This window comes from Prosthecobacter fusiformis, assembly GCF_004364345.1.
Taxonomy (GTDB): Bacteria; Verrucomicrobiota; Verrucomicrobiia; order Verrucomicrobiales; family Verrucomicrobiaceae; genus Prosthecobacter; species Prosthecobacter fusiformis.
The window spans coordinates 173014-288356 of record NZ_SOCA01000001.1; the positions used below are offsets into that span (position 1 = coordinate 173014).

Below are 115343 nucleotides of genomic sequence, written 5' to 3' on the forward strand. Positions count from 1 at the left end.
GTTTGCCCGTCTTTACATCCCACACAATCGCATGGCCGAGCTTGCCGCCTTTGCCGCCGCCCATGATGAGGAGGGAGCCGTTGCGGCTGAAGCTGAGGCTGCGTGCATACCCTTCCTCATAGGGGAAAATGCCAGCGAGCTGGCGGGTATCCGTATCATAGAGCAGGATCTGCTTGGTCCCGGCCACGGCCATGAGGGAAGTCCAGGGACTGGCGGCCATGGCGATGACGGCAGTGGTACGTGGAGTCACAATAACAGGCTCCAGCAGCACGTGCTCAGGCTTGGCAATGGGGCCTTCAGGCCTGCCGCTGGTGACGGTGACGGCCATTTCCACTTTTGGTTTGGCGGATTTTTTGGCGACGCTGGACTTCGTCTCCAGCAAACCGCCGCTGATCCATTTGGCGAGGATCTCGAGTTCTTTGGCATTCAGAGGAGCACCTTCAGGTGGCATGAATGGCTCTTCCTTTTTGGCACAGGTGGCCCAGAGGCGGCTGGCATCCGAGTTACCCGCATCCACGATGGCACCCCCGCCACCCCCGGTCATGAGAGCACCAAAGCTGGTTAGGTCGAGGTCGCCTTTCTTTTTGTCTGGGCTGTGGCAGGAAAAACATTTGTTCTCCAGCAAGGGACGAACGTGGTCCTCATAAGTGATCTTTTCGGCATCTTGGGCGACCGCAGCGGCGGCAGAGAAGAGGCTGAGTGAAAGGATCTTAGCGTGGGTCTTCATGGGGGAACAGAATGCAAGGGACGAGCGACCAAACCAGCGGACAGGAGTGTCCGCGCTCCCTTCAGGGATCTTGGCGTGGGTCTTCATGGGGAGGCGGAGACAATGAGGGATCAGAGGATGCGGACGAGGGCGTCCGCGCTCCGGGTGAGATGGTTGCGGACGAGGGCGTCTGCACTCCATGGGTTTAATGATTGAAGTAAAACTCTTTGGAGTTCATGAGGGCCCAGAAGACGTCTTCGAGGGCCTGCTGCCGCTGATCAGGAGCGGCGGCGAGGGTCTGACTGATGGACTCTTTTTCCTTGTCCTTGGGCATGCGGCCAAAGACGCGCAGGAACATGTTTTCGACGATTTGATCATCGGTCAGTTTTTCAGCGATGAGCTTGGAGACGACCTTGCCCTGCTTGATGCGATCATTGACGGCATCACCGTTCATGAGGTGAAGGGCCTGGGAGAGAGTCGGCTCCATTTTCACTTCGCAGGAGCACACGGACTCACGCTTGGCACGGCCGAAGGTGTTCAGGAAGTAATTGCTGACAGCACCATCGGCGATCTGCACGGCGCGGGCACCGAGAGGCAGGCCCTGGAATTTGTTAGGCGTCTCGGTGATCTGGGAAATGGCATCCAGCAGGATCTCAGCACGAACACGGCGGACCTGGGCATGGGAGAAGTTTTTCTTATCCCCGGCATTGGTCTCATTGACCTTGGTGCTGCGCTGATAGGTCATGGACATGCAGATGTCTTTCACGAGACGGCGCATGTCATACTTGTAGTTCGTCAGGTTCTCGGCCAGGGCGGTGAGAAGCTCGGGGTTGGAAGGCGGGTTGGAGACGCGGACGTCATCCACAGGATCGACGATGCCGAGACCGAAGAAGTGGGACCAGACGATGTTGGAGATGTTGCGGGCGAAGTAAGGGTTCTTCGGGGAGGCAATCCACTCGGCGAGGATCTTGCGGCGGTCATCGCCAGGCTTGATCTCGGGGGCTTCTCCGCCGAGGAACTTGGGCTTCATGACTGCCTGAGTGAGGAAGTGCTTGGACTCGCCGCTCTTGTTGTTGAAGATGACGACTTCCTGCGGGTCATCGGTGGCCTTGCGGCCGATCTGGGAGAAGAAGGCCTTGAAACCATAGTAGTCATCCATGGTCCAGCGATCAAACGGATGGTTATGGCACTGGGCGCACTGAATGCGCATGCCCATGAAGACCTGGGCGACGTTTTCCGTGAGCTTGAGCTGGTCGAGCTCCGTCTGGTAGAAGTTCACGGCGGGGGTGGAGACGGTGCCGCCGGTTGAGGAAAGAAGCTCAGTGACGATCTCGTCCAGAGGGACGTTTTTGCCGATGCGCTCGCCAAGCCAGTTGTAATAAAGGAGGGCGTTTTTGTAGAAGGGCGGGCGGTTGTTGTTGCCCTCGATATCGGAGCGGATCTGAAGGAGCTCGGCCCACTTCATGACCCAGACTTCTGTGAATTCCTTGCGCTGGGTGAGGGAGTCGATCAGGCTCTCGCGCTTCTTCGGATTGGCATCGGCGAGGAAGCCTTTGATCTCGTCCGGCTTTGGATAAATGCCGATGACGTCAATGTAGGCACGGCGGACGAATTCTTCATCGGTGCAGACGCCGCTGGGCAGGATGCGCAGCTTGTGGAGGTTCTCATTAACCAGGGTGTCGATGTAATTGTTTTCGACCAGCTTCGGACGCTCATACTCCAGCTTGGCAGGGATGACGAGCACCTGGGCGGTGACGCTATACACATCGAACCGGGCGAGGGTGAAGGCTGCACCACGGTCCCCGCTCGTCACCAGGCCATCTTTATTGATGGTGGCCGTCGGGTCATTATTGGACATGAAGAGGGCCAGCTTAGTGACATCGCGGTCGCTGCCATCCGAATAGGTGGCGCGGACGGTGATCTGCTGAGTGCTGCCAGCACCTTCCATGACGATCTGCTTCGGATAGACCTCAATGCCAGTGACTTTGGCGATGTCCTTGCCATCATAGGGTGCGCCGTTGCTGATCCATTCCAGGATGGCCTGGTTATACTGGGATTCTGGCTCATAGCACTGGTTGCCCGAGTGAGGGACTGCGCCCACGGCTTTTTCCACCAGGGTGCTTTCCTCCGGAATGGCGAGGTTCACACGGCGGCCTACGAGTTCCCGAGTCAGACGGTTGTAGTCACCCTCAGGGTCCATGCCGAAGAGGCTGAGACGGAATCCATCTTTGCCACGGGCAGCGCCATGGCAGCCACCGGCATTGCAACCACCACGCAGGAACACGGGCATGACATCGAGATTGAAGGAAATGGGGCGGTCCTTGTGGCCAGCGTTGAGTGCGATCGGGGCCTTAACGGTCGTTGTGCCGAGGGTGGCTATGAGCTCGGTAGAACCGGTATCGGCGACAGGCTTGAGCACGTCCCCTTTCAAAGAGGCGACATTGGCATCTGCGACGCGCAGATTGGAAAACAAGGTGACATCTCGCGTGGTGGCATCCGCGAAGGTGGCCATGACGACGACTTGATGAAAGTCGCGTTTCGTTTCCAAAGAGAACTTGTCTGGGAAGATTTCAAGCTTGGTCAAGGAGGGCAACTTGGCGTTGAGATCGGCCAGGGCCTTGAGCTCTTCCGGGGTTTTATGACGCAGGGTCAGACCTTGGGGCCACTGGGCACCTTCGGCGATCCAGCGCTTCAGCAATTCAGTCTCCGCAGCGGCTAGAGGGCCACCTTTGGGAGGCATGATGTCATCATGATCCGCAGGCAGAAGTACACGTTTGATCAGTTCACTTTCATCCGGTTTGCCAGGGACGAGGGATGGGCCGGAGGAGCCGCCTTTGATCATGGCCTCCGCCGTGTCCATGAGGAGCTTGCCCTTCACCTTGGAGGGGTTGTGGCACTCCAGGCATTTGCTTTCTAAGATGGACTGAACCTGAGTGAAATCCACCGGGGCCGGGGCTGCGGCGACGGGGGCAGCCACGACGGCAGGGGCAGCTTCAGGGCTTGCGAAACCCAAGGCGGGCAACGCAGCGAGGCTGAACAGGCTGAGGCGGAGGGCTAGGCGGGGGCGTGTCATGGAGACGAGTGGGGGCTTGAAGCATACCTACGCTTCATCTTTGTGGTTTTTTCGATAATGGACAAAAATCACACACAATCAGTAGGTTAAAGAGGATTGTCCATGCGGGCGGGAACACGCAGCGGGTGGGGTGCATGGGACACTTTTTATCCCTGCGGGAGGCGATGGGGAGAATTTCGAATTTTTCCCCATTGGGGGATTTTGCGAGATGATTCGTTGAGGATCAACGTTTTTGGATGGGGAGTGGATTCCCCATGTTGTCCCCATGCGGGGAGCGTTGGGGAAACGAGTGCCTCCTTTGGGGAACCGGGAAGCGAATCCGGCGAATAAAGGTTTGGCGGATGGCGCGGACACGGCCACAATTTTGGTTAGGGCATGAGCAGGCGCAAGCGAGTGGTACCCCGACTTGGGCGAAGTGGCGAAGAAACAGCGCGTGATAAGGGGGGCGAGAGAGTAAACGCCTACTACGGGAACACCACCCGCTGGTGCGGGCAGCTACGGGGAACCCACCCGCTGGTGCGGGCGGCTACGGAGATTTATTTACCGGCGGCTTCCTGGCGGAGTTGCTCGAGGCGGGAAAGCTGCTTGGGGGCGGCGGGCTTGGCCTCTTCTTTGGGCTTGGCTTCTGCAACGACGGCTGGTTGGGCAACGACTTTGCGAGGGGCATCAATACGGAGGGTGGAGCCGAGAGCGATGCGATGCGTGGTGGTGCCTCCGGCGACGGGGATTTCCACTCGGACAAAAAGGTTGGCCTGCTTGCCTACAGGTGATTTGTCGTGAGTGGTGACCTTGAAAGCGACTTCCTTGGTGTCTTTGGTGATTTTGGCGGATTCCACAGGAATGGTTTCCGGCACACCGACGATGGAGGCGACGGCTTCACCTTCAAAGGGAAGAAGCTGCTCAATCTTGGCAACCATGACGGTTTCCTGGCCCTGCTCGACGGCAGTCAGTGGGATAGCCGGGGCATTGACGTATGCGGGAGCTGTCGTGACCTCGCAGAAGGGTGAGGCATTGTAAATGCGGCCATTACCAGCATCGGCCTCGCCCATGACGACAAATTTCCAGACACCGGCGGGTGTATTGGCATTGGCATCCAGCACAAAAGTGCATTCATTCTGACCTTCAGCGATGGTCTGCTCCCCAAGGGTGCTGATGCCGTTAGGCTTCCAAAGCATGAGAACGCGGATCGGGGCTTTGAAGCCTTCCTTGCGAGTGGCGACGACTTTCAAATTCAGGATACCCTGGCTGACGAGGGCAACGGAAGGTTTGACGATTTCCAGAGAATATGGGGCTTCCTCCACCACGGCCACAGGCAGTTCATCGCGCACTTCGGTATAATAAATGACGTTTCCTTGGCGGACGACGTCAAACTCCTGGCGCATTTTACCGACGACTTTCACATTGGGGTCCACCGAGGTGAGCTGAAGAGGTACGGTCGTATGGCCGAGAGGAGCATCGGGTGCGGCTTCAAAAAGCAGCGGGATGCCGGGCTGGTCATTGGGGGCGATTTCGGTCAGCAACTTCACGCCAGCGGGCAAGTTGGGAGCCACAAACTTAAAATCACCGCTGACATTGTTGCGGGAAAAATTTTCCAACAAGGCCATGCGGCCACCGCGCGGAACGGCGATGAACTGGCGGGAATGGGAGTCGTTAACGTTGTAATTTGGCGAGGCAAAGGTGTATTCCGGCTGTGAAGATACGAGTTCGATGCGATACACGAAGTTAGGTCCGCCACGTTCCAGGTGATCAGTCACACTGATGAAATATTCGCCATCGGCAGGCACTTTGAGCGTCTGCTTGCTATCGAGACGACGACGGCCACCACCGTCATCATTGGAGGCGACACGCCCGCCTTTGACGTTATAAATCGCGACGACAGTATCGAGAGGCGAGCCGAGGCTCTGAGCGAAGGCCTGGAGGACGACCTGCTGATCCTTTTTCAGAGGGATCTTAAAGAAATCAACGTCACCAGGAGTTTCAATCACGCCATTGAGGGCGACAGGCTCAGCAATGGTCACTGGGGTGGCTGCAGCCTGTTCATTGTTAGGCTCGGCCTCCAGAGTGTTGTCAAAAGGGACAAGGCGGAAAGGGTTTCCTGAGGGGGCGGCTTCGGCACCTTTGGAGAAAAGATTGAAGTTTGGATCTTCCTGAGCGGGCAATTTCACCTCTTCCTCAAAAGAGCCGTCTTTGTCAATGAAGCGGACTTTCGTGGTGCTGCCCAGCATGCCACCGGCGGGATAAACGACATCCGGACGGCGGAAGCTGCCGACTTGGAGGCGGTAGTAGTTGTTATTGCCACCGCGATACGAAGAATCGCGAACCATGATGTAATATTCGCCGTCGTATTCGGCCACGAAGGAGCAGTAACCATCCTGGCGGTGGAGGATGGTATCATCCGAGAAGGCTTTTTCGAAACGGTCCTTATCCAGGATGGCGATGTAGGGATCAAAGACTGTATAGCCAAGACGCAGGCCATCCACTTCCAGGCTGATGCGCTGCCCCTTCTTTACGCTGAGTTTAAAATAGTCCACATCCTCGGTCTTGATCACCCCTTCAATAGTTTGATCCAACCCGATAGCCTGGGCGGACTCAAACTCAGAATTCGGCTCCACTTCGACGACATTGGGATAAGGGCCGACAAAAAACTGGCGAGCATGCGAGACGCCCGTGCGGGTGCGGACACGAAGCAGGTGATTGCCCGGCTCTACCTCGGGAGCGACAGCGATGGTGACTTCGACCTTTTTAGCCTCGACCTTATCCACGCTCTTTTGAGTGAACCCTGGGTTGAAAAAGATCAGGCTTTCGAAGTCTTCCAGACGGTCGCCCGTGATGGTCAGCTTCGTTTCAGTACCGCGCTGCACGCCATTGGGCTGGGTGGAATTGAACTCCGGGTAGGCAGCGTGCAGGGTGATCCCTGCGAGAAAGGCCACCGTGAGTTGGGCGAGGATGTGACGAACGTTCATTGGCGAAAGGGGGAGAAGCTGGAGATAACTACGTGAAACGTGGCCTGACTTATTGCAGCCATGAGAGCCTGGGGTCTGGAAAAGTGAAAGGCGGCGTGGATGACTCCACACCGCCTTTAAACTTCAGGCTTCGCAGAGGGGAGGCATCAGGCGATCCACTCATTCATGATGCGACCGCCGTTGACGATATCAACTGGGCGGCCACCGTCGGACATGATGCGTTTTTCACCGTTAATGCCGAGGAGGCGATACATGGTCTTGGCAAGGTCTTCCGGGCCGACAGCATCGCGGTCTGGCTCACCACCGAGGGAATCAGAGGCACCGTGGATGTAACCTTCTTTGACACCACCGCCAGCCATGGCCACCGAGAAGACGCGTGGCCAGTGGTCACGGCCATTGGTGGCATTGATCTTCGGCGTGCGGCCGAATTCGGAGCTGACCATGACGAGTGTCTTTTTCAGCATGCCACGGTCCGCAAGGTCCGTGATGAGACGGGCGAAGGCCTGGTCAAAGGCTGGAGCCTGGCCATCAAAGGCACCCTTGATGTTGCTGTGATGGTCCCAGCCACCGTAATTGACGGAAACCATGCGCACGCCTGCTTCCACCAGACGGCGGGCAAGGAGGAAACGCTGACCTGCGGTATTGCGACCGTATTCGTCACGGAGCTTATCGGTTTCCTTGTTGAGGTCGAAAGCCTCGCGAGCCTGACTGCTGCTGATGAGACCGTAAGCGGCCTGATAAAAGCTATCCATGGCATTGATGGAATCAGCCTTTTCCACGGTGCGGAAATGCTCGTCCACCGTGCCCAGAAGGGAGCGGCGACGGTCAAAGCGCTTGTCATCAATGTCCTTCGGCGTGAGGAGGTCACGGACGGTGAAGTTTTTATCCGCAGGATCGCTGCCCAGGGCGAAGGGACCGAAGGCGCTGCTCATGTACCCGGTGCCCTGGTCTGGAGCGACGACGTTTGGCACGGCCACATAGGGTGGCAGATTGTTACGGGAACCCATTTCATGAGAAATGATGGAACCGAAGCTGGGGAACTTGATGGCGGGGCTAGGGCGATAGCCGGTGAACATGTTGTGCGTGCCACGCTCATGAGCGGCCTCACCATGGGTCATGCTGCGGATGACCGTCAGCTTGTCCATGATCTTGGCGATGTTCTGGAATTTTTCACCCACGTATTCTCCAGGGATGGAGGTCTTAATGGGGGTGAAGGGGCCACGATAATCCGGGGAGGCGAAGGGCTTCGGATCCCAGGACTCATGCTGGGCCATGCCGCCGGGAAGGTAGATATGAATGATGGAATCCGCGATGGGAGAGAAGGACTCCACATCGGCGATTTTCTGCGCGGCCTGAAGGCGAAGCATCTCCGGCAGGGTGAGACCGAGCCCGCCGAGCATCCCGACATAGAGGAAGTCGCGACGGCTGACGCCATTGCGGAGATCAATGTGATTGCCTTGGCAATTGGGGTGCATTTTCATAGCGCGGGAGGAGGTATTTTGATCTGAATCAGTAGGAATTACGGCTGCCCGCAAACCTTCTTGCAAAATCGCACAAAGTTTTTTCCGATCAATTCAGAAGCTACTCTCCGCCAGCCTCTTGCATGCTCGCCGTCATCTCGGACTGGCGTTTTTTGACGATCTGCTCAAAATCCATGGGCCGGGAAAGGAGAGGCGGCAGGTGCTGGCCCTCAATGGCCGGGGGAGCAATGGAGACAGAAACAGGGACGGGTTCAACAGTCGTGGCGGAATCGGACCCCTCCACGGAACTTGAACTCCAGGCCTCGACCAAGCTCCAGATAGTGACAATCAAGATCAGGCCAGCGACGGCGGCGACACCGAAAAAAAGCTTGCGGCTGACGCGTGCCAGCTCTGGATCTGCCCGCATGCGGTCAAAGGGCTGGCCGATGAACTGGCGCTGGTCTGGAATGGTGTCCGGCTCTGGTGTTGGGGGCGGCGTAGCCACCAGGAGAGCCTTGCGCTTGACCCCTGAACTGCGCTCAGCCACCTGGAGCATCAATGCCACGCCACAGGAAGGGCATGCCCGTGAGCGGGCCACCTCAGTGACCTGAACCTGGACAGCGCTTTCGCAATGAGGGCAAACAATGGAAACCTGAGGCATTTGTAAAGGGGGGAGCGGCGATCATGACTTATTACGGCTGAAAGCTCAAGTCAGGGATTCCTTTATGTTCACCATTTACCTGTAATGCCCAGGGTATAGGTGGTGCCCACCTGAGTCACGGAAAATGGCAACCCCCCATCGAAATAACGCTCGCGAGGTTGGTTCAGGAGGTTGGAAACACGTAGGTTAAAGCTCCAGTTGTCCGTGATTTTTTTCGAAAAAGCAAGGTCCAAGGAGGTAAACGGCCGCTGGTAAATGTCCGGCGTGAGGTTGGATTCAAACCGGCCACCGACCGTGTAGAGAAGCGGGCCAGTCACATTGAGCAAGATGGAGCTGGTGAGGCCCCAGTCCTTGATCTCATGAGTCAGGTTGGCGTTGAAGGTATAATCTGGCTGCCCCTGGAGAGGCCTGTCCGTCGAGAGACCTGCCTGCCTACGGATTTCCTGACTGTTTTGGCTCAGCTCCACTTTGGATAAAACGAAGCCGTAATTGAAGCCCAGAGTGAAGCTTTCAAGGATGTCCATGATGCTGCCCAGGTTTTTATAGGCCTCGATCTCGAAACCATAGAGGATGGCGCTTTCCTCGTTTTCTGCGGTGTTAAAGACGCCCAGGTTCACAAACTCAATGGGATTGCGGATCTGTTTGGCAAAGAGGGAAACGGCGAACTGGTCCCCTGGAGCCGGATCCCACTCCCAGCGCAGGTCATAGTTCAAGATGGAGGACATCTCCAAATCTGGATTCCCGACGAAGAAGTTTCCTGTTTCCGGGTCTCGCGAGAAGACCAGGGCGATTTCCTTGAACGTGGGCCGGGCGACGGTGCGGGTGATGGAGGAGCGGATGGCCATCTGGTCGGCGATTTTCCAACGGGTGGAAAAGGCAGGCAGGAGGTCTGCACGGTTGATTTCGAAATCATCGGACCTGCCACTGGCGAAATTGCTGCCGCCATCGCCAAAGCGCTGCACGGCAATGTTCATCCGGGTGACCTCCAGCCGGGTGCCCAGGCTGGTGTCGAAAGTGTCATTCAGATTGAATGAAAAAGAGCCATACACCGCAGGGATGGTCTGGGAGGCTTCATAAACTTCCCGGGCCGGGATATCATAGGCACGTGAGAGAAAGAAATTATCCCGCACCAGGAATCCGCCCAGGCCGTTGGGGTCGCGGGTTTGGTCTACGAGGTCAATTCCGCCGAGGATATCCCCCAGCGTCAGCCCGTCGTTATCGTCGGGGCTGGGACCGTTCAGAAGGGGCTGCCCAGGGGCCAGATTGAGGTAAGTGCCGATCAACTGGGCATCAGGCAGACCGGTGTACTGGAAGTTATCCGTGCGGTAATCGCGGGTGCTGTGGTCAAAGCTGCCGCCGAATTTAAACTTGGTGCCGGTGCCGCCATTTTTGGCACCTTCATCCAGAGGGATCTCAAAATTGAGCGCCACGTTGTAATTGGTATCGTCCAGACGACGCCAGGTACGCTCAAAGTCCGGCGGGGCAGGATCTCCCGAGCCGACGTAAGCATTGACGGCGGGATCCAGGCTGAAAGCATAGTTGGATTTGCGCAAGTCCGGCTGATTCTGGGAGGACACGCTATAGGCGACCAACCAGTCCATTTTAATATTGTCCATGCCTGGCATCACATGCTCACCACTGAGCTGGAGGGTCTGGAGAGTACGCTCTGTATAGAACATGAACTCGCGGAAGATCAGCAAATCCGGCTGACTCAAGGACGGACCGTAAGAGAAGACGGCATCATCCTGGGCAGAGAAGTTGCCAAAATAAGTGAGGGTGACCTGGTTTTCAGGTGAGAATTCCAGAGAAGCGCTCAGGAGGGCTCCGGCCAGCAAGTTTTCCGAACCTTTTTCAAAGAAGAACTCCTGGGTCGGCACCGGTACACCTGCGCCGATGTTGGCGAAGCCGCGTATGCCCACCTCAGTGATGTATTTTTTACCATACGTCACCCCGCCGATGAGACCGAGGGTGCCGCCCATGAAGTCTTCCACGCGTGTACCACCGATGGCACTGAAGCTGAAATCCATGGGAGCATCCTTGTAGCTGGTGCCCATGGCACGACCGCTCAATGCACGAGCTGCGGCTAGAGCATTGGCGGATAGCTGGGCATTGCGCACGTCAGTGGCGTCCAAAGGAGGATCATTGTAAGTCAGGTTCCCTGCAGTGCCTGGCAGAGAATTGATGTTCTGCATGATGGAGGGCAGTTCACGTGACTCCCCGGAGCCAAGAAAGCCAGTTCCGCCACCACGATAGCTGAGAAACTGGCCGCTGCCCGTGGACAGGGTGTTATACCCGGTGGACATGGAGATGGTAAAAAACGGCTCCTTGGGAATACGCTTGGTGACGATGTTGAGGTAGCCGCCGGTGGCCTCACCAGGCATGGAAGAGACGGCTGTTTTTGAACTGACCACGGTCTCGATGAGGCCCGTGGGAAAGATGTCGATGTTCACCGCTCTTTTGTCAGGGTCCGAGCTGGGAAGACGGGCTCCATTGAGAACGACTACGTTGTAGCGGTCACTCAGACCACGGACGACGACGTAACGACTGTCCACCACGGCCGTGCTGGACAGCCTCTTCAGCGCACTGCCAATGTCACCCGAGGAACCGGCGCTCTTGAGCAGCTCTGGAGAGATAGCACTGGCGAAGGACTGGAGCGAGGCACCAATGCTCAAGGGCATGACGGAGCTTTCCTCCGCGATGGCCTCCTGCACACTGAACTCGTCCAGTTCCACCACCTCGGCGATCATATCCACCTCCACTTCGCGGACGGAACCGGCCGTGACAACGATGCCGCTCTGGCTGGTGCGGATGTAACCGTCATTGACGAGCGTCATCCGGTAAACGCCCGGAGGCAGGTCATTGGCAAAGAAGCGCCCCTCATTATCGGTGCGCACCGTCTGCCCTCCAGGCTCCAGGGTGATACTGACGCCAGAAACGCCGACATAAAAGTCGGCGTCCTTGACGGTCCCGCGCAGTCCCCCTCTTTGCCCGTCCTGGGCCAGGAGTGAACATGCCAATACAAGGCTGCAAGCGCAGAGCCAGAAGGTCTTTTGCCTGCTATCAATGAGAGTGAAATTCTTTCCGAACATGCACCGGTTTTTTGCTACTCTTCGTTACCCTGGGACGCTGACATGGAGATGATGATATCCAGCATGCTTTTTGTTAGGGGCATGCCTGTTTTCGCACAGCAGAGGCAGACCTCTGATGCACCCACATAACCCATGCGCGGGTTAGGATTTTTAGCCGCCTCCGTCACGGCCTCCGTCAATAGGGAGCTGGACTTTTCAGGCTCGCCCAGCATGTGCCATGAGGCTGCATACCAAGCTAGGCCAAAGGGTAAATACATGGGCTCCAACTTACGCATATTCGTTTCAGCTCCGGCCAATGCAGGCTGGACTGTTTCCGCCTTGCCGCGCAGAGTCCAAAGTTCCACCAGCTTATAGATCAGGCGCATTTCCTCTTCATGTGGAGCGCCGAAGTTCTTTTCCGCCAGTTCAAACAACTGCTTTGAAACATCTTCATGCCCGGCTTTGAAAAAGCGGATGGAAGTCTCCATCAGCAGTTCCGCATGCACCACATTGGAAATGGCCAGGACAGCACAGGCTGAATCCACCAGACCAGCCGCCAGTTTATGCTGCTGAGGATCCGTGGAGGTGAGGCGGTCCAGTGCCTGGTCAAAAAGACGGCGGGACGTGTCCAGCAGTTCTGGAATCGGCTTGGCCACTCCGTATTTAACGTACTCCGCCTTAAGTTTTGGAAAATCGAAAACGCCCGTCTGGGCGGATTCCAGTACCAGCAAGCCTGCAGAGGCGCTGAGTTTTGTTTCTTGGTCCTTGATGGACTGCCACCACCGGGTGGTGATTTGCATATCATGCTTTAACAGAGTGCCGACATAAACCAGGCGGGCCAGGACGATATCCGCCTGCCAGGTTTTCAGCATGCGGGTCATTCCAGCAGCCGTTTGCAGCCATTTCAGGGATTTGGCAGGCTGGGCTGTGTTCTCTTTCTCCGCGATATCCAGCAGGAGTAATGGAGCCCGGTAGTCGGTCAATTTAGCCGCCACCTGGCGTGCCGTTTCTAGCCTGCCTTGGAGCAGAGCTTGTTTACCGCATTGATACATCTGACGGTTCCAGACATCGGAATCGCCCGTGATACGGCTGGCGAGATGCAGCGCCGCAGACAAAGGATCCTCACCTGAAAGGGAGGATAAGGCTGGTGAATTTGGCACCAGCCGCACGCTTTTCCTCACATCGCCCGGAAGTCCTTCCAGGGCTTTTTCAATACCCGCATCCTCCATCCCGCCAGCAGCGGCGATGTGAGCAAAGGATAAAAAGACGGCCAAAAAAGCCGGAGTGATTTTCAGAGACAGAAAAAGGACAGCGTTCATCAAATGAAAAATGGTGGGGGGCGATGCAAGGCACCGTCCCCCACCAGGAGAGGTTATGACTGAGAAACAGGCAGATTACAGACCATAGACCCGGTAAAGCACGGACTCGTCTGCATCGGTGCTTTCGTCGGTGTAACTCACCGTCGTAGCATCGCTAACTGGGTTCGTTGTGACAACCGACCAGCTACGACCATCAACCGATTTTTCGATGACATACTTGATGTCAGCGCCAGCGGTTGGGAAGCTGATGCTCGGATGGTTATCGGACACGTCCAAGGTGATGACTGGGCGTGCCAGGTTGGTGGTCGGGAAGACATCCAGAGCAGCCAGGGAAGTCCAGCCAAACATCTGGTTATTATCCCGCATGGAACCGGCGAAGGCAGCGTTCACGAAACCTTCTGGCAAGACGACTCTTTCGTCATCCGCGTAAGGCACGTTGTAAGCAGCGCCGGCTGGGTTCAGGCGGGGATCCAGACCATTCTTGGTGTAGAGCGGGCATGGCACCACTGGAGTGGAGGTGGTGGAGAAGCGCCATGGGGTGCGAAGCTGGGAGGCCCCAGGAGTCTGCATTGTGTTGATCTGGGTCAAGAATGGAATGACCACGCCCCCGACTGTAGCAGTGGTGCTACCGACTGCCACGGTGCTGCTGTTGACCAGAGTGCCGTCGCCATTATTGCCATTGGCAATGAAGGCATACAGGTTGCTCCAGGTCAGCATCGTGGTGATGGAACCACCACCGGTTTCAGCAGATTTGTTCATGGTGCTGGTGTTTTCCACCACGCCATTGTGCATAGCCAAGTGAGCTTCAAGCTTCGGGTTCATACCTTCACGCTTGGTGCTACCTGCGAGCATGGTGAAGTTGAAGACGGAGAGGTCTGTCATAGGAAGGCGGTCACCGTTATCGGGCTCGCCACCGTCCCACTCCATCAGCTTGTCATACGAGTAGTCAGACCCGGTGATGACCTGGCCAATGGCGGTGTTGAGACCGTCGTGACCGCTGCGCAGCGAATTGCCAGAGCTATTGATCGTGCCCTGGATGACTGTCCAGAACTGGTGGTTGCCGCGGAAGCCTTCATCACCGTCGAAGGAGTCATCCTGGTTGGAGCTGGAAAACAGGAAGCGTGTGTCATGCTTGCCGCCGAACCATTCGAAACCGTCATCCTTGTTCTGGTAAACTTCCACGTGCTCAATCACCGTGCTGGAGCCGACACCGCAAAGAGTGATGCCGTTGATCTCATTGCCCACGGCAGCCGCGCCGATGACGAAACCGCCGTAACGGTTCACCACATAACGAAGCACACCGCTGTCATCTGTGTCATCCGTGCCACCATAGATGGCAAGGTCACCATTGAGGACGGTGCTGCCGGAACCGCTGGAGAGGCCTTCAGGGAAGTCTGTTCCCACACCGGCGTTCTGGATCTTGCGGAAGTTTTCCGTCAAGCTGTCTGCATGTGCATCCCAGATACCGTCTGCATCCAGGTCACGGTTGCCCGTGTTGGCGGCGACGTGACCACGGCCACTCATGATGATGCCACCCCAGAGACCGGCCTTGCTGAAGCCATTGTTTCCGGTCGGACCACCAGGTGCATAATTGTTCAGATCACTGGCTGGTGTGGCGGTCACATTAACGACCGTGCCCACCGCATTGGTGAAGGATGTCGGCACCGTTGCCGCACCCCCAGGGACATTGGTGTCCGTCAGGGAGGTGAAGATGATCGGAGCGTCCACCGTGCCGTTGGCGATGACCTTGCCACCGCGGGCGGTCACCAGGGTGCCTGGCTCTTCAGCGAAGCCTGAGAGCGCGGGGGGCAGGCCGCGGATGATGGTTCCTGGCTCGATGGTGAGCTTGGCACCATTGGCAACGAAAATCACCCGTCCGAGGATGTAAACGTTGTCACGTGTCCAACGTGTATCCGTCAGGATGCGGTTGTCGTTCTGGGAACCGACGACCACAAAGTCGGCCCGTGCCTCGGTGGCAGCCGCAGAGGCTAGCGCCACGGCGGCGAGAAGGGTTGTTTTGAGCGTGTGTTTCATGATAAGTTTGAAATGTGTTTTTGCGTAATTCGCTGCACTCCTGATGATTAATCCAGAGGGATAGCGAGAGTAACCTGGCCAGATTGAATTGGATCCGTGGTGGTGCCAGGAGCCTGGGTGAGGAGGAAGTAGCCAAAGCCCTCCCATTGCGTGCCGTTGCGGATGACGTGGCCGGAGAATTTGACGGAGCGATTTGCGACGCCGTCATGGATGAAGGTGCCCGAGAAGGTGCCCTTAGCAGCATTGACAACGAGCTTGGTCGTGCGGGGATTGGGCAACTGCACTTCCACCTTGTTGGAGGCCTTCAGCAGGACATCAATGTCTGGCGAACCGCCCACCTCGACACCCGCATCCTCACCCTCGAAATCAAGCTTAGCAACCCTTTCATCAGCAAGATCCAGGATGAAATTGGTGGCAAGAGTGCGAGCATAACGACTACCAGCGATGGTCAGAGCAGCGGAATTCAGGCTGAAGCCGGACTGGTAAGCACGGGACTTGGTGGTGGTGCCAGCCGGGCGCAGCCAGCTCAGGGTGCCGCCGATGGTGTCATTGTTGGCGATGTTCTCGCCAACACCTACGGTGCCATTGTTGAGCTGAAGATTGCCCAGGAGGGAACCTTTAAGCGGAGTGTAGATCAGATTGAAAACCACAACCTGGCCAGTCGGCCCGACAAAGGTGGAACCGGTGAGCTTTTCCCCATCGGCAGTCATGCCGGTCATGGAGATGGAACCGTCCGTTTTTGCGGTCATAGACAGGATGCTAGCTCCCTTAGGATTGCTGGCCGAGGTGCCTGAGGCAGTGACGGCAGCATTGTAAATCCCGACATAGTTCGTGGCTGGCGCAGCGCTGCTGAAGGTCCTTCTCCAGCCTGTGACAGTAGCGGAAGTAATTTTCGTCTGACCAGGAACCAGGTAAGAATCCTGAATCGTCGCGCTGGTAAGCAAATTAGTCGTGGTGTTCACGGTGAATTTGAAGTCAAGCGGCACGTAGCTGATGGCCGGACGACGGATGACAATGGTCGTCGTCGGGTTAGCGACGGTCAGGTCTGGGAATGAGCCGGTGAAAGAAATCACCTTATTGTTACCCAGGGTGATTTTGCCGGTGATGGCACCGAGCTTGGACACGGTCATGTCGATACGGCCACCCAGATTGTTGGTCAGGGAATAACCAGAAGGCAGCAACTCAACCTGACGGGCGATCCAAGCAACATAAGTGCCTTCCAGATTGGCAGGCAGGCCGCTCACAATCAGAGTAGCTTTGCGGGTCACTGTGCGCACGCCTGGACCATTGGAGATGGTGAAGGTGACGGCATACGGAACAGCTCCTTTGCTTGCTTTCGGGCTACCTGTGATCAGACCGGTGGCGGCATTCACCACCAACCCTGATGGCAAGCCTGAAGCCTTATAAGAAGTCGGGCGGCTTCCTGCAACCGTGCTGGCAGGAATTTGATATGAGTACTGGGAACCCAGGAGTGCTGCTGGCATCACGATCGGGTCAGACGCATCCGTATAAGAAGGTGCCGCATTGCTGATCACCAAGCTGAATTCACCAGATTCCAGGGAATCTTCACCGCTGAAGATTTCGCAGGTATAAACGTCACCGTCATTAGCAACGCTGAGCGTTTTGACCGTCAGAGTTTTGGTGGTCACACCGGCAAACTGACCGCCATTGGCAAGGGGTTCGCCATCTTTCTTCCAGAGGAAGCCAGTTGGCTTACCATAATAAACAGCAGTAAGCTTGATGGAACCGGCTTCAGCGCCTGCATAAGTGCGGTTTTCCTGCTCGATGACAACCACCTGCACGGCCTTGGTGGTCGTGGAACCACCGCCAGTGATCTTCACTGCGTTGGTGGCCATCACGGTGTAAGCACCTGCATCGAAGGCGGTAGCATTACGGATGAAGAGCTGGGAGTCATTGGCACCCACGAGGCTGGCACCTTTCTTCCACTGATAAACGACACCGTTCGGAGACACCGCTTCGGATTCCAGGGTAAGGTCAGCTCCCAGAGGGATGACATCACCTGTAGGCTCCTGCACGAACGTTGGCTTAACTGAGAGCACATTCAGAGCGACGGCATTGCTGGTGCGGATGACGGTCGGGCCGTCTTTCACCACCACATCATAGCTGCCAGTGTCTGTGGTCTTGGCACTGAGCAAGGTCAGTGTGGAGGAAGTGGCACGACTGATGTTTTTGCCGTTTTTCCGCCACTGATAAGTGAGGGTAAACTCGCTGCCACTGTCTGCAACGGCTTCAAAAACCACCTGGGTGCCAGTGAAGACCGACTCATCCGATGGTGTGCGGCTCACGCTCACATCGGAAAGGAGGTAAGCTTCGCCTGCGGTTTTGTGAGCGGCGGCGGTGCCACCGATGTTTTCACCATCTTCAAGCACACCCACATGCGCCACGAGTTCCATCGCGCTTGTATCCGGGCTGACCATCGTGTGGTTAGGGAACAGGGTGCTCTCCGCAGCCCATGTCTGGCTGGTGGAGAAAATAGCCTGCTGAGGAGCTGTCTCGGCAACTGCACCGGTGAGGATCCAGATATAGACTTTTTTACCGGCGAGAGTACTGTAGGCGTTGCCTTCGTAGCTTGCCGAAGTGTCATAGTCCAGGGAGACATCAAAGAAACCGCGAGCACCATCAACCGACAAGGGCGTGGTGGATTCACCCACTTGGATGAAATCCGTGTTTAATTGTGCATAGGTTTTACCATCGAATTCATAAGCGTCTGGAAAGACACCGAAACGCACCACAGCCGAGCTGAGGCCGACAAGACCGCCGCTAGGGGTGATACCGTTGCCAAGATTACTGGCGAAGAGTTTGGCAGGTGCCGCCTGCGAGACGCTGAGCGCGCCCAGCAGCAGCGCTGCGGAAAGAAGAAGTTTTTTCATGAGTGAGGACAGGTTGAGAATGAGTAAAGGGTTCAGTCAGCAAAAGGTTCAGGCAGGGCAAAACCCGCTGTGCCGGCCTGCTCCTTGAAAAGGATGGCCTTGGCCGGGGCGATCATGGCGGAGCCTGCGTCCGTGACGCTATCTCCCAGTGCGCGCCAGCCGATTCCACCAGGGCCGCCGGTCTTGTAATAGTAGCCAGTCATCACACCTTCGTTTTCGAGGTAAACGATATCCGAAACGCCAGGGCCTGTGCCACCGGTGATGTTGGACTGGATGTCACTGGCGGACAATGAAGTGCTCACCATGAAGGGATTGTTGACGATGTTATGTCCAGCGGCCACAGCAGCCACGTGACGTGCAGGAAGCGCATCTCCAGACAGGTAGATAGACAGGTCCGAACCGGCGATACGCACCACTAGGACACCGCTGCCCGGCTGGATGACGACACCACCCTGGTCTGCGCCAGTAGGGTCAGAGACCAGCTTCCAGGCAGTGCCATTGTAGAAGTAAGCGACCAGCTCACCTGCATTGGTGAGGTAAATTTTATCGGAGAGCGCAGGATCAGCCACACCCGTCAGTCCAGTCTCATTGGCAGCACCAAAAAGGGTGGCAATGGTGGAAAGCTGATAGATGACATACTGGTCGCCCACATTGGGCTCCACAGACAGATCAGCCGTCACATCCTGACCAGCCTGATCAGTGATGAGTGCAGATATCCCATATGCATTGGTGCCCGACTGATTGGCACGGCTGACAATCTTGATGGCGTGAGGTGCAGCCTCCACATCACCGAGGACGGAGGGGCTGGAAGCCAAGGTCAAGACATCACCCGCGACACCGCCGACGGTTCCAGAAGAGACGATTTTGACGTTAGGCAATCCCACCAAGGTGGATTTGCCTGCTGGAAGTGGAATCGTAAGAGCGCCTGCGACGCGGCTCATCGGAAGCATGTCCGCCTGGCCGTAGGCCTGATGTGCACCCAGCGCCAAAAGCGAGAGCAGGGCGAGAGTTGATAATGGTGGTCTGATCATGAGATAGGTATAACTTGAAGGTTAGTGAGACACTGACAGCGCCGTCACGGCTCCCTTTGAACCTGCTTCACCCTTTTTCCAAAACCTGGCGGGCAACACTTTCGTCACTTTCGAATAAGCTTTGGCGCTGAAAACGGCTGGCTTTCAGGGAAATCCGCCCTTCCAGCCCAAACTTGTCACATTAGCGTCACCTGATTTCCCTCGGCCGATCCTGCCGGAGAGGTCCATCTGGCACCTGTGGTCCCACCTTTTCCGTGACCTCAGAAGGGGCATTTTCCGCTTCGATGGCCATCCTGATTTTGTCACGCAGGGGGCTTCCTTCCTGGAGCAGTTTTGGAAACTTCAGGGCGAGCTGGCGATAGTACACGGCTGCGGCTTTTTCATTGCCCTGGCCTTCATAGTATTGCGCCAGCACCCGCAGCTCACGCTCCTCCGCCACCAGCACTTCAGCCAACCCTGCCCTGGCCTGGGCACCTTTATCACTTTCAGGAAAGCGGGTCAGAAACCACGTCAGCAGTACCGCCGCACGCTCGCGATCTTTGGGGGAGACTGCGCCACGCATTTTCTTCCACTTTTTGAAAGCAATGTCAGCCACCTGGTAGCCGGCATCGTCCGCCAGTTCATGCCGGGGATAGGTTTCCACAAACTCCTCATGACGTGCCTGCGCTTCCTCTACCCTGTCTGCTTTTTCCAGGGCTACGCCTAGCAAATAATGCGCCTGGATGCCCTCCTCCGAATGCGGTCCGCTGAGGATGATCTTGGCCAGCATACCCAGGAGATCATCCACCAGCAGCAGATCCCCTTTTTTCACCGGTTCCAGGGAGCGCCGCTCATCCTTGGCCATGCCTAGCTGGCGCTTCACCAGCAGGAGCTGCTCCTCTTGGGCACGGGTGAAATGACCAGGCTGGCGGGTGGCCAGTGTTTCCAGGACTCCAAAGGCTTCCAAGGGCTCATTCAGGGAAAGATGAATGCGGTACATCTCCCACAGGGCCATGGCTGAATACTCGCTGGCAGGATACTTTTTCGTGACGGTCGCGAAGCGCTCCAGCGCCTCCTTACGGTCTCCGCTCACCAGCGCTTTTTGACCCCGCTGCAGCAGCCTGGCAGCCAACTCAAGGTCCTGCGTGTCAGCTGCGGACAAAGGCGCGGCACCTAACAAAAAATAAAGCAGCCCCGGTAGAGCGGGGCTGCTTTGAATCAGAGGTTGGATGAAGTTCCAGTTCACTCGCCGACGGCGCTCAGGCTTTCAAGTTTAGGAAGAGGCAGCAGACCGCCACCTGAAGCTGATGCCGCAGGCTGGATCGTGCTTGGCTTGTAGGTCATGGCCAGTTGCTCACTGGTCCTTTTCCCATATGTCAGGCGGCCCAGTGCCACATAGGCATCGCGCTGGCTTTTCATGGGGTTCTTCACCAGAGCTTCAGCCCCCGGATACAGATTTTCCACCAGCCCGGAATTGGGGCCCAGGCAGTCCAGATGCGGCACCGTGAGGTCATCCACAATGGTGTAGTCAAAACTCACGACCTGCTGGCCGATGTTTCTGAACTTCACTGAATATTCAATCGTCTCTTCATCCACCATGTCGCTGACAAGCTGATAGGTGATCGGAGACTGGCCGATGAGGACCGGATCTGTCGTGATGGTTTTGCAGGAGCTGAGGACGGTCAGGGCCAGGAGGCCGCCGAGGAGGGAACAAAGACTGTTCTTGGTAAGCATGGGAGGTGGAGTGGGAGAAAGGTATCAATAGCGATAACGGAAACCGACGAGGTAGCCGTCGTTGCCGTAACCACGGAGGTTGTCGAGATCGCCAAAGTAAGATTTCCGGTATTCGGCGAAGACGGAGTAACGCTCTTCCCAGGACCACTCGAGGCCCGCACGCCAGTTCCAGGCGTTGATGAATTCATCGATGGAGAATGGAGGCTGTTCATTCGGCTCCGTGGTACCACCCGTCAACTGGTCAGCAGACTTGCCTGTGGCATTGCGAAACCAGACCTGACCACCGCCCAGACCACCGCCCACATAGGGCTTAAACCCGCCCAAAATCTTGCCAATGCGTGCTCGGTAGCGATAGAGATCCAGCGCAAAGGTGCCGTTGAGGCTGAAGATCAGAGAATTCATATCCGCCTGATAGGCCGCCAGATCATCGGGATTCAGGCTGCCAGTGGGGACGGAACCCTGAAGTGTGGTGGAGGTGAAAGTGGCCTCAGCAGCCAGGGAGAATTGCAGTGGGATACGCTTGGCCTTCCAGCTCTTACCCACTTCGATGCTGAACATCGCGCTGCCATCAGCATCATCCAGGGAGAAATTGCGGTCGCCGACCCGTGTCGTGCCTGTATGACCCAGAGTTTCACCGACAGCGATGCTGACGAAAGGCCCTATTTTGCGCTTTTGGTTAGTGGCGTCTGTGAGAGAGTTCAGAGATTTCAGCTCCAGCTCAGCCGCATTGGCTGGGACTTGAAGGAGACAGAACACGCCAAGGCAGCAGGCGGCGGTGCGGGTCAAAGTAGAGGCGGTCATGCGTTCGGGACGATGTGATAGCGTGCACGTCTGCTTCACGAAATGAGTTCCATGTGAAGAATTTGTCACAAGGCCCAGGCGGCATTCCTGTCACATTGTCTTTACCATGGCAGGCATGTCATCGTCCCCGCACAGATCCCTCGAAAACCTCTTTTCGGCTCTGTTTCTCACATCCGTTTGCTTCACCGGCACCCTTGCTGCCCAGGAAAAGGACAAGCCGCAAAAACCACCGGTCTCGGATGCGGTTTTGAATCCCCTGGCACCGCGCCCGGCAGAGGCCCCTCCCCTGCCCGTCCCGCCTGAACTGCCAGACTCGGGTTTCCCAGTGGATGTCAACGAATACGAAAACCCGCTCCTCCACTTTGAAGGCGCACCCACCGACCTGTCCTTGGCTGAAGAGCTGGATGCGGATCTGCTGCCCCCCATTTCCCCCTACCTGCCTGGGGAACCCGCAGAGGAATCCCCGTCCGTGACGCCTGAGCAACAGAAGCTCATGGCCATGGGTGCCCGCGTGGCCACTTCCGTCATGGGCGTACGCGTTTGGGATTCCTTTGGAGTCCTGCTGGCCTCCGGCATCGGCAGTTATGTGACGGCGGATGGCATTATCCTCACCGATGCAGGTCTGCTGCACCCGGAGATCGCCGGAAAAGCGGATTACATCACCCTCGTCGGTGCCGATGGCACCAGTGACCGGGTCAGCGGTTTTTACATTGTGGATACCGTTTCCGGCGTGGCTTTGCTCCAGAGTGAAAACATGGATTCCATCCCTCTCGACCTCAACCCCGGACAGGACTTTGGCCAGGAGCAACGCAGCCACGTGCTGGCGATGTCGGAGAAACGCGGCCTCGTGCTGGCTGAAGCCCGCGTGCAATCTGACAGCGCCATCACAGCCCTAGGCTGGCTGAACGTGCGCGGTGACGACTCTCCGGGTGCTGTCGGATCCCCCGTCCTGGATGATGAAGGCCGCATGACGGCAATGATCGGCATGCAGGTGCCGTTGAAGAGCTGGAAAAACTATGCCCTGCCCGTGGATGCTGCCGCTTTGGCTTTGCGGCAAAAACGCGCCCCTTTGCGCCCCCTCAAGGACCTGCCGAAAAAACCCGGTGTGGGTGATGTGGTAAAAGATCCAGCTTTCATAGAAGCCTTTCAGACACTGGAGCAAAAACTCTTTGAGCTGGCCCTGCGAAAGCTCATCCAGCTCACACGAAAATACCCACGCAGCGCGGAATGCTGGGCTCTCCTGGGCCTGTGCGCCACCCATCTGGGCGCTGCGCCTGAGGCGGTCAATTGCCAGCGCAAAGCTGTGGCGCTGGACCCCAAGGCTGGTCTCTACTGGCACCAGCTCGCCTTTGCCAAATTGCGCGATACACCGACCACGGCCGAGCAGACGGAAGAGGATCGCGATGCTCTCATCCAGGCCGTGCAGCAACGGCCGAATGATCAGGTCGCCTGGCTTTTGCTCGCCAGCCGCCATGTGCGGGATGGTGAACTCACCAAGGCCGACGATGCTCTGCGACGTGTCACCCTGCTGGCTCCTGAGTATGCCCAGGCGCATTATTTGCAGGCCTATGTGCGCGGTCGCCTGAAAGACTACACGGGAGCCCAGACCGCTATTTCACAAAGCCTCAAGCTGAATTCCAGCTCCTCCGAAGCCTGGTATTATCAGGGGTTGCTCTTTGATAAGCGCAATGACCCGCGGGAGGCAGCCAAGGCTTATCGCAATGCCGTGCGTTTGCGCCCGGACCATCCTCAAGCCTGGATGAACCTGGCCCATGCCTATAAAAAAGCAGGCCTCGGCACCGAAGCCCGGCAGGCTTTCATTGAGCATCAAAAGCGGAATAAAAACGCAGGTGCCTAATGAAGCAGCATTGATTCCCAATCTTTCTTGAGGGGGCTTATCAGGCTGTCAGTCACGGTCCATTAGCAGTCAGAACTTTAGGATTGGGGCAGAACACCGCCTTGCCATCACGCGGGCGGCGTTCCAGGTTGCATGTTGCTGCTCCCTCATGCGCCTTCATTCCATCACCGTCCGCCACTACCGCCGCCACCTGGAGCTGCGTGTGGATTTGGACCCGGCGCGCACGCTCATCGGCGGCCCGAATGAATCCGGTAAAAGCACTCTGGTGGAAGCCACCCACCGCGCCTTGTTTCTCAGGGCCAAGGGCAATAGCAAAGAGCACAAGGAGATGCTTTCCCTCACGCACGGTGGCAAGCCGGAGGTCGAGCTGGAATTCGAAGCCGAAGGCCGCCGCTACACACTGGTCAAAAGCTTCAAAGGCGCAGGTGGCATGGCGCGGCTGACCCAGGCCGGAGGCAGCTCATGGCAGGGTGATGAAGCGGAAGAACGCCTGGCCAGCCTGCTCAAAGTCAATGGCGGCGGGCGCAAATCCGGGGAGCAATGGAGCCACCTCTGGGTCTGGCAGGGCAGCTCGGCCAATGACCCGCTCATTCAGGCGAATACAGAACGTGAGTCCCTGGTGCAACGCCTGCAATCCCAGGGTGGCGCAGCCGTCATCCAGTCTCCACTGGATGCCCGCATTGCAGAACATTTCGCGGTCCAAATGAAAGTGGCTTTTCAAGAGAAAGGCGAGCCAAGAAAGAACTCAGATTTGGGCCAGGCTTTGCAGGCTGAGGAGGTCGCCACAGAAGCAGAAACCGTGGCCCAGGCCAGTGTGCAAAAGCTGCAACAAGCCATCCTTCAGCATGAGCAGGCTGCGGTGCAAATGGCGGAAGCAGAAGCCGCCCTGCGTCACATGGAATCCGAACGCGCCGCCCTGGCTCACCGTAGCGCCGAGGTGAACCGTCTCCGGCAGGTGGAGCAAGAAGCAGGCAGACAGGTCCAGGCAGCCCGCAAAGCCTATGAAGCCCGTTTGGCCACCCAGCAGACCATTGAGCAACTGCAAAGGAACCTCGACAGCCTGCTCACTGAACTAGCACCGCAGCAGGCACGCCAGGAATCCCTGACTCAGTCAGTCGCCACAGCACGCAAGCTGGCAGCCGAATGTGAAAGCTCCAGCCACGCCGCAGAAGATGTCGTGAGCAACATGCGTGCCCTTCATGACTATGCTCTTGCCCTGTCCACTCTGGCTGAAAAGGAGCGCCATCTACTTCACCTGACACGGCAGGAACAAGTCGTGAACGACCTCCTGGCCAAACGTGCTGAGCTTGAGAAAAAGATCGGAACGCTGCCCAAAATCGACCCAGCAACACTCACCTCGCTTCAAGCTCTGGAACGTGCGCAGGACAAGGCACTCACCTTGCTTAACAGCGTGGCCACAGAGATCGAACTCCTGACCACTGATGTCCCCGTCCAGGTCGGTGATCAGGAATTGAAAGCAGGGCTGCCACTCACCCTAACCACTGATACCGATGTTCTTATCGGCAATACCAAGCTGAGACTCCGCCCCGGTGGTGGCACGAGCTTGGCCGAGGCCAGAGCCAAGGAGAAAGAAGCCCGGCGCAAACTCGATGAATCCTTCACTACCTATGGCGTGAAGTCCTTGCAAGAAGCTGTCGCCATCTCCGCAGAGCGTGACCGGCTGCAGGGGGACTGGAAAGCGCTGACTGCGGAACTCAAAGGCCTGGCTTACGAAAAATTGCAGGCAGATCTTACCGAGGCTAAACGCTCTTTTGCAGCCGCCGAAACAGAGGTTGCGCACCGGAGGCAAGACGATTTCCCGGCAAATCCAAACCCCGTGGAAACCAAGCTAGCGCTTGCGGCTGCTGAGACCGCGCTTCAGACCTGCCGCTTGCAGAGAGACCAAGCCGCCTCTTCATTAAAGAAGCACGAAGCCGCCCTCAACACCCAGGCCGAAGCCCTGCGTGAAAACATGCGTCGGCTGGAGGAGGTCAAAATACGCCTGACTGTTTTAAATGAGCATGAAGGCCCGGATAACGAACGCGCGGAAGCCTTGAAAAAAGCGGCTTTGGATGTCGCCCAGGCTGACGCCCAGCTAGCCTCTGCTCATCAAGATTTACAGTTCCATCACCCTGACGATTTACCGTCGGATCAAGCGCGTTTTGACCGCGCCCATCAAAGCCAGAGTGATAAAAAAGCAGACGCTCAAAAAAGACACATCGAAGCCGCCACCCTCCTCCGCAGTGACGGCACGACAGATCCAACCACGGCCCTGGCCCTAGCTACTGCACGGGCGCAGGCCGCCCGTGCCAACCGCGAAGCTGCCCATCGTCATGCCTACGCCATGCGCCGTGTGCATGAACTCATCCTGGAAGAGCAGCACACCCTGGCGGACCGGTTCACGCGGCCACTGGCCGAACGCGTGGAAGGTTATTTGCAACGTTTGTTTGGCCCAGGCGTGAGTGTCACCGTGACCATGCAAAACAATTCCTTCGAAGGCCTTTCCTTGAGCCGACAGGGCCAGCCAGCGTTTTCCTTTGAAACGCTCAGCCAGGGAGCCAGTGAGCAAGTTGCCGCAGCCTTCCGCCTGGCCATGGCTGAAATCTTGGCCGAGTCCCACAACGGCTGCCTCCCCGTCGTCTTCGACGATGCCTTCGCCCACTCTGATCCCGCCCGTGTGCAGAGCCTCCATCGCATGCTCGATCTCGCCGCCACCCGCGGCCTTCAGATCATCCTGCTCACCTGTACCCCCGCCGACTATGCCATGATGGGAGCAGCGGAATTACGATTAGACAGTTGAAAGACATGAATCCCCACCGCAACCAGACTATTGATGCTGCCAAGCTATTCTTGGCATTTGGTGTTGTCTTTGTCCATTTAGGACCAAGCGACACCCCCTGGCTGAATAAATCGTTTAATACTGTGACGGTGCCAGGATTCATCATATTGGCACTGTATTTTTTCATTCACAGGATTTCCGCATTTGCCCAAACACCGAGAGCTTCATTTCAAATTCTACAGTTAGATAGATTAGCCGTCCCCTATGTCTCATGGACGTTGATTTATCTCCTCTTGCGTCTTGTGAAGCATCACTCACAGCAAAGCGAATTTTCTCCTGACTGGCTACAATTGTTACTTTATGGCGGAGCAGGTGTTCAGCTCTATTATCTCCCCTTTCTATTGCTTTGCCAGGCATGGTTACTCGTATTTGGTCTTATTCATTATCGAAAACATATAGTCCTAGCTATAGCACTCATCTGTTCCGCATGTCTTTTTGGCCACACCGGGGCTTCTCAAAATTACTTTATGTTTGATGAAGCCATACCCCGCAGTCTCCTTTATGCAGCACTTGGCTTGATTTTATATTTTGCAGCCCCTGAAAATAAATATCAAGGAGGAACCATCATTATAGGACTGATCGTCATCCTATTATTAATAGCTTTGAATATGCTTGGCATTTCGGCAACCTGGCTCAGGATCATTAGCGGGCCATTGGCTGGCTATGCTATCAGCAGTGTCTTTTTAGCACTTCCCAAGTTGAGTGTATCATCGAAAATATGCACTATTGCATTGGGTTCAAGTTACGGCATTTATTTAATTCACCACGGGTTGATTGAGGTTTTTGAAGTTTTAGCTGAGAGACTCGGCTTTAGTCTGATCCCGTACAGTTTAAGTGAAAAAATTCTGGTTATACCCATCGTCTGCGTGGTCTGCATCATTCTGGCTATGTTTATTAGGCGCAGCCCACAATTGCGGTATCTTTTACTTGGAGAAGCTTACAAACGAAGACTTTGATTCAACTCGCTACCATACCCCTCCCGCCCATCCCACCTCTAACCATGTCTTCGGCTGAGCCTCCTGCCATCACCACTTGTCCCATTCTGCATCGGGACCGCTTCATCGTGATCGTCAATAAACCAGCCGGGATACTCTCGCATCCGAACACGAATCGCAGCACCGAGCAGGCCGCCTTTGAAGGACGATACGACCTCGAGACCCAGTGCTTCGACGGCCCTGGGGGAAAGGTCTGGCTCATTCACCGGCTGGACCAAGATACCTCGGGCATCCTTCTCGGTGCCTTGGATGAAAAGACGGCGGAAAAATGCCTCCTCATGTTCGAGGAAGATGCGGTGCAAAAGCAATACTTGGCCCTTGTCCGTGGCCATCCGGGCAAAGAAGGCACCTGGCTGGATCATCTGGCCACCAGTCGGGAAAAAGGCCGCGTGCGCACCAGTGTCATTAAAGGCCGCCAGCCCAATGCCGAACTGGATTTCCAAACCCTGGCCCACCATTCTGGAGAACGGCTTTCCCTACTCAACATCCACCTCATCACAGGCAAGACCCATCAGATCCGTGTCCAGGCCTCATCACGACAGCATCATTTGTTAGGCGATGATGTTTATGGTCACTTCGAGCTAAACCGAAAACTGCGCAAAGACCTCTCTTTAAAACGACTGTTTCTCCACGCTCATACCCTGACCCTCAAGCATCCCGCCAGCGGACAGCGCCTGCAAGTGAAGGCACCGCTGCCCCCGGATCTCGCCAGTGTTCTCGATAAACTCGGCATCACCCTGTAGGGCGGCGCCGCCCCATCCTTCCTCAAGAAAGTTTCCTTTTAAAATCCTCATACCCGAAACGCCGCACCACTCGCAGTTCTCCCGTTGCCGGATCATAAAGATCAATGTCAGGATGCGGCACGCCGTTGAAGGTGCTCGTTTTCACCATCGTATAATGAGCCATGTCGGTAAAGACCAGTTTCTGGCCTAACTGCAAAGGCTGCGGGAAGCTGTATTCGTTGATCACATCCCCCGCCAGACAGGTCAGTCCGCCCAGCCGGTAAGTATAAGGAAGCACACCCGGCAGATCACTGCCCACCACATGCGGGCGATAAGGCATCTCCAGCGTATCCGGCATGTGCGCCGTGGCGGAGGTATCCAGGATGGCCGTAGGCATCTCCGTAGGCACGATGTCCTGCACGCTGGCGATAAGGTATCCCGTATTCAGAGCGATGGCCTCGCCCGGCTCCAGATACACCTCCTTGCCCCAGCGCTCGCGGAAGCTGCGGATCACCCTCACCAGCCGTTCCACATCGTAGTCATTGCGTGTAATGTGGTGGCCACCGCCCATGTTTACCCATTTCGCCTGGGCAAGCAGCTTGGGAAACCGCGCCTCCACAGCTGCCAGCGTGCGCTCCAGCACATCGGAATCCTGTTCACACAACGCATGGAAATGCAGCCCCTCCAGACCGGAAAGGTCTGTGTTTTCCAGATGCTCCGCCCGCGTACCCAGACGGCACTCGGGCGAGCAGGGATCATACAGACTGCATTCCACCTCGCTATGCTCCGGATTTACCCGGATGCCAGGGCTGGGCACATGCAACCCGGCGGCACGCGCAGCCTCCAGCATCGGGCGGAAGCGCTGCCACTGGGCAGGTGAGTTAAAGCTGAGATGATGGGCGATGGGGATCAGCTCCTGCATTTCCGCATCCTTAAATGCAGGTGCATAAACATGCAGCTCCTTACCAAATTCCTCATGGGCCAGCAGCGCCTCATGGATGCCACTGGCGCAGCAGCCGTGCAGATATTGCCGCACCAGGGGAAAAGTGGAAAACATGGAAAAACCCTTCAACGCCAGCAGGATGCGAGCACCCGAGCGCTGCTGTACATCCGCCAATTTCTCAAGGTTCCGTTTCAACAGCCCCAGATCCACCACGTAGGCAGGCGTCTCGACAGCAGAGACATCGAAAGCGGGAGCGGGCTGCTCAAAGACATGCGGAGGGGTAGGTGCCATGGTCGCTGTTTTTTAAAGAGATGCGGGCCGGGTGCCAGTGATACTTTGCACACATGCCTTGCATCCGCCCGGCCCCCCATGATAAACCTGCACCGATCATGCAAAAAATCGTTATTTGTCTGTACCTCGCCTCCTTCTGCCTGCCCGCCCTGGCACAGACGGCTCAGCGCGCATGGACAGATGAGACTGGACGCCAGGTACAGGCCGAATACGCTGGCATGCAGGGCGACAGCGTCCTCCTACGCCTGGCCCCAGATAAAACTGTCCCCTTCCCCCTGGCCCGCCTAAGCCCAGCGGACCAGGACTATGTGAAAGCACAGTCCGCTGTCCCTGCAACCGCCGCGCCCACCATCAGCTCTGATCCGGCACGCAAGCCGATTGAAGAGCGCACCTGGCCCGGCAACGTCGAGGTCCCCGCGCGCTCCATTGAAATCAAGGCCATCCATGAAAGTGTGGCCGAGCGCACTTATGTGTATCAATCCGAAGCCTTTGAATTCACATCCCAGGCCAAGCTCGCCGGCAGTGTGATGAAGGAAGTAGCCCGCACCTTTGAGGCCACTCGCTCCCTTGTCGAGGCCCTTCCCTGGGGCATCGTCTGCCGCCCACCGGATGGCATGCCCCGCTTCAAAGCCGCCCTCTATGAATCCCGGCAGGATTACATTGATGCTGGCGGCCCGGAAAATTCCGGCGGCGTTTACAACACCGGGGACAAGATTTTCAAGATCCCCTTCCCCAGCCTGGGCATGGAAAAACGCGGCCAGACGTATTTCAAAAACGACAGCTATAGCAACAGCACCCTGGTCCATGAAATCACCCATCAACTCATGGATGAATACCTCGGTTTCCTGCCCACCTGGATCATCGAAGGCACCGCAGAATATACCGAAATGCTGCCGTATAAATCCGGCACCTTCCGCGCAGATGCCCACAAAAGCGGCATCAAGGATGACATCAGCATCTGGGAAAAACAGGAAGGTTTTCAAGTCGATATCGGCAATCTGGAAACCCACATGACCATGACGCGTGACCAGTGGAATGAAGCCTGCAGCACCCCAGATCGCATGCGCGACATGTACCATCGCTCCCAGCTCCTGGTCTATTACTTCAGCCATCTGGATGGCGATAAAAAAGGCACCCGTTTCATTCGTTTCATGGATGCCGTGCATGGCGAAGTCGCCGCCATGCGTGCCTTCTTCGCCGATCCCCGCGTGAAACGCATGGAAGGCGGCCGCTTCAGCTACCCCAGCGATCTCACCCCGCCCAACATGCGCGGCACCGCCGTCTTCAAGCACCTGCCCATTCTCCTCGAAGAGCGCCCTTATGCAAAAATCGCCAGCGAGATCATCGAAGGCTATAAAAGCATCGGGGTGAAAATCCAGGTTCAGTGATGCCCCGGCTTCCGCTTGTGGATGCAGATGGAGTTACCATCCGGGTCATTGACCAGCGCCATGTGACAGACCGGAGATTCATACGGCCCAAAGTAGGGCTCCACGCCCTTGTTCTTCAGCCACTGTAGAGACGCCTCAAAGTCCTCCACCTCTAGCGCCACCCCGCCACCGTCCTTGCTCGGTTTCCACATGTCCCCGCCAATGCATAGCGCTAGCACATGCGGCCCCACCTCATACTCCACCCATTCCGGCTTCTCCAGATCCTCCCCAAACGTCGAGGCGACCTTGAGGTTCAGCACGTTCTCATAAAATTCACGTGCGCGTTTCATGTCGGTAACGCTGTACCCGGTAAAAGCAAATTCGGTGACTTTGAGCATGGCGGTGGAGAGCTAGAGGTTGAGCAATCAGTCAGAAATAACTCATAAATGAGGAACGGATTGCCACTCAGATCTGCGTGTGAAGAAAATGATTCATGCCTATCCCACCGTTCACCTCATCCCAGTCATGCAGGCTCGACTCGCCAGACGCCCCCCTACACCGCCGAGCATTCAGTAAATCCTGGTGGGCCGGAAGCAGTTCATTCGCTTTCAAATCCCCACCCACCTTCCAGACATACCGCATCTCATTGAAGCAAACTCCAGATCCTTCCTCCTGCTTCAGACAGCCATCCGGGCGAAACCCGATCGCCTCATAAAACTGCCGAGCCGCCAGATTTTCCACCAGCACCCACAGGCTGATCCCTCCATATCCCCGCTCCACCGCAAACGTCAGCGCCACCCCCATCAACTCCCGCCCCAGGCCACGTCGCCGCTGCTCGGGATCCAGATAAATGGAAGTCACCTCTACCACTCCCTGACCATCTTCATCGCGTGACGGCGTCACATGACAAAACCCCGCCACCTCCGCATCCATCATCCTCACCCACAAAGCAGACTCCGCCCTACCACAAGCACCACGCCAAACGTTTTCTCGCTCCTCTACGTTCAACTGATCCAGGAACTCATCCGGCAAAATCCCCCGGTAAGCCGACCTCCACGCAGCCACCTGGATCTCCGCAATCCTCCTGGCATCCTCAGGTGTGGCGTGACGAATCATGGAAGCTACGGGACGAGAAGGTGGGGAAGAAGTAAAGAGGGATGTGCGGTTCCTGACATTCCCGTATTCGCGGAACCCGCCAGCTACAACAAAAACGATGTAGCAGCCCAGCCCTGCTTGCGGAGGGAAGCAGGAAAGGCCGTTGCCACCCAAGGTTGGCAAAGCCATCAAGCTTCTGGTTCGATAAGAATCACGGAGTCAGTCAGTATCAGATGCCAAGATGATCGTAAGCTGACGCATGGATGCTGAAAAAATGATCCACGTATGGTCCCAGGCAACATCATAAAAGCGATCACACCACGGCTTGTTGCAGACATGCAGCTCAATATCTTTGTAAGTACTGCCAAAATCAGCAAATACGCCATCGGCAAGTCTTAGCGCTTCTGCAATGGCCTCGCTACTGGAGTCATAATGACTGTAAGCTCCTCCATAGCAGAGGATCTGCTGAAAAAATCCTGTAAGCAGAAATGGAGAGTGGTGAATCCAGTTCTCCACCAAAGCCAGGCAATCAACATCAACATCCCCGTAGCGAAAGTCATGCGCGACTTGCGGATGTCTCAAGATTTCCAAAAATTGGTTCGGCCACCACGGATGGCGCTTGCCCATGATGGCATCCTGCACTGAACCTTGTTCTATTTCATACCATTTTGCCTCAACAAAACCGTTGAGGTATTTTCCCTTCAATGCATCACAATAGTCCGACAGCCCAGCAGGTACCGGGACTTCAACGAGCCTGAGATTCTCCCAGCGAATGAATGGTGGCTGGCAGGGTTGAAAAACACGCTCGAAGCCATCCGTGTTAAACAGCCGTGCGACGATCGAGGCAAGACCCGATATGCTTGGATTGTTGCACCTGATGCCGCCTTTGGAAATCAAAAACCTGTCATTTGACCACCTGTTGCTCGTGATCGCCCGAGCCATCGGATCAAAATCGGCGGAATGACGGTCGGCGAGACCTGGAGAGGGGATATAGTGAGACGAAAAAGCTGTTTGTTTCTCCGGGAAGTAAACCACAATCGGTCCTTGAGCAGGACTCCTCCAGTGTGTCTCATAGAGGTAATGGATCTCATAATCATCGCATTTCTCGATGCCGATGTTTTGGGCAATTACGTGCTCAGAAATCAGAGGTGAGACATCCATAGATGGCCACAGGCTAAAAGTCCGTCTTCAATCATGCAAGCAAATGAGGCACCAGTGCAAAGGGCTGATGGAATCCGGGATGCATCACTCGGAGAGTGATGCATACTGTAAAAAAGCTCCGAGGTCACCCCCGGAGCTTCAAATTGGATCAGTGGAAAAAACCGCAGTTACGCAGCCTTGCCCACCGCCGCCACGATTTTCTGCGCAGCATCGGTCAAGCCGTCGGCGCTGGTGATGGCCAGGCCGCTGCCGGCCAGGGTGGCCTTGCCTGCTTCCACGTTGTTGCCTTCCAGACGCACAACCAGAGGAATGTTCAGGGACACTTCCTGCGCTGCGGCGATGATGCCGTTGGCAATGATGTCGCAGTCCATGATGCCGCCAAAGATGTTCACCAGGATGCCCTTCACATTCGGGTCGCCCAGGATGATTTTGAAAGCGGCTGTCACCTGCTCCTTCGTCGCGCCACCGCCCACGTCCAGGAAGTTGGCAGGCTCACCACCGTGCAGCTTGATGATGTCCATCGTGCTCATGGCAAGACCGGCACCGTTGACGAGGCAGGCAATGTTGCCATCCAGGCCGATGTAGCTCAGGCCAAATTCGCTGGCGGCCACTTCGCGGGGATCTTCTTCAGTCGTGTCGCGCATGGCGACGACGTCCTTCTGACGATAAAGAGCGTTGTCGTCAAAGTTAAACTTGGCATCCAGGGCAACCACCTGGCCGTCTGTGGTGATCGCCAGCGGGTTCACTTCCACCAGGGAGCAATCGCTCTTGATGTAAAGGTTCCAGAGGGCCGTCACCAGCTTCACGGTCTGGTTTGCTTGCGGACCTTTCAGGCCCAGGGAGGCGGCAATCTTGCGTGCCTGATAGCTCTGCAGACCCAGCGTCGGGTGCACGAATTCCTTGACGATCTTCTCAGGGGTCTTCTCGGCCACTTCTTCGATGTTCATGCCGCCTTCGGTGCTGGCGATGAGGGCGTGGCTGCTGCTCTGGCGGTCGAAAAGGATGGCAAAATAATGCTCCTTGGAGATGTCCACCGCCTTGGCGATGAGGACCTTGCTCACCAGCTTGCCTTCAGGTCCGGTCTGGTGTGTCACCAGGGTCTGGCCCAGCATCTTACCCGCGATGTCCTGCGCCTCAGCCGCTGTGTTGATCACGTGCACGCCGCCTTTGAAGCCGTTTTTGAAAGTGCCCTTGCCGCGTCCGCCCGCATGCACCTGGGCCTTCACCACCAGACCTGCTCCGCCCAGTTCTTCAGCGATCTTACCTGCCTCTTCAGCAGTGGAGGCGACTTTGCCGGGAGGTGTGGCGACACCAAATTTATCAAACAGTTCTTTGGCCTGGTATTCGTGGATGTTCATGGAGCGGAAGTGGGGGAAATAGCTGCGCGACCCGGAGGGCTGGGACGGGCGAGCATAGGAGGCAGAGCCGGGCGGTCAAAAGAAAATGACGGAATGACGCCCCCCAATGCGGGATTTGCCCTCCCATGGCCCCTCCAGAGCCGCTTTTATCACCAGCGTCGCCTCTGCCTATCCATATTTGCACCTCTTACCCGCCTTCTGGTCAACCCTCCTGACCAGACAACCCCCAGCCCGTTTGCCGTTATCCTATCCATGTCACTCCTCTTGCGCACTGCCTTGGCCCTGCTCACCACCTCCTTGGCACTCACCGCCGCCGAGCCCCTTTTTGAAACCGTCTGCCTTTTTCCCATCACTCCGGACAACAAGCCGAATTACCGCATCCCCGGCATCCTCCTCGCTCCCAACAACGACCTCCTTGTCATCGCCGAGCGCCGCAACGACGGCCCAGGGGACATCGGCAACCATGACATCGTCATGAAACGCAGCAGCGACCAGGGCAAGACCTGGAGCGACGAACAGATGATCTTCGACGACGAAAAACGCGTGTGCACAGACCTGACCCTGGGCCGCGACCAGTCCGGCAAGCTCTGGATCTTTTTCCTTCGGGACAAAAAGCGCTTCGTTTACCTCAGCAGCACAGACAGTGGAGTCACTTGGCAGGGCCCAGTGGACATTCATGAGCAAGTCACCAAGCCGGAATGGGATAAACTAAAAGGCAAGCCCTCCACCGAGGAGGTGAAAAACCCCAAAGGCCGCATGGCCATGTGGGAAAAGGACTGGGACCAGCGCTACGGATGCGGTCCGGGCAAGGCCATGGTACAGATGAAATCCGGCCGCATCGTTGTCCCCGCCCGTCATCGGGAGGATGCAGGCAAAGGCAGATTCCGCAGCTATGCCCACAGCTTTTACAGCGATGACCAGGGCGCAACGTGGAAGCTCGGCGGCAACGTCGGCATCTACACCAGTGAGTGCCAGCTCGTGGAACTGGCCGATGGCCGCCTACGCGTCATCTCCCGCGACGAAAGCCCCCTGGATTCCCCGGACAATATCCGCCACCTCACCGCCATCAGTGAGGATGGCGGCGAGACTTGGGGCCAGTTCGGCCGCCTGGAGGAGCTCATCTCCCCCCGCTGCCATGGCAGCACGGAGCGCCTCACCCTAGCCGGTATCCATGACAAAAACCGCCTCCTGTTTTCCAGCCCCGCCTCGCCCATCCGCCAGACGGAGCATCCCTACGGCCGCTACAACTTGACCGTACGCCTCAGCTATGATGAAGGTACCACCTGGTCCACCGGCCGCACCATCTGGCCCCATCCCGGCTCTTATTCGGACATGGTCGTGATGGATGACCACAGCATCGGCTACATCTATGAACGTGCCGAAAAAGGCAGCACCCATTACTGGGATGAACTCCACTTCGCCCGCTTCAATCTGGAATGGCTCACCTTCGGCCGGGATACCATCAAGGCAGCCAAGGCGGAATAAGAAGTCGCCCAGAAGAGGCAGCCCGGGAAAACGGATACTTTTCAAACCACCGATATTGCTTTACCCGGTATCCCTGGGGTTTGACGACCACCCTTAACCCCTGCCTCTTTCCACCATGATCCGCGTCCGTTTTGCCCCCTCCCCCACTGGCGACCTCCATGTCGGCGGTGCCCGCACAGCTCTTTTTAACTGGCTCTTCGCCCGTAAAAACGGCGGCACCTTCATCCTCCGCATTGAGGATACCGATGGCGCACGCAATACAGAAGAAGCCTCCGCAGGTATCCTCAAGGGCCTCAAATGGCTCGGTCTTGATTGGGATGAAGGCCCAGAAAAAGGTGGCGATTACGGCCCCTATTATCAAAGCCAGCGCAAGGACATCTACGATGCCTATCTGGCTAAGCTGGAGGCCATGGGCCGCACTTACGTGGAGGAAAACGGCGCCGTTCGTTTCAAATTCAGCCGCACCTCCATCACCGTTCATGACATGGTCTGTGGTGACGTCACCTTCGCCCCTACTGAGGAGCCAGACATGACCCTCCGCCGCCCGGATGGCAGCTACATCTTCCATTTCGTCAATGTCGTGGACGACATCGAAATGAAGATGACCCACGTCTTTCGTGGCGAGGACCACCTGTCCAATACCTGGAAGCACATTGATCTCTTCAATGCCTTCGGTGCCACCCCGCCCACTTACGCCCATATCCCCCTCATCCTGAACAGCGACAGTTCCAAGATGAGCAAACGCGATGCCGGCAGCGCCATTGAAAAAAGCTACATGAACGGCGGCTTCCTCCCGGACGCCGTCTTCAATTACCTCTGCCTCCTCGGCTGGACCCCTCGCACCGAGGGGGAAGTGCTGGATCGCGCCACCCTCACCTCCCTCTTTGAGCCAGGTGAAATCCACAGCTCCAATGCCCGGTTCGACATGCAGAAATGCAGTTGGTTCAATGCGCAATACCTGCGCGCCATGAGTCCCGTGGATCTTTTCGCCGCCTCCCGTCCCTTCCTGGATCAGGCCGGTCTCGTCATCCTGGATGAGCCTACCGCCGCCGCCGCCATCCACAGCATTCGGGAAAAAGTCAGCCTCCTCACCGAGATCCCTGACTGGATCCATTACTTCTTCCGGGAAGACTACCCTTACGAAGACGACGTCCTCACCAAGCTCAAGGCCAAGCCTGAAAATCCCGCCCTGCTCCAGGCAGCCATGGCCGCCTTTGCCGCCTTCCCAGACTGGACCGAAGCGGCCGTACACACCGCCATCGAAGAAGCCGCCAAAAGCGCTGGCGTCAAAACCGGAGCCCTCATGCCCCTCCTCCGCTTCGCCCTCAGCGGCCAGTCACGCGGCCCCGGCGTCAGCACCATTGCCTTCCTGCTTGGAAAAGAGACCACCATCGCCCGCATCCAGCGGACACTGGCGCTCTGATGGATCTTGCCTCACCGCACTTGTAAGAAGCATCTCCGAAGGCCTACCAACTTCCCCCTCGCCCCGCTTACGGGGTTGCGAAGCCGCGCAGCGAAAGGGCCAGGGATGAGGGGCCGCCTCGATTTGGATATGCTCACCACATCCTCCAAACGCGACCTCAAGTCCCCACGCTTTACTCTTGCCTCACTCCCCCCGTCTCCTTCATGGTGGCAGGTTATGCGGTGGCACCTTCTTCTCTCGCTTCTCATCTCATCCACGGCGCTCGCGGATTCCCTCCACACCTGCGAGCATTGCGCCAAGCACCTCCTGCCTGCCATCACCCAGATCACTCCGGGGCGCAAGTATGCCCGGGACCGGCGGGTGGACATTGAGCACCTAAAGCTGGACGTCACCCCGGATTTCGTCAGGCGCACGGTCGCTGGCACCATGACGATGACCTTCAGCCCCATCGGCCTGCCTTTGGATAAGCTGGAACTGGATGCCGTGGACCTCGCCATTGCCGATGTCCAGGTCACCGGAGCCCAGCTCGCCGAATGGGTGCGCAGTGCGGATAAACTGGCCCTCATCTTTGCCGCCCCTATCGCGCCAGGCACCCACATCAGCATCACCATTCAGTACAGTGCGGAGCCCACTCGCGGCCTTTATTTCCGCACCCCGGAGATGGGCTATAAACCGGGTGACACCCAAGTGTGGACCCAAGGAGAGGCCGACCTTCACCGCTTCTGGTTCCCCTGTTACGATTACCCCAATGAGCGCTTCACCAGCGAGGTCATCTGCCATGCACCAAAGGGCATGGAGGTTGTATCCAATGGCCGTCTGCTTTCCACCACGGACGCGGGGGATCTCACCACCTGGCACTGGCTGCAGGACAAACCACACGTGAATTACCTCATCGCACTCGCCGCCGGTTTTTTTCATAAGATCGAAGATAAAGCAGGCACCATTCCCCTGGCCCTGCTCGTGCCGCCTTCGCACAAAGACCAGGCCGCCAATGCCTTTGCCGACACCCGCAAGATCATCGAATTTTTCGAAAAGGAAATCGGCGTCCCCTTCCCCTGGGACAAGTATTACCAGGTCTTTTGCCACGATTTCCTCGCAGGCGGCATGGAGAATACCAGTTGTACGTTCGAGGCCTCCAGCTTGCTTTTCAATTCGGACACGGAAAACCTCCGCTCCCTCTATTGGCTGGATGCTCATGAGACCGCCCACCAGTGGTTTGGAGACCTGGTCACCTGCCGTGACTGGTCACACCTTTGGTTAAACGAAGGTTTTGCCAGCTATTACACCGTCCTTTATGAGGAGGAAAAAAACGGCCACGATGCCATGCTTTATTCCCTCTGGCAGGAGGCGGAGGATGTCCTCGATGCTAAGGATACCCGCCCCACCGTCTGGCGGGACTATGGGGACCCCATGCAGCAGTTCGATACCCGCGTGTATCCCAAAGGCGCATGGATCCTCCACATGCTGCGCAGCCAGCTCGGCCCGGATTTATACCGCCTCGCCATCCGCACCTACCTGGAGCGGCATCGCAATGGCATCGTCAGCACCGATGATTTGCACAAGATCGTGGAGGAGGTCAGCGGCCTGTCCTTTGACGCCTTTTTTGACCAGTGGCTCTACCACGGCGGCTTTCCTGAACTGAAGGTGGATTACGCCTGGGATGCCGCCACCAAGCAGGCCAAAATCACCGTGAAGCAGACTCAAAAAGTCACGGATCAAGCGCGCCTGTTCCAGTTTCCCCTTCCCGTCGGTTTCACAGTGAAAGGGCAGAAAGAGCCGCTCAAATTCACCATGAAAATCACCCAGGCAGAAGAAGAATTCTACTTTGCCCTGCCTGCTCAACCCGAGCTGCTACGGGTGGACCCGGACTATACCGTCCTTGCCAAGGTGGACTTTACCCCGCCAGGTGACATGCTGGATAAACAGCTGGCCAGTGATGTCATCGGCCGTCTCCTCGCCGCCACACATCTTGGCACCCGCAAAGACCAGGCCAGTGTGGACAAACTGGCGGCCTTGTTAAAGGAAGATCCCATGGAAGCGATCCGCACTCAGGCTGCCCGCTCGCTTGCTAAAATCGCCAACCCCGCCGCTCGCGCAGCCCTCATCGCCAGCCTGCCCGGCCAGCCCAATGCCCGCTGCCGCCTCGCTGTCGTCGAAGCACTCTCCAGCATACCTCATCCTGACGCACAGCAGGCCCTAATGAAACACGCCGAGACCGAAAAAAATCCAGGCATCCTCACCGCCATCATCCGCAGCTGGGGCACCCGCCCTGGTGATGCCGCAGTAGCCACAGCCCTGGCCCGTCAGCTCACCACACCAAGCTATCAAAATGCCATCGCCGCCGCCGCCATCAGCGCCTACCGCGCCCAGGATGAACCCAGCGCCACACCCGCCATTTTGAAGACACTTCAGGAGGATCCCCTCGGCTTCCGCACCCGCGATTATGCCAATGCCCTGGACACCCTCGCCTTTCTCAGCCGCAAAGAGGAGAACCGGGATGAAATCCGTAGTTTCCTGATCAATCACCTCACCCATCCCAAAGAGGAACTGCGCACCGCCGCCGCCAAAGCTCTCGGCGTTCTGCGGGATCCCAAAGCCCTCGCCGTCCTCCAGGCAATGCTCCCCGGTGCCGGCCCTTATGCTGACCCCACCCGCGAAGCCGCCTCCAAATCCATCCAGACGCTCCAGGCCGAACAAACCGGCAGCGCCGAACTCAAAAACCTCTGGAACGAAGTCCAGCAGCTCCAAAAGAAAACCGAAGCCCTCCAAAAGCAGCTCGGCGACTCCAAGAAAAAAGCCACCCCCACCAAAAAATAACCCCAAAGTAGCCCGCTCAGTCCCCTGAGCGGACAGCCCCTCGAAGCTCATCCACCCCCACCCTACCAGCCCATCCTTCGAAGCTCCCCAGCCCCCACCTCGAAACACCTCCCAAAGTAGCCCGCTCAGTCCCCTGAGCGGACAGCCCCTCGAAGCTCCCCGTCCCTCCCCCTACCAGCCCATCCTTCGAAGCTCCCCAGCCCCCACCTCGAAACACCTCCCAAAGTAGCCCACTCAGTCCCCTGAGCGGACAGCCACCTCGAAGCCCCTTCCACCTTCCACCACTTCAACTCCGCATCCTCTGCTCCTCCTCCCCTCTGCGGCCAACCGATGACCTAAGTGGGTTATTCTCGAACGCGTCGCCTAAACAAGCACATCCTCCCAAAGTCGGTTTCCCGCCACTTGCGTCCATCCCATTTATCCCGGATATTGTCAGACAAATTTCGTCCCTTTTGTCCCGGTCCCTCAATCTCCGTACAACATCCCCACAATCCCCCCATGGGGACAGGACGGGGAGCCATGGGGAAGTAAAATCCCCACGCCAACATGTTGACCCTCAATGATCTAGATTCAAAACATCCCCGAATGGGGAAAAATTGAAAAGCATCCCCACCGGATCATGGACTCCCGTGTCCACACCTTCAATCCCCCCGGTTTTGCTTCCCTTCCTTGCCATTTAGCGCCTCGCGTGAATCCGGCACATTTTTGATTTCCTCCGTCTCTCCTCGCCTTGATCCGTTACCCTGCTGACCTCCCCATCACCGCACGCCGTGAGGACATCCTCGCCGCCATCCGTTCCAGCCAAGTCGTCATCCTCGCCGGTGAAACCGGATCCGGCAAAACCACCCAGCTCCCTAAAATGTGCCTGGAGGTCCTGTTGGAAAGTAGCCGCCTCCGCCAGGAAATGGGCCTCATCGGGTGTACCCAACCCCGCCGCGTCGCTGCCATGAGCGTCTCCAAACGCGTCGCCGAAGAGCTCGACGTCCAGTGGGGTCGCGAAGTCGGCTGCAAGATGCGTTTCGCCGATGACACCACCCGCGAGACGCGGATCAAGTTCATGACCGACGGCATCCTGCTGGCGGAGATCCAGAGCGATCCCCTCCTGCGAGCCTATTCCATCATCATCCTGGACGAAGCCCATGAGCGATCCTTAAATATCGACTTTTTGTTAGGCTATCTGAAGACACTTCTGGAAAAACGCCCAGATCTAAAGCTCGTCGTCACCTCTGCCACCATTGATACGGAGGCCTTTAGCGCCCACTTCGGCAGTGCCCCCATCATTGAGGTTTCTGGCCGCCTTTACCCCGTGGACATCCGGTACAAGCCCGTGGGCGAGAATGATGACGACCCCAGCCACCTGGATGCCGCCATCGCCGCTGTGGAGGAGGTGCTGCTTGAAACCGACACCGGAGATGTCCTCGTCTTCATGCCCACGGAGCGCGATATCCGCGATACCCGTGATGCCCTAGACGGCAGGCTTGGCAAAGGCATTGAGGTCCTGGCCCTCTTCGGCCGCATGGCCTCCCATGAGCAGCAACGTGTCTTTTCCCCAGGTTCAAAACGTCGTGTCATCATCGCCACTAACGTGGCCGAGACCTCCATCACTCTCCCCCGCATCCGCTACGTCGTGGATACCGGTTTGGCGCGCATGAGCCGCTATAATCCACGCACCCGTACCAAGCGGCTGCCGGTGGAGGCCATCAGCCAGAGCAGCGCCAACCAGCGTGCGGGCCGTGCCGGACGTGTCCAGGACGGCATCTGCATCCGCCTTTATGAGGAGGAGGATTTCAACAAACGCTCCCGCTTCACCCAGCCTGAGATCCAGCGATCCAATCTAGCCGAGGTCATTCTCCGAATGAAAGCCTTCCGGTTAGGCGAGATCGAAACCTTCCCCTTCATCAATCCGCCCGTCAGCGCCTCCATCCGTGCCGGTTATGACCTCCTGCATGAACTCGGTGCTTTAGGTGAAACCCATGAGATGACCGCCACTGGCCGCGAGCTGGCCAACCTGCCCCTGGACCCCACCCTGGGCCGCATGCTCCTCCAGGCGCGTGAAGAAGGCTGCCTGGAAGATATGCTCATCATCGCCGCCGGCCTCAGCATCCCCGATCCGCGCGAGCGCCCCGAAGAGAAGCGCGAGCAATGCCAGGCCGCCCATAAGACCTTCGCTTCCCCCGAGTCTGATTTCCTCAGCCTGCTCAAGATTTGGAACCATTCCCCGGACCCCGAAAACTCAGGCAAGAATGCGCTGCGCAAATACTGCAAATCTTACTTCCTGAGCTTCACCCGCATGACCGAGTGGCGGGATGTCTGGCATCAGTTGCGGGATACCTTCAAGGACGACCGTAAAAAAGCCTCGTCCTCTCCACCTCAGCCTGTCAAAGCGCCCTCTAATGCAGTCTCTCCCTGGGAAAAAGCGGCCGAGAAAACAGCACGGCAGGATGAAGCCAGCAGCAGTGATCACGCCATCCACCGTTGTATCCTGGCAGGGCATCTCGGCCACATCGCCACACGTCTGGAGCGCAATCAGTATAAAGCAGCAGGCAATCGCGAGGTCATGGTCTTCCCTGGCTCCAACCTCTATGAACGCCGTGAAAAGCAAGGCAAACAGGGTCAGGAAAAGACGCGCCAACCGCTCTGGATCGTTGCTGGCGAAATCGTCCAGACATCCCAGCTCTTCGCCCGCTCCATCGCCCGCATTGATCCTCAATGGGCAGCCGAGCTCGGCGCGCATCTTGTCGAACGCCGCTACAGCGAACCACACTGGAGCGCCAAAGCCGGCCGCGTTTTGGTGACCGAACGCCTCCTGCTTCATGGTCTGGAGGTCAAACGCCAGCCCATCGACTTTGGCAAAATTGATCCCGTCGCCGCCACCCAACTCTTCATTCGCGGAGCACTCCTGGAAGGCACCACCCATCTTCCCCACCGCTTCTTTCAGCATAACCAAAAGTTACGCGACCGACTTGAGGCCACGCTCACCCGCGTGCGCAGCAGCCGCGTCTATGCCATCGAAGAGCATCTCTTTGAATTCTACCGTGCCCGCCTTGAAGCCATCTCTTCCGTTCATGACTTGAACAAACTGGTCAATGCCCGCGTGCGGGATGAACCCGGTTTTCTCTGCGCCCGCGAGGAAGATCTCACGGGAGGTGACGACCTTTCCCACGACCTGGAAATGTTCCCCGATGCCGCATCCATGGGCAATTCGGTCCTTCCCATCACCTATGCTTACAAACCAGGCCAGGAAGACGACGGCGTCACCGTCCAGGTCCCTCAGCCCATGGCTGAACACCTGACCAGCGGCCAGGTATTGTGGATGGTCCCAGGACTGCGAGAGGAACAGATCACCACCCTCCTCCGCGCCCTGCCCAAGACCGTCCGCCGCGACTTCATGCCGCTCGAAGTCAAGGCCCGCGAGATCGCCAAAGACTTCGATCCTGGCCGTGGTGATTTCCATGAAGCGCTGGCCGAATTTCTTCGCCAGCGTTATCGCCTGCAAGTCAAAGCCACCGACTGGGATGCACAAACGCTGCCCGCTTACCTGCAGCCGCGAGTTGAGGTGATGGGCCAGGGAAACAAAGCTGTGATGACCAGCCGCGATGTGGACAGCATCCGCGAAACCATGCGCAAACAGGAGCAATCGCGTCCCTCCGATGCCTGGGATAAAACCGCCAAACGCTTCGAAGACTACGCCCTGTCCAGCTGGTCCTTTGGCGATATTCCTGAAACCGTCCTGGTCGAGACCATCCATGGCGTCCCCGTCCTCGGTCACCCAGGGCTCGTCTTGCGCGATGGCGAAGTGGACCTGCGCCTCTTCAAGCAGCCCGAAGAAGCCCGAAAACAAACCCCCGCCGCCGTCCGCAAGCTCGCCGAAAACCTGCTCGGTAAAGACATCGCCTGGCTGCACAAAGAGCTGCGCATTCTGGACGTCAAGGCCGCCCCTCAGAAGACCCTTAACTTCCAAAGCGGGCTCGCCGCCCTCGGATCAACTCCCGCAGCCAACGCCCCTGCTGGCAACAAAGCCGACGCCGCTTGTGATCACATCCTGGCCCATGCCCTGCGCCTTGAACCCCTGCTTCCTCTGACACAGAAACGCTTCATTGAAATGTGCGAGCGCACCCGCCGTGACCTCCCCGCATTAACCCACCGCGTACGCGACCTGCTCAAGCAGACCGAAGAGCTTCGGCAAAAGATCCTCGCCTTTCCCAAACGCTACTCCGGCCTGGAGCAGGACCTGGCACGGCTGCTGCCGCCTAACCTATTATCCGTCACTCCCCATGCCCAGCTTCAGCATCTCCCCCGCTACCTGAAAACCATCCTCCTCCGCGCCGAACGCGCCGCCAACAATCCCGCCAAGGATCTGGAAAAGGCCGCCTGCATCAACGACTTCAACGGCTGGGAACAGGAAGTCAGTGCCGCCAACCGTGAAACCTTCCGCTGGCTCTTCGAGGAGTATCGCGTCTCCATCTTCGCCCAAGAACTCGGCACCGCCCAACCCGTGAGTGTGAAACGCCTGGAGGCGCTACTGGGTTAGGTACAGTACTCATCACTCTCCGAGTGATGCGGCGAAGGAGATCGCAGCCTAACAAACCTTCACCTCACTTTAGACATCTTCTCTATCCTTCAAAGATGTCATGAGCCTCAACCTCCCATAACTCATCACTCGGAGAGTGATGACTACTATGCCAGCAGTTCACTCACCACGCGTGCCGATGGATTTTCCACCAATACCTGTTCGGTGCCATTGCGCTTGTACGTGAGCTTCTTGGGATCTAGGCCGAAGAGGTGCAGCAGGGTGGCATGGTAGTCGTAATGGTTCACCACCTTGTCCACGGCATGATGGCCAAACTCATCCGTGGCACCATGCGCATAACCAGCTTTGAAACCTCCCCCGGCCACCCACATGCTGAAGCCATAAGTATTGTGGTCGCGTCCCACCGTTACACGGTCCTTGGCACCGGCACGGTTCTGGATTACCGGCAGCCGTCCCATCTCACCGCCCCAATGTACCACGGTGGAGTCTAACAAACCACGTTGTTTCAAATCCAGCACCAGGGCTGCCGCAGGTTGGTCCACCTGAGCACAGGCCTTGGGCAATGAAGTGAGGATATTGCTGTGGTGATCCCAGGTCTGGTTACCGGTAAAGATGGAGACGAAACGCACCCCGCGTTCCACCATGCGGCGGGCGATGAGGCAGCGCTTGCCAAACTCTTCCGTAGCCGGTTTGTCCAGACCATAAAGCTTCTTCGTCGCCTCGCTTTCCTGGGAGATGTCGAGTGCTTCCTTGGCGGCAGTCTGCATGCGGGCGGCGAGTTCAAAACTCTGAATGCGTGCCTCCAGGTCGCTCTCGCCCGGACGGGCATCCGCGTGCTCGCGATTGAGACCTTGCACAAACTTCAGGTAACGCGACTGCGCTTCGCCCTTGAGGGAAAGCGGCGGGTCGAGATTGAGGATGCGAGGTTCTTTCGACCTCACGACGGTGCCCTGATAGACTGAGGGCAACCAGCCATTGCTGAAATTGTCCACCCCCAGGACCGGCAGGCCGCGCGGATCCGTCAGGGCCACATAGGCGGGCAGATCCTGGTTGTCACTGCCCAGGCCATATGTGATCCAGCTTCCTAACGTGGGCCTTCCACCGACGATCTGTCCATTAAGGAGGGCATAGATGGACTGGCCGTGATTGTTGACGCCCGTATGCATGGAGCGGATGAGGGTCATCTCATCCGCGATGCTGCCCATGTACGGAATGAGGTCGCTCATCTCGATGCCGCTCTCGCCACGTGGTTTGAATTTCCACTGCGGCCCCATCACCTCACGGCTGGCACCAGCAGCATCGTCATACTTGATTTCACCTGGGAAGTCCTTGCCATCCAGCTTGGCGAGTTCTGGCTTCGGCTCAAACATGTCAATGTGGCTTGGCCCGCCCTGCATGAACATGGAGATCATCGCCTTGGCCTGGCCAAAACCATGCGCCGGTTTCGGAGTCAGGTCAAAATGCTGCGGCGCACCCCCTGCTAAGGCAGGATTGGCCAATAGCCCCTGCTGCTGCAAAAGCGAAGCCAGTGCAATGCCACCAATGCCATAAGCCGTGCGGCCCAGCATGGCACGCCGACTGAGGGGGGATGAAGGAAGCATATCACACATGTTGTTATTCTATCGCGGTTCAGCGTTGCAGAAACTCAGTCCACATACAGAAACTCGTTGGAGCTCATGAGGCCGTGGCAGAGGGCGGTGAGGCCTAGGAGGGATGGGCTGGCGTCTTTTTTCTCTGCGGGGCCGGTGACGTGTTCGAGCTTGGTGGGGTGGGCTTTGTAATGGGCGGTCTGGGCTTGGACGAAGTCCATGGCGGTCTGGAGATCGGCCATGCTGGGGCTATGGCTAAAGCTGAGCTGCCAGGCACGTTCGATCTGTTTTTCCAGGTCGGGACCGGCTTCCTGCTGCACGCGCATAGCGAAGTCCTGGGCATGCTCACGCATGTAGCCGTTGTTCATCAGCAACAGGCTTTGAGGGCTGACGGTGGTGACGGGGCGGCTGGCGCAGTTGGCATCCGTCATCGCGGGGGCGTCAAAGGTGGCGAACATTTCCAGCGGGGTGCTGCGGCGGGCCTGGACGTAGATGCTGCGGCGGTATTCCTCGCCCATGAGGGAGGTGTATTTGCCGGTCTGGCGTCCGGCGGTGTCACGCGTGTCTATACCGATGATGATCTGGCCTTCCTCACTGAAGGTGACGGGTATAGGCGCACCGCCCAGCTTGGGATTCAACTTACTTGAAACGGCGAGCAGTGAATCTCGCAGCGTCTCGGCTTCCAGGCGCAGCACATTCATACGGCTGAGCAAACGGTTGTCCGGATCAATCAGGTCACGCTGGGCATCCCGGCGTGAGGACTGGCGGAAGGTGCTGCTGGTGAGGATGAGGCGGTGCAGTCGCTTGAGACTCCAGCCGCTGCTCATGAACTCGCTGGCCAGCCAGTCGAGCAGTTCGGGGTGGCTGGGTTTTTCGCCGAGCTGGCCGAAGTCATCCGGTGTGTTGACGAGGCCTTTGCCGAAGTGGCGTTTCCACACTTGGTTGACGATGACGCGGGCTAACAAAGGATGCTGACCATCCGTGAGTGAATTGGCAAAGGCGAGGCGGCGACCTGTGGTAGGAACGTCCAGATTCTTTTCCGGGATCTCGACCTTACGACGGCCTGCAAGAACGGTGAGATCCCCGGGATTCACCTTTTCCTTGGGCTGTTCGATATCGCCACGGTTGAAGACGAAGGTGGCAGGAATCACCTCCGGCTTGAGAGGGGGTTCGTCAAAGGCGTGGATGAATTGCTCAGCAGGTTTGGTAGCCCTAACGGAGGCGGCATCAGCCGCCATCTTCTTCAGGGTGTCGGCGTGCTTTGTCTTATAAGTCGTGTCATAGAGGTAGAGTGAGCCAGCACTGAGCTTGAGCACACGCGGGTAGTTTTTCAGCAGCGCCACTTGGTCCGGTGTGCGGGCTTTGACGTCAGTTCGGTAAGCTTTGCGTAAGCTTTCACGGTCCTTTTCTGCCGCTTTGGCCAGTTCTTTGTCTAGCACTTCACTGATGAAGACTTCTGTTTGAGCCAGGCGGGCTGCGTCCACTTTTTTGGCCTCCGCCTCCACCTTGGCGGCGGCGGTGCGTTCTGCATCGGTTTGCAAAGAGACCAGACGGGCATTCGGCACCTTCCACTTCGGTGCATTGAACCCTGGCTCAAAGACGGCACGCAGGCGATAGTAGTCCGCCTGGGTGATGGGGTCATAACGATGGTCATGGCACTGGGCGCAGCCGATGGTCATGCCATAGAAAGCGGTGCTGACGATCTTGAGAGTATCCGCGATGGTGGCGTTCTGGGCCACCTTGTCATTCATCGCGCCCGTGCCATCGGCGGCCATGCGCAGGAAACCGGTCGCGGTGATTTTTTCGATGGCGTCGGCACTCAGGTTTTTATGGGGCTGAGGCACCATTTCATCACCGGCGAGCTGCTCGCGCACAAACTGGTCGAAGGGTTTGTCCTTATTAAGTGACTGGATGACGTAATCCCGGTATTTATAGGCCCATTTGCGCTCCAGATCCTTGTCGGTATAACCATCACTGTCGGCGTATCCGGCGATGTCCAGCCAGTGACGACCCCAGCGTTCCCCATAAGCGGGGCTGGACAGCAGCCTTTCAATGGCGGCTTCGTAGGCCTGGCGGTATTCCACTGGCCCCTGGCTGGCGGCAGCCGCAAAAGCCGCTGCATCCTCCGGCGTTGGAGGAAGACCGGTGAGATCAAAGGTGAGGCGGCGCAGCAGGGTAATGGGACCCGCCTCCGGTGAAAACGAAAGTTTGTTAGACTCAAGTTTTGCAGAGACAAAGGAATCAATGGCATTGGTGATGCGGGCGGTCTCCCTGGCTGCGGGTAGGGCCGGTTTTTTGATGGGCTGGAAGGCCCACCATGCGCGTTCTTCATCGGTAAAGGCATGCTCAGGCCCCAGCTTCTCCGGCTCTGGCCGTGCGGTTTTGGCGCCTTGGGCTATCCACTGCTCAATGAGGGTAATCTCCTTGTCTTTGAGCTTCGCCTTACCTTTTGGCATCTCGCCTTCCCGGACCATTTTCAAAAGGTGACTTTCCGCTGCTTTTCCTGGAACGATGGCTGGGCCTTCATCCCCACCTTTGAGGATGAAACGGGCCAAGCGTACATCCAGCCCGCCTTTTGTCTCCCCTTCTTCCCCATGGCAATGAAAACACTGGGCCTTCAGGATGGGACGGATGTGTTTCTCAAAGGTCACAGGCTCAGCCGCGCCATGGGCCAGAGGAGCCAGGGCGGTCAGAAGAAGGACAGAGCGGAGAGTGTGCATGAAGGAAGGGCTGGGAAAATACGCCTTTCCCACCAGATTCTTTGCCTGCGCGGGCCCTTCGTCACAATTGAATGCGTTTCTAACCTAAAAGTGCCATTAGCTTTTCCTTGATGGTATCCACCGTGAAGGGTTTTTGGATGAAGGAAGTGGGGCCGCCATCATTCATGAGGTCCGTGGCCTGGTGGGAGGAATAACCGCTCATGATGATGATGGGCAGATGGGGCATACGCTCCCGGACGATCTTATAAACCTCCCGTCCGTCCAGGTTGGGCATGGTGAGGTCCAGCAGCACGACCTTGTAGTTAAAGGACTGGCGAAGGATCTTTTCCAGACCGCGCATGCCGTCTTCCGCTGTATCCACCTGGAATCCCAAATGGCTGAGCACAGCCTGACCGGCCATGCGGATGGTGGCCTCATCATCGACAATGAGCGCATACCCGGTGCCCAGCCAGGAGGTGGAATGAAACTGCTCTGCCTCGGCCAATTTCTCCACTTCTGCACAGGCGGGCATGTAGATGCGGAAGGTGGTGCCCGCACCAGAGATGCTATTCACGGAAAGTCCGCCGCCGTGACTGCGAACGATGCCGAGCACGGCAGCGAGGCCCAGACCACGACCGGTAAACTTGGTGGTGAAGAAGGGATCAAAAATGCGCGCCATGACCTCGGGAGGCATGCCTTCCCCGGTGTCCTTAACCTCGATCATGAGGTAATCCCCTTCCAACAGGGTATTGCCAGCGCGGCACTGCTCCAGGTAGGCCTGGTCCACATGCATGTAGCGGGTCTTCAGCTTGATTTTACCAGGCAGGTCCTGGAGGGATTCGGAGGCATTGATGACCAGGTTCATGATCACCTGCTGGAGCTGGCTGCGGTCCCCTTTAACTTTGGGCATGTTGTCCCCGAGATCCAATGAGAGGGCCGTTTTTTTACTAATGGCGGTGGTCAGCAATTGAGCCGTATCCCGGGTGAGTTCATTGATGCAGATATCCTCCATGCTCACAGGTCCCTGCCCTGCGTAGGCCAGCATCTGGTTGCAAAGCTGGGCGGCACGCTCAGCCGCAGCCTGGATGTCCGTGAGGCTCCTGAGAACCGGCGACTCCTGTGGCACAAAGGACTTGGCCAGTGAGGCATTCATGGTCACCACGGTGAGGAGGTTATTAAAGTCATGGGCGATGCCAGCGGCCAGCACGCCCAGGCTTTCCAGACGCTGGGTCTCCTGCATTTTGGTCTCCAGGCGGCGGCGCTCTTCCTGCAATTTTTTGCTGTTGGTGCAATCCCGAAAAACCACGACACAACCGGTAATCCGGCCATCATCATCCCGGATGGGGGAGATGCTGTCATCCAGGGGCACTTCGTGGCCGTCCTTGGTTCTCAGCCGCTTGCTTTCCCCCATGTGGATGGTCACGCCGGCCTTCATCGCCTCCGCATAAAAAGCCGGGGTCTCATTGGTGCCATCCTCCCCATAAATGGCCAGCACCTCCTCCAGCGGACGGCCGATGGCCTCATAGCAGGACCATCCCGTGACGGATTCCGCCAGCGGATTGATAAGGGTGATGATCCCTTTGTCGTCCGTGGCGATGACGCCATCTCCGATGCTGCGCAGGGTGGTGGCCAGCCAGCGCTCCACTTTCCTGAGCCGGGTTTCCGCACGGTGGCGGTACAGAGCCATCTCGATGGTGGCACGCAGTTCCCGCTCATCAAAGGGCTTCAGCACATAGCCAAAAGGCTCGGTCTGGCCAGCGCGACGCAGGGTCACTTCATCAGCATGGGCAGTGATGAAGATGACCGGAATATTGGAGGCCTTGCGCAGATTTGCGGCCACATCCACGCCGTCGATGCCGTCGCGCAGATGAATGTCCATCACCACCAGGTCCACGTTTTCACGGAGGATTCCTTCCAGTGCTTCGACGCCGTTATCGGCCATGCCCGCGACCTCATAGCCCATTTTGATGAGCCGCTCTTCCAGATCCATGGCGACCAGACTTTCATCCTCGACAATAAACACCTTGAGGGAGGTGCGGGAACTGGCGGATGAATCTCCTTCTTGGATGGGCATCATGTTTTCTATTTTTTCAGGCCGTTAAACATTAAAATTAATCTCAACACAACATCCAGCCGTCTGCTGTGGAAAGAAAATCTGGGCACGCATTTGATAGCTCAAAGAGCGGACTAGACGAAGCCCCAGGGTCCTTGCACTGATGGGATCATCATTCACCGGTATGCCATGACCATCATCGGATATCCGCAGGATCATATGCTTATCCTCACTTTTTTGTAAAAGAATAGTAATTCTGCCCTCTTCACGATCTTTGAAGGCATGCTTAAACGCATTGGTAATGAGCTCTGTAGCGATGAGTCCCAGCGGAATGGCCTTATCCAGGTCCAGTTCCACATCGTCACACTGCACATCCATGAGGATGTGACTCATGCGTGCCGCCTGGCCCCGGGCCATGAGGGAAGCGAGCTCACGGAGATGATCGCCAAAATTGATGGTGGACAGATTTCCTGACCTGTAAAGGCGGTCATGGACCATAGCCATGGCATGAATACGGGCCTGGCAATCCTGAAAGATGGCCACGTCCGCAGGATCATGGAGGGCGCTCGTTTGCAATTGCAGAAGGCTGGAGATGATCTGCATGTTGTTCTTCACCCGGTGATGGATTTCACGAAGAAGGACTTCCTTTTCCTCCAGCGAGGCGCGGATGTTTTCAGCGGCCTGCTTACGCTCGGTAATGACTTCCGTAAACATGACCACGCCGCCGATCTCCCCGTCCACCTCCATCCATGGGCGGACCTCCCAGCGCAGCCATTCTTCCTGACCGTCCGCCCGGATGAAGCGATCCTCATCCTTGCTGACCACGGCGCCCGCTAACGCCTGCCGGTGAATTTCCTTCCAGTCTTCCCCGATCTCCGGGAAGACCTCATAATGACTGCGGCCTAGGAGGGGTTGCGACTGCAAGTGATAATCCTCCCGCCAGCGGCGGCTGGCTGCGACATAACACATATCGTGATCAAACATGGCCACGGCCGCAGGGGTATGCTCGATGAGCATGCGAAGCTGCTTCTGCTGGTAATTGAGCACGCGCTCTGCCTCATGCCGCTGGGTGATGTCTTCCACCTGGGAGATGAAATAGGCAGGGCTGCCATCGGCCTCCTTCACCAGAGAAGCCGTGAGGACGATCCAGACGACGCTGCCATCTTTGCGGATGTAGCGTTTTTCCATCTGGTAATGGGTGATCTCACCCCGGATGAGCCGGTTGACGTTTTCCATATCCGCCTCCAGGTCATCTGGGTGGGTGATGTCCTGAAAGGTGCGGCCCAGCAGCTCCTCCTCGGTATAACCAACAATCTCACAAAGAGCCCGGTTCATGGTCATCCAGGTGCCATCCGGCTCTAGCAGGGCAAAACCGATGGCGGAATATTCAAAGGCATGGCGGAAGCGTTCCTCACTTTCCAGGAGGCCTGCCTCGGACATGACCTGCTTGGTGATATCTGCATTGGTACCTAGCATGCGCAGAGGAGTGCCGTCCGGGGCGCGCTGCAAGATGGCGTTTGTCTGGATGTAATGGACGCTTTCGTCCGGCCAGATGATGCGGAAAACAATGTTGAAATCCCGCTTTCCCTCCAGGGTTTCCTGTAGGGCCTGTAGAGTACCCGCCCTGTCATCGGGGTGGAGACGACTTTCCCAGATTTCATAACCCTGCCAAGGCTCAATGGCGCTGGTCTGATAAATCTGATGCATCAGGTCATCCCAGACAAGGTGATTGGTGACGATGTTCCAATCCCAGATGCCGATGCCGGCTGCCTGGGTGGCCAAAAGCAGGCGCTGGGAGCTTCCCTCCAGCTTTTCAGTCGTCATCCGGTGCTCTGAGATGTCCCGAGCCTCGGGGACCAAATAGGCCACACGTCCCTCTTCATTGAGCACAGGACTCAGGGAAAAATCCACGGGGCGGCAGGTGCCGTCCGCAGCCAGATAATCCGTTTGAAAACGCACTGCCTCCCCTGCTGCTGCGCGGGTGATGCCGTCCTTCAGGCGCTCCTGTGCCGCCTCGGAATGACGCCACCAGGAACACTGCCAAAAGGGGCGGCCCACCTCCTGAGCGGCCACGGTGCCAGCGGCATCCAGGGAGGATTGATTCGTCTCCAGCAGCACCCCTTCAGGAGAGGTAAGCCCGATGAACTGAAAGGTGCTGTTAAAGATGCCTCTGAAGCGGCGCTCCCGCTCCGCCAGGTTTTTAGCGATGCGTTTATCCGACCTGGCCTTTTGCCGTTCAAACCTGACGACCGACTGCGCGTGAATCAGGATGACGAATACCATGATCACAGCGATGAGGGTGCTATAAACAGCGGCGCCAAATTCCGTGCTGAAGCCCCAATGATGCTGGGCCCAAATACGCAGCAGGCCAAAAAAAGACGTTAAGAAAAGGGCCAGGGGAAGCAGCTGCCTGACCAGCTTTCCGGCATGGTTCTGAGCCATCAAGATCCTGACCAGCCCCTCACGGGGTCTCAACATGACCAGCCCGGCACAAAGCGTGAGCGTTCCCACGACTGAGGGTAGAGAAATCTGGCCAAAGATCCGGTTAGGCTCGGTCGGTCTGTCACCATAGACAAGGCTCAGCAAGGCCAGCCATGCCAAGGTAAATGCCAGCGCCAGGCACGCGCTGAAAATTTTCAGCAGGAGAGAACTGCGGGCCGAGAGTAAAACCAAACCAAAGAGAAGGAAACATAATCCTGTGCCACGAGTGGGAACAAGCCCCCAAAAACCTGCCTCAGCAGGCATCCGAAAGGTGGCATTTACCTGAGCCAGTAAAATGCCGCCCCCGAGCACTAGGACTCCAAATGCCAGAATGCCGGCAACAAGGCCCAGGCCCCTACGCCAAGGGCGATAGGCCCGCCAACGACTGGCTGCCGAAAAGAGCATCGCAAAGCCTGTCAGCAACATCCCCAGGGCGGTCATGGCCTTTGTCGTCGTCTGGCCTGCCCCCCAGTCTAAGAGAATGGGCCAGTCAAAAGCCCACCCCGCCAAAACAGAGAGACTGAGGCAAGTAATCAGCGCAAAGCATGCCAAGACGAAGCAGCGGGCAAGCCAGAGCGTGCGCACAAAAGGCCGGTGGGCTGGAAGTCTCATTTTTATAATTATTAGAACTTTGCCTGCGTTTAGCTGAACAAACAACCTCCAGGGCAGTCCCCCATGACAAAAAATCGCAGTCGTTTTTCCTCACATTTACGAACCTTTGGGCGTTTAGAAAACCTTCTAACTACTTTAAACTGGTCTCTTTTATCACTGCCATGCCCACAACCCTTCTCACCGCCGATGAATTGCAAGCCCTGCGTTTGCAGAAGCCTGAGCTCATCATTCTGGATGTCCGCCTGCAAGAGGACCATGAGCGGCGCGCCATCGCAGGCTCCGTGAACAACTGTGTCTATGAAGTGGCATTTCCAGAACGGCTGCCCTCCCTCATCCCGGCTCTGGACACTCCCGTCTGCGTTTATGGTGAATCCGGGGCCAGCCATGAAGCACGGGTGGCGGAAGAGAAGCTGGTACGCGCCGGATACACCCAGGTGCACCGCCTAAACGGCTGCCTGGCGGGATGGTGTGCGGCGGGCCTGCCTGAGCAGGGCACTGGAGCCGCACCAGAGGTACCGGCACTGCCTTCGGGCCACCTAACCATGGATGTCAACGAAAGCCGCGCTGAGTGGCTGGGACGGAATCTTTTAAACAAGCACTGGGGACGGGTGCCCATCACCGCTGGCTATCTGGATGTGGAAAAAGGGGAGATCCAGGGGGGTGAATTTGTGCTCTCGATCGCTGACATCACCTGCGATGATCTGGCGGGGAATCCCTATCATGATGTCCTCATCGCCCACCTGCGCAGTGACGATTTTTTTGATACGGTCCTTTATCCTGAGGCCCGGCTAAAGCTGACCCGTGCCACCCGCATCCCAGATGCGGCTCCCGGCACCCAAAATCTCCAGGTGGAGGCGGATCTGACGCTGCGCGGCATCACTGCCCCCATCACCTTCAGCCTTTCCGCAGGCATGGATGATAAAGGACGCTGTGCTGCCCAGGCAGCATTTAACATCGACCGTACAAGGTGGGGTGTGCTGTATGGCTCCGGCAGCTTTTTCCATCGTCTAGCAGGTCATCTCGTCAATGATTTGATTGAGCTGCAAGTCCGCATCGTTATGGAAGCGGCATGAGATCCTGGGTATCGCTTCCGCTGATCATTGTCCTCTCCGGCAGCTTGGGGTCTTGCGCCATCGCCCCCGCCAAGGTGGAGCGGGCGATACGCTCACCTTTGATCAGCCTGCGGCCTCAGGAGACGGCCAGTCTTCATGAACTGCTAACTACGGCCCTGACGGAAGATCCAGCCTCCGCCAAGAGCAGCCGGGCCCTGGGGCAGTTCGTGGAGAGGTGGAAGCGTGAAAACCAGCCCGCGCAGGGAGAAGTGAAGGAGGAGGGGCTACCGTCCTATAGGGTCCGCTTTGAAGGCAGCCCTGCGGCCCCAGAGCCGTTGGACTACTTTGATGAGATCCATGCGGCCTCCAGTTTTAAGGTCAAACGTATCCGCCACCATCAGCGCACTGGCATCGGCGCACCACTGCTGGCACTGCGGGAAAACCGCCATCGTGAGCGCGTGGAAAAATACTTTCCGCCCGAGGTCATCAGCCGTCCCATGACAGCCACGCTGGAGGCAGGAGCGGTTAGGCAGGGCACCCGCAGTGTCCGCATCCGCCTGCTCTGTTCACTGCAAAACGAGACCGTAGTTCACCAGGGGAAGTCGCAGCCCTTGGCGGCTGATTTTTCCATGCCGTGGGCCTCGGCGCTCTCACGTGCAGGCAGGCTTCAGCAGTCCGCCATCCTGGACATGCTGACGCGCACCCCCCGGCGGCAGCCACAGCTATACCTGATGGAGCCGTATGATCCTGAAAAGGAGCCGCTCATCATGATCCATGGACTGCTTTCCACGCCGCTGGCCTGGGCGCAGATCAGCAATGACCTCTGGGGGGATGAGACCGTGCGCCGCCGCTACCAGATCTGGCATTATCTTTACAATACCTCCGCCCCGGCGCTCTACTCCGCACGTATTCTGCGGGGCCAGCTTCGTGAATTACGCTTTTTGTTAGACCCCGAAGGGGATGATCCCGCCAGCCAGAAGGCCACGCTGCTGACTCACAGCATGGGCGGGCTCATCGGCAAGGGCCTCGTCGTCACCCCAGGGGATGCTTTTTGGAAAGCGGCCTTCAAGGTGCCACCGGAGGAATTGAAGCTCACCGCCGAAGACCGCACCGTGCTCAACGATGCCTTTAACTGGCAGGGTGACCGCAGCATCCGCCGCATCCTCTTCATCTGCACACCGCACCGGGGGAGTGCCTTTGCGGACAATCCGGCAGGGCGCATCGGGAGCTGGCTAACGAGGCCGCCCAGCCAGTTTCAGGATTTTTTTAAACGGGTCTCAGCGGAGAATCCCGATGTTTTTACCCCCGCCTACACCGCCCTGGGACAAGGCCGGCTGGACAGCGTGAGCGCCCTATCCCCACGCCAGCCCACCCTGCGCATCCTGGCCGGGCTACCCATCCCAAAAAGAGTGAAAACCCATAGCATCATCGGCAACCGTGGCCGTGACGGCCCGCTGGAGAATAGCAGTGACGGCATTGTCCCCTATGCTAGCAGCCACCTGGACGGTGCGGATTCAGAACTCGTCGTCCCCACCGGTCATGGTGCCTTCCACCACCCGGCAGCCATGGCTGAGATCCTGCGGGTTTTGAGACTGCCCTGAGGGCAAAGAATCATACACAATTCAGATTATCTTCCTTGACACTTTGCAACACAAAGCCAATTACTTTGTGCAACAAAGCAATGAGCAACGCCGCCCATATCCACCAAAACCTAAAGTTGCTGATCAAAGGAGATCCAGTGACGCTGGCGGGGTGGTTGAGGCAGGAGTCCATGTGGAAAAATCTGGTTCCGATGATAGTCGGCATCGTCATGGGTTGTGCGGCTTATGGGTTTGCCATCGGTCTATGGCGGGCACCGCTGCAAGGACTTTTTGTTGCCGTGAAGATGCCCTGCCTCATCTTTCTGACACTGATGGTCAATGGCCTGATCAATGGAATGTTAGGCTTATTGTTAGGCTCGGGCATGTCCTTCCGCCAGACGCTGATGGCCTGTTTGATGAGCTTCGCCACCTTCAGTCTCATCGTGGGATCCCTCAGCCCGATTGCCATGGCCGTGGTGCTGGATGCGCCCCGCCCCGGAGAGGCTGGGGCCGATGACTGGTACCGTGCCATTCTGCTCACCCACACGGCCATCATCGCCTTTGCCGGGGTGGTGGCCAATCACAAGCTGCTGCGGCTCATCCAGGTTTTTTCAGGCAGCAGGAGCACAGGGTGGAGGACGCTGCTGGCCTGGCTGGCGGGCAATCTGTTTGTCGGTGCCCAGTTATCCTACAACTTCCGGCCATTCTTCGGCAATCCCGCGCTGCCCATCCAGTTTCTACGGCCCAATCCCTTCGACGGTAGCTTCTATGAATCCGTCTGGAGCCTGAGTCGTGCTTCTCTACCCAGCACGCTAGACCGGCTGGATGCAATCCCCTTCCTGATGCTGTTTGTAGGCCTTTTTATATTCATTGCGGGCCGCTTTTACAAACCCACAGGAACAAAACACTAACTCAGATAGCCCCATGAATACCGAAAACACCCCGCCCCCGCTGCCCACCGCCAGCAATATGACAAACAACATGATTGTGGAACCTATGAGCGGACCGGTCACACTCATCAATGTCATCGAAAATCTGTTAAAACATCCGGGACGGCTCCTTCATGAATGCCGGAAAGGGCAGCTAAAAGTTCCGCTGCTACTCTTCCTGAGCACCCTCATTTCATTCAGTGTTTTTGGTCTTTTACTGGGCAGTTTTTCCGGTGGCACCCAGCTTTGGGCCTCCCCTTTAAAAGTGACACTGGGCATTACCGCTGCGGTACTTATCTGCCTGCCTAGTCTTTACATCTTCAGTGCTTTGGATGGGCTGGAAGCGCGGCTGGGGCAGATCGTTGTGCTGATCCTTACAGCAGTCGCGCTGGCCGGGCTGCTGCTGCTGGGCTTTGCTCCGGTGATCTGGGTTTTCAGCACCTCCACGAACTCCCTCGCCTTTATGGGATTTTTAGCGCTTATTTTTTGGGTTATCGGTTTGTATTTTGGCTCGCGCCTTCTGCTCCAGGCGGCCCAAAGCCAGGGCATGCAATCCAGTGCTTACCTTAAAACGTGGCTAGGAATCTTCGTTATTGTCACCCTCCAGATGTCCACTTCCCTCCGGCCTTTGCTGGGCACAGCGGAGACACTTCTGCCCAAGGAGAAAAGATTTTTCATCCATCATTGGTTTGGGAACCTGACTGCGGATATGTCCAGGACTCGTTGATTTTGAAGAAGATAAAAAAAGGTCATAAAATGACACGCTAACGCATCTCTCGGGGGTAAGAGAGCGTTATCGAATTGCTGAAATTTCTCCCGCCTGAGTGAATTCTCCTAAAATCCGGTTTGGACAAGGAACAAAAGTGCGAGAAGTCTGGTCCCGAATTTACACCGCTCGCCAGTGACCGTCCCCCCGCACCCGTCCTCCCCTTTGCCAGCGGTCGATTCCCCGCTGCCTTTGGCTGAGCGCATCTGCAACGGTGTGGTCATCACGGCCACACTGGTGCCGGTGGCGGTTGCAGGCAGCAATCTGGCCCTGTGGTGTATTCCCGCGCTCCAGTTCATCGCTGGTTGGCCAGGGATGATGGTGATGCGGGTCAATACCTGCGTGGCTATCCTATCGGCTGCGTTTTCACTGCTCCTGTGGCATTTGGCCAAAAGTCGCGGCCCGGCCTGCTGGCAGAGATGGATGGCTCCTTTTTGTGGCGCAGTGGCGGCGGCCATCGGCTGCCTGACTTCGCTGGAATACCTGATGCACTCCGACCTGGGCATCGACACCCTGCTTGGCCCTGCCACCTTTCCCCAAGATCATGCCAATGCCTTCGTGAGCGCCCCAGGCCGGATGAGCCTCAATGCCTCCCTTTCCCTGTTCTTTTTGGGTCTTGCGCTGTGGGGGCTGGACTGGAAAGTCCGCATCTTTAATTTCCGTGGTATTTTCACCGCGCCCATCCTGGCCGTCACCTCCGCCCTCCCGGCCTTTTTTGCCCTGGTCGGCTATGTCTCCGGCACAGGCAATTTCACCGGGCTTTTAAAATCCACCAACATCCTGCTGCACACCGCCCTGAGCCTGATGCTGGTGGCCTTGGGTGTGATGGCCATTCGCAATGACCGCCATCCTGTGCGGCGCATCCTTTCCCAAAGTGCGGGCGGCATGCTGCTGCGCTGGATGCTGCCTGGGTCCACTGCCTCCCTCATCATCCTGGCCTGGATGGTCGGCCGGGGACGTGGCAGCGGACTCATCGCCCCTGGAGAAGGCCGGGCGCTCATGCTCTTTGGCGGTCTCATTCTTTTTTACACCCTCATCATCGCTGTCAGCAGGGCGGTGGACGATGAGGAAACCAAGGCCCGGCTGGCCAAATCCGCCCTCCGTGATGAGGAGCAACGCAGCCAGTCCATCCTCAAAACTTCCCTGGATGGCGTGCTGCTGATGGATGTGGAAGGCCGTATCGTGGACTGGAATCTGGCGGCAGAGCAGATTTTCGGCTGGAAGCGTGAGGAAATGCTCGGCCGCGTCCTGGCAGACTACATTATCCCAGAACGGATGCGTGCGAGCCACACCCATGCACTGCAAACATACCTGGAGACTGGGGTGGGACCTATCCTGGGCCAGCGGCTGGAGCTACCCGCCCTGCGTAGAGACGGCAGCGAATTTCCCGCGGAACTCAGCATCAATGCCGTCGTGGATGCCGTGCCGCCCATGTTTGTGGGATTCATCCGGGATATCACCGCCCGTCAAAAAGCCAACCAAGCCCTGCGCGAAGCCAAAGACGAAGCCGAAAAAGCCAGCCAGGCCAAAGATGATTTCCTGGCCGCCCTGTCCCATGAACTGCGCACCCCGCTGACCCCGGTCCTGCTCAGCTCATCCGTCATGAGCAAAGACATGCGCCTGCCTGAGGACGTGCGTCACGCCCTGGGCATGATCGAGCGCCATGTCAGCCTGGAGGCCCGTCTCATTGATGACCTGCTGGACCTCACCCGCATCTCCCGTGGCAAGCTGCTGCTGCGTACAGAACTTTGTGATGTCCATTCCCTCATCCATCACGCCTGGGAGATCATCAAGGACGATGCCAAGAGCAAAAATCTGGACGTTCAGATCGACCTCCAGGCCAGCCACAGCAGGCTGGCGGGAGATCCAGCACGCATCCAGCAAGTGTTTTGGAATCTCCTCAAAAACGCCGTCAAGTTCACCCCCCCGGCAGGATCCATCCAGCTTACCTCCCACCACGATGCGGCAACCATGACCCTCGTGGTGGAAGTCAAGGACACGGGCATTGGCTTCGAGCCTTCCCTGGCCCAGCAGCTCTTCCTGCCCTTTGAACAGGAAAAAATGGAGGTCCAGTTCGGTGGCCTCGGCCTAGGGCTAGCCATCGCCCGGGCCATTGTTGAGCTTCATGGAGGCAGCATCGCCGCCAGCAGTGCAGGACCTGGAAAAGGAGCCCTCTTTACCGTCGCCCTCCCCTGCGAAGCAGCAACGCAGAAAGATGCCATCGCCAGCGTCAAAAAAAGAGAAATTCAACAGCCCTCCGGCCAGTTTTTCCATATCCTGCTGGTGGAGGATCATGAACCCACGCGCCAAGTACTCGCCCGCCTGCTGAACCGCGCCGGGCATCAGGTGACCGCCGTCGGCAGCATTGCTGAAGCGTTAGTCGCCGCTGAATTGGAAAGCACCCGCCTAGACATGCTGGTCTCAGACGTAGGACTTCCTGACGGTTCAGGCATGGACCTCATGCGCAACCTCCGCAGCCGTGAGATCACCCTGACAGGCATCGCCCTATCTGGTTACGGCATGGAGGAAGACCTGCAACGCACACGGGATGCCGGCTTTGCCCGCCACCTCGTCAAACCTGTGAAATTCGACCAGCTCCTGCAGGCCATCAACGAACTGCACACCTCCGGGGAGATGCAGAACCCCATATAATCGGGAGACTTTGCACACGTCTCCTTCCTCGGCAGAATGAGGGACTTTCGTCTCTCGTTTCATGCCTATACCTCTCCGCATCGCCATCGTCGGCTCCGGCACCGCAGGTCCGGCCGCCGCCCTTTTCCTGGCGCGTGCAGGCCATGAAGTCACCCTCTTTGAGCGCGCTGCCCAGACCCTGCCCGTGGGCGCTGGCTTTCTATTGCAGCCCACCGGTCTCACTGTCCTGCACCACCTCGGCCTCACTTCCGAGCTCCTGCCCCACACCGCCCCCATCACAAAGCTGTACTGCCGCACCCGCGATGGCCGGGTGCTGCTCAATTTATCCTATCAGGAGTTAGGCCAGGGCCTCCATGGCGCAGGCACCCATCGCGCCACCCTACTGGAGGTGCTTTTGAAAGCCCTGCCTCAGGCCGGAGTCCGGGTCCAGTGGGATACCGCCATGCAGAGGCTCAGCCGGGACAGCTCAGGCCGCCCCAGTTTGCATGATTCCCATGGCCACACCCACGGCCCCTATGACCTGCTGCTCATTTGCGATGGAGCCAATTCCACCCTCCGTGCCCAGAGCGGCGTCCCCGCCCGCGTGAGCCGTTATCCCTGGGGTGCCCTCTGGTTCATCGGCCAGCGCACCCCCGAATTTCAACCCGACGTACTCTGGCAATGCGTCCACACCACCCGCCAGCTCAACGGCTACCTGCCCACCGGAACCCGTGATGATCTCCTCAGCCTCTTTTGGAGCATTCGCCTGGATCAGATTCCCCACTGGAAAGACCAGCCCCTCGCCCTCTGGAAAAAGCAGATTCTCACTCTCGCTCCCCAGGCCGAATCCTTCCTCGCCCAAATCCACACCCACGACCAGATCGCCACCGCCGCCTATCATGACGTCAAAATGCGTCACTGGCATGGCGACCGCGTCGTGCTCCTGGGCGATGCCGCCCACGCCCTCAGTCCCCAGCTCGGCCAGGGCGTCAACCTCGCCCTCATGGACGCCGCCACCCTCGCAGATTCGCTCGCCAAATACCCCCTCGACCAGGCCCTCCCCCACTACTCCGCCACCCGCCGCCGCCACCTTCTTTTTTACCAGTTCGCCACCCGCTGGACCACCCCCTTCTTCCAGTCCGGCCTCCTCCCCCTCGGCTGGCTTCGCGACCTCGCCTTCCCCCTCCTGCATACCCTCCCCATCATGCGCCGCCAGATGACCGCCACCATGGCCGGCGGTAAAACTGGCCCCTTCAGCGCCATGAAGTTCGCTCCCCCCTGGGCACCTTAGCCGGACCACAATAAAACATCCGCCACCCCCACCCGCCGCGATCTCCTAACATGAGAGCCGCCCCAACCCACCACTCAGGCGAACCCGTCTTCAAGGTCCCCGCCCAGCCCTTCCAGATCCGGTCCTTCATGGAATCCCTCGAAGCCGAATTCCCAGACACCCGCAGCTCCCGCATCATGGAAGCCTACCAGGAAGCCCAAATGGAAATCCACTCCGACAATCAAGACTCCCTCAAAGCCAAAGTCCGGGAAATTTTATACCGGTAACAGAGACAGGATTGAACCTGTGATCCCGCTCGCGGGATAATGAGCCGGAGGTCCGCACGATGCCGAACACTCACCTCGTAAAAACGGTGAAGGCCGTGCATTGCTGCACGGCCTTCATTTGGTAGCGGGGACAGGATTTGAACCTGTGATCCCGCCTGCGGGATTATGAGCCGGATTGCCCTTGAGGACGAATAAGTCCCGTCATCCGATAAAATCCTGAGCCGCCCTTTTGCGCCTTCAGCAGATTTTCCAGCTTACGCGCCTCAGTGAGCGTCATGGAATCACCCGACCACACAAGCTGCCAAGGCCCCCGAGCTTTTGTCCATTTAGAGACCCCCTCATTGTGGTCCACGAGTCTTTTGGAAACATCCTCCGACAGACCAATATAGAAACGGCCCTCCGCGTTTTGGATCACGTAAACCTGATACATCTCGTAAAATGGTGAAGCCGCCTATTTCTGCACGCTATTTCATTGAGTAACCGAGCCAAAATGAACTCGTGCCCCCTCACAGGATATGCACCTGAGCGCCCGTGCACATCTACCGATAACCAAGTCCATACTCCCCCTCATTAAAGCCCGTCAAAACGGTAAACCCCATCCATTCCTGCACGGCCTTCATTGGGTAGCGGGGACAGGATTTGAACCTGTGATCCCGCTCGCGGGATAATGAGCCGGAGGAGCCGAAACGATGCCGAACACTCACCTCAGACCCACCTCGTAAAAACGGTGAAGGCCGTGCATTGCTGCACGGCCTTCATTTGGTAGCGGGGACAGGATTTGAACCTGTGACCTTCAGGTTATGAGCCTGACGAGCTACCGGGCTGCTCCACCCCGCGGTTTGTTGGGAGATCAACATGCCCTCTCCCAGACAATCCGCAAGCCCTTTTTTGCTTCTTTCTCACGCCGCCCTTGCAACATGCTCCGCCAGTGCTCGTTTCGTCTTCCCACATTTCACCATGAAGTCATCCCTCACCCCCATTCTTCTCCTGGCCCTGACCGGCATCCTCAGCGCCGCGGAAAAACCCGCCCCCGCCGCTCCAGATGCCCCCTCCCCCATCGGCTATTCAGATACCCCCGTCATCCCCGGCACCCAGTGGAAGGTCCACGATATCGACCGTCCCCGTCCTGAATACGTCGCCCCGGGCGAAAAGCTGGGCCAGCCCCCAGCGGATGCCATCATCCTTTTCGATGGCACCAACGCCGACGCCTTCGTCTCCAAGAAAAAGGACGACAAGGGCAAGACAACCTCCGAGTTCGGCCCCTGTGCCTGGGCCATCGATAACGGCGAGCTCGTCGTGGACGGCGGCGATTCCTGGACCAAGGAAGAATTCGCCTCCTGCCAGTTCCACATCGAATGGAAAAGCACCCCCGAGACTGCCGGCAACTCCCAGAAAAAAGGCAACGGCGGCGTCTTCTTCATGGACCGTTACGAATGCCAGATGCTGGACACCTACAACAACCCCACCTATGCCGACGGCATGACCGGTTGCATCTATGGCCAGACCCCACCCCTGGTCAACGCCGTCAAAAAACCCGGCGAATGGCAGACCTACGACATCATCTTCACCGCCCCCAAACTGGAAGGCGATAAAGTCATCGAACCCGCCTACGTCACCACCTTCGTCAACGGCGTCTGCGTGCAGGTCCACACCAAAATCATGGGCCCCACCAAGCACAAAAACATCACCGACTACAGCGGCCCCTTCCCCGCCGCCGCCCCACTCCGCCTTCAGGACCATAAAAACAACCCACCCATCCGCCTGCGCAACATCTGGGTCCGCAAGCTCCCCTGATTCCTGGTCCGAGGGACATACCCTCCAATAGCCCGGATCTCTCCACGCTCTGCCCGCAAGGTCAGGGCGTTTTGCTGCCGCCCCCTCACCCCATCTGCAAAACACCACAAAATCAACTTGCAGCCCACCCCAGACCGCCACATGATAACGGCCTGCTGCCCACCAGGGCAAAAGGAAAATGGACAGATGCCAGAGTGGTCGATCGGGCTCGCCTGGAAAGCGTGTGAACAGTTAAATGTTCCGAGGGTTCGAATCCCTCTCTGTCCGCCATTCTTCGCCGACTTCAGGAGGTGAAGAATGACCTCCGAAGCTCGCAGAGCGAAGGACGGGCCAGCTTCGAATGGCACGCCACAGGAGCAGTCAAGTTAAGCCGAGGCTTCCCCATGGTAAGATGATCGTTCAGCATTCATCGCTGACCTTCGAGCGTATATACTCAGTCTCGTTGGCTACCTTCTCGGCTCATACCGCATCGCGACCGCCCCTGAGCTTAACTCCAGCCGACTCACGAGCCTCAAGTCGATAGGCTTGGAAAGCCCCGCGAACAATATCGGTCCATGGCCCACGAGCTTAGGATGCACCACAAACTCATACTCATCGATCAATCCCAGTTCCGCCAACGCCATGGGCAGCTTCACCCCTCCTACGAACAGCCCCTTGCCAGGCTCCTGCTTGAGCCGCCGGACAGCATCCTCCAAATCTCCCCGCACCAGCTCCGCATTCCAGTCAACATGGTCCAGGGTAGTCGAGACGACATATTTCTTCGCCGCGTTGATCTTCCGGGCGAAGGGTTCCATCCATTCAGGCCTCTCTTCCGTTCCTGCCGTTGGTCGAAACGCGGCCTCCATCATTTCGTAAATCACCCGGCCAAAAAGGAGAGCATCAGCCCGATCAAGATTTTCAATCGCATGACGATGCAATTCTTCGTCACCATCCATTGCAAGGTGATCACAGCAGCCGTCCAAAGTGACGTTAATGGAATATCGAAGGGGTCTCATACAAAATGGGTTCAGCTAAAACGGGAAAACAGCGTCAGGGTCCAATGAATGAACAAGCAGACATCCGTCCGCCAGTCATTTCTCACGCCTCACTGAACGCCTGGAGAAAGAAGTGCCATTCATCCTCATCATGAAAAAGGACTTCGCTCCGGGCCCTTACCATCCACTGACATAAGCTCCCGGATATTGAATGCGTAAGCTCCGCGCCATAGTACATCTAGCCCCCTCCACTCTGTCTTATTTGTGCTCTGACATCAGTTCCCCCAGCTCATGATCGCTCAAGCCGCCTGGAAGTTTGCCGCTTCCAGGAGGGCGGCCCAGCTAATGCGATAAGGGCTTAACATCCGGCACAGACGGCCTGCTCGGGCCGCATGTGACCTTCCACAGCCTAGCTCCACCGCCCGGCAGAGGGGATGCGCGCGAAGCGCGCGCCCCTCGCTGGGCGGTGGATGGCTTGAAGACCCACTATGGCCATATTCCCAAGGCCACTTCGCCGGATCAGATGCCCTGGAGAGTGGCAGGGGTGACTTGCCTGCTATAGATTGTCACTGTTTTCCCTTTCATCGAGGTTTTTCCGCATCTGATGCGTTGTGTAAATCGAATACACATCCCTTGCCATATTTCTCTTCTAAAAGCCTCTTTGCCGCCATCACGTCTTCGGCGTATGTCGTAACTCGTTCGCCCACTTGGTCCGGTTCATGACGCCAGACTATTGCATGAAAAAGACGTTTGTGTGTGTCCGGGGTAGCCATAAGCGAGTTTTATTTTAGAAACGGAGAGAGAACAGCTTCACTGTCACAAAACCCCCCTATCGTGGTATTGGGAGATTTAAGCAGATTATTAATCTGCTGTGGTGCGAGTTGCGGGAAGTTATGCACAGAGACACCCGGAATGTTGCCGAATCGTGCAATATCATCCATGAACATACTTCCATCAACTGTGAAACCACCACTGGGTAGTCCATGAGCGCCGGAGAGGATATCCACTTGACCACCTCCTTTGTAAAGCCCACCATTAACAAGCGGGGCCACATCATTTTGAGAGATTCGGCCTACAGATGTCCAAATTTCACCCCCAGCTTCATTCGTTGTTGATGAAAAAATCCCACCGTGCTTGCTAATTCCTCTTCCGCTCGTCGCAGGAATTCCTGCCCGAGACATAAGCACTCCGGGAGTTTTTGCCGCCGCCATCAAAGCACTTGGTCCGAGTGTTAGTGCGCCATTTATTTTAAACCCAGACCAGGCATTACTGGTGTCAAAAAACACTTTGTGAGCTGCATCCGTATCATCAAGTGCAGCGGCATTTATGCGAAACGGTATTCTTCCCTCATCCCCTCGTATATCCCTGACCGCATCAATAGCATCAAAATACTGGTTAACATTTTTCGCAGTTGCTTCAATTTTGGCAATTCGTGCTTCAAGCTTGCGAATTTGTTGTTCGTATCCTCCGCCAAGTTTTTTCCCTTCGACTTTAGATGGGCGGGCATTTGCTTGTGCCTTTCGAACATCAGCAATCTTGTCCTGTAGCTCGCTGACTGTTGCTAGTCCATCTGGATCCCAGCCCGTCCAAGGGTTCTGCTTCACGTAGGCATAGAGGTTGGGGCCGTCCACGAACCCTGCTGGGTCGCGACTTAGCCATACCCCTGTTTCAATGTCACGATACCGGAAGCCCTCATTCAGCAGGCCGGTAGGATCTTCATCTTTACTATTGGCGCGCTGCTTGTCGGCATTTGTACCTGCTTCAGCGGGGCGTTTGCCATAGGCTTCATAGCTGGCTGACCAGGTCAGAATGCCTCCACCATCACTCTGCGCCACGATGTCTCCACGGCCGTTGCTCAGGTTATAGCGCACTTTCTTGGGCTCATTCACCGTGGGCAGTTTATAGAGGTTGCCGTTGGGAGGATTTCTCGAAGTGCCGAGCAGGCCACCCACCCCGCCGCCCATATCCGGGCCACGCATGTACTCCACGGCCGGAATTGAGGTATTGGTCAGGTCCGAATTGGCAGCGCGCACAAATTCAGCCACGCTGAGGCCACCACTGAAAACGATGGCAGTGCGCAGGGTGGGCAATCCGCCACCGCTTTGCAGGACGCTCCTTCTGCGCATGCGGTAATCGTATTCATACTGGTACACCTTTCGCCCAGTCAGGTTCAGCCCCTGGGGAATATCAACGTTATCCAGGCGGTTCCAGCTATCCCAAATATATTTCGTGGTACGGCTGAGAAGCGTGGCAGTGCCATCCATCACACGACTCGTGCGATTGCCATCGGCATCATACGTATAGGTGCTACCTTCCTGAGGTGTGCCGGATGTGCTGTTGATGTCGGCCCACTTGCGGGTCTGCGTAAGTTGATTGGAGGCATTATAGGTATAGGCCCAGTAACCAGACTCCACACCGGGAGGAATTGCCCCAGCCGAGCCCACCACAACTTCTTTGCTAATGCGGTTGCTAGCACCATCGTATTGATAGTGAGTGGTGGCTGTGGCGTACCTGCTATCGGTGGCCGTTTCCGTTTTGAGCCGCGAAACATTATCATAAGTCATGACAGTGGTGCGTGTGTAGGCCGGAGTGGTCCCAGACGCGTTCCACGTTTCTGCCTGACTGACTACGTTCCCGACCTCATCATAGCTCCAGTTGAATTCGGCCAACTGACCGCTGGAGGTAAGATTGGTAACGTGTTGGTATAACCAGCGATGGATCAATCGGCCATTCTCGTCATACTCATTAAGGGTGACCTGGTTGTTGGCAGATACCATCTTCACGGCCCGACCCGCGCGGTCATATTCATAGGTGGTGTGTCGGTCATCTGCATTGGAGGAAGTCTGAACATCATCGATAATGGTTTTGGGTCTATTTAATGCGTCATAAGTTGTGGTAACGATACGTGGAGTGGCACCATACGAGGCCAACAGGCTGCGTAAGCGGTTACCCACCAGGTCGTATTCATAGGTATGTTGCCGTCCATAGCTTTCTTCACCAATTATTCTGCCAATGGCGTCGTATTGGTACTCCACGGTCTCCGCTTGATAAGAAGAAGATGCTGGGGGAGTAAGATCTACAACTTTAGTCAGATAGCCTTTGTTTAGATTATAAGTCAGGGTCGAGGTGATGGTGCTCGTGCCAGTGGCCAAATGGGGTGCGGATTTTTTGGTAATCCGCCCCGCCATGTCGTAGGTGTAAGTGGTAGCCTTTCCACGCGCATTGGTATCTTTGGTTTTGCGATCCAGGACATAGGTGCTTGAAACAATGTCCGTATTGGCAAAGTTTTGAGCCACAGAACGTCCCAGCGAATCATAAAAGAACGCTGCACTATAAGGAGAAGTCGCTGGCATGTTATACACCCCAGGAGATAAAGCTGTATAATTATTCACCCATGCGTAAGCCATGTCCGCATTCCACCCCACAGGGGCTCTTCCGTCGATCTGTAGAATTTTTCTACCGCTCCAGTCGTAGGCAAATTTGGTCTGCTGATTTTCAGCGTCCGTGGTCAGGATCAATTGGTTGAAATGATCGTAACTATTGGTGGTGATATTTCCCCGCGCATCTCGCACAGTGAGTACATTTCCGCCAGCATCATAACTGAATCGAGTTAGGTTTCCTTTTGCGTCTTCTTTGTAAATAACCCTGCCGGCAGCGTCATATAAATTGCGCGAACTGTAGCCCAGGGGATTGGTGACCACAGCAACACGCCCCATGGCGTCATAAGTTGTCTCACTAACTTCCGACTCTGCAGTTCCACTTCCATAATGAAGGACTTTGGGGCTAACTACTTTTACAACTCGGTTTCGTTTGTCATAATGAGTCAACGTGGTTCGGCTCAGAGCATCGCTGTGTTGAACTGCATTTCCTGCTAGGTCGTAAATGATAGAAGTTGTCGCTGTGGTGGCGCTTGGATTATCGAGATGGGATCTGTATAACAACCCGGCTGTATTATACTCGAACCGCTTCACAACTCCCGCCTTGTCAGTCTGCTTCCAAACTTCACCGTGAGGTGTGTAGAGGGTTTCCTCTGTTTTAAGATTGGGCCAGGCCCCATTCAAATCCGGCAGAACCGTTTTCGTTACCTGACCCAGTGCATCATAGAAAAACTGAGTGATAAAGACCGTGTCTGTAGCACTCTTCTGTTTTAAGCGTTTAGAATAAAACTTCAGTGCTTCTGCATTGGTGGGGGCTGTGTCGTATCCAGTTGTCCCAGGGGACCAAGTTGGCAAAGCCGCAGAAGACTGGGAAGTAACACGCCCCTTCCGGTCATAGGTCGTGTGCAGGACGTTGCCGTCAGGGCGGGTAGTTTTGATGCAGCGGTAAAGGTCGTCATAGGTATAAGTGGTGACATTGCCCATCGCGTCAGTCATCGAAACCGGCTTGTAGCCAGAAACATCAAAGACCGAACCCCCAGCCTCCGCCACTCCATTCGTAGCAATAGAACCTTGATAAGTGTAGCTCGTTGTCTGTGCGTTGCCACTGCCATGATTAACGCTCACGGTCAGTAAGCGACCCAAGACGTCATAAGTGCGGCGTGTATGAATACCACGCGCATCTACCTCTAGAACCGCCTGATTCAAGCTGTTATATTCGAGGACTTCGGTCACAATATCCCCGTTATAGACCACCTGTCCGTTTCCGTCATAGGTCACTGTCGTATAACGGCTGTTAGGCAGCCCGTTACGGTTAAGGTCGATAGTCGAAGAGGTTCGGCGGTTGAGTGCGTCGTATGTATAAAAGGAAAAGACTCCCTCCTCGTTTCTCTCACGTATCAAATTCCCACAAGGATCGTAAATCAGGATCTTGAAGGTGCCATCTGGATAGTTGACTTGAGTCAGCCGATTTTGACTATCATAGTCAAAAGTGGTGGTCATACCGCGTGCATCCGTAACCGAGCGTTTATTACCAGAGAAGTCAGTAACAGTTTTTGTGACTGCCGCCTGCCCATTCAAGCTCTGACTCGACGAAACAGAAGTATATCGATTCGTGGAGTATGTGGTGAGGATAGGGGGGAAAATGGTCGTGGACAGGTTTAAGGGCGCACCACGCATCACTGCGAGAGCATCCAATTTTTCCTGCTTCACCATCCCAGGAGGCCAATAATAGGATGTGTCATATTCCGTTGTTTTGTAATACCCACCTGTCACACCCACAGGACCAGCAACGGTTTCCGAAATTCTTAGGCCAAGGTTGTTAAAGGTATAGTTAGTGGTGACACCATCTGCATCAACCATTGTTTGTAAAAGGCGCTGGGCGGAATAATCAAAAGTCTTTTCCAATTTGCCCTGGCTGACGGTGCTCGTTGGATTGATCTCTTTGATTGGATCATCGTATCCACCTGTTCCATAGACAAATTCGGTTCGGCGGCCATTGCGATCTGTCACAGCACTCAATGCCATAGAGTTAATAGGAGAAAATTCATAGGTCTCCTTCCTCTTGGACTCATCTGCATCACCGATATTCGCGGAAGGAGCGACAATATCCATTTTCTTGAATGCGTATGTAACTGCATGAGGACTAGTTGTGGCTTGAGGATCACCAGTTGGCTCAAGAAATTCCGCATCTCTGAAGATATATCTATAGCTCTGCGAAGGATTCCCTTGCCGACCTATGATCGTATAGAAGTCAGCCGCAGCAGCAGCGAAGTTGCCGCCATTAGGTACAATCGAACGGTTGGTTTCCAATGTCAGTTGGCCCAGTCCTTGAGGTAGAGCCACCGTGCTTAAACGCATGGGCAACCCATAGGACAGGCGGGTGCTAGTCCCATCCCAGGAGTGCATACTCCGGTTTAGTTGATGACCAAATGTATAAACCTGGTGATTTTCATTCTCAAGGGCAGTGAGTTCTAAGTGGGTATGATATGTGGTACCAGAAGTGCCCTGCTCCTTGTCCAGTTGCATTCGATAGGCATAGCCTACTTCGGATGTGCCATTTCCTTTGGATACCTTGGTCAGAACAGTTGCTGGTGAACGCTGATAGCCTGTGTAGGGGATTGGGCTGTCCCCGTTTACAGTGATACTGGAGCTTGAGCCGTTGAGTGGCTGATAGGAATAGTCAATGTCATTTCCGTTGGGATCGCGGACTTTCACCACCCTACCATTATGCTGCTGAATCCAGATTTGGTGCCCGTCACGCTTTGGATCATAAATCTTGCTCGGTATTAAGCTGCCAGGAAGGTCGTATTGATATATGAGCTGATTACCCGCACGGTCCTCTACCCTGGATAAACGTGCATATGTGAATGATTTGACAGGTTGGTTAATGTCTTTGCGGTCCTGCCTCAAAACTTGATGCAAGTAAGTGGAGTAAACCATTTCATAATAGCATTTTGTTCCAAACTTTTTATTAAGCTGGATATTACCAAAGTTCGCCAGATTGGCAGCGTTTCCGCTGTAATTTACAGGTGAAGTTAGCGTAGCGTTAAAGCTGTTAAGCCGGGTTTTGACGTCCCTGTGTTCTTGCCTATCGTGATACCATTGTCCTCCCATGCCGCCGGATGTGTTCAAACGATAATAAGTGCTGACGGATCCGTCTTCATCATGAACTTCTGCCTTGTTTCCATCTTCAAAGCACACATAAGAACAGATGTTGCTAGTCCATCCCGGCCCAAAGGGTTCATACGGACGTTCTTCCGGGCGAAGACCTGAGCGATTATTCCAAACATCGGAGGTTAGACTGCGCCGTACAGCGAGAGGAATTAGTAACCCCGGCGCTTCAACATAAACATCACTGGTAGAGTGCCGTAACTGGCACAGGAAAGGATCGATATGCGTCTCTTCGGGATTCTCCCCGTTTTCTTCTTGCACCTGGGGTTTGGAATCCGGAATAGGTGCACCATTGAGGCCAAACTTTCGATACCGGGTCCCGGCTGCATCAGCAATGGATTGCGGAACAGGCGCAGCGGGAGGGCCTCCTGAAGATTTATACGTTATCTTGATGTGACCATTAATAGGAGCTTCGCCACCTGCGTGAAATAATGAATAGCGTTCACCCGGTCTAATCTCCATTGTGTAATTATAACGAGTGTAAGCTCCATCTTCGGACTTTTTTTCCACCTCCACATCAACAGAAATTCGTTCTGCATTATCAGGCAAATTTTGCGGAAGAACCAGTCTCATATAAGCCCAACTGTTTTTCTGCTCATTATCACCGACTGAGCAAGGTCCATTGGTTTCCCATTCTCTGAACCCTCCATGGCCTGGATGAAAATCCCACGGTGGCACATTCGGATGATGACTCCTAATTGATTCTATGTCTTCATAAGTAATATCACCGTTCAGCCACTTGATATTCCACTCACTGAGAGTCAATCCGATAAAAGTATAAGATTCCAATGAAGGTTCAATGACATAGGCCCTGAATCTATTTTCTGTACCGTGCTGACATGCACAAGTATCCCCGGAACTATGACTACCAATATCGGAGGTTGGTTCACATGCATTAGATTGGGGCCCATCGGCTTTAACATAGATGTCATGACTCAAATCTGAGTGCGTGATCCACCCTGTAGAACCTTCAGTATCTGGAAAATCATCAACTGTTTCTATTTTGTAAGTCTGGATTCGGGGAGTAAGAGAGTCGTCCCCCCCCGCAATCCCTGCCTCTACCACATTGAACGATCTAGATACCGACCAGTTACCAGGCGATGAGAGGTAAGCCTGGTCATAGACTTGGTTGGTGGAGGATCCCAGAGGATCAGGCGTTTCAGTGGGGGGTGACACCGCTCCTCCAAAGTCGCGGATTAGAGGATGCCGTGAACTTTGATATTCTTGTAGATTGGAGAGGCTGTCTCCATCAGGGTTTTCGGCAGGGGTGGCAGGATCGCGAATATCCAGAAAATAGCGATGCTCCCAAAGATCTGGTAATCCATCACCATCGGCATCCCCCGGCAGCAACGGCATTTGCCAGTTTTTGCCACAATTTATATTGATCCACTCCAGATCTGTAATGCCAACATGAGTGGTTGCGTTTGTAGGATCAAGCTTATATCGGACTTCTTCGAAATTGAGAACTCCGTCGTTATCTGGGTCTTGAACCGAGTCATCAAACCAGAACTTAAACATGATGCCCGGCTGAATACTGCTCCAGTATTCCTCCTCAGTGTCAGTTATACCATCACGATCCATATCATGGATTTGAAGATTGCCGTCAAATCGGAACCCATTCTGATACTCTTCCAAATTAGTAAATCCATCCGCATCTAAATCACCCTGGCCGTCCAGGGGATTATTAGGATTCATTTTTCCCAGATAAGATTGTTCGATTAAATCTGGAATTCCATCATTATCGGTATCCTGCGAAGACACCATCCAAAAATCCACGTAAGTATCATTGACTGAATTGGCGTCATTTGGATCTAGGCGCTTGCCATTCACCACGAGTTCACTATAAACGATGAGTTCCTCATGATCAGTGAGACCATCGTCGTCTGAATCCTTCTTATTAGGATTGGTTCCATGAGCCACCTCTTCCCCGTCCAAGAGGCCATCAGTATCGCTGTCTGATTTGCTTGGATTAGTGCCCAGCTGCCATTCATGCTGAGTATTCAGACCGTCATTATCACCATCAGACCATAAAGCAGGATTCGTAATGTGGGAGTCATTTGAGTTTATGACACCATCGCCGTCGAAATCCTGATCATCGTTATAGCCGTCATTGTTGCGGTCGGACCATAAAGCAGGATTCGTAATGTGGGAGTCATTTGAGTTTATGACACCATCACCGTCGAAATCCTGATCATCGTTATAGCCGTCATTGTTACGGTCCGACCATAAAGCAGGATTGTAGTCATGTGTGTCTACAGAATCAACGAAACCGTCTCCATCAGAATCCTGTTGCTCGTCATTATAACCATCATTATTCCGGTCACTCCAAAGCGTCGGATCGTTGTCGTGGGTATCTACTGAGTCAACTCGCCCGTCCCCGTCTGAGTCATGCAAAGAGTCGCTTCGCCCATCTCTGTTCCAATCATCCCATAATAAATTATTAGATGGATCAGATTCTACATCATTGCGGTACCCGTCGCCGTCGCAATCTGGATTCTCTGTATCATTAAACCCATCATAATTCCAATCACGCCATGGTGTAGCATCCTGGGGACGGGGATCGTTGTAATCGGGAACACCATCTCCATCCATATCACTAAGATATTCATCATTCGTGCCATCCCAGTCCCAGTCCTTGTATAGATAGTAATCTTCTGGATGCGTATCCCAATCATTCCCCCAACCATCCCCGTCATAGTCATAATTATGTCCTTCGGAATTATCATTAATACCATTTCCGTTTTCGTCACGCCAAAATAACTCTGGGTTATTAGAATGAGTTGACACTTGTGGATTAAAGGGATCCGAATCTACAGGATTAGGCATACCATCGTCGTCATAGTCGTAGTAACTATATCCACCTCCAGCCAAATAATTGACACTGTAACAATAATAACATTCATCAAAATCGCTATAGCCATCGCTGTCTGTATCCCATAACAAGGGATTAAATCCATTGGAAGGACCTTTCAGCAAATCCACCTCTTGGCCATCAGTTAAACCATCTTCGTCAGTATCGCGCTTCAGGGGGTCTGTACCCCATAAAATCTCGCGTTCATTAACAAGTCCATCACTATCGTAATCCAGTGTGCTATAAACCCACGAATGCTCACCAACATCATATGCTTGGTTACCATTCCAATCCTCATATTGACGTGTTTCAATATTTCCCCCGTTTTCCACTTCATATGATAAAACCGGCACCCCATTGACAGGCGTCAATAATAGAGAGGCAATCAAGACACTGTGTAAAGCCCAGGCATGCCTGGAATATTTCCTTAATCGGTCAAGGGCGTAGGACCGTTTATTTGCGTGCTGCATAAAAATTGTCACCTATACTGACTTCCACCAGCGGGCAATAAATATTTCATTTATTTTTGCTTAAATTTGGATGAACGTTATTTCAGGCTGAAGCCAGATTTGTTCTGATGGTTTGGCCAAGCCGATCATTAAATAAATGGGATCAGGCTGCAGTACTTGACAACCTTGTTTAGTGACTCCCTCCGACCTCTACGGATTAGTTCCACCGCAAAGACAAGCCTAAACAACAGATGCTACACCCGCGTGTCAGAATCTGTTTCACAATGGGTCAAAGCATGCACCTGACACCATCGCCACCCATCCGACGAACAATGAAGGAAGCGGCACTTACGATGGTGTCGTGTAGCGTGGCATGTGCAGGGTGAAAGTCGTCTCTTCCTGCTCGGATCGTACCTCGACGCGCCCGCCGTGGGCTTGGGCGATTTCGCGCACGATGAAGAGTCCTAGCCCCAGCCCGTCTCGCGGATCACCGCCCGCGCGTTGCGACGCAGCTCTTTCCAGCGGGTTAAAGATCCTGATGAGGTCCGATGGATCTATGGTCGGCCCATTATTGGTGACTTCGAGGCAAACGTCCGCCTCTTCACAGCGAAGCGTCACGCGGACCGGGGTGTCGGATGATCCATATTTGATCGCATTGGCGACCAGGTTGCGGAGGAGCTGCTGCAATCGCGGACCATCCCACCGCCCATGGTTATCGGGGCTGGTGGTCAGCTCGATCCGTTTGCCGGGATGGGCCGCGCGAAACTGTTCCAGCTCGTCAGCCACCACCTTTGCGAGGTCGGTATCAGAGGTGACAACTCGCAGCTCGAGTCCAAGGTTGGTGCGGTTGAAGTCCACCAAATCGTCCAGGAGCGCCTGCATGGAGGCTCCGCTGCGCATGACCTGAGTAGCGGCATCCGAGACTTCCTCACCTGCGTTCAGCGTCGCCAAATATGAAGCCGTGAGCTGAATGGCGTTGAGCGGATTCCGCATGTCGTGCCCGAGCATTCCCAGCAGCAGGTTGCGATACCGCTCAATGGTGAGGTGAAAGTGGCTCACGGATTCAGCAATCGCCTGATCGATCGCCTCATTGAACCGAATCATGTCTTCGACGCCATCCTCCGCGAGCGGATGGGCATCCATCCACAGCCGCAGCACGCTCGCCCGCAACGCGCGATACTCGGCGACGAGTTGGTTGATATCAAACCGGCTGCGTGCCCGCAGGACAGCGTGCGTTTGCGCCGCCGTCTCTGGCGCGCCTGCTACCTGAACCGCGCGCCCCTTTGACTTTTCCGACTGCTCATTCCGGGTCTGGGAGGTGCCCAGGTCCTTGGCGATGGCATCCAGAATATCCTGCGCATGATCACGCAGAGCCAACGACGTCATGATCCCCGCTGCCGGAAGCAAGGTCGTGGCGAACACCTCCCACTCCGCTAGGATATCTTCCATCCGCTTTAAAATGAATTCAGCCAGTCTCATACCCCGTTTGTAGGTGGAATGAACATGACCTGCAATACACAGTTTCGCCCTTACAGAAAGCTCAGGAGGGGGCACAAACTGGGGCACGCTCGCGCCACCATCATTTTACACCCGCTTTACAGACGCCATGCCGGGCGGCATGCAGACTGGGGGTGCCATGAAAACACACACATCTACCCTCCGGCATACCCTCCTCAGTCTCCTCGCCAGCACGGCCCTGCTCAGCGCAGCGGCGGAATCGGCCAAAGACAATGCCATCACCGACAAAGAAACCCTCGTCCAAATCGCCATCCTCATGGATACCAGCAGTAGCATGGATGGCCTCATCGAGCAGGCCAAAAGCCAGCTTTGGAAGATCGTCAATGAATTCAACGACGCCAAGCAGGGCGATAAAACACCCGTCGTCCAGGTAGCCCTTTATGAATACGGCAACAATAACCTCAGCATCGGCACCAACTACATCCGCCAGATCCTGCCCTTCACGCGGGATCTGGATAAAGTCTCCGAGCAACTCTTCAAGCTGACCACCAACGGCGGAGATGAATACTGCGGCGCCGTCATCCGCGATGCCTTGGACAAGCTGTCCTGGGACAGCGATGGCAAAACCTACAAAGCCATCTTCATCGCCGGCAATGAGCCCTTCACCCAGGGACCAGTCAGCTCGCAGGATGCCTGCAAAGCCTCCATCCAAAAAGGCGTGGTGGTAAACACCATTCACTGTGGCAACCAGAGCGAAGGCGAAAATGGCGGCTGGCGCACCGGCGCAGCCTTGGCTGAAGGCCGCTTCCTGACCATCGACCAGGACAAAGCCATCGTCCACATTGAGGCCCCGCAGGACAAGGAGATCACCCGGCTGAGCATCGAGCTAAACAAAACGTACATCATTTATGGCAAAGACGGCAGCCGCGGAGTCGCCAACCAGCAGGCGCAGGACAGCAACGCCTCCCGCTACAAACAAGCTGGTGCGGAAGTCCAGCGCGCCCTCACGAAAGCCAGCTCAAACTACAGCAACACCGGCTGGGACCTGGTGGACGCTAACAAAAAGGCTGGCATCAAGCTGGAAGAAGTGAAGGAAGACGAACTGCCTGCCGAACTCAAAGCCCTGCAACCTGAAAAACGCCAGGCATACCTGGATGAAAAAGCCGCCGAGCGTGAAAAGATCCAGTCCCAGATCAAGAAGCTCAATGAAGACCGCCAGAAATATGTGACCGAAAAAAACAAAGCCAGCGGCAGCGATGACACCCTGGACAAAGCCATCGTCAAAGCCGTGCGCGAGCAGGCTGAAAAAAAGAAAATCACCTTCAAGTGATCCCGTCACAGTTCATTACGCCTGACTCAAAGAAAATCAAAAGTGACCTCTGCATTCAGTTGAGCCTCCGCCGCCTTTCCGTGTAAACTCTCCGCACCTCATGCCCACCATCCTTGTCATCGAAGACGATAGCGCTATCCGGCGCGGTGTGACCGATGCCCTGCGCTTTTCCGGGTATGAGGTGCTGGAGGCGGCGGAGGGGATTGCCGGCATGGAGCAGGCGCAAAAGGCCTCCTTTGACCTCATGCTGCTGGACCTCGTGCTTCCGAACCACAATGGATTCGAGATCCTGCGTGCACTCCGGGAGCACCGGCCGGGCACCCCCGTCATCATCCTTTCCGCACGCGGCGAGGAGGCGGACCGCGTGAAAGGCTTAAAGTTAGGCGCAGACGATTACGTCGTGAAACCCTTCAGCGTGCGCGAACTTCTCGCCCGTGTGGAGGCCGTTTTACGGAGATCACCCGAGCGCCCAAAACAAGTCCAGCAGATCCCCTTCCCCGCAGGTACGGCCGATCTGGAGCGCATGGAAATCCGCTTCACCGATGGCGGCCGCGATGAACTGTCAGACCGCGAGTGCGGCCTCATCGAATACCTCGCCGCCCATCGCGGGCGTGCCATCTCGCGGGAGGAGCTGCTGCGCCGTGTCTGGCGCATCGAGCCCAGGCAGATGGAAACCCGCACCATTGACATGCACATCGCCAATCTCCGGGCCAAGCTCCGCGACAACGGCAGCGAGCCCAAATTTCTCCTCACCGTCCGTGGCAAAGGTTACATGCTCAGCAGCGATCCATAACCACTCTTTTTGTTAGCCCACATACCGTTCGCCCTCCATGCGTCCCTTCATCCGCTGGTTCCTGTTCACCCTTTGCCTCCTGGTCTTCACCGGGGCCATGGGCTGGATCAGCCTGCGCATGCTGGACATGGAGGACCAGCGCCAGCGCACAGCGGAGGATGCCCAGGTGCAGGAAAAGGTGCGTCTGGCCCTCTGGCGCATGGACTCCCTGGCCAGCACCATCTTGATCCGGGAAAACTCACGCCCCGCTTATCATTACCAGGCGTTTTATGCCCCGGATGATCTCTTCGCCAGCCGCAGCCAGAGCATCCCCAAAGGCCAGGCCCTCATGCCATCCCCCTTGTTCGGCAGCCTGCCGGACCTCGTCCAGCTTCACTTTGAAATGATGCCTGCCCAGGGCATCGTCACCAGCCCGCAAGCCCCCGTCGGCAGCCAGAAAGAACTGGCCACAAGCTGGTATAATCAAAGCCCCGAAACCACCGTCTCCGCGCAAAAGCTCACCACTCTGGCTGCACTCCTGAAAAAGCATCCCGAAGTGCAAACCGCCCCCGCCATGGGTGCCATCCAGCTGCTCGAAATCAAGCCAGCTGCCCCCATGGAAAAAGCCAAGGCCGCACCCGAAGTCTCCTTCAAAGCTCCCCTGGATGTACAAGCAGCGGCCAATACCAATGAGCAGAACCAGCGGGCCTTGGTCATCAGCAACAGCATCGCCCAGGAAAAAAAGGAATTTCAAAAGCCCCTCCTCAGAAAGATGGCCCCATCACCTCCGGCGAAAGCGGAAAAGGCTGAGCCCATGGTGGCAGCAGACAGCACACCCAATGAGGAAGCTGATGACCAAAAACTGGATACGGTCACCCGCCGGTATCAGAGCGGGGGCACCGTCTTCTCATCCTCTCCCTCAGGTGCCAGCGCGGTGGCGACCCCCAGCATCCGCCAGGCACTCCCAGCCCTGGCCGGTGACCTGCAGCCCCTCTGGGTGGAAAAGGAACTGCTGCTGGTGCGCAATGCCACCGTGGAGGGGTTGCCTCGTCTGCAGGGTGTGTGGTTGGATTGGCCCCAGCTTCAGTCCCGCCTCCTGGAGACCATTCGCGATCTCTTGCCAGAGGCCACACTCATCGCCACCAGCCCCCAGGCAGCACGCACGGATGCCACCGCTCTGGTCACCCTGCCGGTCAAGCTCCTCACCGGCACCGTGCCTGTCATCGCCCTGCCAAACGGCTCCGCTTTGAAACCCGCCCTCCTTGTCGCCTGGGCCTGCCTCATCTCAGCCGCCCTGGCCATCGCTTTTGTTCTGCATCGCGCTGTCCTGCTCAGTGAGCGGCGCGGTGCCTTCGTCTCCGCCGTCACCCATGAGCTGCGCACCCCCCTGACCACCTTCCGCCTCTATTCTGAAATGCTGGCCGATGACATGGTGCCCGATGCCGCCCAGCGCCGCACCTACCTCCAGACCCTGTGTGATGAGTCCACCCGTCTCATGCACCTCGTGGAAAACGTCCTCGCCTACTCCCGCATCGAGCGTGGCCGCACCGCTGGGCGCATGGAAACCGTCGGCGTCAAAAGCCTGCTGGACCGCATCATCCCCCGCCTGCGTCAGCGCACCGATCAGGTGGACCTAGAGTTGAAGCTCATCGCCGATGAACAGGCACTCGCTTCCTTCCTCCACGCGGATGCCATGGCCATTGAGCAGATCCTCTTCAATCTCACGGATAATGCCTGCAAATATGCCGCCCCGGACTGTGATCACCGGCAGCTCACCCTCACGGTCAAATCCACCGGCGCAAATCTCACCTTCACTCTGCGCGACCATGGCCCCGGCCTGCCCGTTGCCCAAAAGAAACGTCTCTTTCAGCCCTTCAGCAAATCCGCCACTGAAGCCGCCCACAGCGCCCCCGGGGTCGGCCTCGGTCTCGCCCTTAGCCGCCGTCTCGCCCGAGAGCTGGGGGGCGATCTAATTTACCAGCCCCCAACCGGTCGCGGCACTGCCTTCCAGCTCACCGTCCGCACCGCCTCTCTATAAAAGCGCGCCCACCCCTTCAGCGACCTCTCCACAAAAAAAGCGGGACAGCGACCTCAGTCACCATCCCGCTCTTCACAATGTTCAGCTCGATTAACGCTTCGCCTTCTTAGCCGCTTTTTTCGCGACCTTGACAGCCTTTTTAGCGACAGGCGCAACAGCCTTCTTCACCGCCTTTTTAGCCACCGGAGCCGGGGCCTTCTTAGCAGGAGCTTTCTTCGCCGGAGCCACCTTCTTGGCAGGCGCTTTTTTCGCTGGGGCAGCCTTCACAGGAGCTGCTTTCTTGGCCGGGGCCTTCTTAGCCGGAGCCGCCTTTTTCGCGGCCTTCTTAGCCGGGGCAGCCTTCACAGGAGCCGTCTTCTTCGCTTTTGGAGCCTTCGCCTTCACGATGCCCGTGATGCCGCCCTCGCGGGTGAGGCGCTGCTGCAGCAGCTCTTCACGGAAGGAGATCGCCTCCGCCAGCACCTCGTCATGATTTTCCTTCGTGTAGCGATACACACGGGACACCGTCTTCCCCTTTTCAGCGCGCACAGACACAGCGATCAGCCGCGTCACCTTGCCCTTGGCTGTCTTGTATTTGCGGTAGGAGATGCCCACATGGCCGCTCTTGTTCTTCGCATTCGTCGTGTGGGCGATGCGGCTGGCCTCGATCTCCGGCATCTCGCCCAGGAGCTGGTCACGATATTCACGGGCCACTTTCAGTGCGCCTTTGGTGCCGCCGTACAGGCTGTCGGAGAAATGTTTGGTATGAAGCGCGCCGTTTCTGGAGATGCACACCTGGAAGCCGTGCGTCTGCTTGGAGGCATCGGTGCGGGTGTCAATACGTTTGATGTTGCGTTCGGAAAGTGGATTGGAGCGGCGGCGCATATGGGGGATAAAGTCTTTGGGGGGAGGTAGAAATTGAGCGCAACCCCCTCCCGTGCAACCCGAAAGTGATTTTATTATTCATTATAGGTTATTCCTTGGACTTGGAGTCCATCCAAACCGTCACCGGTCCGTCATTGATTAAGGCCACCTGCATATCTGCTCCAAAGACCCCGCATTGCACCGGCACCTCCTTGGAAAGAGTGGACATGAAGTGCTCATACAGGGGGATGGCCACCTCCGGCCTGGCCGCGCGGATAAAGCTGGGCCGGTTGCCTTTTTTCGTGCTCGCATGAAGGGTAAACTGGCTGATCACCAGCACCGCACCGCCCACCTCCTTCACCCCCAGGTTCATTTTCCCATCCGCATCCCCAAAGATGCGCATCTGGTGGATCTTTCCCGCCAGCCACTCGGCATCCTCCGCCGTATCCTCATGCTCCACCCCCAGCAGCACCACCAGCCCATGGGAAATGCTCCCCACAGCCTCCCCAGAGATGGTTACAGTGGCTTGCAGAGAACGTTGGATCAGGGCACGCATGGGTAAAAGCGAAACCCTCACCCAACCGCCCCCGGCTGTCCAGCCCTGAGAATATTGCCACCCTGGCCGAACCAACAGTTCATCAAAGCCTGTCATTCCGGCAGCTTCACCGGTTCTTCCCCGTGTATCCCAGCCCCCGCAGCACCTGCACCGTCGCCGCAGCCTGGTTCAGCGTATAAAAATGCAGCCCTGCCACCTCATGATCCAGCAGGTCCGCACACTGCATCACCGCGTGATGAATGCCCACTTGGCGAAACCCCTCTTCATCACCTCGGGTCCTTTCCAGCGCCCGCAGCAGTTTTGCCGGATACCGCGCCCCGGCTGCCAGTTCAGCCATACGCCGCAGACTACTAGCCTGGGTTAAAGGCAGGATGCCAGCCAGGATCGGCACCTGAATGCCCTCCAGCTCACATCGGGCACGAAAATCATGAAAGTCGTGATTGTCGAAAAACACCTGCGTGCACATCCAGTCCGCCCCCGCATCCACCTTCGCCTTCAGATGATCCATTTCAACCATCCGGTTAGGCGTCCCCGGATGCCCCTCAGGAAAACACGCCACCCCGATGCCAAAGCCACGCGCATCCGGGTGCAGCCCCCGTTCATTAAATCGACGGATGAAACGCACCAGGTCCGCCGCCGTTTGGAAGTCCCCTCCCGCATCAGTTCCCGCAGGCAGATCACCGCGCAGGGCCAGCACATTGCTCACCCCCGCAGCCGCATACTTCTCCAGCAGCGTTTGCATTTCCGCCTCCGTCTGTCCCACGCAGGTCACGTGTGGGATGGGATCAAAGACATCCGACTGGCGCAGTTCCCCCACCAGCGCCCCGGTTCGCTCACGGGTGCTGCCACCCGCTCCATACGTCACGCTGACAAAGTCAGGTCGCCAGGGTGCCAGTGCATGCAGGGACTCCTGCAGCACCGCCACTGCATCCGCCGTGCGTGGAGGGAAGAACTCAAAGGAAAGCGTCGGCCGTCCCGCCGCCAGTAGGATGTCTTTGATATGCATGATCTTCAGGCTTTCACAGGTTTCTCCGCACGCAGTTTCCTGGCCGCAGCCACCAGATGCAGGAGGGCAGGCTTCACCTCCGCCCAGCCACGGGTTTTTAAACCGCAGTCCGGGTTGATCCAAAGCTGCGCACGCGGAATCACCGCCTCCGCTTTGCGCATCAGGTTCACCATTTCATCCACACTCGGGATGCGTGGTGAATGGATGTCATACACCCCCGGCCCGATCTCGTTGGGATACTTGAAGTCCACAAACGCCTCCAGCAATTCCATGTTGGAGCGGGACGTCTCGATCGTGATCACATCCGCATCCAGTGCTGCGATGGCATCAATGATATCGTTGAACTCCGCATAGCACATATGCGTATGGATCTGCGTCTCATCCCGCACCCCGCTCGCACAAAGGCGGAAGGCCCCCACCGCCCAGTCCAGGTAGGCAGCCCAGTCACTCCGGCGCAGCGGCAGCCCCTCCCGGATCGCCGGTTCATCAATCTGGATGGCAGCGATGCCCGCAGCTTCCAGATCCGTCACCTCATCCCGGATAGCCAGGGCGATCTGCCGCGTCGTTTCTGAGCGCGGCTGGTCATCCCGCACAAAGCTCCATTGCAGGATCGTCACCGGACCTGTCAGCATGCCCTTCATCGGACGCTCCGTCAGGGATTGTGCAAACTCGGACCACCGCACCGTCATCGGCACCGGACGGCTCACATCGCCAAAGATCACCGGCGGCTTCACATAGCGAGAACCATAGCTCTGCACCCAGCCGTTTTGCGTGAAGGCAAAACCCTCCAGTTGCTCGCCAAAATACTCCACCATGTCATTCCGCTCGAATTCCCCATGCACAGGCATGTCGATGCCTGCCTCATCCTGGAAGGCGACACAATGCCGGATCTCCTGCTGGAGAAACACCTCATAAGATTCCGTACTCAGTTCACCTTTTTTCCAGCGCGCACGCATCGCCCGCACCTCCGCCGTCTGCGGAAAGGAGCCAATGGTCGTCGTCGGAAATTCCGGCAGTTGCAGCTTCCTACTCTGCACGGCTTGCCGCTGCGCAAATGGGCTCTGCCGGTTATAATCACCAGCCTTCACTCCCAGCAGCCGCGCCTTCACCTCCGCACGGTGAATACGTCCACTTTCCCGGCGGGAGCGGATCGCATCCTGGTTCACCTTCAGCACCTCATCATCACCACGGCCTTGCACAAAGCGGCCCAGCGTCACCACCTCATCCAGCTTCTGGTCAGCAAAAGCCATCCACTCCTTCAGTTCCGCATCCAGCCCTGGCTCATTGGCCAGCGTCAAAGGTGAATGCTGAAGCGAGCATGATGGAGCCACCCACAGGCGCTCCGCCCCCACCGCCGCTTTCGCTTTATCTAACAGAGCCAGTGATCCCGTGAAATCATTCTTCCAGATGTTGCGTCCATCCACCACCCCCAGGGACAGGATCTTGTCCTGAGGAAAACCGGCCAAGATTTCATCCAGTTCACCTCCACCTCGCACCGCATCAAAGTGCAGCGCCTGCACGGGCAGGGAAAGGAACAGCGGCAGGTTCTCCCGCAGCTCGCTAAAGTAACTCGTGACCAGGATCTTCAAACCCGGTGCCGCCTTGCCCAGGCGCGCCCACACCTCCAGCACCGCATCCCTCTGCGCCGCCGAAAGATCCAGGCCGAAGACAGGCTCATCAATCTGCACCCACTCCGCCCCCAGCGAGGCCAGCCGCTGCAAGATCTCCTCATAAACATCCGCCAGCCCACCCAGCAGGCTGAAACGATCAAAATCCTCACTGCCTGTGCCCTGCACCTTGCCTAACGAAAGGTATGTCACCGGACCTGGCAGCACCGGCTTGAGCCGATAACCCAGCGCCTGCGCTTCCTGAAACTCACGAAAGACCTTGTCTCCCACCAGTTTGAAAACCGTCTCCGCCTGGAATTCCGGCACCAGGTAATGGTAGTTCGTATCGAACCACTTCGTCATCTCACAAGCGAACGCAGGCTGGTGAGTGCATCCCGCATCACAGGAATCATGCGCCTCACCTCGGGAACCTCGCGCCATCAGGAAAAGCGTGTCCAGGTCCATCCCCTCCCCCTTCCAGCCAAAGCGTGGCGGGACGTTGCCGATCAGACAGGAAAAATCCAGCATCTGGTCATAAAACGTGAAGTCATTGCAGGGAATGAGATCAATGCCCGCCGCCTTCTGTGTAGCCCAGCCCTGCTCTCGCAGTTTCCTTCCTGCAGCCTCCAGCTCCTCGCCAGAAAGGCGGCCATGCCAGTAGGATTCCGTGGCTTTTTTCAGTTCGCGTTGCTGCCCGATTCGTGGGTAACCCAGGTTGTGTGTGTAGATGTCGCTCATGGCGACAAAACAACTATCGCCAGTTCCAATATAAACAATCCACAGAGTTTTGTGGATCATCATTCAAATCATTGATGATGAATCCACCCCTCCTCACCCACTAGCAGTCGTGTTTTGCCCCTGTTTTACGGCTGACCAGGAGGCAGCGGATCTAATGAAATTGTCTCAGCCGCTGGCGCAAGGCCACCCAGAGGCATCTCCGTGGTCGGCACAACCACCGCATCCTCAGGATGCACTGTGGCCGCCGCGACAGGCTGGTTCCTGGCCTCATACTGAATGAGCTGGGAGACCGTGACAAAATGATACCCCTGCCGCTTCATTTCATCCAGGAGCGCAGGCATCGCATTCACCGTGGTTTCATGAATGTCATGGCAGAGGATGATAGAGCCGGCCTTGCTCATGCTCAAAATTCGGTCATGCACTTTTTCCACCTTGCGCGGGGACTGCCAGTCCTGCGGATCCACATCCCAGAGGATGGTGGCATAACCAAAAACATCGCGAATCCGTTTACGCTGGGACAGCCTTGCCTGGCCATAAGGCGGACGATAGAGCACCGGCACCCGGCCACAGGCAGCGATGATGGCATCATGCGTGCGGCGCATCTGGGATTCCACACTCTCCGTCCCCAGAGAAGTCAGCAAAGGGTGCGACCAGCTATGGTTGGCCACCTCATGCCCCTCCTCCACCATCCGGCGTACAATCTGTGGAAAGGCCTTCACATTCCTGCCCACCATGAAAAAAGTCGCCTTGATGTTCCGGTCCCGCAGCGTGTCCAGAAGACGCGGCGTAAAGTCCGGATGCGGCCCGTCATCAAACGTTATGGCCACCACTTTTTCAGGCACTTCACAGCGTGTATAGACCGTTTGAAACTCCTCTGGCAGGCTCCTCGGCAGTTCTTCCAGGGCTGACTCCAGCCCCAGATTCGGCATCGGCTCATCCACCGGGATTGCCTTCAGGATGACCTCCTTGGGCGGCTCAGTCCCCGCAGCCACGTTCACCTCAGGCACCTGTGCCCAGGAGGTATAAGCTGGGATCAAAATAGAAATCAGGAGATAGCGGCCAAGCGAAGTCATGTCGAGGGGTGTCACCAAAGAACATAAACAGGCATCTGGCGAGCAGTTGTACTTTTTTTCCAGCTCCTTCCTGGATCATTCTCTGGCCGGGCTATGATGCAGCATGCTCGAAGTCCGCCACCTCCAGGCTCTCATCGCCCTTTCTGAAACCGGCAACTTGTCCAAAGCAGGCCGTCGCCTCCACCTTTCCCAGCCCGCCCTCTCCCATCAGATCAAAGCCGTCGAGGAACACCTCGGCGTGGAGCTTTTCCAGCGCAAAAGCAGCCCCCTCCGCCTCAGTCCCGCAGGTGAACGTTTGTTAGGCAGCGCCTACGACGTCATCAAAACCATGCAGCAATGTGAGCGCGACGTCGCCCGCATCGCCGAAGGCAAGGCCGGCCAGCTCAGGATCGCCGTCGAATGCCATTCCTGCTTCGACTGGCTCATGCCCGCCATGGATACCTTTCGTGAATCATGGCCTGAGGTGGAAATGGACCTCGTCTCCGGCTTCCAGCCCGACCCCACCGGCCTCCTGCTGGAAGATCAGGCAGATCTCGTCATCGTCTCCAAAGCCCCTTCACGCAAAGACGTCGTCTATCACCCCCTCTTCCGTTACGAAGTCCTCGCTCTGCTCGCCCGTAAACATCCCCTCACTCGCAAGACCTTCCTCACCGCGCAGGACTTCGCCAAAGAAACCCTCATCACCTACCCCATCCCCGATGACCGCATCGACATCGTGCGTGAAGTCCTCGGCCCCGTCGGTGTCAATCCCGTGCGCCGCACCGCCATGCTCACCGTCGCCATTCTTCAGCTCGTCGCCAGCCATCGTGGCATCGCCGCCATGCCTGGCTGGGCTGTGCAGCCTTATCTGGAAAAAGGCTATGTCGAATCCCGCCCTGTGCGCAAACAGGGCCTCTTCGCCAACCTCCACGCCGCCACCACCCGCAGCCTCTCCCAGACCGCCTACATGAAAGAGTTCATCTCCGTCATGAAGAAAGTCAGCTTCGATAGCCTCAAACGCATCGCCCCCGTCGGCGCGGACGCTTAGACCGCCTCACTTCACATCCCGCCACAGCCAGGTCAGCGCCTCTGGCAGATGCGGAGCCATGCCACGGCTGCCATGGAAGCACTCCGTCCAGTCCACCCTGTAGTCATAATTCATGTACTTCAGGCTCGCTTCCATCATCCGGTTCGCCAGCGGCCAGTTGCCAAATTTGTTATCCAGGTCATTCACCCCATCCAGCAGATACACCCGGATCGGCTTCCGCTCCGTCACCCGCAGCAGATACGGATACGCATTGCCACCACGGATGTCCACAAACGTGCCCACCCAGCTCAGCACCTTGTGAAATTTGTCAGGCCGTTCCCATGCCGCCGTAAACGCACAAATGCCGCCGGAGGACCCTCCCGCAAGGCCCCTGGCCTCAGGCTCCTGGCGGAATTTCACTCCATAACGCTTCTCCACCTCAGGCAGAATCTCCGTGAGCAAAAACCGACTGTAGGCATCCCCTAGGCTGTCATACTCAGCCCCCCGGTTCGCCGCCTTTTCTCCAGGCTTTTGGTTAGGCCTGCGGCCCGGATCAATAAAGACCCCAATCGTCACCGGCATCTTCTTTTGGTGGATTAGGTTATCGAAGACCGTGCTCGCCCGCATGGATCCCTTTGGGTCCACATGTCGCCCGCCATCCTGCCACACCATCAGGCACGCCTCCTCGCCCGCCTTATACTGCTGCGGGATATACACCGTCACCCCACGATGCGTCTCCGGGAAAACCTGGCTCTCATTCCAGTCAAACTTCTCCAGCTTCCCCACCGGCACCCCCGCCTGCGGCTCACTGTCCGCCGTGTATTCATAATGCTCCAGGTGCACCATGCCAGCCACCCGCGCCATTCCCTCCACCTCGATGCGGTAGTTAAACTCCTGAAAATTCGCCATCTTCTGCACCAGCACTTGCAGCCCGTCATCCCCCACCCGCACCATTTCACCGATCAGCGTCCCATTCCCCCGCACCACCCGTGCCGCGCCCATGTCCATGATCGCCCAGGCCACCGTCGTTCTCTCCACCTTCGTTCCGGGCTTGCCCTTCAGCAGATTCTGTTTTCCAAACAGGCGCACCACATCGTTATGGATCTTCTCCAGCTGACTCGCATCAGGAGAAGCTGCCAGCGCCTGCTGGATCTTCACCGGCGATGACAGAGGAGCAGGCACAGGCCCCTGGGCTTGGAGAGCAGAACAAAAGGCAAGAGTATATAAAAGCGGACGCCAAAACATGGCCAACTAAACGCCCGCAATCCCCAACCCTTTCGATGAATCCAACGCCTGCGTGCAGAGATTCACCAAGCCTTTCTCTCCCCACACGCCCAGCCCCTTCATCATCAATGCGTCTCCGCCTTCGGGACCGGCTCTTCCACCTTCGGTGCCCCGCTGATTTTTTCCGCCAGCGTCTGCACCATCACATACAGCCACGGGATAAAAAACACCCCGATCACCGTCGCCGCCGTCATGCCAAAGCACACCGCCGTCCCCAGGCTTTGCCGGCTCGCTGCACCCGCACCACTGGATAGCACCAGCGGCACCACCCCCAGGATAAACGCCAGCGAGGTCATCACAATCGGCCTCAATCTGAGCTTCGCCCCTTCCAGTGCCGCCTCCTGGATACTCATGCCCTCCTCACGCCTCGTGCGCGCAAATTCCACAATCAAAATCGCATTTTTCGCCGCCAACCCCAGCAGCATCACCAGGCCGATCTGCACATACACATCATTCGTCAGCCCCCGCAGCCACGCCGCCATAAACGCCCCAAAGATACCAATAGGCAGCCCAAACAGCACCGCAAAAGGCACCGCCCAGCTTTCATACTGCGCCGCCAGCACCAGGAAAACAAAGAGCAGCGCCAGGCCAAAAATCGTTGTCTGCTGCCCCGATGCCTCTTTCTCCTGCAGCGCCGTTCCCGTCCACTCATAGCCATACCCTTCCGGCAGATGTTTCTTCGCCAGATCCTCCATCGCAGTGATGACCTGCCCAGAGCTCACCCCCGGTTTCCCCGTCGCACTGATCTCCGCCGTCCGGTACACATTGTAATGCGGCAGCAGGTCAGACCCCGTGACCGTCTCCACCTTCGCAAACGTGCTGAACGGCACCATGCCCCCTTCCGCATTGCGCGTATAGATCCCGTAAATGTCCTCAGGCTTCATCCGGTATTCCGGCTCCGCCTGTACCTTCACTTGAAAACTCCGCCCAAACAGCGTCAGGTCATTCACATAGATACCCCCTAGATACGCCTGCAAGGATGAGAACACCCCGTCCAGCGGGATACCCAGCGTCTTGATTTTATCCCGGTCGAGCTCCACAAAAGTCTGCGGCACCCGCGTACTATAAAAGCTAAAGACGCGCGCCAGTTGCGGATGCTCCGCCGCTGCTCCTAGAAACTGGTCCGCCACCCCCTGCAATTGCTGCGGCGTCCCCCCGCTCCGGTCCTGGAGTTCAAACTGCACCCCTCCCGCATTCCCCAGCCCCTGGATCGGCGGCGGTGCCGTCGGGATCACCATCCCCTCCGGGATCTGGCTCACTCTCGCAAAAATTGAAGGCACAAGCTGCCCCACCTGCATGGACGGATCCGTCCGCTCCTTCCAGTCCTTCAGCGAAACAATGCACACACCAGCGCTCGAGCTCCGCGCACCACTGAGCAAATTCAGCCCGCCGATCGTGATCACATCCTTCACCCCCGGTGTTTTTCCCAGGATGTCCTCCACCTTCCTCAGCACCTTGTCCGTCCTCTCCTGCGAGGCCCCGTCCGGCAGCGTCGTGATCACAAACATATACCCCATGTCCTCATCCGGCAGGAACGACGTCGGCAGCCGGTTCAGCAGCCCGATGATCCCCGTATAAATCCCCAGTAGCAGCACCGCCGCGATCACCGCATACCGCATCATCCACCGGCATATCTTCACATAGCTTCCCGTCAGCCGGTCAAACCAGCGGTTAAAAACACCCAGCAGCCGCCCCATCGGCCCCTTCGTCTCTTTTCTTGGCCGCAAAAGCATTACACACAGCGCCGGCGTCAGCGAAAGCGCCACCAGCGCCGAAAGAATCACCGAGACAGACAACGTCATCGCAAACTGCTGATACAACTTCCCCGTGATCCCTCCCATGAAGGACACCGGCACAAACACCGAGCACAGCACCAGCGCGATGGCGATCACGGGCCCGGAAACCTCATCCATCGCCTTCTTCGTCGCCTCCAGCGGACTCAGCCCATGCTCGATGTGATGCTCCACCGCCTCCACCACCACGATCGCATCATCCACCACGATCCCGATCGCCAGCACCAGCGCGAACAGCGTCAGCGTATTGATCGTAAAACCCAGCGCGCCAAACAGCGCAAACGTTCCGATCAGCGAAACCGGCACCGCCAGCATCGGGATGAACGTCGCACGCCAGTTCCCCAAAAAGATAAACACCACTAGCACCACCAGTACAAACGCCTCCGCCAGCGTATGCATCACCTCCTCCAAAGAGGCCGTCACAAAAAGCGTCGTGTCAAAGCTCACCTTCGCCACCATTCCCGGCGGAAAGCTCTTCGAAAGCTCCTCCATCCGCTCCCTGCACGCCACCGCCGTATCCAGCGCATTCGCCGTCGGCAGTTGAAAAATACCGATCAACGCCGCCGGAGATCCATTGATCCTCCCAAAGCTCGCATAGTCTTTCCCTCCCAGCTCCGTACGCGCCACATCACGCAGCCGCACCACCGTGCCGTCCGTCAGCGTCGTGATCACGATCTCGCCAAATTCCTCCGCATTCACCAGCCGCCCCCTCACATTCACAGAGTACTGAAATTCCGTCCCCTTCTCCGCCGGTGGCGCACCGATCTGCCCCGCCGCCGCTTGGATGTTCTGCTCCTGCAGCGCCCTCGTCACATCCGTCGCCGTCAGGCCCAGGTTCGCCAGCTTGTCCGGCTGCAGCCACACCCGCATGGAGTAATCCTTCTGCGTGAAAATGTTCACCGCTCCCACCCCCGGCACACGCGCCATCTGCGGCTGCAAATTCAGGAATGCATAGTTATTTAGGAACAGGTCATCATACTCGCCGTTCTCAGAACTCACCGCAAACACCAGCAGCATGTCCGGGGATTGTTTCGTCACCGTGATCCCGTTCTTCACCACATCCGCTGGCAATCTTGATTGCGCACGCGCCACCCGGTTCTGCACATCCACCGCCGCGTCATCGATGTTTTTCCCCACTCGGAAAGTCACCTTGATGCTGCACTGCCCGTCACTCGTACTCCCGCTGGACATATACAGCATGTCCTCCGCCCCGTTGATCTCCTGCTCCAGCGGAGACGTCACCGTCTCCTCCACCACCTGCGAGCTCGCCCCCGGATACACCGCCGTCACCTGGATCGTCGGCGGCGTCATGTTCGGGTAGCGGGCGATAGGCAGCCCCGTCAGCCCCAGCCACCCCACCAGCACGATGAGGATGGACAGCACCATCGCGAAGACGCGGCGTTTGATAAAGAAATGAGCCATAGCGTGGGTTCTCCGGCGGATGGTTTTACTTCGTCTGCGTACCGGCTTCCGGCACCTTCTTCTCAGGCGCAGCCGCCGCCGGTTCCGCCCCCTCCTCCTGCGGATTCACCACCATCCCCGGACGTGCCTTCTGCACCCCTTCGATGATCACCCGCTCCCCCTCCTTCACCCCGCTTGTCACGATGAACTGGTCATTAAACCGCCCATCCGTCTTCACCGTCCGCTGCTCCACCTTGTTCCCCTCGCCCACCACCAGCACAGATTGCAGGCTCTGCGTCTCCGTCACCGCACGCTGCGGCACCAGCAGCGCATCCGGCTTTTCCTCAGGCTTCGCCCTCACCCGCGCAAACTGCCCCGGCCTCAGCAGATGCTCATCATTGGGAAAACTCACCTCGATCTTCAGCGTCCCCGTCCGTGGGTCCAGCGCCCGGTCCGCAAACTCAAACTGCCCCTTCCGGTCATACACCGAGCCATCACTCAAAATCAGTTCAAACTCCATCTTCGCACTGTGCTCATCCCTCGCCGCATCATCCCCCATGAACCGACGTTGGAAGCGCAGGTAATTCTGCTCCGCCACATTGAAGACCACCCTCATCGGGTCCGTCGTTGATATCGTCGCCAGCAGCATCGTGTCCGCACTGCTTCCCACAAAGTTTCCCACATCCACATTGCGCGCCCCGATCATCCCGTCAAAAGGCGCCACCATCGTCGCATAGCTCAGGCTCAGTTCCGCCGTCGCCAGCGCCGCCTTCGCCGCCAGCAGGTCCGCATCCGCCAGCTTCGCTGTCGTCGCCGCATTGTCACTCTCCTGCTTGGAGATCGCGCTAGACGCCACCAGGGGTGCCAGCCTCACCATGTCCGCCCGCGCCCGCTCCACACTCGCCTCCGCCTTCGCCACATTCGCCTTCGCCTGGTCCACCGCCGCTTCATACGCCCGCTTGTCGATCTGAAACAGCAGATCCCCCTTCTTCACCAGACTCCCCTCCTTGAAAGGTGCCTCCGTGATGAACCCCGTCACCCGCGCCCGGATCTCCACCGTCTCCGCAGACTGCGTCTGCCCCACATTCTCCACATAGATCGGCACCGTCTCTTTCGTCACCTTCCCCACAATCACCGCCGGTGGCGGCGGCGCAGGCGGTGCCTCCTCCTTCGGTTGACAGCCCACCATCAGCACACAGCCCGTCAGAGCCGCCAGCATCCACGACGAAGAAAAGAAACCCGTGATCGCGTTCATGAGAAAGTACAAGAGCATCTCGCACACACATTGCCAGACATTCCCACCCATTAAAACGCACACACCCCCTCCCCCGGCCCCCTTTTTTCCCATCACCTCCCCCCCAAAAGTAGCCCGCTCAGTCCCTGAGCGGATAGCCCCTCGAAACTCCCCCAACCCTCCTACCACCCACCCATTATCGAAGCTCCCAGCCCCACTCCCCTCATATCAATCCTGCAAATCCTGTAATCCTGTCCAAAAAAGCTCCCTCTCCCCCGCCCCTCACAACGAAGCCGTCATCGGCCCCCTAAGCGCCTCCGCCGTCACCTGATACACCTGGGTTTCGATCTCATCCACCATCCGCCGCACATGCGGCCACCGGGTGCGCTCACGCATGATCTCCATGCTCTTCCGGTAGGACCCCCACTGCAGCACCTCGATGTCCACATGCCGCACCCCCCAGTCATTCATCATCCCCTGCGTCGGCTTATAGAGATCAATCGTTCCCGTACCCACCAGCGCACTCCCATAATCATCCACCTCATAAACCACATCCGGTTGTCCAGCGATACGGAATCGCGTCCCCACCGGATACCTCGACCAATCCGCCGCCGCGCTCCGCACCGCCCCGAATTTCAGCGGCGTTCCCAGCGCATTCTTCACCCCATAGACGATGTGATCATCCTCATCATGGCAGTAAGCCGTCGTCCTCACCGTCATCCGGCGGCCAGGGATCTGCGCCGCCGCCATCAGCGGCGGTCTCGGAGCATCCATCACAAAATAATACCGCTTCAGCTCCTGCGGGCGGAATGGCACCCCCGCCGCCAGCGCCTTGCGCACCTCATACCTCGTCCCCGGCTGCAAAGGCACCCCCTCCTTCGGTTGCGGACTCGCCCACCCCACCAGTTCCAGCGGGGATAACGCACACGAACTCAACGAAAAAACCGCCACCACCGTCGCGATAGACCAGCAAAAAAGGCGCTGTGTGCTCATGATATATTTTTGATTTCGAGATAATCTACCAAGAATTTAACCAAACAGCAATAAAAACCATAATATTCATCACCTTTAAGCACTCTCAGCCCCCCTCCAACCAATTGTAGCCCGCTCAGTCCCTGAGCGGACAGCCACCTCGAAGCCCCCCAACCTTCCAACTCCGCCTCCTCTGCTCCTCCGCCCCTCTGCGGCCAACCGATGACAGCATAACGCCCAGTTCTCGCCGCAGATTAGCCAAAGATAGCTCCCCACCCTCGAACCCCCTCACACAGCTTACCTTCCTGTGAATCCTGCAAATCCTGTCAAAAAAAGCCCTCTCCACTTTTTTCCCCACTTAGCCCAAGTCCCCCTCCTCCCCCCTTGCACAATCCCCATCCCCTCCCCGATCTTCCCCCGGCCAACCATCATCACAAAACATCATTAAATAAAGCCTTTTTCAGCCTCCTGTTAATCCTGCCAATCCTGTCAAAAAAAGCCCTTTTTCCCCGACTACCCTTCTCATCCCTGCCCACAAACATCCATAAACATCATCCCATGAACACCCTTCCAGACCCCCGCCACGAAGCCTTCTCCCGCCTCCTCGCCAGCGGTCACGATTTCCCTTCCGCCTATGTCCACGCCGGTTACAGCGTCAAAAACATCAAAACCCGCTCCCGCCAGCTTGCCAGCCACCCCGCCATCCGCGCCCGTGTCGCCCACCTCCAAAAATGCCTCCCAGAGATCAACGACCTCCAGCAGCATTTCGCCCCCTCCCTCCGACTCATGCCCGAGACCCAGGATCAAATGCTCGCCTGGCTCTGGCAGGTCATGAATGGCACCCGCAAAGTCCTCCCCCTCCAGCTTCGCGCCGCCACCCTCTTCTGCCGCCTCAAAGGCTGGCACCTCACCAAGCCTCTCCCCGCCGAGCAGCAGCCCCAACCCAAAGCCGCCCACCTCACCGACCTCGAACAAACGCTCCTCGCCGGCCTCAACCGCCAAAACATCGCCCAGGAACTCACCGGCCTTCCCACCCCCACCGGAGCCATCGACCAATTCCGCTCCCAAATGGCCGATCTCGACCTCATCGCCTACTTTGACTCCCCCCAGACCCGCCCCTACCCCCAGCCCATCCCCGAATCCGAACTCCCCAATCTCCTCCCCACCCCCAAACCAGCCCCTCCTCCTATTCCCCCCACTGAAATCGCCCATCTCGAAGACCGACTAACCTCCCTGGAAACCGAAATCACCACCCACCTCACCCTCCATCGCCATCCCCCCATCACCTCCCCCAAACCCCCAAATGGGGAACCAACATCCCCACCCCAATCCATTGATCCACAACCCTTTATCCCCCTAAATCCCCAAATGGGGAAAAAATCCACCCCCCATCCCTTACCCCCCACCCTCTACCCCCACAAAAAAACCGCCTCCTAACCCGCCCCACCTCAAAAAGTAGCCCGCTCAGTCCCCTGAGCGGACAGCCACCTCGAAGCCCCTCCTTACCATCCAGCGATCACTCCAACTCCGCCTCCTCTGCTCCTCCGCCCCTCTGCGGCCAGCCGATGACATCATAACGCCCAGTTCTTGCCGCAGAGTAGCCAAAGATAGCTCCCCCACCCACCTCAAAAAGTAGCCCGCTCAGTCCCCTGAGCGGACAGCCACCTCGAAGCCCCTCCTACCATCCAGCGATCACTCCAACTCTGCCTCCTGCTCCTCCGCCCCTCTGCGGCCAACCGATGACATCATAACGCCCAGTTCTCGCCGCAAAGTAGCCAAAGATAGCTCCCCACCCTCGAACTCCCTCCCACAGCTTACCCTGCTGTTAATCCTGCCAATCCTGTAATCCTGTCTAAAAAACCTGCCCTCCCAAACCTCCTCTCGAAACATCCCTCCCCGCCCCACGTTTCAGCGTCACCACGCCTCACCATGAACCGCCCTCTGCTCGCCCTGCTTCTCTCCATCACCGCCCCCCTCTGGGCCGATGACGCCGCCGACATCCTCCAGCAATCCGGCGTCCAGGGCGGCATCATCGTCCATGTCGGTTGTGGCGATGGCACCCTCACCACCGCCCTCAAAGCCAGCGACCGCTACCAGGTCCAGGGCCTCACCCAGGACACCGCCGCCGTTGCCAAAATCCGCGAAAGCATCCACACCACCGGCAGCTACGGCAACGTCGCCATCGAAAGCTGGGACGGCAAATACCTCCCCTACATCGAAAACTTCGTGAACCTCCTCGTCATCGAAGATCCCTCCGTCTCCAAAGAGGAAATCGACCGCGTCCTCACCCCGCTCGGTGTCGCCATGACGCGCAAAAACGGCCAGTGGGAAAAGACCGTCAAGGCCTGGCCTAACGGCATGGATGAATGGACTCACTACGCCTACGATTCCAAAGGCAACACCACCTCCAGGGACATGCTCGTCGGTCCTCCCACCCGCATGCAGTGGGTCGGCAATCCCCGCTGGAGCCGTCACCATGACCGCATGTCCTCCGTCAGCGCCAAGGTCTCCTCCGGTGGTCGCATCTTTTACATCATGGATGAAGGCAGCCGCATCTCCATCCTCATGCCTGCGAAGTTCATGCTCATCGCCCGAGATGCCTTCAATGGCACCATCCTCTGGAAGAAACCCATCCCCCAGTGGAGCACCCACCTTTGGCCCCTCAAGTCCGGCCCCACCCAGCTCACCCGCCGCCTCGTTTCCATTGGCGATAAAGTCTATGTCACGCTCGGCATCGCCGCCCCCGTTTCCTGCCTCAATGCCGCCACCGGCGAGCTCATTCGCGAATACCCCCAGACTGCGGGCACTGAAGAAATCATCTACCGCAACGGCACCCTCTTCGCCCTCGCCAACCAGGAACCCTGGCGTCTCAACGACGAATTCTCCGTCAAAGCCCAGAGCGACCAAAAACGTGTCGAAACCGAGTTCAACTGGGATGGCAAACCCCGCAACCTCTTTGCCATCAATGCCGAATCTGGCGAAACCCTCTGGAAAAAAGAAGACCGCATCGCCCCCGTCACCCTCTGCCTCGATGACAAACGCATCGTCTATTACAATGGCGACGGCCTCGCCTGCCTCGACGTGAAAACAGGCGAAACCAAATTCGCCGATGTCCCCGCCCAACGTCGCAAGCTCTATGAGTTCAACTTCGCCCCCCGCGTCCTCCTCCACAATGACATGATTCTCTACGCAGGTGGCGATGGCAGCATGAAAGGCGTCAATGCAGACACCGGCAAAGACATCTGGACTGCCTCCCATGAAAAGAGCGGATACCGCAGCATGGAAGACCTCATCGTCGCCCAAGGCCTAGTATGGAATGCAGGAACCCTCAGCGGCAATCAAAGCGGTGAATACACCGGCCGCGATCCCCTCACTGGCGAGGTCAAAAAACAATTCTATCCCGACGTCCCCGAAGGCACCTACTGGTTCCACCACCGCTGCTACCAGGCCAAGGCCACCGAAAAATACCTCATGCCCTCACGCACCGGCATCGAGTACGTGGACATGGAAAAGCAGCATTGGGATCTCAATCACTGGGTCCGTGGTGCCTGCCTTTACGGCGTACTGCCCGCCAACGGCCTCACTTATGCCGGCCCGCACAACTGCGCCTGCTACCCCGAGGCCAAGCTCGATGGCATGGCCGTCATGGCCTCCGCACCCCGTTATCCCCTGCCCCCTTCCACACCTGATGCCCAGCGCCTAACCAAAGGTGCCGTTTATGCCGATCCGGTGGCAGAAGTCGCAGCCGACAGCAAAGACTGGCCCACCTACCGCGCCGATAACTCCCGCAGCGGCTCCTCCAGCCAGGACCTCAAAAAAGACCTCGGCATGGCCTGGGAGGTCAAGCTCACCCCACCCCTCACCACCACCTCCAGCGCCGCTGGTCTCACCTTCGTCGCCGAGACGGACAAGCACACCCTCCACGCCTTCGATTCCGCCACCGGCCAAGCCGCCTGGCACTTCATCGCTGGAGGCCGCATCGACTCACCACCCAGCTACTGGCAGGGCCGCATTTATGTGGGCGGCAAAGACGGTTACGTCTATTGCCTCCGCGCCAAAGACGGAGCCCTCCTATGGAAATTCCAAGGCGCGCCCAGCCCGCTCAGCCATGCCGCCTGGGAGCAGATGGAAAGTGTCTGGCCCATCCACGGCAGTGTCCTTGTGGAAAACGGCCTCGTCAGTTTCGTCGCCGGGCGTTCCTGCTTCCTGGATGATGGTCTCTGGTTCTACCGCCTCGATGCCCGCACCGGAGAAATGAAGGTCAAGGAGCATTACGATGACCGCGATCCCGACACTGGCGGCGACCTCAATGATCGCCACAAGACTCTCCAGATGCCCGTCGCCTCCAATGACATCCTCAGCAGCGATGGCCACTGGACTTACCTCCGCACCCAAAAGATCGGGGCCGATGGCAAGCGCGTTGAAATCGGACCCGTGTCCGGAGATTTCGACAAGCAGGGCGGTGCCCATAAAGGCGAGGGCCAGCACCTCTTCGCTCCCATGGGTTTCCTGGACGATTCCAATTTCCACCGCAGCTACTGGGTTTACGGCAAAAGCTTCGCCGGAGGTCACGGCGGATACTTCCAGGCCGGCAAGTACGCTCCAGCAGGCCGCATCCTCGTGCACGATGACAAGAACGTATACTCCTACGGTCGCGAGGCCCAGTATTACAAGTGGACCACCACCATGGAATATACCCTCTTCTCCACTCCCAAAGGAGCTCCGGATGAAGCTTATGACACCGCCTCCGCCACCACCGAGCGCAAAGGCAATTCCGTCGTCCTCGGCCCTGACGGCCAGCCCCTCGCCCAGCAGCCCGCCAAAGAAACCCAGGTCGGCCATAGCGAAACCATGAAGGCCAAAGCTGCCGCCAAAAAGAAAGGCAAGGGCAAAGGTAAGGGTAAAGGTAAAGGCGCAGCCGTTGCCAAAGGTCAGCCCGTCCCTGGCAGCGTCCAGTTCCCCGATGCTGACCTCCTCGATCCTTCCCAGACCGCTCTCACGGTCGAAGCCTGGGTCCTCCCGGATACCGCCAGCGGCACCATCCTGCACCATGGCGGCCCCCTCCAGGGCGTCGTCCTGGACATCCGCGAAAAGAAACCCCAGTTCCACGTCCGCAGCTCCTCCAAAGTCACCACCATCGTCTCCCCCGAAGCTCTCACCGACGGCTGGCACCACATCGTCGCCACCCTCGCCGAAGACAAGAGCATGAGCCTCTACCTGGACGGTAAGCTCGTCTCCCAAGGCCTTGCCAGTGACCTCATTGCCTCCCGCCCCAAAAACCCCCTCCTTCTCGGCCAGGGTAAGGGTGCTGCCGATGGCGATGCGGGCGGCTTCAGCGGCCTCATGGACCAGTTCGCCCTCTACCACAAAGTCCTATCCCCTGCCGAAGTGGAATCCCGTTTCGCTGCCCCCGATACCCGTCCCGCCGATGCTGTTCTCGTCTGCAACTTTGACAATGGCGATTCCCGCGACAGCTCCGGCAACGACCTTCATGGCGTCGGAGCTGGCGTCGAAACGGGCAAAGGCAAAGTCGGTGCCGCCCTCTGGTTTAAAGGCACCTCCAGCAAGCCTGGCAAAGCCGGTGGCAGCTTCGTCAAACACACCTGGGACCGTTACGTCCCCATCGTCGCCCGCAGCATGGCCCTCGCCGGTAACACCCTCTTCGTCAGCGGCCCCCCGGATACCATCGATGAAGAATACGCCTTCGAACGCCTCGCCGCCCGCGACCCCGAAATCCTCAAAGAACTCGCCGAACAGGACGCCGCCCTCAGTGGCGAACGCGGTGCCAAAATGTGGGCCGTCAACGTCGAAACCGGCGAGCAAAGCGACGGCCTCGAAATCACCAGCCCCCCCGTCTGGGACGGCATCACCGTCGCCCAAGGCCGCGTTTACGTCAGCACCATGGACGGCCGCCTCCAATGCTTCGGCAAAGACCCATAACCCCCACCCAATAAAAAGCAGCCCCCCTCAGTCCCCTGAGCGGAAAGCCACCTCAAAACTCCTCATGCCTCCTTCCTTCCCGCCCACCCTCGAAGCTCCTCAAAAAGTAGCCCGCTCAGTCCCCTGAGCGGAAAGCCACCTCGAAGCCCCTCCCACCCTCCTAACACCACTCCAACTCCTCCTCTGCCCCTCTGCCCCTCTGCCCCTCTGCGGCCAACCGATGACAGTATAACGCCCAGTTCTTCCCGCAGAGGAGCAAAGTAGCAAAGATAGCTCCCTCCTTTCACAACTACCTTCATCCATTTTACCTATTTTCGCCTTACTCCGGAACCACCACTTCCGGGATGATAACGGGCGCACTCTGCCCAATCCGGCCACTATACAGGTCAATCGTGCGCCGGGCCAGAATATCAATGATCGCCGGCTGCAACGTGCGTGCCGCCACATTCGATACCGCCACTCCTGCCCAGACCATGGGGGACTTATACTTCACCACCTGCCACACCGGCAGCAGCCGCTTATACCATTTCCCAGCCGTCTGCATTGCCTCATGCGTGGCGATCTTATGTGTCATCTCCCACGTCTTCAAAGCCGTGCTCGCACTCACATCCACCAGCCTGCCGATGGACCGAGTCTGCAGAAAGTCCGAGATATCCATCGCCGCCAAATGCACCGCCCGGCTGAACTGGCTCAGCCCCGGTGCCAGCAGCGGCTCCGGATGTTGCGGATGATAGATCCGGGCGATCTCACGCACCAGTCTCGGCACCTCATCAACCAGAGGCGGCAGCCACTCCGGATTCATGCGCTTCTGCCAGCGCAACCGGTTCTTGCAAGCCTCCACCGTGCGCTTGGCCTCGACGTCCTTGGGCGATTCCGCCGCATTCATATACCCGGCCACCTCAGCCCTCACCGCCTTGATATCCATGATAAAACGGAACGCCATCCACAGCAGCCACGTCGCCGTGCCACAGATGAAACCCGCCAAAAAGGTAAGAAGGTAGGTCATGGAAGGAGCGAAATCCTGTTTGTCAAAAACACCGGCAGGCCCTTCACCAGGACCTCCCCGGCCAGTTCTTCACATCTCCAGGAAGTTCCTCAGCAGTTTCTTGCCCTCCTGCGTCAGGATGGATTCTGGATGGAACTGTACCCCATGAATCGGCAGTTCCTTGTGCTTCAGCCCCATGATCTCGCTCTCATCATCCCCCGCCACCGCCGTGATCTCCAGGCAGTCCGGCAATGTATCCCGCTTGACTAACAAAGAATGATATCGCGTGGCCGTAAACGGCTGCGGCAGATCCTTAAACACCGACTTGCCCGTATGCTCAATGACCGACGTCTTCCCATGCATGAGGCGGCCCGCCCTCACCACCTCGCCACCAAACACATGCCCGATGCTCTGATGCCCCAGGCATACTCCCAGCACCGGTGTGCTCTGCCCGAACGTGCGGATCACATCACAACTGATACCCGCCTCTTTCGGCGTACAAGGCCCTGGCGAGACACAGATATGGTCCGGCTTCATCTTGGCGATTTCCTCCAGGGTGATCCGGTCATTCCGGTGGATCTCCATCTGCGCCCCCATCTCGCCAAAGTATTGGACGAGGTTGTAGGTGAAGGAGTCGTAATTGTCGATGATCAAAAGCATGGCTCTCGAACCATCCGCTCACGTCTCCGAAATGCAAGTTTCGCCCTCGACTCAGATCATGCCGTTTTCCCGGAAGCTGAAATACGGCTGCCCCCGGTTCTCCCCAGGCAGGCCGATGATTACATGATCCACAAAATTCAGCCCCAAAATCTCCGCCCCCTCCTTCAGCCTCCGCGTCAGCGTCTTGTCCGCCGCGCTCGGGCTCGGATCCCCCGATGGATGATTGTGCACCAGTGCGAAACCAAAGGCCTTATGCACAATCGCCACCTGCAAAATCTCGCGCGGATGCGCCACCGATTCATTCACAGTCCCACGAAAAAGCTCCTCGTCCCTCTGCAAATGCAGCCGGGTATTCACCAGCAGCACCCGCACCGATTCATGCGCCAAGCATTGCATTTCCGCCGCCAGATACCTGTAAATCAGCTCCGGTGCATTCATCGGCACCTCCCTGGCCCATTCCCGCTCTGCCCGTTTACCGATCTCAAAAGCCGCCGCCAGATGCGCAGCCTTCGCCGGTCCCAGCGCCCGGGAGGATGCCAGCTCCGCCGGGCTGGTGCGCGAGAGCTGCCTCAACGTGCCCACCTCTCGCAAAAGCCGCTGCGCCACCTGGATCGCATTCTCCCCCTTCATCCCTGTATTGATAAAGATGGCCAGCAGTTCCGCATCCGTCAGCACCCCCGGCCCCAGCCGCAGCAGGCGCTCACGTGGACGGTCTTCCTCGGGCAGGTCATGAATACGATGGCTCATTCCACCTAAAAAGGCGGATGACCCCAGCTCTGAAAAGTGAAAAATGAATACACCGCGCCAATTCCCACCGTTATGCTCCCTCCGCCCTGCCCCGAATGCTAAAAAGTATCCATACCCTCCTCATCCTGCCGCTCCTCCTGCTCCTGGGGCTCAATGAGGTTATACCTGCGGATGGTATCGGCGTATTCGACCTTCAAATCTTCCGTCAGGAACTTGCCTCCGGCTTCAGCCACATCCTGCCCGACGGACTGGACCACATCGCCTTTATACTCGGTCTATTCTTCCTTTCGCGCACCCTGCCCATCCTGCTCATCCAGACCACTCTCTTTACCCTCGCCCATTCCCTCATGCTCGGCGTGGTTATCCTGACCGGTTTGAAAGTCCCCAGTCATTGGGTGGAAATCGGCGTCGGCCTCAGCATCGCCATCCTCGCCCTCGAAGGCTTATACCCCACCCGGCTGGAGCGCTGGCGCCCTCTCATGATCCTCCTCTTTGGAGGTATACACGGCCTCGCCTTTGCCCACAGCCTTATTCAGCAAACCAGCATCCGCACCAGTCCCATCGCCGCCCTGTTCGGGTTCAATCTCGGTGTCGAACTGGGCCAGCTCGTCCTCATCTTCGGCTTGGTAGCCATCTTCAGCCCCTGGTGGCAGCGCACCTGGTATCATACCCGCATCTGCCTCCCCGCCCTCACCCTCATCGCCCTCTCCGGCCTCCTCTGGGCCTGGGACCGCTGGTAACAAAGCGCGCCCGGCTGGATTCGAACCAGCGACCATCGGATTAGAAATCCGGTGCTCTAATCCACTGAGCTACGGGCGCTTCCACTTGATGTGGCATGGGTTTAGCTGCTTTCTGATGGGTTTGCAACTGGCTTTACCTGGCATTGCTGAGCCGTTTCATGGACGCTGCTATTGAGTGTGAGTAAATCCCAAGAGGTATCACTGAGTTTCATCCAAGACGGTCAGGCCACTGAGGACTGGCGATGTCTTGATGGTCTGACCGGGTTCAGGGAGTTTGGGAAGGAGGAAGTAACCCATGGCACTGTAGGCGCTACCATCCCAGACGATGATGCCTTGATACTTGGCAGTGCGCACCAGTGCGGAGTTAGCATTGGGAAGGGTGAAGGCACCAATGAAGGCCCCTGAAGGACTGGAGGCGAGGGCGAAGTTGACCTTGTAGGGATTAGGGTTGGGCGAGATTCGGGTATTGTAGGCGATTACTTTGACACTCTGGGTGATGCCTTTGGTCTTGGTATTGCGAATGCTGAAGATGTGCGGGGTGATGTCGCCAGGATTAAGGCCTCCATCGCTGAAGTTGATGCGGGCTTTATTATCGTAATTGGTTAGGCCCATGACCACACCGCCGGACACAGGTGCTTTGTATTTGCCGCCCGCAAGGTCGAGTGCCATGGAGGGGAATCCGGGGCGGTAGGCTTGATCGCTGGACGTCTTAGGCGCGACGCCTTTGTTCCAAGTCGCGCTTCCAGTGAAGGTGTTGTTGGCGAAGGCCCCGGCAGGAACTGCGGTGATGGTGCCCATCCCAACGAGCGAGCCAATGCTGGGCTTAAATGGGGCAAAGAACACCACCTGGCCTGAAGGTCCGGCAAAGCCAGCCGTGGTGTAGGCCAAGCCATCGGCAGTGCGGCCGGTAACGGAGAGTTTACCGTCCTCGGCAACGTTGAAGCTGCCAAAGCCATTCCCTTGCGGGCAGTCGATATCACCGATGTTGGTAGGGGTGAGATCGAGGCCAAAGGTGTAGTAGCCGACGTAGTCTGTGGCTTTCAGTCCACTCTTGCTCCATTTGTTGCGAATGCCGTCGATGAGTGCTGTGTCGGCTTTGGCGGGATCCAGCAGGCTTCCAGTCAATAAATTATTTGTTAGGCCTAAAACGAAGTTCAGGTCCAGAGATGGAAGGCCTTTGCGAGTGAAAAAAGTCCTACCTCTAACGCTGCTAACCACTGGCGAAGGGCCGCTGGTATCGATGTCCACCATGAGGTTTCCCTTAATGGCCAGCGAGGTGCCGCTGAGCAGGAGCTTGCCCGTGTAGTTGCCAGTGGAGGTGACGGTCAGATCCAAGCGCGCGCCAAGATTATCGCCCACACCCGGACGCCGTTCCATCACGCCCAGCCAGGTGCCCTGCACGGTGGGCGGCAGACCAAGGATGGTGATCTTACTATTGACCTTGGTGCTGGTGCCAGCGGAGTTGGTCGCGGTGATAGTGATGGCCTTGTCTGTCACCCCGACAGTGCAATCGCCACTGATCACTCCGGTGGTAGCATCCAGCTTTAACCCAGTAGGCAGGCCGGTGACAGAGAAGCTTTTCGGGGCTTTGAGAGGATCATCGTTAAACTCGATCACATGCAAATACGAGCCGCCCACAACGCCGGGCGGCAGCGCAGTGATGGGGGTGATTTCGGGCTTCGAAGTCGGTACAGTGAGCCTGAACTCACCACTGGTTAGGCTGTCTATTCCAGACTTGCTGACGATGCAGGTGTAAACAGCCGCATCCGCGGTGGTGAGCTTGCTCAAGGAGAGTGTCTTGGTCTTCGCGGGGGTGATCACGGTCACACCTTTGTACCATTGAAATCCAAGACCCACGCCACCGGTATTGACTGTGAAAGTGATCTTAGAACCCACGGCCAGAGAAGCGTACTTCGGCGTGGTGTCCACCACGTATAGATCGACCTTGGCGCTGGGCTTGGTGCCTATCGGGTTGGTCACATCGACTGTGTAGTTGTTAGCCGCAGTCAAGGGCGTGTTTAGAATGCTGTAGCTGGCTGACGTGGCTCCGCTGATTTTGGCACCGTTCTTTTTCCATTGATAGGTCAGCGGGCCGGTCCCAGTGGCTGTGACACTGAGGGTGGTGGTGCTGCCCATCGCGACAATTTTTGACTGCGGCTGTGTGACGATAACCACGGCCACATCACCATCCTGCAACGTGATGGTATGAACGGTGCTGCCCCCCAGGGTGGCTCCTGCTGAAGGTGGGTTCAGGGTCACAATGAGGGTCTTTTCCACCTCGGGTATCAGGTCGTTGCGAATGGGAATGGTTATACGTCCCACCATCTGACCCGCCACGAAAGACAGCGACGAAGCCGGTGCCGTATAATCCCCTGTGGAGCCTGGCGTGGCGGTGCCGGTGATGATGAAGGGAAGGTCAAAAGAAACGGGCGCAGGTGCACTGAGGGCTACCATTATGACAGCGGTTCCGTCGCATTCTTTCACTGTGGAGCTGGTGCTCTCAAAGGCTACCGTCACGGGAGGGGCGGTGCCTGTGGTGGTGAAGGTGCGCATGCCGCCGGAGCGCTGGCCAAATGGATTGCTGCCCACCAATTGATAATAATAAGTCGTACCCTCTGTTAGGCCAGTCACAGGTACAGCCAAAGGCACATCGTCAGTGCCGTCGCCCATGACCGTCACGCTGGTCAGCACGGCGCCAACCATGTCCAGGCGGGGTGAATAACGGAACCAAGCGGTGGTGGCCAGTTCACGGGGATTGATGATGCCATTGAGCGTGGCACCGCTGCCGGTGACGGATGTTGCGGCATTGGTTTGCACCTTCATCACGGGTGGCAAATCGAGTTTCCAAAGGCTGTTATTGTGGCTGGTGCCGCTGCCGCCACCAAACACCCAGACATCACCGCCGGTATCCGCGGCTGCGGAGGCGCTGCGAAGAGATCCTGGAGTATTGCTCGGCGCACCAATTCCGAAGTCTCCGTAGATTGGCTTGATGAAGGCGAGGGAGCTAGAGCCTTTTATCCAGGTCCACTGATTGGTATCAGGCAGGTAGCGCCAGATATCATCACGTACTGCCCGGCCATCACCACCGAAGAAGCACAGAGCACCTTCGGCATCCACCCAAGGGGAGGCACCTGCACGCGCTGCGGGATCGTTGGTGGCCGCAGGGATGCCCAGTGTACCGTAGTTGCCTAAAGAGTCCGTCTGGGTCTCGCCGCGCACCCAGGTCCACAGATTGGCGGAAGGATCATATTTCCAGAGGTCATTGAGATCCCCTGCCCCGCCAGTGAGGCCGATGCCATTGCCGCCAAAAAGCCAGAACATGCCATTTTTATCCACCCAGGCGGAAGCGTCACTGCGTGAACCAGGGATCGTGCTAGCAGTCGCGACTCCCTGGGCACCATAAGTCCCCACAGCTTTGATGGTGCTGGGTCCCTTCATCCACGTCCACTCCTGAGTGGTGATGTTGTACTTCCACAGATCATTGAGTGTGCCGCTAGACTTGGTGGTGGCTCCATAACCAGTGCCGCCAAAGAGCCAGAGATTACCCAGGGTATCCACCCAAGTGGCTGCGCCGCTGCGCGCGCCGGGAACATTGGCCGGCTGGGGTGAACCTTGAGTACCATAGACACCCGGGGCCTTGATCGTTTTACTGCCGCCCATCCAGGTCCATTGAGTCAAACTGGGGGAATATTTCCAAAGGTCATTCAAGAGGCCATTGCCTGATGCCGTGCTGTCCAGGCCAGTGCCGCCAAAGAGCCAGAGGTCACCGGCAGAGTCTATCCAGGTACTTCCACCGGTGCGTGCACCAGGAATGTTATCTGCGGCGGCAACCCCCAGCGTGCCGTAGGTGCCTTTGGTCTTGGTCGTTTTACTGCCGCCTAACCAAGTCCATGTTTGCGTGGTGAGATTGCAACGCCACAGGTCATTGAGCAAGCCGGTGTTCTTGCTGTCTCCACAACCGGTGCCGCCGAAGACCCACAGCATGCTGGAGCCTGGTAAAGACCACGTGGCCTGGCCGCTGCGCGAGCCCACCACACCGATGGAGTTGGGTCCAGCGATGTTATAGGTACCGGGCTGATTCACCACGGAGTATCCCGCCATCCATGACCAATGGGATGGCTGCCGAACCACCATCAGAGTCACCGTGGTCACATTGGAGTCGAAGCCGCCGTCATTGACCAAGTAGGTAAACTTATCTGCCCCGAGAAAATTATCGTCTGGCAAATAGCTGTAGGTGCCGTCTTCATTGATCGTCACCGTGCCGTGCTCAGGCTCGTCTTCCAACGTATAAGTCAGCGCATCTCCATCCGGATCATAGGCCTGCAAGGCCACATGCAGAAGGTCATTTTCCTTACCCATATCTGCCTGATCCAGAGCGATGGGTGGCTCAGAAACTGGATCGACAGTGAGAACAAAGGTGACGACGGCGCGGTTCCCTGAGCCATCGGCAGCCTCCACGAAAATAGTGGCTACGCCTGAACGATCTGCCGCTGGTGTGAGGGTGATGGTACGGTTGCCGTCCGAACCGCCGAAAACGATGTTCTCATCGGGAATCAAATCCGGATTTTCAGAGGTGCCGCTCAGCGTCACTGCGGACGCTGGACCATCCTCATCCGCGACAGTGAAGGCAATGGGTCCCACTGGAGTGTCCTCATCGGTAGATTGATCAGGGATCAAGCTGATCATGGGAGCACCGTCTGAACCGGTCAGAGTGATTTGGAAAGGATTTTCATCACTGTCGTTGTTGCCTATGGAAAGCGTGGCCGAGCGGGAACCGCCATCTCTCGGTTGATAGGTGACGGTAAATGTGGTGGTTAATCCCACGCCCACCGTGTTTGTTACTGGTGCAGAAATGATGAAGTCATCAGGATGGGCTCCGCCCTTCGTGAAGGTTTGCAGGGAGAGGCTTCCTGAACCTGTATTCCTGATCGTGAAGGTCTTGGCCGCACTGGTCGTTGTCGGTGCCTGAATGCCAAAAGAAATGCTGGCAATGCCGCTGGTGAGATCTTGATCTGACGGATACTCGACAGCAATCTCCGGCGACAAACCGGTGCCTGTACCCTGGATGTCGAAGGTGTAGGGATTTTCGTCGCTGTCATCGTTTTGGATGCTCAGTGTAGCGCTACGCAGGCCCGTGGCAGCAGGGGCAAAGGTAACCTGAAAGGTCGTGCTGCCACTGGCGGCGATTGATGCACCCGGCTGTGTCGTTACGGAAAAGTCTGCCGCATGGGTGCCGCTCACCGCTACCTTGGGGGAGCCCGTGAGGTTCAGCACGGCACTGCCAGAATTGGCAATCGTGAAGGTCCGCAACAGTGACCCGCCAGGGGTGGCCACATCACCAAAGTCCGTGTGATCCGCCGTGGTGGGTGCATCTGACCCATTTGCGATTTCGACGCTGTTTCCTGAAACGGCGATCTCCGGTGTGACTGCCGTGCCTGTGCCCTGGATGCTGAAGTTGTAAGGATTTTCGTTGCTATCATCATTGGTTATACTCAACGTGGCTGTGCGCAGGCCCGAAGCGCTGGGATCAAAGATCACTTCAAAGGTCGTGCTATTGTTACTGGCCACGGGAGAGGATGGCTGCACTGACACGGTGAAGTCCCCTGCATGGGAACCGCCTACCACCACCTTCGGTGTACCGCTGAGGTTTAGCTCCAGGGGGCCGGTATTCTCAATGGTAAACATCCGCTCCACCGTACCGTCCTCTACGGTGGTGCTGCCGAATTCTGTGTTATCCGCCTCGGCTGGCGAGGTATCACCATCGGTGATGACGTTGCCGCTTCCCGAGACCTCAATCTCCGGACCCGGAACTGCGGTGGAAATGATGACCACCTTGTTTTGGAAGCCCGTTCCCAAAATAACACGCTCGCCCAAGGGATCGAAGTCATTATGAATATAAGTTCTGCCGAAATAGGTGTTGGAGGTTGATGGCTGACCACTCACTGCCATATCCCCGCGAACGTAGGTGAGGGCTCCCTCAAAAAAGTTATAGTAGGGGCTGTACAAGAGGTATCCACCGTTAGAAAAGGCTTCAATGCCGTCAGCAGGCAGATTATCATATTCCGTAGCTCCGATAATGGAGTTACTCGCAGTGACGACGCCGGTTGTACCCGTGCTGCCATTACCCCAAGTCGCGGCCCCCACCCAACCGACACCGGTGGCAGGGTTGGTCCAGGATGGACTGCCAAAGGCATAGTTGCCATTGGCTAAGGCAACGGCCCCGCGTTCTCCAACTGCATCATCCGCAGTAACGCCGATCATTGAATTTGCAGCCGTCACCAAACCCTGAGTGGTGGTGCCATCGCCTTTACACCATGTCACAGCACCGACATTCGCCACGGGTCCGGCTGGATTGTCCCACGATGGACTGCTCACAACATAATTGCCATTGGTCAAAAGGCTGGCCCCAAATCCTGAACCCACTCTATCGCCAGACGACCCGCCAATCAACGAGTTGGCAGCGCTGACCGCCCCGCTTCTGCCTGTGGTGCCGTTGCACCAAGTCACCGCTCCCACATCCGCAGCCGGGCCTACTGGATTGTCCCAAAGAGAGCTGCACACGACATAGTTGCCATCCGGAAGCGCGGTGAGAGCGAGGATGCTGCCCCCCGCTATTCGATCATCGTTCGTGCTGCCAGTGAGTGAATTGCCCGATGTTACCAGGCCCACGGTGGTGCCGTCGCCTTTGCACCAAGTCACCGCGCCAACATCCGTCACCGGTCCGGAAGGATTGTCCCACGTTGGACTGGCCACCACATAATGGCCATTTGCCAGAGGCGTGACGCCAGTAAAACTCCCGGACGTTCCCACATTGTCGCCGCTCCTGCCGCCGATCAAGGCATTGGATGCGGAAACCTCCCCCACCGTACCGCCACTGCCATTCCCCCAAATCACAGCGCCCACATCCGCCACCGGCCCGGTCGGATTATCCCAACCCGGCAGCGCGATCACATAGTGGCCCGTCGTCAGTGGCACCACAGCCATGTAAGAGCTGTCGTGCTCGCTCGTGCCAACGATGGAATTGCTGGAGGAAACCACGCCCACGGTGCCTCCCAGGCCATTGCACCAAGTCGTTGCACCTGCATTGCTCTTGGCACCCGAGGGATTATCCCATGTCACAGTTCTAACCACATAATTCCCATTAGTCAAAGGCATAACTTGACTGCCTACCCCATCGGATGTGGAGCCGCCGATCAAAGAATTGGAAGCCGTGATCAGCCCCACCGTACTGCCTGCGCCATTGCACCAGGTCACCGCCCCCACGTTTAAAATGGAGCCTGAAGGATTATCCCAACCCGGACAAGCCACAACATAGTTTCCATTGGAAAGCACCGCGATCTTTGGCTGGTTGCCATCATCTTTTTTACCCCCCACCAAAGAATTGCTGGGTGAGACCAAGCCCACAGTGACACCGCCAGCATCACACCAGGTATAGGCACCTACCTTGGTTACGGGACCGACGGGGTTATTCCATTCTGAACTGGCTACGACATACCTGCCGTTGGCCAATGCACACACTCCAGAGGCATTAATGGCTGCGCCCACAGCATCGTTGGCGCTGCCACCGACGAGTGAATTGCTAGCGGAAACGGTATTGGAAGAGAAGCCCGTGGTACTATTGCCCCAGGTCACGGCGCCGTTATTGCCATTCCAGCTCGAGCTAATGACAACAAAGTTACCATCACTCAATATGACAATGCCCCCACTGCCCACCTGATCATCGGTATTGCTGCCGGTGAGGGTGCTGATCACGTCCAAAGTCGCTCCATCGATCAGATAGGCTGCTCCCGCCTTGGTGGCCCCGCCAGGAATGCCATAGCTAGGGTCTGTCACCACAATGTTTCCATTTGGCAAGACTTTGACATAAGAACCAAAAGCCACACTGCCTGGGGGGCCGGTGAGATCCGTCGTCGCCAATGCAGGAAAGGAGAGAAGCAGGGAGACAAAAAGGAGGAGATTTTTCATAGGCGCGGCTAGACGTAAACTGCTCAAAGCGAGACTCGACCAGCCAGAGGGAGACCGGCCAAAGCACGCCATTCACTTCCCCGGCTTCGTAGGAATCCGGGAATTGTCATGTCAGACTGGATGAAATGGGTGCAAGACTCCCTGAATCCGGCAGCATGGGAGGATTTCTCTTGTCCATTGGCTCCATGCGCATTTCATTTAGCTGCGCCTAGCGGCTTCTTCACGTGTGGCACGAATTCAGCTTCTTCCCTTTTCCACTCCTACTTAGTCTGCTTTTTCCAGGTCGCCTGGCATGAACAACAAGCTCACAGCGGTCGTCATTGATGACGAGGCCATCCATCGACGCATGACGAAGGCTCTGATCGCGCGTCATGATAAACTGCTCTGGCTGGGTGAGGCGGACAACCTTGTGACAGGTGCGGCGATGATCGAGAGGGAGAAACCGGATGTGGTTTTCCTGGACATCTATCTTTCCACAGGCACGGGCTTTCATCTGCTGCCGAATCTACAGGAGCAGCCAAAGATTGTCTTCGTCACTTCTTCCCGAGATCATGCACTGCAGGCGATTGACGTTGAAGCTGTGGACTACCTGATCAAGCCCGTGGAGGAAGAACGGTTCGCAGCTACGGTTCGCCGTCTGGAGCGCCACTTTTTTAAAGAGGCCGATCCTCAAGAACGACATGAGCGCAACGACCGCCTGTGTCTGCGCACGGAATCCCAGACGTACATCGTCCCCATCTCCCGCATCTCCGCGCTGGTGGCCGATGGTAACTTCACGGGCGTATTTTCCACCGGCCGCTCCAAGATCCTGGTTTGCAAACCCCTGGGCAATTTTGACGAGACGCTTCCCACCCCACCTTTTGTTAGGCTGGACCGCTCCCTGATCATCAATACTGAGCGCGTGATGCGCACGCAGCGGGTTTCCCGCAACCTCACCAAACTGTGGATGAAGGACCAGGATGAGCCGCTGGAAATAGGCCGTACCGCCATGGCGCGGCTGAATGAAGTGCTGGATGAGCCCAGCAGTGGACAGGCCGCTAGGCCCCCATCCCGGTTGGCAGCGTCACTGTAAAGTGAGAGCCTTCCCCAGGGGTGCTCGCCACCTGGATGCTGCCGTCCAGCATGTGTGCCAGCCGACTGGCGATGGACAGACCCAAGCCCGAGCCACCATGCCTGCTGGCAGTCTGCACATCCGCCTGTACGTAAGGCTCAAAAATGCTGCTCAAATTTTCCGCCGCAATGCCAGGTCCACTGTCACTGACACGGAAGACGATGCAGGCCGCCCCTGCTGCGCTCTCACCCGCCGCGACTGACAGGCGCACCCAACCGCTGCTGGTGAATTTGATGGCATTGGCTAACAAATTATATAGAATCTGCTGCAACCGTACAAGGTCCGTCCGCATCGACTCCGGCGCGCCAGGCGCGATATCATGCTCCAGCCGGATCCCCTTCGCCACCGCAGCCGCCTGGAACAGGCCGCACACCTCCCGCACAAATTCTGGAATCGTGATCGAGGACGGGTCCAGGGTCATGTGGCCGGACTCGATCCGGGCGTGATCCAGGATGTGATCCACCATGTGCAGTAGCTTTTTCGTGGAGCTTTCCGCGATCTTGACGATGTCCCGCTTTTCCTCTGTGACCGGTGTTTGGTCATACAACCAGAGCGAGGCTAGAATCCCGGACATGGGTGCGCGGACCTCGTGAGCGAGGATGGCGTAGAAATGGGTCTTCGCTGCGCTTTCCTCACGCGCTTGGTTTTCGGCATGTTGGCGGGCGATGACTTCGCGGCGCAGCTTCCGATTTAACTTCCAAGTCAGCAGCGACGAAGCGGAGGTCAGCGTGATGATTCCCAGCACGATACCGCCGACCCAGTAGAAGGGGGTCCAATTAAAAGAAGAATCGGTCTCATAGATAAAGCCTTTGAGGGAGACTCCTTTATTCATCATGCTCATGGTTTCATACACATGGGCAATGTTCTGCCAACGTCCTGGATTGATGTAACCCACTTCGATGAGTTCGGGGTGTACGAGCTTCGCCGTTTCCCTGGCCTCGAAGAGCAGTTTATCGCGGTTCTTGCCCCGGTTATACTTTTCAAGAATGAGATCCACGATCTCCTCTGGATGGGCCATGGCATAGATCCACCCTTGCAGACTGGCGGCGCGGAAAGCGGCCACCCGTTCGGGATGTTCACGGATTTCCTGCTCGGTGGTGAACAGATTGTCCCCGTAAAAATCTATCCCCCCGGCACGCGGGGTGAACACTGAATACTCGGCCCCGCGCGCAATCATATCGAAGGGTTCATCAGTGGAGTAAGCTGACATCGCTGCCGCCTTGCCGGAGATGATGTCTTGGACATCGAAAGAATGCGGCAAATGCTTTAACCGGCGGGGATTAACCCCCTCACTCTGAAAGTAGGCCTGCAATTCCGCTGCATCCGGTTCCATCATGATCTGCTTGTCCACGAGATCATGGATATCCTCCACGCCGGATGTTTTGCTGGCGAGCAGAACGAAGGGGGAATGCTGATAGATCACCGCGAGCACCACCACCGGGTGGCCCTGACTGCGCAGCAAAATGAGATTGGAGGTGCCGACCCCGTACTGCGCATGGCCATTGAGGACTTCCCCCATGGGATCATCCCCCGGCTGGGCCTCGTGCAGAGTCACGCTCAATCCCGCCTTTTCATAATACCCTTTCGCCACAGCCGCGTAATAGCCCGCGAATTGAAATTGATGGCGCCACTTCAACTGCAAGGACACCTGTTCTCCAGCGATGGCCGCAGGAATTCCCCAGGACGCCAAAGACCATAACACAAGCAGCAGCCTCCCCCAGAAAGGCCTGCCGTGTTGATTGAGAAATATAGCGTCGTTTGGCAATGCCATACGTGCGGGAAATCCTATGAAAATGTGGCCACCATTGAATGATGTGAAACGAAACACCGCGATTCGTGCAGAGTTTCACATAGCAGAGGCCTAACCAACTCGTGCAAGAAGGGTTGGCATCTTAATGATTTGGAGGATTTCGGCACATTCGAGCTGGCTGGAAAGTCCTAGCGCCATTGTTCGACAGCCCCAGGCTCTCGCCTTTTTGGAGGAAACTAAACACCATTTTACATTATCATTTATAACGATAATAAACTACGTGAGTGTACTGAGTCAGACCGTCTCGCTCATTCGGACTCTAATGCCTTTGATGGCAGTGCCACCAAAGACAACAGTGTCTTATTTAAAATCTGGCTCCTCGCTGCCTTCGGGCAGCGGATCGGCTGGGGGAGGCAAGTTGTCGATGGCATTGAGGATGCGCACGCCTTTTTCCACAGACTTGTCCAGGCGGAAGAAGATCTGGGGGGAGTTCTTCATGATGACGCGCTTGTGCACCTCACGCTGAATGGCTCCGCGCTGTTTGTTGAGCTTTTCAATGATGGCCTCATCATCGCTGTCCCCGGTGCTGATGATGCCGACGTAGGCGAAGCATTGCTTCAAGTCCGGCGTGGCGCGCACTTCGTGCACGGTGAGGATGGCATTATCCATTCGATAATGCCGCTCCAGCACCATGCTGAGCTCTCTTTTGACCAGTTCGCTAACGCGTAGGACTCGTTGGGACATTTGGATAAACCTTAGAGTACCTGGGCGAATTTCTCTAGCTCGTAACACTCGATGACGTCGCCTTCTTCGTAATCGCTGAAGCCGCTGAGTTTGATACCGCACTCGAGACCGTTGCGGACCTCGGGCACTTCATCGTGGAACCGGCGAAGGGTTTCAAAACCACCGTCATAGACGGCCTGGCCGTTACGCAGCACGCGGGCGCGCTGCTTGCGGTCGATACGGCCATCGGTGACGAGGGAGCCGCCGACGTAGCCGCGGTTGACCTTGAAGACCTGTTTGACCTTGGCATGACCGAGGACCTTCTCGCGAGTGAGCGGGTCGAGCATTCCAGTCAGGGAATCCTTCACCTGGTCGATCAATTCGTAGATGATGGAGTAAAGCTTGATCTGGACACCTTCACGCTTGGCGACGCTGAGGGCT

General features: G+C 57.1%; 67 protein-coding genes and 3 tRNA genes (2 of these 70 only partly in view). 26 read left to right on the forward strand and 44 right to left on the reverse strand.

Annotated elements, in window-relative coordinates; translation table 11 throughout:
* From EI77_RS00570 to EI77_RS00630, 13 genes are all read right to left on the reverse strand, one after another.
* Positions 1-727, reverse strand: the beginning of a protein-coding gene (locus EI77_RS00570; RefSeq protein ID WP_166646933.1) for a c-type cytochrome domain-containing protein. 2825 nt of this gene lie to the left of the window's left edge; the window shows 727 of its 3552 coding nt (coding positions 1-727); it begins with the start codon at positions 725-727; its stop codon lies beyond the left edge, outside the window.
* Positions 728-911: 184 nt separating this feature from the next.
* On the reverse strand, positions 912-3779 hold the full coding sequence (locus EI77_RS00575; RefSeq protein WP_133792815.1) for a DUF1549 domain-containing protein: 2868 nt from the start codon (positions 3777-3779) through the stop codon (positions 912-914).
* 536 nt (positions 3780-4315) lie between these two features.
* The gene (locus EI77_RS00580) at positions 4316-6742 is read right to left on the reverse strand and encodes a PPC domain-containing protein (RefSeq protein WP_133792816.1); all 2427 of its coding nucleotides are present in this window, start codon (positions 6740-6742) and stop codon (positions 4316-4318) included.
* A gap of 146 nt (positions 6743-6888) precedes the next feature.
* Positions 6889-8217, reverse strand: a complete 1329-nt coding sequence (locus EI77_RS00585; RefSeq protein ID WP_243838628.1) for a DUF1501 domain-containing protein — start codon at positions 8215-8217, stop codon at positions 6889-6891.
* Positions 8218-8323: 106 nt separating this feature from the next.
* Complete coding sequence (locus EI77_RS00590) at positions 8324-8863, reverse strand: hypothetical protein (protein WP_133792818.1); 540 nt, start codon at positions 8861-8863, stop codon at positions 8324-8326.
* Positions 8864-8931: 68 nt separating this feature from the next.
* A complete protein-coding gene (locus EI77_RS00595; protein ID WP_166646934.1) occupies positions 8932-11880 on the reverse strand; it encodes a TonB-dependent receptor in 2949 nt (982 codons plus the stop codon).
* Positions 11881-11966: 86 nt separating this feature from the next.
* Positions 11967-13250, reverse strand: coding sequence for an acetate and sugar kinases/Hsc70/actin family protein (locus tag EI77_RS00600; RefSeq protein WP_133792820.1), 1284 nt, complete (start codon positions 13248-13250; stop codon positions 11967-11969).
* A gap of 75 nt (positions 13251-13325) precedes the next feature.
* Complete coding sequence (locus EI77_RS00605) at positions 13326-15284, reverse strand: hypothetical protein (protein ID WP_133792821.1); 1959 nt, start codon at positions 15282-15284, stop codon at positions 13326-13328.
* A 47-nt stretch (positions 15285-15331) separates the two neighbouring features.
* On the reverse strand, positions 15332-18175 hold the full coding sequence (locus EI77_RS00610) for a putative Ig domain-containing protein (RefSeq protein WP_133792822.1): 2844 nt from the start codon (positions 18173-18175) through the stop codon (positions 15332-15334).
* A 32-nt stretch (positions 18176-18207) separates the two neighbouring features.
* A complete protein-coding gene (locus EI77_RS00615) occupies positions 18208-19206 on the reverse strand; it encodes a hypothetical protein (protein ID WP_133792823.1) in 999 nt (332 codons plus the stop codon).
* A 187-nt stretch (positions 19207-19393) separates the two neighbouring features.
* Positions 19394-20431 (reverse strand): outer membrane protein assembly factor BamD, encoded by a 1038-nt coding sequence (gene bamD / locus EI77_RS00620; protein ID WP_133792824.1) that lies wholly within the window; start codon positions 20429-20431, stop codon positions 19394-19396.
* A complete protein-coding gene (locus tag EI77_RS00625) occupies positions 20428-20919 on the reverse strand; it encodes a hypothetical protein (RefSeq protein WP_133792825.1) in 492 nt (163 codons plus the stop codon). Before EI77_RS00625 ends, bamD begins: the two co-directional genes overlap by 4 nt.
* Positions 20920-20943: 24 nt before the next feature.
* The gene (locus EI77_RS00630) at positions 20944-21720 is read right to left on the reverse strand and encodes an outer membrane beta-barrel protein (protein ID WP_133792826.1); all 777 of its coding nucleotides are present in this window, start codon (positions 21718-21720) and stop codon (positions 20944-20946) included.
* Between the two features lie 115 nt (positions 21721-21835).
* On the opposite strand from EI77_RS00630, the gene EI77_RS00635 reads away from it, so the two are divergent.
* The 4 genes from EI77_RS00635 to EI77_RS00650 all read left to right on the forward strand — a co-directional run bounded on the left by EI77_RS00635 (position 21836) and on the right by EI77_RS00650 (position 28155).
* Positions 21836-23578 carry a S1 family peptidase gene (locus EI77_RS00635; protein WP_166646935.1) on the forward strand — a complete coding sequence of 581 codons (1743 nt, stop codon included), beginning with the start codon at positions 21836-21838 and terminating at the stop codon, positions 23576-23578.
* A 148-nt stretch (positions 23579-23726) separates the two neighbouring features.
* Positions 23727-26378 carry an AAA family ATPase gene (locus tag EI77_RS00640; RefSeq protein ID WP_133792828.1) on the forward strand — a complete coding sequence of 884 codons (2652 nt, stop codon included), beginning with the start codon at positions 23727-23729 and terminating at the stop codon, positions 26376-26378.
* A gap of 5 nt (positions 26379-26383) precedes the next feature.
* A complete protein-coding gene (locus EI77_RS00645; RefSeq protein ID WP_133792829.1) occupies positions 26384-27373 on the forward strand; it encodes an acyltransferase family protein in 990 nt (329 codons plus the stop codon).
* Between the two features lie 44 nt (positions 27374-27417).
* A complete protein-coding gene (locus EI77_RS00650) occupies positions 27418-28155 on the forward strand; it encodes an RluA family pseudouridine synthase (protein ID WP_133792830.1) in 738 nt (245 codons plus the stop codon).
* Between the two features lie 22 nt (positions 28156-28177).
* On the opposite strand, the gene nspC is transcribed toward EI77_RS00650, so the two are convergent.
* Positions 28178-29368: a carboxynorspermidine decarboxylase gene (gene nspC, locus EI77_RS00655; RefSeq protein WP_133792831.1), complete on the reverse strand. Its 1191-nt coding sequence runs from the start codon at positions 29366-29368 to the stop codon at positions 28178-28180.
* A 98-nt stretch (positions 29369-29466) separates the two neighbouring features.
* On the opposite strand from nspC, the gene EI77_RS00660 reads away from it, so the two are divergent.
* Positions 29467-30756, forward strand: coding sequence for a hypothetical protein (locus EI77_RS00660; RefSeq protein WP_166646936.1), 1290 nt, complete (start codon positions 29467-29469; stop codon positions 30754-30756).
* On the opposite strand, the gene EI77_RS00665 is transcribed toward EI77_RS00660, so the two are convergent.
* The 4 genes from EI77_RS00665 to sucC all read right to left on the reverse strand — a co-directional run bounded on the left by EI77_RS00665 (position 30750) and on the right by sucC (position 34349).
* A complete protein-coding gene (locus EI77_RS00665; protein WP_133792833.1) occupies positions 30750-31133 on the reverse strand; it encodes a VOC family protein in 384 nt (127 codons plus the stop codon). The two genes, EI77_RS00660 and EI77_RS00665, sit on opposite strands and share 7 nt — an antisense overlap.
* Before the next feature lie 67 nt (positions 31134-31200).
* Positions 31201-32019, reverse strand: coding sequence for a GNAT family N-acetyltransferase (locus EI77_RS00670; protein ID WP_133792834.1), 819 nt, complete (start codon positions 32017-32019; stop codon positions 31201-31203).
* A gap of 30 nt (positions 32020-32049) precedes the next feature.
* Positions 32050-32991: a hypothetical protein gene (locus EI77_RS00675; RefSeq protein ID WP_133792835.1), complete on the reverse strand. Its 942-nt coding sequence runs from the start codon at positions 32989-32991 to the stop codon at positions 32050-32052.
* A gap of 167 nt (positions 32992-33158) precedes the next feature.
* Complete coding sequence (sucC, locus tag EI77_RS00680) at positions 33159-34349, reverse strand: ADP-forming succinate--CoA ligase subunit beta (protein ID WP_133792836.1); 1191 nt, start codon at positions 34347-34349, stop codon at positions 33159-33161.
* 252 nt (positions 34350-34601) lie between these two features.
* Here sucC and EI77_RS00685 point away from each other — a divergent pair, with 252 nt between their 5' ends.
* The 4 genes from EI77_RS00685 (at position 34602) to hrpA (ending at position 44605) form a co-directional block, all read left to right on the forward strand.
* Positions 34602-35834, forward strand: coding sequence for a sialidase family protein (locus EI77_RS00685; protein WP_166646938.1), 1233 nt, complete (start codon positions 34602-34604; stop codon positions 35832-35834).
* A gap of 115 nt (positions 35835-35949) precedes the next feature.
* On the forward strand, positions 35950-37257 hold the full coding sequence (locus EI77_RS00690; RefSeq protein ID WP_133792838.1) for a glutamate--tRNA ligase: 1308 nt from the start codon (positions 35950-35952) through the stop codon (positions 37255-37257).
* Between the two features lie 216 nt (positions 37258-37473).
* A complete protein-coding gene (locus tag EI77_RS00695; protein WP_166646939.1) occupies positions 37474-40074 on the forward strand; it encodes a M1 family aminopeptidase in 2601 nt (866 codons plus the stop codon).
* A 730-nt stretch (positions 40075-40804) separates the two neighbouring features.
* Complete coding sequence (gene hrpA, locus EI77_RS00700) at positions 40805-44605, forward strand: ATP-dependent RNA helicase HrpA (RefSeq protein ID WP_133792840.1); 3801 nt, start codon at positions 40805-40807, stop codon at positions 44603-44605.
* 146 nt (positions 44606-44751) lie between these two features.
* Here hrpA and EI77_RS00705 read toward each other — a convergent pair whose 3' ends face one another.
* From EI77_RS00705 to EI77_RS00720, 4 genes are all read right to left on the reverse strand, one after another.
* On the reverse strand, positions 44752-46206 hold the full coding sequence (locus tag EI77_RS00705) for a DUF1501 domain-containing protein (protein WP_133792841.1): 1455 nt from the start codon (positions 46204-46206) through the stop codon (positions 44752-44754).
* Positions 46207-46250: 44 nt separating this feature from the next.
* A complete protein-coding gene (locus EI77_RS00710) occupies positions 46251-48914 on the reverse strand; it encodes a PSD1 and planctomycete cytochrome C domain-containing protein (protein WP_133792842.1) in 2664 nt (887 codons plus the stop codon).
* A gap of 79 nt (positions 48915-48993) precedes the next feature.
* Positions 48994-50970 (reverse strand): ATP-binding response regulator, encoded by a 1977-nt coding sequence (locus EI77_RS00715; protein WP_133792843.1) that lies wholly within the window; start codon positions 50968-50970, stop codon positions 48994-48996.
* Between the two features lie 21 nt (positions 50971-50991).
* On the reverse strand, positions 50992-54039 hold the full coding sequence (locus EI77_RS00720; protein WP_133792844.1) for a PAS domain S-box protein: 3048 nt from the start codon (positions 54037-54039) through the stop codon (positions 50992-50994).
* 161 nt (positions 54040-54200) lie between these two features.
* On the opposite strand from EI77_RS00720, the gene EI77_RS00725 reads away from it, so the two are divergent.
* The 7 genes from EI77_RS00725 to EI77_RS00755 all read left to right on the forward strand — a co-directional run bounded on the left by EI77_RS00725 (position 54201) and on the right by EI77_RS00755 (position 62554).
* Positions 54201-55112: a YceI family protein gene (locus EI77_RS00725; RefSeq protein WP_133792845.1), complete on the forward strand. Its 912-nt coding sequence runs from the start codon at positions 54201-54203 to the stop codon at positions 55110-55112.
* The gene (locus EI77_RS00730) at positions 55109-56692 is read left to right on the forward strand and encodes an esterase/lipase family protein (protein ID WP_133792846.1); all 1584 of its coding nucleotides are present in this window, start codon (positions 55109-55111) and stop codon (positions 56690-56692) included. Before EI77_RS00725 ends, EI77_RS00730 begins: the two co-directional genes overlap by 4 nt.
* Before the next feature lie 80 nt (positions 56693-56772).
* A complete protein-coding gene (locus EI77_RS00735) occupies positions 56773-57582 on the forward strand; it encodes a hypothetical protein (protein WP_133792847.1) in 810 nt (269 codons plus the stop codon).
* Between the two features lie 13 nt (positions 57583-57595).
* On the forward strand, positions 57596-58327 hold the full coding sequence (locus EI77_RS00740) for a hypothetical protein (protein WP_133792848.1): 732 nt from the start codon (positions 57596-57598) through the stop codon (positions 58325-58327).
* A gap of 204 nt (positions 58328-58531) precedes the next feature.
* On the forward strand, positions 58532-61018 hold the full coding sequence (locus EI77_RS00745) for a hybrid sensor histidine kinase/response regulator (RefSeq protein ID WP_133792849.1): 2487 nt from the start codon (positions 58532-58534) through the stop codon (positions 61016-61018).
* 61 nt (positions 61019-61079) lie between these two features.
* Positions 61080-62288, forward strand: a complete 1209-nt coding sequence (locus tag EI77_RS00750; protein WP_133792850.1) for an FAD-dependent oxidoreductase — start codon at positions 61080-61082, stop codon at positions 62286-62288.
* A gap of 50 nt (positions 62289-62338) precedes the next feature.
* On the forward strand, positions 62339-62554 hold the full coding sequence (locus EI77_RS00755) for a hypothetical protein (protein WP_133792851.1): 216 nt from the start codon (positions 62339-62341) through the stop codon (positions 62552-62554).
* Between the two features lie 163 nt (positions 62555-62717).
* Here EI77_RS00755 and EI77_RS00760 read toward each other — a convergent pair whose 3' ends face one another.
* On the reverse strand, positions 62718-62984 hold the full coding sequence (locus EI77_RS00760) for a GIY-YIG nuclease family protein (RefSeq protein WP_133792852.1): 267 nt from the start codon (positions 62982-62984) through the stop codon (positions 62718-62720).
* A gap of 330 nt (positions 62985-63314) precedes the next feature.
* Positions 63315-63391, reverse strand: a tRNA-Met gene (locus EI77_RS00765).
* 120 nt (positions 63392-63511) lie between these two features.
* Here EI77_RS00765 and EI77_RS00770 point away from each other — a divergent pair.
* Together EI77_RS00770 and EI77_RS00775 are read left to right on the forward strand one after the other, a co-directional pair.
* Positions 63512-64348, forward strand: coding sequence for a 3-keto-disaccharide hydrolase (locus EI77_RS00770; protein WP_166646940.1), 837 nt, complete (start codon positions 63512-63514; stop codon positions 64346-64348).
* Between the two features lie 180 nt (positions 64349-64528).
* Positions 64529-64618, forward strand: a tRNA-Ser gene (locus EI77_RS00775).
* A gap of 176 nt (positions 64619-64794) precedes the next feature.
* Here the strand turns inward: EI77_RS00775 and EI77_RS00780 are convergent.
* The 3 genes from EI77_RS00780 to EI77_RS00790 form a co-directional block, all read right to left on the reverse strand.
* Positions 64795-65343 (reverse strand): dihydrofolate reductase family protein, encoded by a 549-nt coding sequence (locus EI77_RS00780; protein ID WP_133792854.1) that lies wholly within the window; start codon positions 65341-65343, stop codon positions 64795-64797.
* A gap of 761 nt (positions 65344-66104) precedes the next feature.
* The gene (locus EI77_RS00785) at positions 66105-75110 is read right to left on the reverse strand and encodes an RHS repeat-associated core domain-containing protein (RefSeq protein WP_166646941.1); all 9006 of its coding nucleotides are present in this window, start codon (positions 75108-75110) and stop codon (positions 66105-66107) included.
* 408 nt (positions 75111-75518) lie between these two features.
* Complete coding sequence (locus tag EI77_RS00790; protein ID WP_133792856.1) at positions 75519-76649, reverse strand: sensor histidine kinase; 1131 nt, start codon at positions 76647-76649, stop codon at positions 75519-75521.
* Positions 76650-76806: 157 nt separating this feature from the next.
* Here EI77_RS00790 and EI77_RS00795 point away from each other — a divergent pair, with 157 nt between their 5' ends.
* The 3 genes from EI77_RS00795 to EI77_RS00805 all read left to right on the forward strand — a co-directional run bounded on the left by EI77_RS00795 (position 76807) and on the right by EI77_RS00805 (position 80768).
* Positions 76807-77958: a vWA domain-containing protein gene (locus EI77_RS00795; protein ID WP_166646942.1), complete on the forward strand. Its 1152-nt coding sequence runs from the start codon at positions 76807-76809 to the stop codon at positions 77956-77958.
* 100 nt (positions 77959-78058) lie between these two features.
* A complete protein-coding gene (locus EI77_RS00800) occupies positions 78059-78751 on the forward strand; it encodes a response regulator transcription factor (protein ID WP_133792858.1) in 693 nt (230 codons plus the stop codon).
* 37 nt (positions 78752-78788) lie between these two features.
* Positions 78789-80768: a sensor histidine kinase gene (locus EI77_RS00805; RefSeq protein ID WP_133792859.1), complete on the forward strand. Its 1980-nt coding sequence runs from the start codon at positions 78789-78791 to the stop codon at positions 80766-80768.
* Positions 80769-80858: 90 nt separating this feature from the next.
* On the opposite strand, the gene EI77_RS23515 is transcribed toward EI77_RS00805, so the two are convergent.
* The 5 genes from EI77_RS23515 to EI77_RS00830 all read right to left on the reverse strand — a co-directional run bounded on the left by EI77_RS23515 (position 80859) and on the right by EI77_RS00830 (position 86591).
* A complete protein-coding gene (locus tag EI77_RS23515; protein WP_208300230.1) occupies positions 80859-81632 on the reverse strand; it encodes a hypothetical protein in 774 nt (257 codons plus the stop codon).
* Between the two features lie 88 nt (positions 81633-81720).
* Positions 81721-82167, reverse strand: a complete 447-nt coding sequence (dtd, locus tag EI77_RS00815) for a D-aminoacyl-tRNA deacylase (protein ID WP_133792860.1) — start codon at positions 82165-82167, stop codon at positions 81721-81723.
* 106 nt (positions 82168-82273) lie between these two features.
* A complete protein-coding gene (gene metF, locus EI77_RS00820) occupies positions 82274-83173 on the reverse strand; it encodes a methylenetetrahydrofolate reductase [NAD(P)H] (protein WP_133792861.1) in 900 nt (299 codons plus the stop codon).
* Positions 83174-83178: 5 nt separating this feature from the next.
* Positions 83179-85518 (reverse strand): 5-methyltetrahydropteroyltriglutamate--homocysteine S-methyltransferase, encoded by a 2340-nt coding sequence (gene metE / locus EI77_RS00825; protein ID WP_133793834.1) that lies wholly within the window; start codon positions 85516-85518, stop codon positions 83179-83181.
* Between the two features lie 125 nt (positions 85519-85643).
* On the reverse strand, positions 85644-86591 hold the full coding sequence (locus EI77_RS00830) for a polysaccharide deacetylase family protein (protein WP_133792862.1): 948 nt from the start codon (positions 86589-86591) through the stop codon (positions 85644-85646).
* A 103-nt stretch (positions 86592-86694) separates the two neighbouring features.
* Here EI77_RS00830 and EI77_RS00835 point away from each other — a divergent pair, with 103 nt between their 5' ends.
* Positions 86695-87618 (forward strand): LysR family transcriptional regulator, encoded by a 924-nt coding sequence (locus EI77_RS00835; RefSeq protein WP_133792863.1) that lies wholly within the window; start codon positions 86695-86697, stop codon positions 87616-87618.
* 6 nt (positions 87619-87624) lie between these two features.
* Here the strand turns inward: EI77_RS00835 and EI77_RS00840 are convergent, their stop codons facing one another.
* From EI77_RS00840 to EI77_RS00855, 4 genes are all read right to left on the reverse strand, one after another.
* Entirely contained in the window at positions 87625-88779 is a 1155-nt protein-coding gene (locus EI77_RS00840; RefSeq protein WP_166646943.1) for an alpha/beta hydrolase, read from the reverse strand.
* Positions 88780-88946: 167 nt separating this feature from the next.
* Positions 88947-92096, reverse strand: a complete 3150-nt coding sequence (locus tag EI77_RS00845; RefSeq protein WP_133792865.1) for an efflux RND transporter permease subunit — start codon at positions 92094-92096, stop codon at positions 88947-88949.
* 25 nt (positions 92097-92121) lie between these two features.
* Positions 92122-93330, reverse strand: coding sequence for an efflux RND transporter periplasmic adaptor subunit (locus EI77_RS00850; RefSeq protein ID WP_166646944.1), 1209 nt, complete (start codon positions 93328-93330; stop codon positions 92122-92124).
* A 261-nt stretch (positions 93331-93591) separates the two neighbouring features.
* Positions 93592-94302 (reverse strand): 3D domain-containing protein, encoded by a 711-nt coding sequence (locus tag EI77_RS00855; RefSeq protein WP_243838631.1) that lies wholly within the window; start codon positions 94300-94302, stop codon positions 93592-93594.
* A gap of 537 nt (positions 94303-94839) precedes the next feature.
* Here EI77_RS00855 and EI77_RS00860 point away from each other — a divergent pair.
* Together EI77_RS00860 and EI77_RS00865 are read left to right on the forward strand one after the other, a co-directional pair.
* Positions 94840-95718 carry a hypothetical protein gene (locus tag EI77_RS00860; RefSeq protein ID WP_133792867.1) on the forward strand — a complete coding sequence of 293 codons (879 nt, stop codon included), beginning with the start codon at positions 94840-94842 and terminating at the stop codon, positions 95716-95718.
* A 492-nt stretch (positions 95719-96210) separates the two neighbouring features.
* Positions 96211-100221: an outer membrane protein assembly factor BamB family protein gene (locus EI77_RS00865; protein ID WP_133792868.1), complete on the forward strand. Its 4011-nt coding sequence runs from the start codon at positions 96211-96213 to the stop codon at positions 100219-100221.
* A gap of 319 nt (positions 100222-100540) precedes the next feature.
* On the opposite strand, the gene EI77_RS00870 is transcribed toward EI77_RS00865, so the two are convergent.
* The 3 genes from EI77_RS00870 to radC all read right to left on the reverse strand — a co-directional run bounded on the left by EI77_RS00870 (position 100541) and on the right by radC (position 102613).
* On the reverse strand, positions 100541-101227 hold the full coding sequence (locus EI77_RS00870; protein ID WP_133792869.1) for a hypothetical protein: 687 nt from the start codon (positions 101225-101227) through the stop codon (positions 100541-100543).
* 69 nt (positions 101228-101296) lie between these two features.
* Positions 101297-101866, reverse strand: a complete 570-nt coding sequence (locus tag EI77_RS00875) for an anthranilate synthase component II (protein ID WP_133792870.1) — start codon at positions 101864-101866, stop codon at positions 101297-101299.
* 51 nt (positions 101867-101917) lie between these two features.
* Positions 101918-102613 (reverse strand): RadC family protein, encoded by a 696-nt coding sequence (radC, locus tag EI77_RS00880; protein WP_133792871.1) that lies wholly within the window; start codon positions 102611-102613, stop codon positions 101918-101920.
* Positions 102614-102708: 95 nt separating this feature from the next.
* Between radC and EI77_RS00885 the strand changes: the two genes are divergently transcribed.
* Positions 102709-103353, forward strand: coding sequence for a HupE/UreJ family protein (locus EI77_RS00885; protein WP_133792872.1), 645 nt, complete (start codon positions 102709-102711; stop codon positions 103351-103353).
* Between the two features lie 5 nt (positions 103354-103358).
* Here EI77_RS00885 and EI77_RS00890 read toward each other — a convergent pair.
* Positions 103359-103432 (reverse strand) — tRNA-Arg (locus EI77_RS00890).
* Between the two features lie 119 nt (positions 103433-103551).
* Positions 103552-111318 (reverse strand): choice-of-anchor D domain-containing protein, encoded by a 7767-nt coding sequence (locus tag EI77_RS00895; protein WP_166646945.1) that lies wholly within the window; start codon positions 111316-111318, stop codon positions 103552-103554.
* Positions 111319-111610: 292 nt separating this feature from the next.
* Here EI77_RS00895 and EI77_RS00900 point away from each other — a divergent pair, with 292 nt between their 5' ends.
* Positions 111611-112390, forward strand: coding sequence for a LytR/AlgR family response regulator transcription factor (locus EI77_RS00900; protein ID WP_133792874.1), 780 nt, complete (start codon positions 111611-111613; stop codon positions 112388-112390).
* Here EI77_RS00900 and EI77_RS00905 read toward each other — a convergent pair.
* From EI77_RS00905 to infB, 3 genes are all read right to left on the reverse strand, one after another.
* On the reverse strand, positions 112356-114200 hold the full coding sequence (locus EI77_RS00905; RefSeq protein WP_133792875.1) for an ABC transporter substrate-binding protein: 1845 nt from the start codon (positions 114198-114200) through the stop codon (positions 112356-112358). The genes EI77_RS00900 and EI77_RS00905 overlap by 35 nt on opposite strands.
* A gap of 339 nt (positions 114201-114539) precedes the next feature.
* A complete protein-coding gene (rbfA, locus tag EI77_RS00910) occupies positions 114540-114923 on the reverse strand; it encodes a 30S ribosome-binding factor RbfA (protein ID WP_133792876.1) in 384 nt (127 codons plus the stop codon).
* An 11-nt stretch (positions 114924-114934) separates the two neighbouring features.
* Positions 114935-115343, reverse strand: the final stretch of a protein-coding gene (gene infB, locus EI77_RS00915; protein ID WP_133792877.1) for a translation initiation factor IF-2. Its footprint extends 1859 nt past the window's final position; only the last 409 of its 2268 coding nucleotides appear in the window; its start codon lies beyond the right edge, outside the window; it ends in the stop codon at positions 114935-114937.

Bases quoted from the DNA above. Each gene is read 5' to 3' on its own strand.
- EI77_RS00760 (WP_133792852.1), bottom strand. From the start codon at position 62,984: ATGTATCAGGTTTACGTGATCCAAAACGCGGAGGGCCGTTTCTATATT.
- EI77_RS00705 (WP_133792841.1), bottom strand. From the start codon at position 46,206: ATGCTTCCTTCATCCCCCCTCAGTCGGCGTGCCATGCTGGGCCGCACG.
- EI77_RS00865 (WP_133792868.1), top strand. From the start codon at position 96,211: ATGAACCGCCCTCTGCTCGCCCTGCTTCTCTCCATCACCGCCCCCCTC.
- EI77_RS00875 (WP_133792870.1), bottom strand. From the start codon at position 101,866: ATGCTTTTGATCATCGACAATTACGACTCCTTCACCTACAACCTCGTC.
- EI77_RS00710 (WP_133792842.1), bottom strand. From the start codon at position 48,914: ATGCACACTCTCCGCTCTGTCCTTCTTCTGACCGCCCTGGCTCCTCTG.
- dtd (WP_133792860.1), bottom strand. From the start codon at position 82,167: ATGCGTGCCCTGATCCAACGTTCTCTGCAAGCCACTGTAACCATCTCT.
- EI77_RS00870 (WP_133792869.1), bottom strand. From the start codon at position 101,227: ATGACCTACCTTCTTACCTTTTTGGCGGGTTTCATCTGTGGCACGGCG.
- EI77_RS00585 (WP_243838628.1), bottom strand. From the start codon at position 8,217: ATGCACCCCAATTGCCAAGGCAATCACATTGATCTCCGCAATGGCGTC.
- EI77_RS00665 (WP_133792833.1), bottom strand. From the start codon at position 31,133: ATGCTCAAAGTCACCGAATTTGCTTTTACCGGGTACAGCGTTACCGAC.
- EI77_RS00900 (WP_133792874.1), top strand. From the start codon at position 111,611: ATGAACAACAAGCTCACAGCGGTCGTCATTGATGACGAGGCCATCCAT.
- metF (WP_133792861.1), bottom strand. From the start codon at position 83,173: ATGCATATCAAAGACATCCTACTGGCGGCGGGACGGCCGACGCTTTCC.
- EI77_RS00735 (WP_133792847.1), top strand. From the start codon at position 56,773: ATGAGCAACGCCGCCCATATCCACCAAAACCTAAAGTTGCTGATCAAA.
- radC (WP_133792871.1), bottom strand. From the start codon at position 102,613: ATGAGCCATCGTATTCATGACCTGCCCGAGGAAGACCGTCCACGTGAG.
- EI77_RS00770 (WP_166646940.1), top strand. From the start codon at position 63,512: ATGAAGTCATCCCTCACCCCCATTCTTCTCCTGGCCCTGACCGGCATC.
- EI77_RS00755 (WP_133792851.1), top strand. From the start codon at position 62,339: ATGAGAGCCGCCCCAACCCACCACTCAGGCGAACCCGTCTTCAAGGTC.
- EI77_RS00690 (WP_133792838.1), top strand. From the start codon at position 35,950: ATGATCCGCGTCCGTTTTGCCCCCTCCCCCACTGGCGACCTCCATGTC.
- EI77_RS00630 (WP_133792826.1), bottom strand. From the start codon at position 21,720: ATGACCGCCTCTACTTTGACCCGCACCGCCGCCTGCTGCCTTGGCGTG.
- EI77_RS00610 (WP_133792822.1), bottom strand. From the start codon at position 18,175: ATGAAAAAACTTCTTCTTTCCGCAGCGCTGCTGCTGGGCGCGCTCAGC.
- EI77_RS00860 (WP_133792867.1), top strand. From the start codon at position 94,840: ATGAACACCCTTCCAGACCCCCGCCACGAAGCCTTCTCCCGCCTCCTC.
- EI77_RS00895 (WP_166646945.1), bottom strand. From the start codon at position 111,318: ATGAAAAATCTCCTCCTTTTTGTCTCCCTGCTTCTCTCCTTTCCTGCA.
- EI77_RS00850 (WP_166646944.1), bottom strand. From the start codon at position 93,330: ATGAACGCGATCACGGGTTTCTTTTCTTCGTCGTGGATGCTGGCGGCT.
- EI77_RS00575 (WP_133792815.1), bottom strand. From the start codon at position 3,779: ATGACACGCCCCCGCCTAGCCCTCCGCCTCAGCCTGTTCAGCCTCGCT.
- EI77_RS00660 (WP_166646936.1), top strand. From the start codon at position 29,467: ATGCAAAAAATCGTTATTTGTCTGTACCTCGCCTCCTTCTGCCTGCCC.
- rbfA (WP_133792876.1), bottom strand. From the start codon at position 114,923: ATGTCCCAACGAGTCCTACGCGTTAGCGAACTGGTCAAAAGAGAGCTC.
- EI77_RS00615 (WP_133792823.1), bottom strand. From the start codon at position 19,206: ATGATCAGACCACCATTATCAACTCTCGCCCTGCTCTCGCTTTTGGCG.
- EI77_RS00600 (WP_133792820.1), bottom strand. From the start codon at position 13,250: ATGAACGCTGTCCTTTTTCTGTCTCTGAAAATCACTCCGGCTTTTTTG.
- EI77_RS00695 (WP_166646939.1), top strand. From the start codon at position 37,474: ATGCGGTGGCACCTTCTTCTCTCGCTTCTCATCTCATCCACGGCGCTC.
- EI77_RS00675 (WP_133792835.1), bottom strand. From the start codon at position 32,991: ATGGATGTCTCACCTCTGATTTCTGAGCACGTAATTGCCCAAAACATC.
- nspC (WP_133792831.1), bottom strand. From the start codon at position 29,368: ATGGCACCTACCCCTCCGCATGTCTTTGAGCAGCCCGCTCCCGCTTTC.
- EI77_RS00625 (WP_133792825.1), bottom strand. From the start codon at position 20,919: ATGCTTACCAAGAACAGTCTTTGTTCCCTCCTCGGCGGCCTCCTGGCC.
- EI77_RS00795 (WP_166646942.1), top strand. From the start codon at position 76,807: ATGAAAACACACACATCTACCCTCCGGCATACCCTCCTCAGTCTCCTC.
- EI77_RS00725 (WP_133792845.1), top strand. From the start codon at position 54,201: ATGCCCACAACCCTTCTCACCGCCGATGAATTGCAAGCCCTGCGTTTG.
- EI77_RS00790 (WP_133792856.1), bottom strand. From the start codon at position 76,649: ATGAGACTGGCTGAATTCATTTTAAAGCGGATGGAAGATATCCTAGCG.
- EI77_RS00845 (WP_133792865.1), bottom strand. From the start codon at position 92,096: ATGGCTCATTTCTTTATCAAACGCCGCGTCTTCGCGATGGTGCTGTCC.
- EI77_RS00855 (WP_243838631.1), bottom strand. From the start codon at position 94,302: ATGAGCACACAGCGCCTTTTTTGCTGGTCTATCGCGACGGTGGTGGCG.
- EI77_RS00750 (WP_133792850.1), top strand. From the start codon at position 61,080: ATGCCTATACCTCTCCGCATCGCCATCGTCGGCTCCGGCACCGCAGGT.
- EI77_RS00685 (WP_166646938.1), top strand. From the start codon at position 34,602: ATGTCACTCCTCTTGCGCACTGCCTTGGCCCTGCTCACCACCTCCTTG.
- EI77_RS00720 (WP_133792844.1), bottom strand. From the start codon at position 54,039: ATGAGACTTCCAGCCCACCGGCCTTTTGTGCGCACGCTCTGGCTTGCC.
- sucC (WP_133792836.1), bottom strand. From the start codon at position 34,349: ATGAACATCCACGAATACCAGGCCAAAGAACTGTTTGATAAATTTGGT.
- EI77_RS23515 (WP_208300230.1), bottom strand. From the start codon at position 81,632: ATGCGCCGCCGCTCCAATCCACTTTCCGAACGCAACATCAAACGTATT.
- EI77_RS00905 (WP_133792875.1), bottom strand. From the start codon at position 114,200: ATGGCATTGCCAAACGACGCTATATTTCTCAATCAACACGGCAGGCCT.
- EI77_RS00715 (WP_133792843.1), bottom strand. From the start codon at position 50,970: ATGATGCCCATCCAAGAAGGAGATTCATCCGCCAGTTCCCGCACCTCC.
- EI77_RS00640 (WP_133792828.1), top strand. From the start codon at position 23,727: ATGCGCCTTCATTCCATCACCGTCCGCCACTACCGCCGCCACCTGGAG.
- EI77_RS00730 (WP_133792846.1), top strand. From the start codon at position 55,109: ATGAGATCCTGGGTATCGCTTCCGCTGATCATTGTCCTCTCCGGCAGC.
- EI77_RS00740 (WP_133792848.1), top strand. From the start codon at position 57,596: ATGAATACCGAAAACACCCCGCCCCCGCTGCCCACCGCCAGCAATATG.
- EI77_RS00580 (WP_133792816.1), bottom strand. From the start codon at position 6,742: ATGAACGTTCGTCACATCCTCGCCCAACTCACGGTGGCCTTTCTCGCA.
- EI77_RS00635 (WP_166646935.1), top strand. From the start codon at position 21,836: ATGTCATCGTCCCCGCACAGATCCCTCGAAAACCTCTTTTCGGCTCTG.
- EI77_RS00835 (WP_133792863.1), top strand. From the start codon at position 86,695: ATGCTCGAAGTCCGCCACCTCCAGGCTCTCATCGCCCTTTCTGAAACC.
- EI77_RS00780 (WP_133792854.1), bottom strand. From the start codon at position 65,343: ATGAGACCCCTTCGATATTCCATTAACGTCACTTTGGACGGCTGCTGT.
- metE (WP_133793834.1), bottom strand. From the start codon at position 85,518: ATGAGCGACATCTACACACACAACCTGGGTTACCCACGAATCGGGCAG.
- EI77_RS00645 (WP_133792829.1), top strand. From the start codon at position 26,384: ATGAATCCCCACCGCAACCAGACTATTGATGCTGCCAAGCTATTCTTG.
- EI77_RS00885 (WP_133792872.1), top strand. From the start codon at position 102,709: ATGCTAAAAAGTATCCATACCCTCCTCATCCTGCCGCTCCTCCTGCTC.
- EI77_RS00670 (WP_133792834.1), bottom strand. From the start codon at position 32,019: ATGGCTTTGCCAACCTTGGGTGGCAACGGCCTTTCCTGCTTCCCTCCG.
- EI77_RS00800 (WP_133792858.1), top strand. From the start codon at position 78,059: ATGCCCACCATCCTTGTCATCGAAGACGATAGCGCTATCCGGCGCGGT.
- EI77_RS00590 (WP_133792818.1), bottom strand. From the start codon at position 8,863: ATGCCTCAGGTTTCCATTGTTTGCCCTCATTGCGAAAGCGCTGTCCAG.
- EI77_RS00650 (WP_133792830.1), top strand. From the start codon at position 27,418: ATGTCTTCGGCTGAGCCTCCTGCCATCACCACTTGTCCCATTCTGCAT.
- EI77_RS00830 (WP_133792862.1), bottom strand. From the start codon at position 86,591: ATGACTTCGCTTGGCCGCTATCTCCTGATTTCTATTTTGATCCCAGCT.
- EI77_RS00605 (WP_133792821.1), bottom strand. From the start codon at position 15,284: ATGAAACACACGCTCAAAACAACCCTTCTCGCCGCCGTGGCGCTAGCC.
- EI77_RS00805 (WP_133792859.1), top strand. From the start codon at position 78,789: ATGCGTCCCTTCATCCGCTGGTTCCTGTTCACCCTTTGCCTCCTGGTC.